Annotated in this window: 109 protein-coding genes and 1 pseudogene (1 of these 110 cut by a window edge); 40 read left to right on the top strand and 70 right to left on the bottom strand. The window is 52.1% G+C overall.

Going from position 1 to position 113,313, the window contains the following annotated elements:
* Nucleotides 1–23: 23 nt before the first annotated feature.
* The 3 genes from CJP46_RS36580 to CJP46_RS19030 all read right to left on the bottom strand — a co-directional run bounded on the left by CJP46_RS36580 (nucleotide 24) and on the right by CJP46_RS19030 (nucleotide 5,433).
* Nucleotides 24–1,871, bottom strand: a complete 1,848-nt coding sequence (locus CJP46_RS36580; RefSeq protein WP_179281227.1) for a family 43 glycosylhydrolase — start codon at nucleotides 1,869–1,871, stop codon at nucleotides 24–26.
* A gap of 355 nt (nucleotides 1,872–2,226) precedes the next feature.
* Complete coding sequence (locus CJP46_RS19035) at nucleotides 2,227–3,624, bottom strand: family 43 glycosylhydrolase (protein ID WP_094597204.1); 1,398 nt, start codon at nucleotides 3,622–3,624, stop codon at nucleotides 2,227–2,229.
* A gap of 57 nt (nucleotides 3,625–3,681) precedes the next feature.
* A complete protein-coding gene (locus CJP46_RS19030) occupies nucleotides 3,682–5,433 on the bottom strand; it encodes a glycoside hydrolase family 2 protein (RefSeq protein ID WP_094597203.1) in 1,752 nt (583 codons plus the stop codon).
* A gap of 177 nt (nucleotides 5,434–5,610) precedes the next feature.
* Here CJP46_RS19030 and CJP46_RS19025 point away from each other — a divergent pair, with 177 nt between their 5' ends.
* Nucleotides 5,611–6,525, top strand: a complete 915-nt coding sequence (locus CJP46_RS19025; protein ID WP_094597202.1) for an ArsR/SmtB family transcription factor — start codon at nucleotides 5,611–5,613, stop codon at nucleotides 6,523–6,525.
* Nucleotides 6,526–6,589: 64 nt separating this feature from the next.
* Here CJP46_RS19025 and CJP46_RS19020 read toward each other — a convergent pair whose 3' ends face one another.
* The 3 genes from CJP46_RS19020 to spoVB all read right to left on the bottom strand — a co-directional run bounded on the left by CJP46_RS19020 (nucleotide 6,590) and on the right by spoVB (nucleotide 10,337).
* Complete coding sequence (locus CJP46_RS19020; protein WP_094597201.1) at nucleotides 6,590–7,549, bottom strand: glycoside hydrolase family 43 protein; 960 nt, start codon at nucleotides 7,547–7,549, stop codon at nucleotides 6,590–6,592.
* A 176-nt stretch (nucleotides 7,550–7,725) separates the two neighbouring features.
* The gene (locus tag CJP46_RS19015) at nucleotides 7,726–8,526 is read right to left on the bottom strand and encodes a helix-turn-helix domain-containing protein (protein WP_256992436.1); all 801 of its coding nucleotides are present in this window, start codon (nucleotides 8,524–8,526) and stop codon (nucleotides 7,726–7,728) included.
* Between the two features lie 254 nt (nucleotides 8,527–8,780).
* Nucleotides 8,781–10,337 carry a stage V sporulation protein B gene (gene spoVB, locus CJP46_RS19010; protein ID WP_094597199.1) on the bottom strand — a complete coding sequence of 519 codons (1,557 nt, stop codon included), beginning with the start codon at nucleotides 10,335–10,337 and terminating at the stop codon, nucleotides 8,781–8,783.
* A 307-nt stretch (nucleotides 10,338–10,644) separates the two neighbouring features.
* Here spoVB and CJP46_RS19005 point away from each other — a divergent pair, with 307 nt between their 5' ends.
* The gene (locus tag CJP46_RS19005; RefSeq protein WP_094597198.1) at nucleotides 10,645–10,833 is read left to right on the top strand and encodes a hypothetical protein; all 189 of its coding nucleotides are present in this window, start codon (nucleotides 10,645–10,647) and stop codon (nucleotides 10,831–10,833) included.
* A 101-nt stretch (nucleotides 10,834–10,934) separates the two neighbouring features.
* On the opposite strand, the gene CJP46_RS19000 is transcribed toward CJP46_RS19005, so the two are convergent.
* The 6 genes from CJP46_RS19000 to CJP46_RS18975 all read right to left on the bottom strand — a co-directional run bounded on the left by CJP46_RS19000 (nucleotide 10,935) and on the right by CJP46_RS18975 (nucleotide 17,746).
* Nucleotides 10,935–11,576: a TetR/AcrR family transcriptional regulator gene (locus tag CJP46_RS19000; protein WP_094597197.1), complete on the bottom strand. Its 642-nt coding sequence runs from the start codon at nucleotides 11,574–11,576 to the stop codon at nucleotides 10,935–10,937.
* A gap of 202 nt (nucleotides 11,577–11,778) precedes the next feature.
* A complete protein-coding gene (locus CJP46_RS18995) occupies nucleotides 11,779–12,612 on the bottom strand; it encodes a MurR/RpiR family transcriptional regulator (protein ID WP_094597196.1) in 834 nt (277 codons plus the stop codon).
* Nucleotides 12,613–12,677: 65 nt separating this feature from the next.
* Nucleotides 12,678–13,442: a PHP-associated domain-containing protein gene (locus CJP46_RS18990; protein WP_094597195.1), complete on the bottom strand. Its 765-nt coding sequence runs from the start codon at nucleotides 13,440–13,442 to the stop codon at nucleotides 12,678–12,680.
* Nucleotides 13,439–14,587, bottom strand: coding sequence for an ABC transporter ATP-binding protein (locus tag CJP46_RS18985; RefSeq protein ID WP_094597194.1), 1,149 nt, complete (start codon nucleotides 14,585–14,587; stop codon nucleotides 13,439–13,441). Before CJP46_RS18985 ends, CJP46_RS18990 begins: the two co-directional genes overlap by 4 nt.
* Nucleotides 14,588–16,414 carry an ABC transporter permease gene (locus tag CJP46_RS18980; protein ID WP_094597193.1) on the bottom strand — a complete coding sequence of 609 codons (1,827 nt, stop codon included), beginning with the start codon at nucleotides 16,412–16,414 and terminating at the stop codon, nucleotides 14,588–14,590. It abuts the gene before it with no gap.
* A gap of 33 nt (nucleotides 16,415–16,447) precedes the next feature.
* Nucleotides 16,448–17,746, bottom strand: a complete 1,299-nt coding sequence (locus CJP46_RS18975; RefSeq protein ID WP_094597192.1) for an ABC transporter substrate-binding protein — start codon at nucleotides 17,744–17,746, stop codon at nucleotides 16,448–16,450.
* A gap of 433 nt (nucleotides 17,747–18,179) precedes the next feature.
* On the opposite strand from CJP46_RS18975, the gene CJP46_RS18970 reads away from it, so the two are divergent.
* From CJP46_RS18970 to CJP46_RS18935, 8 genes are all read left to right on the top strand, one after another.
* A complete protein-coding gene (locus CJP46_RS18970) occupies nucleotides 18,180–18,974 on the top strand; it encodes a DUF6492 family protein (protein WP_094597191.1) in 795 nt (264 codons plus the stop codon).
* 275 nt (nucleotides 18,975–19,249) lie between these two features.
* Nucleotides 19,250–20,080 (top strand): glycosyltransferase family 4 protein, encoded by an 831-nt coding sequence (locus tag CJP46_RS18965; RefSeq protein ID WP_256992419.1) that lies wholly within the window; start codon nucleotides 19,250–19,252, stop codon nucleotides 20,078–20,080.
* Between the two features lie 35 nt (nucleotides 20,081–20,115).
* Nucleotides 20,116–21,456: a sugar phosphate nucleotidyltransferase gene (locus CJP46_RS18960; RefSeq protein WP_179281226.1), complete on the top strand. Its 1,341-nt coding sequence runs from the start codon at nucleotides 20,116–20,118 to the stop codon at nucleotides 21,454–21,456.
* A 126-nt stretch (nucleotides 21,457–21,582) separates the two neighbouring features.
* Nucleotides 21,583–22,143 carry a dihydrofolate reductase family protein gene (locus CJP46_RS18955; protein ID WP_094597188.1) on the top strand — a complete coding sequence of 187 codons (561 nt, stop codon included), beginning with the start codon at nucleotides 21,583–21,585 and terminating at the stop codon, nucleotides 22,141–22,143.
* A gap of 93 nt (nucleotides 22,144–22,236) precedes the next feature.
* Nucleotides 22,237–22,692 carry a GyrI-like domain-containing protein gene (locus CJP46_RS18950; RefSeq protein ID WP_179281225.1) on the top strand — a complete coding sequence of 152 codons (456 nt, stop codon included), beginning with the start codon at nucleotides 22,237–22,239 and terminating at the stop codon, nucleotides 22,690–22,692.
* Between the two features lie 460 nt (nucleotides 22,693–23,152).
* Nucleotides 23,153–24,094, top strand: coding sequence for a sensor histidine kinase (locus CJP46_RS18945; protein WP_256992418.1), 942 nt, complete (start codon nucleotides 23,153–23,155; stop codon nucleotides 24,092–24,094).
* A complete protein-coding gene (locus tag CJP46_RS18940; protein WP_094597186.1) occupies nucleotides 24,081–24,725 on the top strand; it encodes a response regulator transcription factor in 645 nt (214 codons plus the stop codon). The genes CJP46_RS18945 and CJP46_RS18940 overlap by 14 nt, the downstream gene beginning before the upstream one ends.
* 83 nt (nucleotides 24,726–24,808) lie before the next feature.
* Nucleotides 24,809–25,702, top strand: a complete 894-nt coding sequence (locus tag CJP46_RS18935) for a CPBP family intramembrane glutamic endopeptidase (RefSeq protein WP_094597185.1) — start codon at nucleotides 24,809–24,811, stop codon at nucleotides 25,700–25,702.
* Nucleotides 25,703–25,805: 103 nt separating this feature from the next.
* Here CJP46_RS18935 and CJP46_RS18930 read toward each other — a convergent pair whose 3' ends face one another.
* The 4 genes from CJP46_RS18930 to CJP46_RS18915 all read right to left on the bottom strand — a co-directional run bounded on the left by CJP46_RS18930 (nucleotide 25,806) and on the right by CJP46_RS18915 (nucleotide 28,043).
* Nucleotides 25,806–26,174, bottom strand: a complete 369-nt coding sequence (locus CJP46_RS18930; RefSeq protein WP_094597184.1) for a DoxX family protein — start codon at nucleotides 26,172–26,174, stop codon at nucleotides 25,806–25,808.
* A 35-nt stretch (nucleotides 26,175–26,209) separates the two neighbouring features.
* A complete protein-coding gene (locus tag CJP46_RS18925; RefSeq protein WP_094597183.1) occupies nucleotides 26,210–26,611 on the bottom strand; it encodes an SRPBCC family protein in 402 nt (133 codons plus the stop codon).
* On the bottom strand, nucleotides 26,608–26,937 hold the full coding sequence (locus CJP46_RS18920; protein ID WP_094597383.1) for an ArsR/SmtB family transcription factor: 330 nt from the start codon (nucleotides 26,935–26,937) through the stop codon (nucleotides 26,608–26,610). The genes CJP46_RS18925 and CJP46_RS18920 overlap by 4 nt, the downstream gene beginning before the upstream one ends.
* 224 nt (nucleotides 26,938–27,161) lie before the next feature.
* A complete protein-coding gene (locus CJP46_RS18915) occupies nucleotides 27,162–28,043 on the bottom strand; it encodes an MmyB family transcriptional regulator (protein ID WP_094597182.1) in 882 nt (293 codons plus the stop codon).
* Nucleotides 28,044–28,173: 130 nt separating this feature from the next.
* On the opposite strand from CJP46_RS18915, the gene CJP46_RS18910 reads away from it, so the two are divergent.
* Nucleotides 28,174–29,115 carry a zinc-binding dehydrogenase gene (locus CJP46_RS18910; protein WP_094597181.1) on the top strand — a complete coding sequence of 314 codons (942 nt, stop codon included), beginning with the start codon at nucleotides 28,174–28,176 and terminating at the stop codon, nucleotides 29,113–29,115.
* Nucleotides 29,116–29,120: 5 nt separating this feature from the next.
* Here the strand turns inward: CJP46_RS18910 and CJP46_RS18905 are convergent, their stop codons facing one another.
* Entirely contained in the window at nucleotides 29,121–30,068 is a 948-nt protein-coding gene (locus CJP46_RS18905) for an alpha/beta hydrolase (protein WP_094597180.1), read from the bottom strand.
* A 207-nt stretch (nucleotides 30,069–30,275) separates the two neighbouring features.
* Between CJP46_RS18905 and CJP46_RS18900 the strand changes: the two genes are divergently transcribed.
* The 3 genes from CJP46_RS18900 to CJP46_RS18890 all read left to right on the top strand — a co-directional run bounded on the left by CJP46_RS18900 (nucleotide 30,276) and on the right by CJP46_RS18890 (nucleotide 32,245).
* Nucleotides 30,276–30,611: a winged helix-turn-helix transcriptional regulator gene (locus CJP46_RS18900; protein WP_094597179.1), complete on the top strand. Its 336-nt coding sequence runs from the start codon at nucleotides 30,276–30,278 to the stop codon at nucleotides 30,609–30,611.
* 263 nt (nucleotides 30,612–30,874) lie between these two features.
* Complete coding sequence (locus tag CJP46_RS18895) at nucleotides 30,875–31,237, top strand: MerR family transcriptional regulator (RefSeq protein WP_094597178.1); 363 nt, start codon at nucleotides 30,875–30,877, stop codon at nucleotides 31,235–31,237.
* Nucleotides 31,238–31,255: 18 nt separating this feature from the next.
* Complete coding sequence (locus CJP46_RS18890; protein WP_094597177.1) at nucleotides 31,256–32,245, top strand: SDR family NAD(P)-dependent oxidoreductase; 990 nt, start codon at nucleotides 31,256–31,258, stop codon at nucleotides 32,243–32,245.
* Nucleotides 32,246–32,378: 133 nt separating this feature from the next.
* Here the strand turns inward: CJP46_RS18890 and CJP46_RS18885 are convergent, their stop codons facing one another.
* The gene (locus tag CJP46_RS18885) at nucleotides 32,379–35,981 is read right to left on the bottom strand and encodes a discoidin domain-containing protein (RefSeq protein WP_094597176.1); all 3,603 of its coding nucleotides are present in this window, start codon (nucleotides 35,979–35,981) and stop codon (nucleotides 32,379–32,381) included.
* 411 nt (nucleotides 35,982–36,392) lie between these two features.
* On the opposite strand from CJP46_RS18885, the gene CJP46_RS18880 reads away from it, so the two are divergent.
* Entirely contained in the window at nucleotides 36,393–36,947 is a 555-nt protein-coding gene (locus tag CJP46_RS18880) for a GNAT family N-acetyltransferase (protein WP_094597175.1), read from the top strand.
* A gap of 90 nt (nucleotides 36,948–37,037) precedes the next feature.
* On the opposite strand, the gene CJP46_RS18875 is transcribed toward CJP46_RS18880, so the two are convergent.
* From CJP46_RS18875 to CJP46_RS18860, 4 genes are all read right to left on the bottom strand, one after another.
* Nucleotides 37,038–37,835, bottom strand: a complete 798-nt coding sequence (locus CJP46_RS18875) for a histidinol-phosphatase (RefSeq protein WP_094597174.1) — start codon at nucleotides 37,833–37,835, stop codon at nucleotides 37,038–37,040.
* A gap of 39 nt (nucleotides 37,836–37,874) precedes the next feature.
* Nucleotides 37,875–38,732: a carbohydrate ABC transporter permease gene (locus tag CJP46_RS18870; RefSeq protein WP_094597173.1), complete on the bottom strand. Its 858-nt coding sequence runs from the start codon at nucleotides 38,730–38,732 to the stop codon at nucleotides 37,875–37,877.
* 15 nt (nucleotides 38,733–38,747) lie between these two features.
* Nucleotides 38,748–39,647 carry a carbohydrate ABC transporter permease gene (locus tag CJP46_RS18865; protein WP_094597172.1) on the bottom strand — a complete coding sequence of 300 codons (900 nt, stop codon included), beginning with the start codon at nucleotides 39,645–39,647 and terminating at the stop codon, nucleotides 38,748–38,750.
* An 80-nt stretch (nucleotides 39,648–39,727) separates the two neighbouring features.
* Complete coding sequence (locus CJP46_RS18860; RefSeq protein WP_094597171.1) at nucleotides 39,728–41,107, bottom strand: ABC transporter substrate-binding protein; 1,380 nt, start codon at nucleotides 41,105–41,107, stop codon at nucleotides 39,728–39,730.
* Nucleotides 41,108–41,459: 352 nt separating this feature from the next.
* Between CJP46_RS18860 and CJP46_RS18855 the strand changes: the two genes are divergently transcribed.
* Nucleotides 41,460–42,308: an AraC family transcriptional regulator gene (locus CJP46_RS18855; RefSeq protein ID WP_179281223.1), complete on the top strand. Its 849-nt coding sequence runs from the start codon at nucleotides 41,460–41,462 to the stop codon at nucleotides 42,306–42,308.
* A 72-nt stretch (nucleotides 42,309–42,380) separates the two neighbouring features.
* On the opposite strand, the gene CJP46_RS18850 is transcribed toward CJP46_RS18855, so the two are convergent.
* Complete coding sequence (locus CJP46_RS18850; RefSeq protein WP_094597169.1) at nucleotides 42,381–43,535, bottom strand: MFS transporter; 1,155 nt, start codon at nucleotides 43,533–43,535, stop codon at nucleotides 42,381–42,383.
* 120 nt (nucleotides 43,536–43,655) lie between these two features.
* On the opposite strand from CJP46_RS18850, the gene CJP46_RS18845 reads away from it, so the two are divergent.
* From CJP46_RS18845 to CJP46_RS18835, 3 genes are all read left to right on the top strand, one after another.
* Entirely contained in the window at nucleotides 43,656–44,555 is a 900-nt protein-coding gene (locus tag CJP46_RS18845; RefSeq protein ID WP_094597168.1) for a LysR family transcriptional regulator, read from the top strand.
* A 100-nt stretch (nucleotides 44,556–44,655) separates the two neighbouring features.
* Nucleotides 44,656–45,069 (top strand): RrF2 family transcriptional regulator, encoded by a 414-nt coding sequence (locus CJP46_RS18840; protein ID WP_094597167.1) that lies wholly within the window; start codon nucleotides 44,656–44,658, stop codon nucleotides 45,067–45,069.
* 80 nt (nucleotides 45,070–45,149) lie between these two features.
* Nucleotides 45,150–46,412 (top strand): MFS transporter, encoded by a 1,263-nt coding sequence (locus tag CJP46_RS18835; protein ID WP_143812998.1) that lies wholly within the window; start codon nucleotides 45,150–45,152, stop codon nucleotides 46,410–46,412.
* A gap of 167 nt (nucleotides 46,413–46,579) precedes the next feature.
* On the opposite strand, the gene CJP46_RS18830 is transcribed toward CJP46_RS18835, so the two are convergent.
* Both CJP46_RS18830 and CJP46_RS18825 read right to left on the bottom strand, forming a co-directional pair.
* Complete coding sequence (locus CJP46_RS18830) at nucleotides 46,580–49,717, bottom strand: S-layer homology domain-containing protein (protein ID WP_179281221.1); 3,138 nt, start codon at nucleotides 49,715–49,717, stop codon at nucleotides 46,580–46,582.
* 349 nt (nucleotides 49,718–50,066) lie between these two features.
* A pseudogene (locus CJP46_RS18825) lies at nucleotides 50,067–50,381 on the bottom strand (hypothetical protein).
* A 132-nt stretch (nucleotides 50,382–50,513) separates the two neighbouring features.
* Here CJP46_RS18825 and CJP46_RS18820 point away from each other — a divergent pair.
* Nucleotides 50,514–51,023, top strand: coding sequence for a tetratricopeptide repeat protein (locus CJP46_RS18820; RefSeq protein ID WP_094597164.1), 510 nt, complete (start codon nucleotides 50,514–50,516; stop codon nucleotides 51,021–51,023).
* A gap of 139 nt (nucleotides 51,024–51,162) precedes the next feature.
* On the opposite strand, the gene CJP46_RS18815 is transcribed toward CJP46_RS18820, so the two are convergent.
* A complete protein-coding gene (locus CJP46_RS18815) occupies nucleotides 51,163–51,876 on the bottom strand; it encodes a class I SAM-dependent methyltransferase (protein WP_094597163.1) in 714 nt (237 codons plus the stop codon).
* Between the two features lie 120 nt (nucleotides 51,877–51,996).
* Complete coding sequence (locus CJP46_RS18810) at nucleotides 51,997–52,896, bottom strand: AraC family transcriptional regulator (RefSeq protein WP_094597162.1); 900 nt, start codon at nucleotides 52,894–52,896, stop codon at nucleotides 51,997–51,999.
* A 209-nt stretch (nucleotides 52,897–53,105) separates the two neighbouring features.
* Between CJP46_RS18810 and CJP46_RS18805 the strand changes: the two genes are divergently transcribed.
* Both CJP46_RS18805 and CJP46_RS36575 read left to right on the top strand, forming a co-directional pair.
* The gene (locus CJP46_RS18805; protein ID WP_218831040.1) at nucleotides 53,106–53,864 is read left to right on the top strand and encodes an SDR family oxidoreductase; all 759 of its coding nucleotides are present in this window, start codon (nucleotides 53,106–53,108) and stop codon (nucleotides 53,862–53,864) included.
* Between the two features lie 128 nt (nucleotides 53,865–53,992).
* Complete coding sequence (locus CJP46_RS36575; RefSeq protein WP_179281220.1) at nucleotides 53,993–54,166, top strand: hypothetical protein; 174 nt, start codon at nucleotides 53,993–53,995, stop codon at nucleotides 54,164–54,166.
* A 212-nt stretch (nucleotides 54,167–54,378) separates the two neighbouring features.
* On the opposite strand, the gene CJP46_RS18800 is transcribed toward CJP46_RS36575, so the two are convergent.
* Together CJP46_RS18800 and CJP46_RS18795 are read right to left on the bottom strand one after the other, a co-directional pair.
* Nucleotides 54,379–55,218, bottom strand: a complete 840-nt coding sequence (locus tag CJP46_RS18800; protein WP_094597161.1) for an alpha/beta fold hydrolase — start codon at nucleotides 55,216–55,218, stop codon at nucleotides 54,379–54,381.
* Nucleotides 55,219–55,310: 92 nt separating this feature from the next.
* On the bottom strand, nucleotides 55,311–56,552 hold the full coding sequence (locus CJP46_RS18795; protein ID WP_256992417.1) for a YbfB/YjiJ family MFS transporter: 1,242 nt from the start codon (nucleotides 56,550–56,552) through the stop codon (nucleotides 55,311–55,313).
* Between the two features lie 113 nt (nucleotides 56,553–56,665).
* Between CJP46_RS18795 and CJP46_RS18790 the strand changes: the two genes are divergently transcribed.
* The 5 genes from CJP46_RS18790 to CJP46_RS18770 all read left to right on the top strand — a co-directional run bounded on the left by CJP46_RS18790 (nucleotide 56,666) and on the right by CJP46_RS18770 (nucleotide 60,741).
* Nucleotides 56,666–57,541, top strand: a complete 876-nt coding sequence (locus CJP46_RS18790; RefSeq protein ID WP_094597160.1) for a LysR family transcriptional regulator — start codon at nucleotides 56,666–56,668, stop codon at nucleotides 57,539–57,541.
* A 71-nt stretch (nucleotides 57,542–57,612) separates the two neighbouring features.
* A complete protein-coding gene (locus tag CJP46_RS18785) occupies nucleotides 57,613–57,990 on the top strand; it encodes a hypothetical protein (protein WP_094597159.1) in 378 nt (125 codons plus the stop codon).
* An 18-nt stretch (nucleotides 57,991–58,008) separates the two neighbouring features.
* Nucleotides 58,009–59,088: a sensor histidine kinase gene (locus CJP46_RS18780; protein WP_094597158.1), complete on the top strand. Its 1,080-nt coding sequence runs from the start codon at nucleotides 58,009–58,011 to the stop codon at nucleotides 59,086–59,088.
* Nucleotides 59,089–59,106: 18 nt separating this feature from the next.
* Nucleotides 59,107–59,712, top strand: coding sequence for a response regulator transcription factor (locus CJP46_RS18775; protein ID WP_094597157.1), 606 nt, complete (start codon nucleotides 59,107–59,109; stop codon nucleotides 59,710–59,712).
* A 234-nt stretch (nucleotides 59,713–59,946) separates the two neighbouring features.
* Nucleotides 59,947–60,741, top strand: a complete 795-nt coding sequence (locus tag CJP46_RS18770) for an SDR family NAD(P)-dependent oxidoreductase (RefSeq protein ID WP_094597156.1) — start codon at nucleotides 59,947–59,949, stop codon at nucleotides 60,739–60,741.
* A gap of 39 nt (nucleotides 60,742–60,780) precedes the next feature.
* Here the strand turns inward: CJP46_RS18770 and CJP46_RS18765 are convergent, their stop codons facing one another.
* Together CJP46_RS18765 and CJP46_RS18760 are read right to left on the bottom strand one after the other, a co-directional pair.
* Nucleotides 60,781–61,350: a Uma2 family endonuclease gene (locus tag CJP46_RS18765; RefSeq protein WP_094597155.1), complete on the bottom strand. Its 570-nt coding sequence runs from the start codon at nucleotides 61,348–61,350 to the stop codon at nucleotides 60,781–60,783.
* A 174-nt stretch (nucleotides 61,351–61,524) separates the two neighbouring features.
* Entirely contained in the window at nucleotides 61,525–62,316 is a 792-nt protein-coding gene (locus CJP46_RS18760) for an AraC family transcriptional regulator (RefSeq protein WP_094597154.1), read from the bottom strand.
* Nucleotides 62,317–62,417: 101 nt separating this feature from the next.
* Between CJP46_RS18760 and CJP46_RS18755 the strand changes: the two genes are divergently transcribed.
* Nucleotides 62,418–62,867, top strand: coding sequence for an SRPBCC domain-containing protein (locus tag CJP46_RS18755; RefSeq protein WP_094597153.1), 450 nt, complete (start codon nucleotides 62,418–62,420; stop codon nucleotides 62,865–62,867).
* 85 nt (nucleotides 62,868–62,952) lie between these two features.
* Here the strand turns inward: CJP46_RS18755 and CJP46_RS18750 are convergent, their stop codons facing one another.
* Nucleotides 62,953–63,381, bottom strand: a complete 429-nt coding sequence (locus CJP46_RS18750; RefSeq protein ID WP_094597152.1) for a MarR family winged helix-turn-helix transcriptional regulator — start codon at nucleotides 63,379–63,381, stop codon at nucleotides 62,953–62,955.
* Between the two features lie 161 nt (nucleotides 63,382–63,542).
* Here CJP46_RS18750 and CJP46_RS18745 point away from each other — a divergent pair, with 161 nt between their 5' ends.
* The gene (locus tag CJP46_RS18745) at nucleotides 63,543–64,838 is read left to right on the top strand and encodes an amidohydrolase family protein (RefSeq protein WP_094597151.1); all 1,296 of its coding nucleotides are present in this window, start codon (nucleotides 63,543–63,545) and stop codon (nucleotides 64,836–64,838) included.
* Nucleotides 64,839–64,953: 115 nt separating this feature from the next.
* On the opposite strand, the gene CJP46_RS18740 is transcribed toward CJP46_RS18745, so the two are convergent.
* Nucleotides 64,954–65,421, bottom strand: coding sequence for a nuclear transport factor 2 family protein (locus CJP46_RS18740; protein ID WP_179281219.1), 468 nt, complete (start codon nucleotides 65,419–65,421; stop codon nucleotides 64,954–64,956).
* Nucleotides 65,422–65,566: 145 nt separating this feature from the next.
* Here CJP46_RS18740 and CJP46_RS18735 point away from each other — a divergent pair, with 145 nt between their 5' ends.
* A complete protein-coding gene (locus CJP46_RS18735) occupies nucleotides 65,567–66,193 on the top strand; it encodes a TetR/AcrR family transcriptional regulator (RefSeq protein ID WP_179281218.1) in 627 nt (208 codons plus the stop codon).
* Between the two features lie 27 nt (nucleotides 66,194–66,220).
* Here CJP46_RS18735 and CJP46_RS18730 read toward each other — a convergent pair whose 3' ends face one another.
* The 3 genes from CJP46_RS18730 to CJP46_RS18720 form a co-directional block, all read right to left on the bottom strand.
* A complete protein-coding gene (locus tag CJP46_RS18730) occupies nucleotides 66,221–66,763 on the bottom strand; it encodes a DinB family protein (protein WP_094597148.1) in 543 nt (180 codons plus the stop codon).
* 69 nt (nucleotides 66,764–66,832) lie between these two features.
* Complete coding sequence (locus CJP46_RS18725; protein WP_094597147.1) at nucleotides 66,833–67,780, bottom strand: helix-turn-helix transcriptional regulator; 948 nt, start codon at nucleotides 67,778–67,780, stop codon at nucleotides 66,833–66,835.
* A gap of 75 nt (nucleotides 67,781–67,855) precedes the next feature.
* A complete protein-coding gene (locus tag CJP46_RS18720; RefSeq protein ID WP_094597146.1) occupies nucleotides 67,856–68,473 on the bottom strand; it encodes a TetR/AcrR family transcriptional regulator in 618 nt (205 codons plus the stop codon).
* Nucleotides 68,474–68,609: 136 nt separating this feature from the next.
* Here CJP46_RS18720 and CJP46_RS18715 point away from each other — a divergent pair, with 136 nt between their 5' ends.
* The gene (locus CJP46_RS18715; protein WP_094597380.1) at nucleotides 68,610–69,806 is read left to right on the top strand and encodes an MFS transporter; all 1,197 of its coding nucleotides are present in this window, start codon (nucleotides 68,610–68,612) and stop codon (nucleotides 69,804–69,806) included.
* A gap of 236 nt (nucleotides 69,807–70,042) precedes the next feature.
* Here CJP46_RS18715 and CJP46_RS18710 read toward each other — a convergent pair whose 3' ends face one another.
* From CJP46_RS18710 to CJP46_RS18670, 9 genes are all read right to left on the bottom strand, one after another.
* Nucleotides 70,043–70,978 (bottom strand): sigma-70 family RNA polymerase sigma factor, encoded by a 936-nt coding sequence (locus tag CJP46_RS18710; protein WP_094597145.1) that lies wholly within the window; start codon nucleotides 70,976–70,978, stop codon nucleotides 70,043–70,045.
* A 78-nt stretch (nucleotides 70,979–71,056) separates the two neighbouring features.
* Nucleotides 71,057–71,725 (bottom strand): FMN-dependent NADH-azoreductase, encoded by a 669-nt coding sequence (locus tag CJP46_RS18705; protein WP_094597144.1) that lies wholly within the window; start codon nucleotides 71,723–71,725, stop codon nucleotides 71,057–71,059.
* 149 nt (nucleotides 71,726–71,874) lie between these two features.
* On the bottom strand, nucleotides 71,875–73,014 hold the full coding sequence (locus CJP46_RS18700; RefSeq protein ID WP_094597143.1) for a toxic anion resistance protein: 1,140 nt from the start codon (nucleotides 73,012–73,014) through the stop codon (nucleotides 71,875–71,877).
* Between the two features lie 27 nt (nucleotides 73,015–73,041).
* Nucleotides 73,042–74,727 carry a vWA domain-containing protein gene (locus CJP46_RS18695; protein WP_094597142.1) on the bottom strand — a complete coding sequence of 562 codons (1,686 nt, stop codon included), beginning with the start codon at nucleotides 74,725–74,727 and terminating at the stop codon, nucleotides 73,042–73,044.
* Between the two features lie 10 nt (nucleotides 74,728–74,737).
* Nucleotides 74,738–75,469 (bottom strand): hypothetical protein, encoded by a 732-nt coding sequence (locus tag CJP46_RS18690; protein ID WP_094597379.1) that lies wholly within the window; start codon nucleotides 75,467–75,469, stop codon nucleotides 74,738–74,740.
* A gap of 528 nt (nucleotides 75,470–75,997) precedes the next feature.
* A complete protein-coding gene (locus tag CJP46_RS18685; protein ID WP_094597141.1) occupies nucleotides 75,998–77,146 on the bottom strand; it encodes an MFS transporter in 1,149 nt (382 codons plus the stop codon).
* Nucleotides 77,147–77,249: 103 nt separating this feature from the next.
* Nucleotides 77,250–78,326, bottom strand: coding sequence for an LLM class flavin-dependent oxidoreductase (locus CJP46_RS18680; RefSeq protein ID WP_094597140.1), 1,077 nt, complete (start codon nucleotides 78,324–78,326; stop codon nucleotides 77,250–77,252).
* A 93-nt stretch (nucleotides 78,327–78,419) separates the two neighbouring features.
* Nucleotides 78,420–78,698 carry an ArsR/SmtB family transcription factor gene (locus CJP46_RS18675; protein WP_094597139.1) on the bottom strand — a complete coding sequence of 93 codons (279 nt, stop codon included), beginning with the start codon at nucleotides 78,696–78,698 and terminating at the stop codon, nucleotides 78,420–78,422.
* A 188-nt stretch (nucleotides 78,699–78,886) separates the two neighbouring features.
* Complete coding sequence (locus tag CJP46_RS18670) at nucleotides 78,887–79,390, bottom strand: GNAT family N-acetyltransferase (RefSeq protein WP_094597138.1); 504 nt, start codon at nucleotides 79,388–79,390, stop codon at nucleotides 78,887–78,889.
* Nucleotides 79,391–79,693: 303 nt separating this feature from the next.
* Here CJP46_RS18670 and CJP46_RS18665 point away from each other — a divergent pair, with 303 nt between their 5' ends.
* Nucleotides 79,694–80,641 (top strand): phosphotransferase, encoded by a 948-nt coding sequence (locus tag CJP46_RS18665; protein WP_094597137.1) that lies wholly within the window; start codon nucleotides 79,694–79,696, stop codon nucleotides 80,639–80,641.
* A 106-nt stretch (nucleotides 80,642–80,747) separates the two neighbouring features.
* Here CJP46_RS18665 and CJP46_RS18660 read toward each other — a convergent pair whose 3' ends face one another.
* Nucleotides 80,748–81,212 carry an EVE domain-containing protein gene (locus tag CJP46_RS18660; protein ID WP_094597378.1) on the bottom strand — a complete coding sequence of 155 codons (465 nt, stop codon included), beginning with the start codon at nucleotides 81,210–81,212 and terminating at the stop codon, nucleotides 80,748–80,750.
* A gap of 183 nt (nucleotides 81,213–81,395) precedes the next feature.
* Nucleotides 81,396–81,815: a hypothetical protein gene (locus CJP46_RS18655; RefSeq protein ID WP_094597136.1), complete on the bottom strand. Its 420-nt coding sequence runs from the start codon at nucleotides 81,813–81,815 to the stop codon at nucleotides 81,396–81,398.
* Nucleotides 81,816–81,991: 176 nt separating this feature from the next.
* Between CJP46_RS18655 and CJP46_RS18650 the strand changes: the two genes are divergently transcribed.
* Together CJP46_RS18650 and CJP46_RS18645 are read left to right on the top strand one after the other, a co-directional pair.
* Complete coding sequence (locus CJP46_RS18650; protein ID WP_094597135.1) at nucleotides 81,992–82,804, top strand: helix-turn-helix transcriptional regulator; 813 nt, start codon at nucleotides 81,992–81,994, stop codon at nucleotides 82,802–82,804.
* Nucleotides 82,805–82,912: 108 nt separating this feature from the next.
* Nucleotides 82,913–83,869 carry an aldo/keto reductase gene (locus tag CJP46_RS18645; protein ID WP_094597134.1) on the top strand — a complete coding sequence of 319 codons (957 nt, stop codon included), beginning with the start codon at nucleotides 82,913–82,915 and terminating at the stop codon, nucleotides 83,867–83,869.
* Nucleotides 83,870–84,136: 267 nt separating this feature from the next.
* On the opposite strand, the gene CJP46_RS18640 is transcribed toward CJP46_RS18645, so the two are convergent.
* On the bottom strand, nucleotides 84,137–85,267 hold the full coding sequence (locus CJP46_RS18640) for a beta-ketoacyl-ACP synthase III (RefSeq protein ID WP_094597133.1): 1,131 nt from the start codon (nucleotides 85,265–85,267) through the stop codon (nucleotides 84,137–84,139).
* Nucleotides 85,268–85,724: 457 nt separating this feature from the next.
* On the opposite strand from CJP46_RS18640, the gene CJP46_RS18635 reads away from it, so the two are divergent.
* A complete protein-coding gene (locus CJP46_RS18635) occupies nucleotides 85,725–86,255 on the top strand; it encodes a GNAT family N-acetyltransferase (protein WP_179281217.1) in 531 nt (176 codons plus the stop codon).
* Between the two features lie 492 nt (nucleotides 86,256–86,747).
* Here the strand turns inward: CJP46_RS18635 and CJP46_RS18630 are convergent, their stop codons facing one another.
* From CJP46_RS18630 to CJP46_RS18620, 3 genes are all read right to left on the bottom strand, one after another.
* Entirely contained in the window at nucleotides 86,748–87,263 is a 516-nt protein-coding gene (locus CJP46_RS18630; protein WP_094597131.1) for a DUF4241 domain-containing protein, read from the bottom strand.
* A gap of 339 nt (nucleotides 87,264–87,602) precedes the next feature.
* The gene (locus CJP46_RS18625) at nucleotides 87,603–88,490 is read right to left on the bottom strand and encodes an SDR family oxidoreductase (RefSeq protein WP_094597377.1); all 888 of its coding nucleotides are present in this window, start codon (nucleotides 88,488–88,490) and stop codon (nucleotides 87,603–87,605) included.
* 99 nt (nucleotides 88,491–88,589) lie between these two features.
* Nucleotides 88,590–89,348 (bottom strand): glucose 1-dehydrogenase, encoded by a 759-nt coding sequence (locus CJP46_RS18620; RefSeq protein WP_094597130.1) that lies wholly within the window; start codon nucleotides 89,346–89,348, stop codon nucleotides 88,590–88,592.
* A 183-nt stretch (nucleotides 89,349–89,531) separates the two neighbouring features.
* Between CJP46_RS18620 and CJP46_RS18615 the strand changes: the two genes are divergently transcribed.
* A complete protein-coding gene (locus tag CJP46_RS18615) occupies nucleotides 89,532–90,170 on the top strand; it encodes a TetR/AcrR family transcriptional regulator (protein WP_094597129.1) in 639 nt (212 codons plus the stop codon).
* Nucleotides 90,171–90,306: 136 nt separating this feature from the next.
* Here CJP46_RS18615 and sigJ read toward each other — a convergent pair whose 3' ends face one another.
* The 8 genes from sigJ to CJP46_RS18575 form a co-directional block, all read right to left on the bottom strand.
* Nucleotides 90,307–91,215: an RNA polymerase sigma factor SigJ gene (gene sigJ / locus CJP46_RS18610; RefSeq protein WP_094597128.1), complete on the bottom strand. Its 909-nt coding sequence runs from the start codon at nucleotides 91,213–91,215 to the stop codon at nucleotides 90,307–90,309.
* Complete coding sequence (locus tag CJP46_RS18605) at nucleotides 91,190–92,500, bottom strand: phytoene desaturase family protein (protein ID WP_256992416.1); 1,311 nt, start codon at nucleotides 92,498–92,500, stop codon at nucleotides 91,190–91,192. Before CJP46_RS18605 ends, sigJ begins: the two co-directional genes overlap by 26 nt.
* 204 nt (nucleotides 92,501–92,704) lie before the next feature.
* Complete coding sequence (locus tag CJP46_RS18600; RefSeq protein ID WP_094597126.1) at nucleotides 92,705–93,397, bottom strand: aspartate/glutamate racemase family protein; 693 nt, start codon at nucleotides 93,395–93,397, stop codon at nucleotides 92,705–92,707.
* A gap of 189 nt (nucleotides 93,398–93,586) precedes the next feature.
* On the bottom strand, nucleotides 93,587–95,314 hold the full coding sequence (locus CJP46_RS18595) for an outer membrane protein assembly factor BamB family protein (RefSeq protein ID WP_179281216.1): 1,728 nt from the start codon (nucleotides 95,312–95,314) through the stop codon (nucleotides 93,587–93,589).
* Between the two features lie 144 nt (nucleotides 95,315–95,458).
* Entirely contained in the window at nucleotides 95,459–96,292 is an 834-nt protein-coding gene (locus CJP46_RS18590) for a carbohydrate ABC transporter permease (protein ID WP_094597124.1), read from the bottom strand.
* 3 nt (nucleotides 96,293–96,295) lie between these two features.
* On the bottom strand, nucleotides 96,296–97,246 hold the full coding sequence (locus CJP46_RS18585; protein ID WP_094597123.1) for a carbohydrate ABC transporter permease: 951 nt from the start codon (nucleotides 97,244–97,246) through the stop codon (nucleotides 96,296–96,298).
* Nucleotides 97,247–97,322: 76 nt separating this feature from the next.
* The gene (locus CJP46_RS18580; protein WP_094597122.1) at nucleotides 97,323–98,636 is read right to left on the bottom strand and encodes an ABC transporter substrate-binding protein; all 1,314 of its coding nucleotides are present in this window, start codon (nucleotides 98,634–98,636) and stop codon (nucleotides 97,323–97,325) included.
* Between the two features lie 134 nt (nucleotides 98,637–98,770).
* Entirely contained in the window at nucleotides 98,771–99,697 is a 927-nt protein-coding gene (locus tag CJP46_RS18575) for an AraC family transcriptional regulator (protein WP_094597121.1), read from the bottom strand.
* Between the two features lie 151 nt (nucleotides 99,698–99,848).
* Between CJP46_RS18575 and CJP46_RS18570 the strand changes: the two genes are divergently transcribed.
* A complete protein-coding gene (locus tag CJP46_RS18570; RefSeq protein WP_094597120.1) occupies nucleotides 99,849–101,045 on the top strand; it encodes an acyltransferase family protein in 1,197 nt (398 codons plus the stop codon).
* A 499-nt stretch (nucleotides 101,046–101,544) separates the two neighbouring features.
* Here CJP46_RS18570 and CJP46_RS18565 read toward each other — a convergent pair whose 3' ends face one another.
* The 5 genes from CJP46_RS18565 to CJP46_RS18545 form a co-directional block, all read right to left on the bottom strand.
* A complete protein-coding gene (locus tag CJP46_RS18565; RefSeq protein ID WP_094597119.1) occupies nucleotides 101,545–102,387 on the bottom strand; it encodes a Gfo/Idh/MocA family oxidoreductase in 843 nt (280 codons plus the stop codon).
* Nucleotides 102,384–103,466: a Gfo/Idh/MocA family protein gene (locus CJP46_RS18560; RefSeq protein ID WP_094597118.1), complete on the bottom strand. Its 1,083-nt coding sequence runs from the start codon at nucleotides 103,464–103,466 to the stop codon at nucleotides 102,384–102,386. The genes CJP46_RS18565 and CJP46_RS18560 overlap by 4 nt, the downstream gene beginning before the upstream one ends.
* Nucleotides 103,467–103,681: 215 nt before the next feature.
* Nucleotides 103,682–104,065, bottom strand: a complete 384-nt coding sequence (locus tag CJP46_RS18555) for a DUF302 domain-containing protein (RefSeq protein ID WP_094597117.1) — start codon at nucleotides 104,063–104,065, stop codon at nucleotides 103,682–103,684.
* A gap of 63 nt (nucleotides 104,066–104,128) precedes the next feature.
* A complete protein-coding gene (locus CJP46_RS18550; protein ID WP_094597116.1) occupies nucleotides 104,129–104,518 on the bottom strand; it encodes a rhodanese-like domain-containing protein in 390 nt (129 codons plus the stop codon).
* Between the two features lie 99 nt (nucleotides 104,519–104,617).
* A complete protein-coding gene (locus tag CJP46_RS18545; protein ID WP_094597115.1) occupies nucleotides 104,618–104,947 on the bottom strand; it encodes a rhodanese-like domain-containing protein in 330 nt (109 codons plus the stop codon).
* Nucleotides 104,948–105,181: 234 nt separating this feature from the next.
* Here CJP46_RS18545 and CJP46_RS18540 point away from each other — a divergent pair, with 234 nt between their 5' ends.
* A complete protein-coding gene (locus CJP46_RS18540) occupies nucleotides 105,182–106,021 on the top strand; it encodes an alpha/beta hydrolase (protein WP_094597114.1) in 840 nt (279 codons plus the stop codon).
* Between the two features lie 145 nt (nucleotides 106,022–106,166).
* Here CJP46_RS18540 and CJP46_RS18535 read toward each other — a convergent pair whose 3' ends face one another.
* The 3 genes from CJP46_RS18535 to CJP46_RS18525 form a co-directional block, all read right to left on the bottom strand.
* Nucleotides 106,167–106,727: a cupin domain-containing protein gene (locus CJP46_RS18535; RefSeq protein WP_094597113.1), complete on the bottom strand. Its 561-nt coding sequence runs from the start codon at nucleotides 106,725–106,727 to the stop codon at nucleotides 106,167–106,169.
* Between the two features lie 503 nt (nucleotides 106,728–107,230).
* Entirely contained in the window at nucleotides 107,231–108,133 is a 903-nt protein-coding gene (locus CJP46_RS18530; protein WP_094597112.1) for an AraC family transcriptional regulator, read from the bottom strand.
* A gap of 420 nt (nucleotides 108,134–108,553) precedes the next feature.
* Complete coding sequence (locus CJP46_RS18525; RefSeq protein WP_143812996.1) at nucleotides 108,554–108,967, bottom strand: winged helix-turn-helix transcriptional regulator; 414 nt, start codon at nucleotides 108,965–108,967, stop codon at nucleotides 108,554–108,556.
* A gap of 112 nt (nucleotides 108,968–109,079) precedes the next feature.
* On the opposite strand from CJP46_RS18525, the gene CJP46_RS18520 reads away from it, so the two are divergent.
* Entirely contained in the window at nucleotides 109,080–109,553 is a 474-nt protein-coding gene (locus CJP46_RS18520) for an SRPBCC family protein (RefSeq protein WP_094597110.1), read from the top strand.
* Between the two features lie 281 nt (nucleotides 109,554–109,834).
* Here the strand turns inward: CJP46_RS18520 and CJP46_RS18515 are convergent, their stop codons facing one another.
* From CJP46_RS18515 to CJP46_RS18505, 3 genes are all read right to left on the bottom strand, one after another.
* Nucleotides 109,835–111,064 carry a multidrug effflux MFS transporter gene (locus tag CJP46_RS18515; RefSeq protein ID WP_094597109.1) on the bottom strand — a complete coding sequence of 410 codons (1,230 nt, stop codon included), beginning with the start codon at nucleotides 111,062–111,064 and terminating at the stop codon, nucleotides 109,835–109,837.
* Nucleotides 111,065–111,312: 248 nt separating this feature from the next.
* Nucleotides 111,313–111,687, bottom strand: a complete 375-nt coding sequence (locus CJP46_RS18510) for a hypothetical protein (protein WP_094597108.1) — start codon at nucleotides 111,685–111,687, stop codon at nucleotides 111,313–111,315.
* A 224-nt stretch (nucleotides 111,688–111,911) separates the two neighbouring features.
* Complete coding sequence (locus CJP46_RS18505) at nucleotides 111,912–112,481, bottom strand: TetR/AcrR family transcriptional regulator (RefSeq protein WP_094597107.1); 570 nt, start codon at nucleotides 112,479–112,481, stop codon at nucleotides 111,912–111,914.
* 119 nt (nucleotides 112,482–112,600) lie between these two features.
* Between CJP46_RS18505 and CJP46_RS18500 the strand changes: the two genes are divergently transcribed.
* Nucleotides 112,601–113,313 carry the 5' portion of an NADP-dependent oxidoreductase gene (locus CJP46_RS18500; protein WP_094597106.1) on the top strand. Its footprint extends 298 nt past the window's final position, so only the first 713 of its 1,011 coding nucleotides appear in the window; the start codon lies at nucleotides 112,601–112,603; the stop codon falls past the right edge of the window.

The raw sequence follows: 113,313 nt of genomic DNA, 5'->3' as shown, positions 1-113,313 counted from the left end.
TCCTGCCACTTCCTGCTATAACTTCAGTCCAAACGGTACAGCAGCCAAAACTGCGCGGTTCCGCCGGAAATGTCCTGCCACGTTCCTACATCCACACCGCTATTAATGCTTGCTCCGTTTACGTCAAGCGCTTTTCCCGTCTGCACATTAAACCATTTGCAGTAACCGTTGCCGGTGTCAACGAGTTTCCACTTTTGCGTATCCAAACCTTGATACTCCGATAAGCCCACTCTCCCCCAAGCGGCTGCAGGATCCATCACGGTCAGGGCTTTGCCGGAGCTTGATTTCATGAATGTATACGTTCCGTCCTCATTCAGGGCGATCTTCCAGCTCTGCGCCGCCGCTCCGTCGGAATCGTCCATCATTCGGGCCCATGACTCGTCCGGTATATTGGAGTCGGCTGCACTGAGAGCTTTGCCGCCATTCGGGTTAATCAGTTTATACTCGGCTCCAGGCTTAATCGAGAATGTGTTGCTGCCAGCGAGTTCAATATAGTCGATGTCAATGGCATGTTTGCTTTTCGCAAATTCAATGACGTTGTCGTAGCCTTTCTTCAACTCGACCTGGACCGAAGCCGTTGCATATTGCTTGCTTCCCGTGTGAGGCAATGCCACTGCCACGGCAGGTTTACCGTTCACCGATACCAATTCCGAGGCATCGGGACCTGCGGTGTTCGAATATCTAATGTTTAAAGTATAGCTCCCCTCTTCCGGCACAATGACATCCTTGATCGATAAGGAGCTGTTCGTGTTATTGAGCCGTACGGCTTTGCCGCCGGATGCGCCTTCCTCATCCTTTATTAATGCTTTGGCCGGTGTTCCGTGTTCCGCTTCAACCCGATAATCGCCGGACGGTACCGCAAGTGGACCGTTTGTCGGAATTCCAAAGTTTGGGGAACCATCGTTATTCCAGGTAAATGGCTGTACTCTGGTCGGCCGGGCGCCGCAGCCTTGGCCTGGTCCGCTGTTGCCGTGGTACACGATTAGATCTTGCGTTCCGTCCTTGGATGGAACAAAAGAGTTGTGTCCAGGGGCGTAGACGCCATTTTCCGGCGACTGAGCGAAGACCGGCTGCTCGCTCTTCGTCCACGACGCGGGACTCAGCAAGTCGCTTGTATCATCCGCTGTCAGGATGCCAAGCGAATAGCCATCTTCCCAGCAGGCGCTTGCGGAAAAGACGAGGAATATTTTCCCTTGATTTTTTAATATGACAGCGCCTTCATTTACAGGCATGCCTTTCATTTCCCAATCGTATTCGGGCTTGGTCAGAATGCTGCTGTCTCCGTCCAGCGTCCACGGATTCGACATGGGTGCGATGGCGATCGCGCTGCCGTGGCTGCCCGACCAATCCCCATATGCCGCATACAAGAAGTATAGCCGGCCATTATGGTCGAATACGGTGCCGTCCAATCCCGCATACTGTGTATTCAGCTTGCCTTTGTCTGTCCAGCTGCCCTGCAAAGGATCCGGGGAATCGTTCTCCAGGACGTATACACCCCGGCAGTTATCGCCGCAGCCGGTATTCGCCGTATAGTAGATGTACCATTTGCCGCCGATATTGTGAATTTCAGGTGCCCAGATGTCTTTTAAGCCGGCAGGCGGAGTCCATACCGTTTTCCGTTCTCCCAGATCCATCGCTGTCAGTGATCTGGATTTCCAAATATCCAATCGGTTGCCTAACGTGCGTGTAAAGTAATAGTACCCATCCGAATGCAGCATCACGTACGGATCCGCTCCAGCCGTATTGATCGGATTCGAATAGTTCGTCGTTGATGCGGCCGACGTGGGGTAAGCCCCAAAAGAAGTCCATGCTAGCACAAATAGAAGCATAAGCGATGTTAGTTTGAAACCGATTCCTTTCGCAGCATACATTGTTTCAGCACCTCCGGTATGTATTATTTTTTGATCGCGATCATATCAAAAATTATAGGCCATGCAAGGCGTATAAAGTTCCCGAAAGCGGCATACTTCTGCCGGACAAATAAGCATAAGATAAACCGGATTCGACGGTCAAAAGCAAGAAAAACGTCGATCGACGTACATTCATAGAAGACAGACCGCGTTTAGAGGAATGTTTCTTGCGAGATAAGAAAGCCCGAATCCCCGAATTTTATACTTATCAACCCAAAGGGCCGGCTCAGGAATGAGCCGGCCCTTTTATATGGATCCTTTTACAGCGATAAGCCCCGATTAAGTTTAGCCCTTGATTACGTACAAATCCATGAACCTATTTGGCCGGCTTGATGTCAAAAAAGTCGATTTCCCCGTAGCCTGCGCCCTTGGTGAAGCGGATGGTGTTGCTGCCCGCATGGAGCTGAATGCGCGCCGTGGACAATCCCCAGTTCTCCCAGCCTTTATTCGTGATGTAAAAGGGGCTCGGCATGCCCGAATTGACGGCCAGCTGAAGATGGGACCAGTCCCCTCCGGCCGTTCCGTTCGCGGTTCGCGCCATCAATATATACTCGCCGGCCTTCGGCACCTTCACGGCATATTCCACGTAGCTGTCTTGCGTATCGATATGTCCGGCCTTCATGCCGCCCGATCCGTTCGGACTTTGCGAAGCGTACGCCGCTCCGCCGAACGTCCCTTTTTCCCCCTCGATGCGGATGTGCCCCGCTTCGCCGGAAGGCAGTGGAATCGGGATATTGGGATCGGCCGGTACGCCCAGATTTGGCGTATGGTCGGCATTCCACGTAAATTTCTGCATGCGGATCTCCCGGTTCCAACCGGCCCCGCTGAATTTGGCCGTATGGTACACGATCCAGTCCTCGTTTCCGTCGGGGGATTGGGTAAACGAATGATGTCCCGGTCCATAAAGACCGTTTCCGGACGCGAAGATCGGCTGGCTGCGTTTCGTCCAAGAGGCCGGATTCAGCAAATCGCTTGAAACGCTGGCCGTAATGAGACCGAGGCAGTAATCGTTCGTCCAGCTACCGCTCGCCGAGTACACCAGGCTGATGACGCCGTCCCGCACGGCAACCTGCGGGCCCTCGTTGACATAAGGCGTGTGGTTGGTTTCCCACGGGTAGGATGGCCTGGAAATTTCAACGCGGTTCGAGTCGATCGTCCAAGGATTACTCATATGGGCGATGTACAGGTTTTGACTCACGTTGACATCCCCCTCCCAGCCCGACCAAATAAAGTAGAGCTGTCCGCCTGCCTGCAGTACGGTGCCGTCAATGGCCCATTTATTTTCCTTGTCGGTGATCTGCCCTTTGTCCTGCCAGGTTCCCTGCGTCGGGTCCGCCGACGTATTTTCCATCACGTACATGCGATGATTCACGTTGTCGCCGTCATCCTTGGCGTAATAGATATACCAAGCCCCGTCAATATAATGAAGCTCGGGAGCCCATATATTGCAGCAGCCCGTTTCGACGACCTTGGTCGGAGCGGCGTCGATCGTCGTCAACTCGGCCGATTTCCAAATCGTTACGTTGCCGCCCGTCGTTTTCGTGAAATAGTAAAAGCCGTCCGTATGCTTGTAAACCCAGGGGTCCGCTCCATCCTGCATGACGACGTTATAAAAATTGTTCCGGCTGGAAGCCGCGTCCGTGACCTGCCCCATAGGGACGAGCAGCAGCATGCATAACGCAAGCAGCAGCGGATTACGCACTATAGCCTTCATGTACAGGCATCCTCCTCTTCGGGAATATAAATTCATACCGTAACCTTGGCCCAAACTTTAATCTTCAATGGCCGCTTTGCGGGAATTGATACGTCGGATCACTTCCGGATCAAACTTCTGGCGTCTGTCGTAGGTGTACAGCCCGTTTACCTCCTGTTCCACGTCATACAGCTGGGTATAACAAAATCCGAACATCATCGGGTGCTCCAGCAGAGTGCTCGTCAGCCCTTCGTACCGCTTAAGGAACGCCTCCTCGGATGTCGGCCGGTCGCCGTATCCCCAAGCCTTGTCGTCCTTCTGGTCGGGGTTCCACCAAATGCCGCCGTATTCGCTGATGAAATAAGGCTGCCCGCCGTACGTCTGCCGGCCCGGAAACGTGTTATACACCTCTCCGCCCGTTTTCATCGGTTCGTATCTGGCCCGGAACGTCTCCGGATTCTGATCGTAATCATGCAGATCGAAGATATCGGTCACGACGTGGAAGTTGCCGCTGGTATCGATCACCGGGCGCGTCGGATCCAGCCGTTTCGTCGTCTCGTACACGATGCGCAGCACCTCGTTATCCTGCTTGGCGCCGTCCCGGTCCCAGGTTTCGTTGAACGGGCACCAGCCGATGATCGCCGGATGATTGTAATCCCGCTCCACGCCTTCCAGCCATTCAGGCAAAAACCGCGGCAAGCTTGTGGTCGTCGTAATATCCAGCCCCCAGTTGGCATGCTCTCCCCAGACGAGGTACCCCAGCCGGTCGGCCCAATACAAGAAGCGCGGTTCGAACATTTTCTCATGAAGTCTGGCGCCGTTGAATCCGAGGCCCAGCGAAATTTCGATATCCTTCCGAAGATCCTCGTCCGTAGGTGCGGTATAGACGCCGTCCGGATAAAAGCCTTGATCCAGCACGAGCCGCTGGAACACAGACTTTTCATTGATCCTAAACGCCATGCCGTCCAGCCGCACGGTCCGAAGGCCGAAATACGAATCGACCGCATCGGCTTCTGCCTGGCCTGGCCGTTCGAGCGACAGTTTCAGGTCATACAGCCGGCCGTGGCCTGCCTCCCATAAATGGACTTCCGATACAGGCACGGTCACCTTGACGCATGGCCCTTGCACCACTGCCGCGGCCTCGCCGACCTCTTTACCGTCATAGAAGGCGGACGCTTTCAACTGCGCTCCGGCGGTATTTCCACTGACCTTCACTTCCAGATGCACGCATGCATTGGCCGGATCGGCCACCACCTTCATGTCCGAGAGATAGGTTTCCGGGACCTGCTCCAGCCATACCGTCTGCCAAATGCCCGTCGTGCGCGTATAGTCGCAGCCATGCGAATGGAAACGCCCACTCTGCTTGCCGCGCGGCTGGCTTCCCGAGCGGACGTCATCCTCTGCATAGACGGTCACCACGTTGGTGCCTTCCGTGACATGCGGGGTAATATCGAAGCTGAACGAGGAGTACCCGCCGCGATGCGTGCCGACAGAGGTTCCGTTCACCCACACCTCGGTCTCGTAGTCGACCGCGCCGAAGTGAAGCAGAATCCTGCCGCCGTTCCAATCCTTCGGCAAGGTAAATTCCCGCTTATACCAAACGGCGGCCATGAAGTCCTTATATTCCACGCCGGACAGCTTGCTTTCCGGACAAAACGGAACGGTGATCGCTCCTTCGAGCGCATGCTCCGGCTGTTGGTATCCGCGCTCTTTCCCGCTCTTGCCGTGATCGATTTCGAATTGCCACGCGCCGTTCAAATTCAGCCAGCGGTCTCGCACCCATTGCGGACGCGGGTATTCGGGGCGGGGGATATTGATGTTCGATTCCATGGAAAAATCTCCTTTTCGGGTTGATTTTTAGTTAACTAATGGGTTAATAATTAATCATCAAATTCTCACATAGATATTAAAATACCCGCTATATTTAGTCAATGATTTTATTGTTTAGTTAATCATTTGGTTATACAATAGATAAATAACACCTATATGACCGAATCGGGGGCCTCTATGGAAATCAAGGTAAACCTAGAAAATTTGCCGTTGTTCGTTGCATTGGCATCGGAAACGCGCATTCGGATGATCGAAATGCTCGGTAAAGAAAACCTCAATATCAAGGAAATGGCGCAAAAGCTGAATCTCTCCTCCGCCATCGTGACCAAACATGTACAGCAGCTGGAGGAAGCAGGCATTCTCCGTACGGAAATTACCGCGGGCAAGCGCGGCATGCAGAAGCAGTGCTCTCTTCATCTGAAGCAGGCATCGCTGGTGTTCAAAACCGATGCCGTCCGGCCGCCCGAGCCTCATCAGGACGGCTATGACGTAGACATTCCCGTCGGGCAATACTCCAGCTGCCAAGTCAAGCCCACCTGCGGGCTCGCTTCCGAAACCAAGCTGATCGGCATGCGCGACGACCCGCGGTATTTCGCCGAGCCCGAGCATGTCAAAGCCCAGCATATTTGGTTCGCCAGCGGCCATGTGGAGTACCGCATCCCGAACTACGTATCCGGCAAAAACAGCATCAGCGAGCTGAGCATCTCCTTGGAAATCGGCTCGGAAGCACCCGGCTTCGCCGAAGATTGGCCGTCGGACATTACGTTCCAGCTCAATGACGTTCCCGTGTGCGTCTGGACTTCTCCGGGCGATTTCGGCAGTGTACGCGGGAAGCTGAACCCTTCGTGGTGGGATCCTGGAAGCTCCCAGCACGGTCTGCTGAAAACGCTGCTGGTGACCTCCTCCGGTACGTATATGGACGGCGTACGGATGTCAGATATATCGATACAGGATATTCCGATCCTGCCCAGAGAAGAGATCCGGTTTCGCATCTTGTCGCCGGAGGGTGCGAGAAATGCCGGCGGCGTCAGCTTGTTCGGCAAGCATTTCGGCAACTACGGGCAGGACATTCAAGTCCGCATCCGTTATTAAGCAAAAGGCTCTGGCCAAACGGCCATGTTTTTTTCGAACATGCCGCTTAGTCTGAGCCTTTGTTTTATTCCTCTCCAGATGGCACGGGGAGATAATGCGTATCGCTCCAGGGAACTCCAAAATCAGGCGTACCATCAGGGTTCCAAGTGAATTTCTGGATACGCGTCGAGCGGAGGCTCGTATCGGAGCCGGGTGCAGGAAGCGCATGATAGACGATCCAGTCCTCCTGATCATCCGGAGACTTTGTAAAGCTGTTGTGGCCTGTTGCATATACTTTATTTTCTACACTTTTGTGAAATACGGGCTGCATCGATTTTTGCCATGAAGAAGGATCCATCGGATCGGCATCTTCATTCATCGTGAGCATGCCTAGGGCATAATCCTCAGACCAGGTGGTACTGGCCGAATAAACCAGAAAAATCCGGCCGTTGCGATGCAGCGTGACGGGACCTTCATTAATCGCCATTCCGCCTTGTTTTTCCCATGCGAGTGTCGGGGCAGTAAGCAGGTGATGTTCCCCTGTCAATGTCCAAGGGTCGGCCATTTGAGCAATATATATCGCGGATCCATAATCGGGGAAATTTCCATAACCGGCATACAGGAAATAGAGCTGGTTCCGTACCGTCATCACGGTGCCGTCCAATCCAGGGACAGGAGTCTCCAGCGCCCCTTTCCAGCTCCACTCGCCTTCCAAGGGATCAGTATTTTCGTTCTCCAGTACACATATCCGGCGTGATTCGTCTCCTCCCCCATCGTTAGCTGTATAGTAGATATACCATTTGTTATTCAAATAGTGTATTTCCGGCGCCCATAAATTGTAGCTATAGGGACCTTCCGGTTCGGGAGTCCATATGGTCTTCTTCCGCCCCCAGACCATGCCGGTCAAGCTGGAAGATTGGGTAAGTTCCAAGCAGCCTGACCTTGTTGCCATAAAGTAGTAACTGCCATCTGTGTGCTTGAGCACCCAAGGATCGGCAGCCTTTGCTACGATTGGATTGCAAAACGTCTTCGTTTTGTTGGACATCTTCTCACTCCTTTTCCCTGAACAGAGCCAGTCATACCTATTATCCGGTACAATCCTGGAACTAACAATTGTGAAAACGGTTTACTATCCACGCAAAAAAAGGAATTACCAAATCGGTTTCGACGGACGAAAAAAGAGAACCGTCCTGCTGAACGGTCCTCTCGTCATCATTCTATTCATTGACTCTGCTTACGCCATTCAAATGGGGTAACTCCCGTCGATTTGATAAAGAATTCATAAAACCGGCTGGATGAGGTAAAGCCGACCTCTGAGGCGATCGAATCGATCGCCTTGTTCGATTGCTGTAACAGCCGTTTGGCCTCCATCAATCGAAGGTGGATGATATATTGCTTCGGCGAGACACCGATCGATTCCGTAAATTTCTTCCGAAGGTTGCTTTCGGAAAGAAAATGGCGCGCTGCCAGTTCATTGACTGTTATTCGAGTATGATAGCTGCTGTGAATTTCTTTTAACACTTTTTCTATGACCCCATGATGGACATCTGCTGTAAGGACCGCCGATTCTCTATTACGCTGGAATACCAGCAGTGCCGTCTCAAAGGCAATCCTCATGATGTTGTGGGTGTCGATCGTTTTCCTTTCGGCGTTCCATTCTTTCTCCAACTGATAAAAACAAATTTCCACCCAGCGCGCATCGTCAGCGTGGAGATGGCTGCTTCGGATCCGCTGCGATTCACTCTCCGCTTCATGAAAGAGGTATTGGCAGTGGACCGGAAGCTGATCATGAAGGAAATGAACGGAAACGCCTTTCCACGGTTTCGTACACACGAAGCCATGATGAAGCCCGGAAGGGATAAGGATCAGGTCGCCGGAAGCCACCTTGATATTCTGTTCGGAAGAGCTGTAGTATCCATCCCCTTCCAAAATAAGCGTTAATTCATCATACTCATGGGAATGCGACATGAAGAGGCCCTCACCTTGCCCTGCTTGAAAAGTGTGAGGTTTAAAGCGCTCCATACTGACCACAAAACTCTTTTCACGGTTTCCCAAGGTTTACATCCTCTTTCCCTCGATGCTTCTTTCTCCTTTTCATTCTATGAAGTCCTTCACGCCCCGTCAATAATGCCGCCTATCGATTCCAATATATCACATTATAAAAAATGCACCTTTCAATCGGTCAGATGAGCACGAGAAATCGGTTCATTTGATCCTATTGAAAGATGCATATGCGAGTACACGATTCCCCTTCTGTAAAGGGGAGACTTAGCCTCTTAGGACACCGGAATCGTCGGCGCCTTCGGCCGGCTGCGTAAAGCCCGGGTCGCCTGCAGGGTGACGGCATACACGAGCAGCGATACAAGAATGGCCCCAAGCAGCACTGCCGTCGCCCCCAGCTGAAAATGCTGCTCCAGGAAACGATGCGCAGCCAGCCCCGTCACCGTCATGATGACCCCTCCGATGCCCGCCTTGATTACGATGCGGAAGTCAAAATAAAAACCGATCGAGCCCGCCACCGCATAGAAATTGAGCACGGTCAGCATCAGGATGCCGAGTCCGAATGCGAGCGCAACGCCGCGGATCCCCAGGTTCGAACCGAGTACGAAGATCAGGCTGACTTCGAAAATGTTGGTCATGATATGGTTCCACATCACGGTGGACGCTTTGCCAAGTCCCAGCAAAATCGCCTTCAGCGGCGCTTCGAAATAGTGAAGGAAAAAGAGCGGTGCCAGCAGCTGCAGCAGCACGCCCGCTTCCGGCGAATGGTACACGACGGTCGTCAGCGGTACCGCCCACATGTACAGGATGACGGTGCAGGGCACGCCGACCAGAAGCCCCGTGCGCATCGCCATGTCCATGCGGCTGTGCATGAGCCGGGTGTCGCTCTCCGCGCTGGCCTCGCTGATCGCCGGGATCAGCGCCGTCGACAGCGACTGGGTGAAGAAGCCCGGGAGGAACAGCAGCGGAATGGCGTACCCCGCAAGCATACCGAACTGCTTCGTGGCCATCTCCACACCGACACCGGCCAGAACGAGGCTCTTCGTAATGACGAGCGGCAGAAACGCATGATAGATGGAATGGATAAAGCCGCTGCCGGTCATCGGCAGGCCGATGCGCAGCAGGTCCCGCAGCGTGCGGTCCCCCCTGAGCGGTACGCTTGGGGCAAACCGCCGCTGTTCCTTCGGTTTCCCGCGGTTCGCCCATTTGAACACGGAGAACAAATAGAGCAGGCCGACGGCTTCACCGATCACCGAAGCCCCCATGGCCCCCGCTGCGGCATAGGCGATGCCGTAAGGCAGCAGCATGTTGACGACGCCGATGATGACGATGATCTGCGCCACATTTTCCAGAACGTCGGATAAGGCGAGCGGGTTCATGTTCTGCCGGCCGCGGAAATAGCCCTTCAGCACCGCGGACATGGCGATAATCGGGATGATCGGCGTAATCGCCACCATCGCATAATATGCGCGCTGGTCGGCCAGCACGATCGAAGCGATCCACTTCGAGCCGAACAGAGCGGCCAGCGTCAGCACGACGCTGAGCGTCCCCGTCACCGACAACGAGACGGCGAGAATCCGTTTAATCCTCGCCTCGTCCCCTTTGACTTCCGCCTCGGACACCAGCTTCGAAATCGCAATAGGCAGCCCGAGCTCGGTCATCGTAATAAACAGCGGAAGCAGCGGATGGGCGATCATCAAGAGCCCTACCCCTTCCGCTCCCAGAAAACGCGCCAGCACAATGCCGTTCACAAACCCAAGCCCTTTGGTAAAAAAGGACGACAGGGTCAAAACGAACGTTCCACGGATAAAGCTTTGCTTGTTTAATCCCATTGGTCACATCCCACCCACTGTTTGTCCTGATCTCTCTTTTATAAGCGTATTCGGACAAGGGGCAATACATGCAGACAAACATGGCGTAAAGGTTTGGACAACACACAATTTCTTACTACGTAATATTTGATTAACTAAATTATTATAAATCAGTTTACCTAGTATTCGTCTTGCTTTATACTTGGAAATAACCGTGCAAGCAAGAAGCCGGAATGAAAGAAAACAAATTTGCTTTTAGGGAAAATGGCCGCAGGCAGGGAAAAAGCAGTCATCCGTTAAAAAAACAGCTGCGAACAGGAGAAGGATAATGATGATTTGTCACAAGAAACCTAAAGGGCTGACGATGGGAATCGGCATGCTCCTTGTCGCCATCGTATTGTATCGGCTCGCTGAATCAGTGGAAACCCAGGTCATCATCCTGTCAGTGATATTGCTAAGTTGGCTGGCTTATGAGCTTGGACTTTGGTGGTTTGAACAAACTCAAGGCAAAGAGTAACCATAACGAAGAGAATGGATTGTATTGTCCCATCCGCCAAATATCAAAAAAATCCGTCACCACAAAGGGGACGGATTTTTCGTCTTGTTCAATACGGCTTTTTAATACGAAATTTTTTGGATCGTCTGCAGAAGCAGCTCTTCCATCTCAGCATCATCTGCGGAATCCAGCCTTTCTGGGACAAACAGCTGGTATTTCTTCATCTTATAAAATTCAAACAGCGCCTGCCTCAGCGAGAAGTCATGCCTTACGGCGAACAAAGGCTCTACAATATGGCGGAGCATGAGATCGTCTTGAACGACGGATAAGGTTGAATTAATCGGATGAAAGACCTTTTTCTCTATACCGGCCTCATAAAACCGGCGCAGATTCCGGTGGCGCTCCATGTCTGCTGTGCCCAGCCTGTCGTATAGAACGGGGTATACCCCCTTGAGATCCTCCAGCAGGATATCGGGCATATACAGCACACATTGCAAAGATTGGATGTATAGCATGTGGAACCTCTTGCCCCATGAGAGCTCCTCATTTTGCAATTGGACGTCCGCATTTTGCAGAAATACGATGCAGTGATCCACAAACATTTCGATGATTTCGTCTTTGCATGAAAAGTACTTGTACAGCGTCACTTTGCTGATATCCATGTGACGGGCCATATCGTCCATATTGATCGTGCTGAACTTGCTCTTTCTCAACACAGGCTTGATCTTCTCAAGGAATAGATTTTTGTTCTCAATCTTTTTCATGATGGCCTCCGAACGCTTAATATCCCTATTATATCATAATGAACTCCTTTCATTCCGTGTAACCCATTTATATAAAAAGAACTAAGTTAACCATTTTCAAATCATACAGTTAAACAAAATAAAGGCGACCGAACGGAATCGGCCGCCTCTTCCACACACGAATCATATCCTTAAACCACACGAAAAAAGCTGCCAAGCGGCTCTAGACCCGCTTTGGCAGCACCTTCTGATATCTGCGCCGCAGCTCGTGCAGCTCCTCGCTTCCTGCAACCGCCCGCTCCTCCATCTGCTTGCCGACCGCCACGATCAGCGTCTCGAGCAAGGCCACCGGCGCCACCATGGAGTGGAACTCCCACAGCTGGCCGCGTGCGGTGTACAGGGCCGCATCGGCCTTCTCCAGCATGCCGCTCACCGCAAGATCGGTGACAAGCAGCGTACGGTAGCCCTTGACCTTGGCGTGATCCAGCAGCACCGACAGCTCCGGCGACTCGGACACGAAGCCGAAGATGACGATGACATCCTGCGGCTGCACATGCACCAGCAGGTTAAACAGCTCATGCCCGCCCCGGTCGAGCCGCTTGACCCGCATGCCGAACCGCGTCAGCCGGAAATCGGTCAGTGCCGCCAGGCTCTCCGCGGAGCCGGGCCCGTAGATGTACACGGTCCCCGCTTCACGCAGCAGCGACGCCGCCCGGTCAAACGCCTCCTGGCTGAGCCGGTCGGCCGTCTGCTGCAAATAATCCGCGCCGACCAAGAGGCTTTGTGCCGCGTCGTTCTCGTTCATTTTTGAAAACGCCGACTGCAGTTTCTGCGAAGGGGACAGCAGCATTTCGTCCTTCACCTTCTGCTTGAATTCCTTCAGGTTCCTGCACCCCACCTCGGACCAGAACCGCGACACCGTCGATGTGCTCACCTGGCAGGCGGCCGCGATATCCTCCTCCACCATAAACGGGATGTCTTCCATATGCTTGCTGATATAATCCGCGATCCGCTGGTGTCCGCGGGACAGCTTATGGCCTTCCAGCGCCAGATTCATGGTCTTGCCACCTCTCTATAGCGTGATGAATGATCAACAACCTTAACGATTTATGGGATGAACCGTTACATAGCTTCTACTTCGACTTTCTTCTTCAGCAGCTTCTTCACCGCGCCTGCCGCTCTCACCTGCAAATGCAGGCTCGGGGAAATAACCCGTTTGCAAGCCCCCGCCCGGATGGCCTCCTTCAACTCGGCGACGGTTTCGTAATCGCCCGGCAGCGCGTTGTACACACAGCCGACCTGGAACATTTGGTGGGCGTCGCTGCCTGCCACGACCGGCACGCCAAGCTCCGCGCCGAGCGGCAGCACCAGGGCGATATTCTCCTGGATGCCGATCTCGTGCAGGTCTTTGCCGTTCAGGTCGAACGCGTCAAACCGGCGCAGCAGCTCCCGGTCCACATGGCACAGATGGTTGGATTCCCGGAATGGGTGGCCGCCGATCACCATCATGCCCCGCGGCTCGCACAGCTCGAACAGCTCGGCAAGCCCGATGAACGAACCGGCCGCCGTATGCGGCTCCAGCAGATCGCGGATTTCGAGCAGGGAATCCTTGGGCCCGGAGACGAGAATATGCCCGCCCTCGGCTACGTCTACTTCCATGCCCGTGAATATTTTAAACCCGTCGCGGTCGTAGTAGTGGTTGTTGCAAGGCAGCATCCGGTCGAGCGTTCCGTAGACCTCGGCGAAGCGGCGCGTATTAAAATGCTCGGTCAGCGTGATCGCCTGCAAGCCCTGATCGATGGCTTCATCCAGCATCTCGTTGAAGTGGTCCATGGAGAAATCGGTTTTCTTGGACAATTTAACATGAAAGTGAAAGTCAATATTCATCGGTGTATTTCCTCCAATATGGGTGTAATGGTCGTCACGCCGGTCTCCAGGCGTCTGCCCGTCTCCCGGTCGTACAGGTTGATGCGTTCTTCGCGGAAGGACGCGTGCAGCATGCGGCCCGGCGCGTAATCCGGGTCGCCGATGACCCGCGCGCCCAGCTTTTCCTGGCCGAAGGCCACCCTCACCAGCGTCTCGCCTCCGGCGGGCAGCACGTCCTCCACCTTCACCGGGATGGAACCGGCGGTGCGGGTCTCGTGCAGCACGACGTCTTCCGGCCTCAGGGTCAGGATGACCGCTCCCGCTTCACCCGCTCCGCCGCCCATTCCCGCCAGCCGGAAGCTCCCGAGCGCCGTGCTGACGGTGCATTCGCCTTCGCTTGTGCGGCACACGCCCTCCACCCGGTTCAGCGGATGGTCCGAGCTGCCCATGAAATCCGCCACCTGCAGCGTTCGCGGGTGGCGGTACAGCTCACGCGGCGTATCCGCCTGCACCAGCTCGCCGCCAAAAAATACCGCGACCTTCGTCGACAGCGTGATCGCCTCATGCTGGTCATGCGTCACGTAGACGATCGTCGTGCCCAGCTCGCGGTGCAGCCGCTTCAGCTCGGCGCGCATCTCCGTCCGCAGCTTGGCGTCCAGGTTCGAGAGCGGCTCGTCGAGCAGCAGGATCGACGGGGACGTCACGATCGCCCGGGCGATCGCCACCCGCTGCTGCTGCCCGCCGGACAGCTCGCCGGGATACCGGTCCGCCAGCTCGGGGATGCGCATTTTGTCCAGTGCCGCCATGACGCTCTTGCGGATCTCGGCCTTCGGTTGTTTGCGCACCTGCAGGCCAAAAGCTACGTTGTCAAAAACAGTCATATGCGGCCACAGCGCATAGCTCTGAAACACCAGGCTCACGCCCCGCTTGGCGGGATCCAAATGGTAAGCCAGACCGCCGTCGGCCACCTTGTTCCCGGAGATGACGACCGTTCCTTCGTTCAGTTTCTGCAGGCCGGCGATCGTGCGGAGCAGGGTCGTCTTGCCGCAGCCCGACGGGCCGAGCAGCGTCACGAAATCCCCCTCCTCGACGGTCAGGTCGATGCCTTTTAAAATATGCTTCTGCTGCACATGCACATGAATCTGCCGCAGTTCAATCGCGTTCATTCATTGCCCTCCCAATCCTTTGGTCAAATCGGCCTTGCCGAACTTCACCGCAAGCGCATAGACCGCCACGACGATCGCGATTATGATCATCAGCACGACGTTGGTGAGCTGGTCATACCCTTTTTCCACATAATAAAAGGTGAGCGTCGTCAGCGTCTCCGTCCGCGGCGTCACGAGCATGATGATCAGCTCCATCTCCTTCATCGCTCCGATGAACACGAGGATAAAGGCGGACAGCAGGCTCTTGCGGCTGAGCGGCAGCAGCAGGCGCCGAAAGCGCGTGAACCAGGAGGCACCGCCAAGCACGGCCGCTTCCTCGAGCTCCGGGCCGATCTGCATCATGGCGGCGCCGCCTGCCTTAACGGTAAAGGGCAGCTCCTTGACCACCGTGATCAAAATAATGATCGTAATGGTGCCGTACAGCGCCGGAATGAACAGCACCGGCTTCGCAAACATCGTAATATAAATCGCCGCGAGCGAGATGCCCGGGATAAAATACGGGAAAAACGACAACTGATCCACCAGCTTGCCCATAACCGTGTTTTTGCTGCGGGCGACCGCATAACCGAACAGAAGTCCGATGACCGCGGCCGCAACCGAGGCGATGCCGGCGATGATCAGCGAATTTTTCAGCGCGAGCAGGAAAATCGGGTTCTGCAGCACCCCCTTCTCACCGGTATTGATGCCCGGGTCTGAGCCGCCCGCCCAGTAATGAAGCGTGAAGTTGTTCGGGCTGAGCGAGCCGTTCTTCAGCAGGAACGTCTGCAGCAGCAGCACGATAAAAGGCACGACCGCAACCAGCACCATGCCGGCCGCCGTCCCCACCGCCGCCGGAAGCCGCCATTTGCCGAGCGGCACATGCGTCACCGCGCTGCCCTTGCCCGTCACCGTCACGTAGCTGCGCCGGCCGCCAAGCAGGCGCTGGTTAAAATAGATCGCCAGCACGGTAATTAGCATCAGCGTCAGCGACAGCACGTTTGCCTCGGTTGTCAGCCGCGACCGCATGCTGGAATACAGCATCGTCGATATCATGTAGAAGTTCACCGGGGTGCCGAGCAGCGCGGGCACGCCGTAGGAACTGACCGCCTTCGTAAAGATCAAAATGAATCCCGACAGCACCGACGGCAGCATCAGCGGAAACACGATCCGGCGCAGCACCTGCATCCGCCCCGCGCCGGCCATTTCGGCCGCCTCTTCCAGCTGGCTGTTCATTGAGCTGAGCGCCGCGCCCACGAGCAGAAAGAAGTACACGCTATCGTGGATCGACAGGGTCAGCACGATCGGCACGAAGCCGTATGCCAGCCAGTCCGGCGGCGCCACATGCAGCACCGACTGCAGAATGCCGGGCGTACCGCCGATTTTGCCGTTTTTGAAAAAGGTCAGCCACGCCTGGGACAGCATCCATGACGGCAGCAAGTACGGGATGATCGCCAGAAACGTAATCGTCTTCTTGAGCGGAACGTCCGTCCGCGTCACGAGCCAGGCCAGCCCGCAGCCGAAAACCATGGACAGCGCCGAGACGGTCACCCCCACCGACAGCGCGTTCAGCACCGGCTTGTAGAAGAGAGACCAGCTCATATCGCTTGCCAACACGCGGCTCCAGTGGTACAGCGTCAGGTGCCCCGGGTCCGCCGCGGGCGTTAGCCGGGCGTCCTGGGTTTTCCAAACGAACGTCGACCAGATCAGGTTCAAAACCGGCCAGACGATGGTATACGCCAGAAACAGAAGGGCCGCCGCCCCGATCAGGTACAGCGGATTCCGCAGCGCGTCCCGGCACCGGTTCAGCCACCTTGCTTGCCGTGTATTCAGCACGGACTTATGCAGCATCCCGTTTTCCTCCTGTTCGTGTCTTTACGGCCATCATTTCTGCTTGATCCAGAAATCGCGAACCTTCGGCGCCTCGAAGTACAGCTTCTCCCCGTCAAACACCCACAGGTTCAGGTTCTCGAAGGCTACTTCGTTCTTGGTCTTCACGTCGGAGCGCGGTACCCATGAGCCCACTTCATTGAACGGCGCCATGCCTTCGCCTTGACCGTCCTTCTCGCCCATCATCCAGCGAATGAACAGCTTGGCCCCGGCTTCATGCGGTGCCTTGTTCGCGAGGAACAGGTAGCCCGAATCGGGTACCGACGTCTTCGGCTTGATGTCGTAGATCGGCAGGATGCTCCAGCCTTTCTCCTCCACCTTGGACACGTCGCCGGATACCGCCAGCCCGACCGCGTCGCTGTTCGCCTTGCCGATCGCGTCCAGCACGTCATCGCTTCCTTTTAACACGACCAACCCATTGTCGAACAGCTGCTGGATAAACTCGTAGCCCGCGTTCTCCGTGCCGTGCAGCTCGACGTCCTTGCCGAACTTCTCCTTGTATGCCGCCGCCATGTCGTCGCTGTGGATGACCATCGTCGTAAACAGGTCCATGAACGCCGGCGAACTAAGCGGATCGGCCGTATAGACCTTGCCCTTGAATTCCGGGGTGGTCAGGTCCCACCAGTTCGTCACCGGGGCGGACTTATAGTGATCGGTATTATAGAAAATCGTGCGGAACTCCAGGTAGTTGGCATACCCCTCGGACTGCGTGCGGTACGGCTCGTCCACCTTCTCTGCCAGATCCTCCGGCAGGTACTTGACGTACCGTCCCGGCTTCACCATCTCCTCCTCGACGGCCCCGCTCACTTCCTTCGTGATGATCACGTCCGGGTTGAACTGCCCGGCGTCCTGCTCCTTCGTCACCTTGTCCATCATCTCATCGGACTTGACTTTGCTTACCTCGACCTTGATGCCGGGGTACTGCTTCATGAACGTCTCTGCGGCGTCGTTGGCGCGTCCCGAAGTAGAGTAGACGATGACCTTGCCCTCCTGTTTGGCCTGCTCGTACAGCGTCTCCGGCGTTTCGCTGCCGGACGCCTCTGCCGTATCCGCGCTCTGCACCGTTTCGGCCGGCTTGGCCGACGCGTTCGATCCGCCCCCCGTGCTCCCTTCTCCCTGCCCGCATGCGGTCAGCAGAAGGGCCGCGCCCAAGATGAGCGCCGCTGCTTTGCCAGGCCAGGACCAGGCGGTTCGTTTTCCTTTGAGCGCGTATGTATTCCGCCCGATCTCCGCTTTTCCATTGGCATTCACCGTCAAAATAGTCCTCTCGTTTCCGTTCCCTTTCGACCTCATATCTTATGGCCTCCCCATCGTTCCTTCAGAATTAGCGAAGCGTAATTCGTATCCGGATGTTTCGCTTACCTCTTCACTATAGGGACGGAGTGTCAGCGGAATGTTAGGCGGAGGTGTTATTTTGGTAAAAAATTATCACTAATTCAACTTAAGATAAAAAAATTTCATTTTCGTTGATGCCGATCCCTCTCGATGTCAATGTCCACAGCCTCTCTCGCCGCCGGCATACCCAAGACGCCTCTGCGGTTTCTTCGTATCCTTTGCTTTTGATCTATAAAAATGATTTTCATAGTCGCGCGCGTGCGCCCCCCCATCGTTTGCGCCAAAGCGGCTAATCCCTTGATTTTTGTGCGTTTAGCAATCTCTCTATGCCCATTCCCTTTCTCTCTTCCGGCATATGATACTCATACATTTGATATTTGGAGATGAGCAGATGACAACCCCCATTGATGTGTTCATTCCGGCAATTGAGAAGGACCTGGCAACACTCCCCCATGTCATTGATGCCGTTAGAAAATACGTAAAGCACCCCATCCATGAAATCATCATCGTAGCCCCCCGGAAGCAGCGAATTCTGGATTTGTGTAAGAAAAAGGGATGCCGGTTCGTGCATGAGGACACGGTTCTGCCCATTACGAAGAAAAACATTCACTATCAATCCAAGACATGGGACCGGTCCGGATGGTTGTATCAGCAGCTGCTGAAGCTGGGCGGCGATAAGGTGTGCTCATCCAAGTACTATTTGGTGATCGACGCCGATACCGTGCTCATTCGCCCCCATACGTTCAAGACCGGTGACCAAACCGTGTTTTACTGCCGAAACTGGAGCCAGCCCGAATATTTCAACACGCATAAGAAGCTGATGGGCAAAAGCCGTGCTTCGAAACGCTCCTTCGTCACGCATTACATGCTGTTCGAGAAAGCCAAAGTCAAACAGTTAAAACAAGCGATCGAGTCCAAACACAACACAAGCTGGTACTCCGCCATTATGAGAAGCATGAACAAATCCAAGCAGTTTGCTTTCTCCGAATTTGAAACGTACGGCAACTTCCTGTATTCGTCGGAGCCCGGCAAGATGACTTTGAAGCAAGCCAACAACAAAAGCCTGCATTTGAGCTTTTCCGTCATCTCACCTTCCAAAATGTCGTCCCTGAAACAAAAATACCGTTCCATTTCTTTCCACGAACGGAAAGGGTATTCCAAATCTTCTAAAATGGTCGTCAAATGAAGCCCTATGTCGTTGTCTGGAATGGCCCTGTCCACAGAGCAAGCGGTCTTGGCCGTGCCAGCAGAGCCTATGGCAAATCATTGCAGCGGCAAGGGGTCACTGTTCGATTAAGTGCGCCAAGCCAACGCATACAAAACGCCCAATATAAAAAGGTTCTCATTTACCACCACCTTCCCAGCGGCATGCAGTGGGAAAAAGCGCGCAGCACGTATGACCTCATCCTATTGAACACAGTTTGGGAAACAAGCAGGCTCCCCGCAAGCTGGCTGCCCCATATGAACAAATTCGATGCCGTGTGCGTGCCTTCCCACCATAATCAGAGGGTTCTAAGGAACTGTGGTGTCAAAGTCCCTATCTTCGTCGTCCCTCATGGGGTGGACACCCGGGAGTTTCATCCGAACCATCCGAAGATTTCTTTGCCGGCAGCCGCAGGGAAGTTTACGTTCGTGTCCGTATTCGGCTTTCAGCACCGCAAAAATCCGGAGGGCCTGCTGCGGGCCTACTGGGAAGAGTTCTCTTCCAAAGATAACGTCTTTCTGGTCATCAAAACGAATGGATACACCGCAAATGAGACGGAGACGTGGATTAAGCAGCAAGTCATGCAGTACAAAAAGGGGCTGGGAATTCAAAAAGATACGGCCCCTGTGGTCATTATCGGTCGCCGGATGAGCGAAAGCCAGCTCAAAGGCCTGTATGCACTTGGCAATGCCTTCGTTCTCCCTACGCGCGGTGAGGGTGTCGGACTGCCTTATTTAGAAGCGCTGGCAAGCGGCATACCGGTCATTGCCACCGGGTGGGGCGGGCAGATGGATTTCCTGACGCCCCGTAACTCCTTCCTGGTCCCGTATCGGTTGCAAAACCCGGCAAGCCGCATGAACCACGCCATTTCCAGAAGGTTCAGCAATCTGTTTGCGCAGAAGGGACAGCGATGGGCCGAGCCGGATCTAAGCAGCCTCAAGAGGCTTATGAGGCAAGCGTACGAAAATCCCGGTCTCTGCAAACGAAAGGGAAGCCAAGGCCGAAAGGATATGCTCCAGTTATCGTGGGACCGGGCCGGAAAACTCATGAGGCAGGCGGTTGAAGAGACTTTGCGAACCAAGAATTGAAGGGTGATGCTCCCCAAGAAAGGAGGATGAAGGAGTTGCGTATTGTACTGTTGTGCGGGGGATCGGGAAAAAGGCTGTGGCCTTTATCCAACGAGGTACGCTCCAAGGTATTCTTAAGGCTGTTGACCTCCGAAGACGGGGTCAAAGAGTCAATGATCGAACGAATCTGCAGACAACTGAACGAAGTTGGACTGCTCCAATCCACCTGTATCGTGACCCATCACAGTCAAGCCGAAATCACGCGCCGCTATGTCGGCGAGGATATTCCGATCATCAGCGAGCCTTTTAAAAGAGGGACGTTCACGGCCGTCGCATTGGCCGCCAGTTATCTTCATGAAAAGCTGCAGGCCGATCCGAATGAGACCATTTGTATCCTTCCAGCGGATACGTACGTCGATACCGCATTTTTCCGGCTGCTGCACCGATTTCCCGATGTTCTGGGGCGCTCCAAGGCGGACCTTGCTCTCCTCGGCACGAAGCCGATGCAGCCTTCGGACCAGTTCGGCTATATCGTTCCGGTTCTGCCCAAGGCGGACGGCAAGTACGCTTTCGTTGAACAGTTTGTCGAAAAGCCTAATGAGCGCACCGCCCGCCGCCTCATGGCGCAGCAGGCGATGTGGAACTGCGGCGTCTTTGCTTTTCCTTTGAGGTTCATGCTGACCTATTTGAAGGACAAGGGCCACCCGGCCCGGATCGAAGAATGGCTGGAAAATTACGAACATCTCCCCAATGCCAGCTTCGACCGAGAGGTTGTTGAGAACACGCTTCCTGTCGTTGTCATGGAGTACAAAGGGTACTGGACCGATCTGGGCAGTTGGATGGCGCTAAGCGGCCATATGAAGGATCGAACGATCGGTTCCGGGCATATATCGGACGATTCCACCAATACCCATCTCATCAATGAGCTCCCCTACCCCATCGAAATTATTGGCGTCCCGGGAATCATCGCTGCGGCAAGCTCCGACGGCATCTTGATCGCAAACAAGGAGCATGCCCATCTGATCAAGGAACGGCTAGATCTAGCGCCTCAGATTCCGATGTACGAAGAGAAACGATGGGGTTCCTACCGAATCCTGAATTATGGAAAGGATGCAGCCGGCGTGGAGACGATGATCAAACAAGTACGTCTCGCCCCTGGCAAGTCTACAAGCTATCACCTTCATCACCGTCGGCAAGAAATGCTGACCGTGGTGACGGGCAGCGCGGAGATTCTCATTGAGGATCGCCGGTACCAGCTGAACGCCGGCGACGTGCTGCAGATTCCGGCTGGGGTCAAGCATGGCATCAAGGCCGTTACGCCTCTGGAACTGGTGGAAGTCCTGCTCGGCTCTGATCTCGCTCAAGAAGACATCACTCGTATTGCGGTGGACTGGTAGAATGGCGCTTGTGCCGGGTTTCCTTTTTTTTTGCCCGGCATGTCGATGATCGATCATTCCGTTCGTCGCTATTGTATAAGCCGGTAGAGCTGGCTAAATTCAATACAAATGCGAGGAGCGTTAAATATGGGAAAAGTGATCGTGCAGCAGTTTGTGACTTTGGACGGCGTCATGCAGGGCCCCGGCGACCCGGATGAATTCGAGCATGGCGGCTGGCAGAAGCCTTATGTCTGCGAGGACCATCTCACTTATATCGTTCAGCAGGCGAATGAGGCCGAGGCCCTTCTGCTGGGCAGAAAAACGTACGAGGGCTTTGCGGCGGCCTGGCCGGCGGCGACCGGTATGCGCGGGCTGGCGGACCGGATGAACGCCATGCCGAAGTACGTCGTCTCCTCCACCCTGTCGCTTGCGACCTGGAATGCAGCCTTGATTCACGGTGACGCGGCCGATGAAGTCGCCAAGCTGAAGCAGCAATTGACCGGGGACCTTCTGGTCGTCGGGAGCCGGCGGTTGGCCCAGACCTTAATGGAGCATCATCTCGTCGATGAATATCGGATTTGGGTCCACCCGGTCGTGCTCGGCTCCGGGGAGCGGATCTTCCTGGAGGGTAGCCGTCCGTTCTCGCTGAATCTGGCCAGCGTCCGAACGACAAGCGCCGGTGCGGTGATTCTCACCTATCAGTCTTAAAATGTCGTAAATTTGCAGTAGGAATTGAGACCTGCCAAGCCGAAGTAGTCATCGATTGAACATGATTCCGCGAATAGCGGAAAGAGGAGGCCGATGATGGAGCCGATGGTGGAGCCGGTGATCAAGACGGAAAGAAAGGCGTTTACCTTGTTCGGATGTTCCAAAGCTCATGATCCGGGCAAGCCGTACAGTGAGACGATTTTCGAATTGTTTGACCAGGTCTGGCATGAAGTACGCAGCAATGAACTCGCTCACAAGGGGATCAATCACGTCGTCTATGAGCAGGGAAATATGGTGTTTGCGGGAATTGAGCTGGTGACTCCGCCTGAGGAGAACTCCGTCTTGAAGAAGAAAGACGTTGTGCTCGAAAAATACGCCTACGGCAAGCACATCGGGCCTTACAGCGAATTGGACGTAACGTACCGGCGTATGGATGCGCTCGTCCAAGCCGCAGGAGAACACAAAGAGCTTCCCCTGATTGAGGTTTATGGCCATTGGAACGAGGATGAGTCCAAGCTGGAGACGGAAATTTTCCACAACCTCATTTGACAGATCTCTGTGTTCGATGAGGCCGTTCAAATTTCTAGTTCGTTGGGATAATAGGATGATGTAATCCATCTTAGGAGCAGTTTGTCTACTGCTCCTTTTGCTATATAGAAGTTCGACAAGAACATTGGTTCTATCGCTGTTTTTGTACAATCCATATTGAAACAATCGAAGCGATTTTCTTGTAATTTTCATGCAAGTTTTTTTGGATTTCCTGTATGATGATGCTATGAAAAAAATATTATCTTTCATGGATTGGGGTATATTCGCTCTTCGTTTATACCATTATATTTTGCTGTTGTCCCGGGTTCTGGCAGGAAGTGAGTTTTCGAACCGGACGTTACTAAACGTGATCTGGCTGAGCATAGCCCTTATCGCCCCTTTGCTGTTCTGGTTTCCTGGGCGCCGGACGAACAAAGTCTGGTTTTGCATATTGGAGCTATTGCTTGGCGGTTCTTATTATGTGAATTCTGTCATACATCCGGACCTGGCTTCAAAAGCGGACTATTTGCTGCCGAGTCTTACCATCGGGTACTTATTAACCAAGCAAACCCTTTGGATCATTCCTTTACTTGTTTTCATTCCTTTTTCCTTTCAGTCTTCCCTAAAATTATCTTGGGAGCAAACCCTAGGTATCGGAACAGACAATCTGCTGTTCTGCTTCATCGGCATGTGGGCAAGCTTCGTAGCCAATGCGTATAATCAGAAGAATAAACTGGTAGCCGAAGTGGAGCATCAGAATAAGCTCTTAACTCACTACTCGGCCGAGATCGAGAAAATGACTTTGCTTGAAGAACGTAACCGCATGTCCAAGGAGCTTCATGATACACTGGGGCATTCCTTTATCTCACTCATCCTGAGCCTCGATGCTTCTATTGCCCTGATGGATAGCAAGCCTGCCGAGGCCAAAGACCGGTTAATTCGCTTAAGAGCATTGGCTGAGAAAAATCTGGACGATATGAGAAACATCGTACACGAGATGGGGGAAGAAGAGGAATCCAGTCTGATCCGACAGGTTGAATCCCTTGCGGCCCGTTTCCGGGAGCACACGAGTACGGCTCTGACTTGGAGTCTGCCGGAGACGGAGCGGTCCATCCGTTTTGAAGTACGGCAAACGATCCTCCGGGTCATCCAGGAATCCTTTACGAATGCACTAAAACATGGAAAGGCAACCCAACTGCATCTGGAGCTTAGATTTTCTGAGAGCCATCTGCAATTGTCTGTCCGAAATAACGGCAGGCCGATCGACAAGCTGAGTTATGGCTTCGGCTTGACCACGATGAAACATCGGGTTGAGCGGTTGGGAGGCAGCTTGCACCTATCATCCGGGGAGGGAACTCCAGTGATCACCGAAGTCAGATGCGAAATCCCGCTGAAAGGAGTAATGCCGCATGGTGAAGATTAAAGTGCTGCTTGCTGATGATCAAGAGTTAATTCTCGAGAGCTTACATATCGTGCTGTCCATGGAACCGGATTTGGAAATCGTCGGTTTAGCCAGGAATGGGGAAGAAGCCATAAAGGTCTGCGAGCAGTTTATGCCGGATATGGTGCTGATGGATGTCAACATGCCAGTCATGGACGGCGTCGCCGCAACAGCCCTGATTAAAGAGCGAATGCCTGCAACCAAAATCATCATGCTGACCTCCTATAAGGAAGTAGAATATGTGTTAGCTGCGTTAAGCCATGGTGCAGAAGGTTATCTGCTCAAAGCCATTCATCCGAGAGATCTGGCTGCAGGCATACGGGTGGTTCAGGCGGGAGGGACTTTAATTTCGCAGGAAATGGCGAGTAAAATGATCAAGAACATGAACAGTACAACCCCTGCGAAAAATAATGAATTTGGGCTCACTGCCCGTGAAATCGAAGTGCTGCATAAGCTGGCTGCCGGCCTGCGTAATCAAGACATCGCCGAGGCGCTGTATCTCAGTGAAGGGACAGTTAAAAATTATATCTCAGCGATTTATTCAAAGCTTAATGTGAAAGGACGGCGGGAGGCCGCCCGTAAAGCCCGGGATTCGGGAATGATGGATCGTTAAATGATGACCAAACCGCACTGTCTCTTTATGACTTTTTCAGCCTATACTCATCGCATCAAACAACAGAGGTGGCGATGTAAGACATGAAGAAAAAAATGTCTATCAATAAAGAGCAGCTGCAGAATGACAGGAAGTTAAGTGCCTGGAGTTCATTTTGGCGCTTTCCAATCGTCTGGATGATTGTGGGGACTATTGGTATTGTTCTCATAAATATGATATTCCAGCAACTGACAGAGCAAGGAGAGGGGATCGTCTCTCTTATTTTCACACTGGTGATGGGATTTCTGGCCCTCTTGGTTTATAAGCTCACGCTGACATACCTGGCCCGGCGGCCCACACCAGAGATATCAAGAAAGCGCGCAGGGATTGAAAGTGTCCTAGGCATGCTAACCGGGACCATCTTTATCGCAGGGTCCGCTTTTATGATTATTGCTCTGGGAGGCTACTCCTTTCAGTGGGCAAGTTCTGCGGATACGAGTTCCGTTCTAATAGCCTCCATTGAATCAGCTTTAGGAGGAGCCATTGTCGAGGAACTTATCTTTCGCGGACTTATGCTTCAAGCCATTGATCAATTGGGGGGAAAAGCGCTCGCACTCGCAGTAACCTCTCTATTCTTTGGAGTTGCCCATCTTGGAAATCCAGGGGCGACATTATGGAGTGGGTTCGCCATAGCCCTCGAAGCAGGTGTTCTCCTTGGAGCCGCCTTCTTGTGGCGGCGGAACTTGTGGTTTGCCATGGGACTGCATTTTGCCTGGAATGCCATGGAAGGCCTGCTTGGCATTCCTGTCTCTGGACACCCTGCTACCGGTCTATTTACTGTAAAGGTGCACGGTGCCGCACTTCTCACAGGGGGCAACTTTGGACTTGAGACCTCTATTGTTCCGGTTGTAATCAGTCTTCTGATCTCCATTCCTATGCTAATTGGGGCCGCACGGAATCAAAGGATTGACGTCGGAAAGCTTCCTGTACCAAAGTAGTGTTCTCGTGGCTTGGAGTCTGCATTGGTATGGATTTGTATAGCCAAAAGCTCCACATGTTCACCGCGAACATGTGGAGCCTTCTTGGATCCAGCTGGTTTGATTATGCAAAAGGCTGCATCATTTGACCGGCATTCGCAAGGATCAGAGCAATGTTCAGTACGGCAAAAAACAAAGCCGGCGCCGTTTTGCCAATCGGATCTTTGGTGCGGATATGCACCAGGCTCGCCACCAGCATCGTAATACCAAGCCATACTCCCGCCCATGCGACCAGTCCGGTATACCAGTAGCCGGCGATAAGCGCGGCAGCACCTGCCAGTTGAACCAGCCCCGTTATCTTAAGGAACCATTGCGGCAGGCGAAGGTGTTCGAACATGTCCGCCCAGTACTTAGCCCCTATCATTTTTGCGGTACCCGAAAAGAGGTAATAAGCAATTAACAAAGATTGAAGAACGATGGTAAAAATGGTCATTTCGATCTCCTCCTATTTGCTTACAATATGAATGGTTACAGCTCAGCTAACAACTCGTGCAACTGGTCGGCCATTTTGACCCAGCCGTATTTAGCTCCGTTATACGATAAGCTCTCGCTTTCAAATCCGGTATGCTCAAGATGGAGGTGGGTTGCGCCATTGGATGAATGGAGCGTCCATGTAACGACTGTACTTACTCCCGCGGTTACCCAGGTGTAGGATAAGCGGTGAGGTTCTTCAACAAACAGCACTTGTGAATCGACGATCCCGTCCCATACTTTCGATGGTTTGGCCCGAAATTGAAATTGATGGCCGACAACCGGCTTAAAGTCGTTATCCATCACCCATTTCGCAAGCATGTTAGAATCAGTCAATGCAAGCCATACTTTCTCAATCGGACTATCGAATTGAAAATCCAGCTTCACTTCCGGTTTCATTCCTCTTCCTCCTTCAACAATTGACTCAGCTTAGCCGATCCTTGGTTCCAAAAAGCAGTGTGAAACGTGACCCAATCTTCAATTTCCCTCAGAGGTTCTGCGTTCAATCGATACCTAGTTTCCCGCCCGTCCTTGCGGTGCCTGACCAGATCAGCGGCTTTGAGGATGGCCAGATGTTTGGAAACGGCTGTCCGACCCATCTTGAAATGCGCCGTTAATTCGTGTAGGGGCAATTCATCCGCCTCGGCCAGCAATCTAAGCAATTTGCGCCGCGTCGGATCGGCAACCGCGGCATATACATCCCTCGCTTCATTTTTTTCATCCATTCCCATCATCCCTACTCTGCTCGATGATAGGACACCATCCGGTGTCTTATAAGTTCATAATAAGACACCTAGTGGTGTCATGTCAATCCATATTTAAGAAAAAATTGGAATGACTTGACCCCGGACGTTTGGCCTCTGGATATGCCAGGCATCGACCGATAAGCAAGTTAAGGACCATCCTTTGCAGGATGGCCCTATGACAAAAAATATTACAGTCATGCTGATCATGCGAATACACATTCGCTGGGACAGCCTAAATCCGCAAACACTTTGCGCGCGGCTGGATCGACCGGAAGGAACACCACAATTTGGGGATACACGTGGCTGGTGGGAGAAACTGAAATTTGCTTGTAGCCAACAGGAACGAGTTCCCCTGAACTTTCAACTCTAGCCAAAATGGTTTGCGTACGGTCCATACTCCCTTTTCCGTCCCGATGATGATCATTCCAATATGGTTCGTACACGTTGTATTGCTCAGCTTTATCAATCACTTTTTGATACCAGGCGTCATAGCGGGACAGGACATGGTTTCTTTTGAAGCTCTGTATCCCGGCAATGGCATGCGCCTTCCATTGGTCGCAAGCGGCTTTGTTGAAGGTGGAGCGGGAGCGAATAGGTAACTCATAACTAAAATGAAAATCAACGCTGTTCATCATGTTGTCATCGTAATGATGATCGAGAGGGATATCGAACAATCGCCGAAACGGCTCGTTATACCCTTTGATGTCCAGTGAATGCGTAATGATCATCGCGGGAAAAGGAATCGACTTCATCGTTCGCTGCGCCGCGTCCAAAGCAAGCTCCATCGCACTTCCCTCCCATTCGGTGGGTGTCGGAAGATAGCCGGCTGCAACCAGCAAATCGTTGCGCTCATCGGTCGTGCATTCGAGATATTCCGCGATGTCGAAGATCGTCTGACGGTTCGGAACGCGGCGGGAACGTCCAACGAGTAAATTTTTATACGTAGGGCAAGCCTCGTCGTTCAATTCCTGTTGCGTAAACCGCTTCAAGCAAGGATGAGGCTGGTCAGCGAACTCACGCTGGCGTTTTATGCGCAGTGCTTCGATTTCTCCGAGCACCGTTTTAAGGTTGGAGTTCTCCATCATGCAATATATCACCTCTCCCGTTCCAGGTGTAGTTTTACACTTGGTCAGAAAAATTTATTAAAGTATACTCCTTGATGAAATCAGAGGTCAATTTGCATTGGCCATTCCCATTCATGGAGGAGATAAACTTATGATTCGCGCCATTGTAACTGATCCGCTTGCCTCGGAAATTTTGACGATCAAGGATGTTGACGTACCCGTAGCCCAACCGTGGGAAGCGATTGTGCAGGTGAAGGCCATTTCTCTCAATCGCGGCGAAGTTAAAGATGCACAAGATAAGGGAACCCTGCACAGACCCGGCTGGGATTTTGCCGGGATCGTCGTGGAGCGGGCCAAGAACGGGATTGGTCCGGATAAAGGAAGCCGGGTTGTTGGTCTGCTTCCGATGGGCGCATGGAGCGAGCAGGTCGCAGCCCCGGTGTCCATGCTGGCCGAAATTCCGGATCAAGTCACCTTTACGGAGGCCGCAACATTACCGGTAGCCGGACTGACAGCGCTCTATGCGCTTCGAAAAGGGGGCATGCTGCTCGGGAAGCGGATCTTCATTACAGGCTCTACCGGCGGTGTCGGTCTATTTGCTCATCAGCTTGCGGCACAATCGGGAGCATTCACGGTAGGCACGGCCAGCACGGAGGAAAAAGCCAAGATCGTCCGGGAGGCCGGAGCCGACGAAGTGGTTGTGGGATATTCCGGAATTTCATCAGGACACCAATTCGGACCTTATGATCTCATCATCGATTCGGTCGGCGGCGATACGCTGGCCGCTCTGCTGCCTCTGCTTGCCCCGCAAGGCGTATGTGTTGCGTTGGGATACTCCTCTTCGCCTGCCGCGACCATCGATATGATGAATTTGGTGAATGCCGGAGGGAGAACGTTGTACAGCTTCTTTCTCGGAGAGGAACTGAGCCGCTATTCGGTGGCGGACGATTTGCACTTGCTGGCCCGGATGGTCACAAGCGGCCGGTTGAGCCCACGGATTGATGTGGAAGCACCGTGGACGGATATCGGAGCGATCGCCCAAAGTCTGCTCGAGCGAAAGTACTCCGGAAAAGCTGTACTCCGAATCGATTAATCATCTTACTTGCTTCTTCTCTGTCCCTGTCCATGCAGAGCCTTCCGCAGTGCACTTACGGCATGCTGCACCGCTTGTCTTCCTTGGTCATAACCGCCGGTCTGAAGCATGAAGCCGTGGACCATGCCGTCATAGCGCTTCGCTTCCACGGGAATGCCGGCGGCTTTTAATTTCGCTGCATAAGCCTCCCCATCATCGCGCAGCGGATCAAATTCGGCTGTGATTACGAGAGCAGGCGGAAGGCTGCTGAAATCGGCAGCCAATAATGCCGAAGCGTAAGGATTCCAACCATCCTGCTCCTCCGCCAGGTACTGGTTCCAAAACCACCGCATGGTGTCCGTCGTCAGGCCGTATCCTTCGGCATTGTCACGGTAAGATTCAGTATCGAACGAGTAATGGGTCGCCGGATTGAACAACAGCTGAAACTTGATGAAGGACAACCCTTGGTCCCGAGCCATCAAGGTTACGGCAGCGGCCAGATTTCCGCCCGCGCTGTCACCTCCAACCGCAACCCGGTCGGGATCCGCGCCAAGCAAAGCGGCATTCTCCGCGACCCACACTGCGGCCGCATAGGCATCTTCGATGGCGGCGGGGAATCGATGCTCCGGCGCCAAACGATAGTCCACAGAAACCACAATACTGTTCGCGCCATTGGCCAACTGCCGGCATAACACGTCTGCTGCATCCAGGTTCCCGACGACCCAGCCGCCTCCATGATAGTAGACGATCACCGGTAACGGAGCCTTGCTTTGGGGCGTGTACACCCGAACCGGTATAAAATCGGCCGGACCCGGAATCGCTCGATTCTCGATCTTCCAGACTCCCTCCGGCTGGGCGGCCATCGAGCTCAGGTTGATGGTTCTGGCACTCTCCACGGATAACGTATGAAGAGGCGGAACCCCTTGTTTTTTCATATTTTCCAACACAGTTTGAACTTGAGGGTTAAGCGGCATGATGGTTCCTCCTTATGGATCAGCTCTAATTAATTTCCAAATTTTCTTACATCCGAAGTAGCCGACCGTTCATAAGCATCGTCTCCGGTAAGACAGCTACCATTCCGGTCAAAATGAAGTATACTGAGAAAAGTGGTGAACACGTAAGTACGCACTATTGCGTGACATAGTACCCAATTGGTAACTTCATGGGATGGATTGGATGTGATGGATATGGGCGGTTGTCCAGTCGAGGCAACACTGTCCGTGGTTGGAGGGAAATGGAAGGCTGTGATTTTATGGCGGCTGGTCAGCGGAACCAAGAGGTTTAACGAGCTCCAACGTTCGATTTCGCAAATTACCCGCAAGATGTTAACCGAACAGCTTCGGGAACTGGAGCAAGATAACCTCATTATTAGAACCGTCTATCCGGAAGTTCCGCCGAAAGTCGAATACTCGCTAAGCGAATACGGCAGGACGTTTATTCCTGTTATGGATGCCATGGCCCAGTGGGGACTGGTCCATCGGGAACGCGAATCTGACCCCGTTCGCTCTACGACTTAGATTACGGATTAAAAATAAAAACCGCAGCAGCAATAAAAGGAAAGCGCAGGGTAAGCTGCAATTTATACGCCTCCCAACTCAAAAAAAGCAAGCCGCCTAGATGATAGCGGCCTGCTTTTTTCTAGTTTTTTCATAGAACCCCGCGCGCCGATCCAAACATTCAGTTAATCCAAATAAAGGAAGTTTTAGATGCTTGACTTGGAGTTCACTCCAAGGGCTATCCTATAGGTGTCCGGACGACAAAGGAAATGAAAGGAGAAAGCATGTCGCGACAATATTCCATTTCCGAAATAGCAGAACAAACGGGTTTGACTCCCGATACCCTTCGGTATTATGAAAAGATTGGACTGATACCATCCCCCGAGCGAGGGGCGGGTGGATCCCGTTTATATACCCAACAAGACATCGGCAAAATTCATTTTCTGCTGCATCTCAAAAATACCGAGATGCCGCTTAAAAACATTCAGGAGTACATCCGGGCTTATGACGATCAGGATGATGATCTGTGCTTTCGACTGCTTGACGAGCACAGGCTCCGCATCGAAGCACAGATGGCCGCATTGAACGAAACGCTCGAACTCGTCAAGTATAAACTGGATCATTTTCAGGAAGTCAAAGACGGTTAAACGAAAGGAAGATGAACTTTGAACATACAGAAAACTCCCCAAGCACCGATCGGGTCCGGATTCGGACCTCGGACAACAGCTGCGGAAGCACTTGGACAAGCCGATTTGACCGGACAAACGGCGGTCATTACCGGCGGTCATTCCGGACTGGGTCTGGAAACGGCAAGAGTGCTCGCGGAAGCGGGGGCCAAGGTCATTGTCCCGGCCCGATCCCTTCAAGCAGCCAAAGCGGCCATCGCTTCCATTCCAGGCGCAGAGGCGGAGGTGCTGGATTTAACCGACCCGCAGTCCATCGATTCGTTTGCAGAGCGGTTTATCCGTTCCGGTCGGCCGATTCATATGCTGGTCCACAGCGCCGGAATTATGGCCGTTTCCCAGCAGTATGACAGCCGGGGCAATGAGCTTCACTTTTCCACGAACTATTTGGGCCCTTTCCATTTGACCGCCCGGCTGTGGCCGGCACTTCGGCTGTCCGGCAGAGCACGCGTGGTGGTGGTGTCTTCCCGGGCTCACCAATTCAGTCCGGTGGTGTTTGAAGATATTCATTACAAGGAGCGCAACTATGACAAATGGTCTGCCTATGGGCAGTCCAAAACAGCGGATGCTTTATTCGCGGTGGAGTTGGACCGGAGAGCACAGGCTCATGGCGTCCGTGCATTTTCAGTACACCCGGGTTCCATCGTTACCTCGTTAGCCCGGCATTTGTCGGACGAAGAGCTGATGACCATGGGCGCGATCAACGAGCAGGGAAACCGCCAATACACTGAATACGATAATGAACGGAAGACTGTAAAGGAAGGGGCGGCTACCATCGTATGGTGTGCGGCAAGCCATCAGTTGGACGGTATGGGAGGCGTTTATTGCGAAAACGTGGATGTCTCTCCGCTCATCGAAGAAGATCAGGTTAGCGTTGCCGGCGTTCACCCGAGTGCCGTTGACGAGAAAGCTGCTGAACGTCTTTGGAGCGTTGGCGAACAATTGACAGGCATTCATTTTGATATTTCATAAGCTTATTGGAGAATAAGAAATAACGTTCAACTTATCCCCGAATAAAAAATCCTGAACCGGCAAGGTTCAGGATTTTTTATTTTTTGAGACGAAATTCATACTCCGTTATGCCGTTTTAACCGTTTCTTTCACATTATTTAGAAGGCACTACGTTATATCCGACAGGCTCGGCAGCGTTGCCCGCCAGATCCGAGGCTGTGGCCTCGATCCGGTTCATTCCCGGGTGCAGGTCGATATCGGCGCTGAACGTCAGGTCTGCCATTACATCGGCCTGGACTCCATTCACGAAAACAACGCCGGGCTCGCTGATTTTACCGGTCACGTGCAGCGTTCCCTTTTCGACATTGTAGTGATTGCCCGTCAATTTCCCCGGTTCGTCCAGCTCGATTGTCGGCAATGTCGTGTCCAGCACCGTAATGCGGACGGTTGCCGTATATGCGCCACCGGCGGTCGCAGCCGTGATTACCGCAGTCCCCGGACCTTTTGCCGTCACCTCACCACTGTCGCTCACTTCCGCTACGTTGTTATCGCTGGATGTCCACGTGATAGTCTTATCTTCTGCATCCTCTGGTGTAACCACAGCGGTTAACTGTGCGGTTTCGCCCTCCGATAACTCCACTTGGTCCGGCGTTACGCTTATTCCGGTTGCATGCGGCTTATCCGTCTTCGCCGATACCACATCCGATGGAATGGATTCACCCGCCGCATTTACGGCTTTAACGATGTAGAAATATTCCGTCGAAGCCGAGAGGCCGGTGTCGGTATGCGTCGTACTAGACAGTACCTCGTCATGAAGTTTGACATACTCGCCGTCCGCCGTATCCGATCGATAGACATTGTACCCATCCGCCTGCTCTACCGCGTTCCAGCTGAGTTCGATCGCTTTGTCGCCTGCCGCCTTAGCTGTCAGGTTGACCGGAGGTGCAGGCACCGGATCCTTCTGAACGGGTTCTCCATACACCTTGAATTCATAACTGGAGGCACTTCCTCCGCTGTAGTTGGATCCCGTCACCGTCACGCGGATATACCGGTACACCGCATCGAAGGTATCCGTCGTCAAGCCCTGCGTCTTATTGTCCGTTCTGTCTAGAATGGTCGTATACGTCACGTCGTCGTTGCTGCCTTCGATTTTGTATTGGTAGTATCTAGGATAGGTTGCGCTGTTGTACCAATAGTTCTCGAGTTTGGTAATATGCATGGTGCTGCCAAGGTCGACCTTCCACCACTGCGGGTACGAATTGGTGACGGCCGCCCAACGTGTGCCGGCATTCCCATCATTCGCATACTCGATATTGTTGCCCGTTTGGAAAGAGCTTGCGGTCGCCGTCTTGCCTTCCGATATGACCCCTGACGACGTCGTCGCTCCGACCGGCAGGCTCCATAAACTCGGACCCGAGCCGTTAAGGGCTCTCACTTGATACGTATGCGTCGAATTCGCATCGAGCCCGGTGTGCTTGTATGGGCTGCTCACTCCGCTTACCAGCGCGCCGTCCACGATCAGATCGTAGCTTGCAGCTCCGGCAGCGTTATTCCAGGTGACATCGATTTCGGATTGGCCTGCTGCCGTTGCAGTCAATCCAGTCGGCGCGGCCAGTCCTGCAGTGGCCGGCGTAATCGTCAGCACTTGAGGATTAACCGTGTCGAACTCGATCCCCTGGATGGACGCTTGGCCCGACTCGAATTCAACGGCGCGGTCGCTGGCCCGGTTGACCAGCCTGTACTTGGTTATCCCGGCTACACTCGTATTCGTTGCGGCCTCGATATCCGACGCCGAGGAATCAGGGGATAGATATGCCGGGTTCGCGTTGCCAACCGGAAGAAGATACCACTGATCGCTTCCGGCCGCGGCGCCGTTCCCGCCATTGCCGTTCGGATCGGCATTCGGATCTGCGGGCCCCGTGGAGACCGATGCGCCCATCGCGCGCGTCTCCGCAGGCGACGACCCGGACACCTTCAGGTAATTCCCGGTCTCTACATTTTGCAATCGGTAGAAACCGCTGTTCTTCGACGGATTGAATTCGTCGGGTACGGGAACGAACTGCCACTGGTCGGCCGTGCCGTCCTTCAGGTCGCTGCCGCCGACGGAGACCGTGTAGGCGAACAGCGGGGAGATGTCCGCTCCATCGTTGTCCTTCGGCGGATTGTAAGAAGAATAGTAGGTATGGCCAGCATCCGGTTCGGGCAGGGAATAATTGATTTGCTTGCCGGACAAATCGGAGATCGCCCGGAACGAATTGCCGCTGACTTGTTGGTTGGTCAGGCTACCGGTATCGATCTGGGACATGTAGCTCCCGACCGTGGCAGGCAGCTTGCCGACGAGGCGGAACGTGTCGGGCTTGCCGAGATCGTCGGTCTCATAGACGTAGCCGTCATAGCCGACGGAGCGGTACTTGCCGCTGTACACGTTATAAGAAAAAGCGTTCTCGTACTGCGTATTGACCGGAACAAAAAGCCTTTCCGTCGCAGTATCCTTGAAAATCGGGTTGCCTGCGCTGACTTTGACCGAAGTCACATACCCGGTGGAATTATTCTCCTGCTTGATCCATACCGCACCGCTCTCGATATAGACCGTTACCGTTGCATCCAGCGCGGGATCGGAGTAAGTCACCGAAGGGACGCTGCCGCCAGGCCCGGTGATCGTTCCGTTCACCGTATTCGCTGTGTACGTGCTGCCTACCGGATCCTTGAAGGTGAAGTCTCCGCCGCTTGGAATTTTCGTGTAGCCGATATTCAGGGAAGAGTCGTCCATCCCGATACCCGTCAGCTTCAGGTCATCCGTCTCGGGCGTATAGTTGACGGTGAGGTTATGATCGCTGCCAGCTCCCATCGGACTTCCGATCCAACCGGCATAACCTTTGAGGGCGGAGCGAGTCCAGGTCCCGTTATACCATACGTCCCAGGAGCCCTCGGCCATCTTCGCGCTGATTGGCGACCGGGCGAGGTGGAAGTAGGTGAGAACATTGCTGTAGCCCGTTTTCCAATTAATATGGTTGTTGTATAAAACGTAAAAATAACCGTTGACGTTATCTACGAAGAAGCGCGTCCCGGCCACCCCGTACGACCAAGTCGTCCCCGGAAAACCGCTCGCGGTCACCGCTTCGTCGCTGTCGTTCCACGGCGAGGTCGCCACCTGCCCGATCAGGTTCCAGGTCTTTCCTTTATCCGTCGAGTACATGGAGAGAACGCGGTTGTTGTGCACGCCCGTGGCGATCCGTTGGTTGTTTGTCGGGTTCCCGGTGGCAAATGGGTTAAATTGATACTCATCATTGGTGAGCGAGTACCAGTAACCGGTATCCGGATCGACCCAAATGCCGATTCCATCGTTGTGATCATCCTGATAAGGCGTCGGAATGCCGTTCGTTTCGTCGATTTTGTAATTGATGGTCCCCGGCCGGTTCCAGTAAGAATTATAAGTCACGGGGGTGCCCCAATTCGTGTTCAGCTTGCCCAGGTCCGAGCTGGTGTTGTACTTGATCCAGGATCCCCCGTTGTCCGCCTGCTCATAATTGGAGACGGAATACATCCAGTGAAACTCCCCGTCCTGATCCACAAACGCGGTGCCGGCGATATCGGCCGTACCGGAGGTGAGGCTGGGAACGGCGTGCTGAACGAAGGTCGGGAATTTCTCAGCGGCTGCGCTGGCCGGCTGCGTTCCGAACGGAACCGTACTGGCAGCCAGCACGATGGCGGGGATGATCCTCATTACCGCAAGCTTTGCTTTCCATCTTTTTCGCATCAGATCGAATAACCTCCTGTCCTAGGTATGGTAAACACAGCCCCCCATCCCGGGAGACTTCTCCCACCTCCTTTTAGCACACGACGGTCTCGTTTCTACCCAGGCTACGAGAGCAGTTACAGGGCACTCAGATCCTTTCGCCGTTTAATAAAGCGCTTTCAAAACATAGTCTAGAGCGGTGCCATCGTCAGCGTACACTTCCGTTTTTTCACATGGGCAGTACTTTTGTAAGAAACGTCGGCCGCCATTAAATATCGTCGATGGAATCTTAAGTATTGTCGGCGGATTCAGCACTTGGATATGGATTCCTTCACAATGCCGCATACAAAATTTGTCCCTCACTCCCCTTTCTGCAATAATGAAATCATCAAGACTGCGACGATCAAAAGCGGTGTATGGAGGTAGATCTTATTGATCACTGGTGAAAAGGTCGAACTGCGGCCCGTCTCCCTGGATGATTACAGACGGGCATATACCTGGAGGAATGATGAGGAAACAGCCAAGCTGGAAGCGGGGACGGCCATGTTCCTGTTCAGTCATGTCCCTTTGGAGTATCTCGAGGACGCTTACCGAAAAGAAATCATCGAACTGGATAAGCGGGAAAAAGGGCGCTTCTCCATTTATACGCACGGTGATCAACCCGAGCATATCGGCTTCATTGAGTATCGTGACGTGAACATCGTCTCCCGTCGATGCACTGTCGGGATCGGCATCGGAAACAAGAACTACTGGGGACAAGGCTGGGGATCCGATGCGCTGAAAGCACTGATCCGGTATGTATTCCAGACGATGAACCTAAGACGTGTTCAGCTCGAAACATGGGGCGGCAACCCAAGGGCCATCCGTTCCTATGAAAAATGCGGATTTGTCATTGAAGGAAGGCTGCGCGAGCATTCTTATATTGATGGACAGTACGTCGACAGCATCGTGATGGGGCTGCTGAAGAAAGATTTCATGAATTTATAGGGGACACAACCGCCCGCCATGCAAAATGCCGCCGTTCCCGATGGTTGGGAACAGCGGCTTTCATATTTACATACCTATTCACCGGCATGCTCACCGGCCGATCGGAACCATCAACCGCTCACGGTTGCGAAATACGGCCCATTCGCGGTAACCGATCTCATACAAATGGCTGGCGATCGCTGCGAAATGCTCGCCTACGCGCTCGGGTTCGTGCGCATCAGAGCCGAAGGTCACCTTTACCCCGTAATGGAGCGCGCGTTCCAGTAAATACCCGTCCGGCACCCAGTTGTTGTCAGAGGAATTGATTTCAATCACAACATCGCTCTCCGCAATCGCCTTCAGCATGACATCGGCCGCTTCCGTGCGCAGCTCCGCGTAGCCGTTGAAATAGCGGTTCAGGGAGTCCACATGACCCAAAATGTCATATAAGCCGCATTTCGCGGACTGTGCGATATAATCATAAAACATATTTTTCACTTCCCATTTCCGGGCCGCGGTCAAGCCTTCCCAATAATCCGAGTCATAAATGCCGATACCGGCGAACTCATGCACGGAGCCAATGACGTAATCAAACGGATAAGATCCGATCACTGAACGGTACAAGTCCAGATGATCCGGCAAAAAATCAGCTTCGATGCCGAGCAGCACCTCGATTTTCCCCCGATATTGTTTCTTTAGTTCCAAAACCTCTTGCACATATGCGGGAAACTCTGATTTCGCCATGCACCCGGTTATGGATGGACGGTTTTCGGCCGATGCGAAAAACGGCGTATGGTCCGAGATGCCGATCATATCGAGCCCCTGCCCGATGGCCGATTCAATATAGTCTCTCACCGAACCGGCTGCGTGTCCACAGCGTTCATGGTGGGTATGAAAATCAAACTTCATGGGATCCCTCCGAAAATGGTTTAATCATGATGAATAAATTTAGCCTTTTGAGCCCGTGATCACAATGCCTTGAATAAAATACTTTTGTGCGAAGAAGAAGATGAGCAGCAGCGGCAAAATCGCGACAAGCGAAGCCGCCATCAGCAGGTTCCATGGCGTTGCCCCGTACGCTGCCGTAAAATTAGCCAAGCCAAGCGAAACCGGGTACTTGGTCATATCGTTCAAGTAGATGAGCGGCCCGAATAAATCATTCCATCTTGAGATCAACTCCAGAATGGCCGCGGTCGCAAAGGCCGGCTTGGAGAGCGGAATCAGAATCCGGAAGAACATCGTGAAATGGCCGCCTCCGTCAATTTTGACCGCTTCATCAAGCTCTTTCGTAATGCCCAGATAAAACTGGCGCATCAGGAAGATCGTAAAGGAGCTTGCCGTAAAAGCCGGGATCACGAGCGGCAAATACGTCCCGGTCCAGTGCAGCTTCGTAAACAGCAAATATTGCGGGATCAATGTCACTTGAGACGGGATCATCATGGTGCTAAGGACCAGGCCGAATAACAGAAGGCTGCCGCGCGCCCGCAACCGCGCAAAAGCAAATGCGGCCATCGCGGAGGAAAACACGACCGCGGCTACCGTCACGGCTGAATACCATACCGAGTTCCAAAGAAAGCGGCCCAGCGGGACATCGATGAAAATTTGCCTGAAGTTGCTCCACTGCAAACGGGCCGGAAACCACGTCATCGGGACGCGGTGGATTTCGGCGATCGTCTTCAGCGAAGTGGAGAGCATCCAAAACAACGGAAACGCGAACAATAGAACACCACCGTATATAAGGACGTAAATGATGATTTTGTTCACGGGACGCATATCGCTGGGGTTGTACGGTTTTTTGGACTTCATGAGGAAGGCATCTCCTTACTTCGAGTCATATTCATAGTGGACGAATTTTTTGGAACCCCGCAACGAAACAAGGGTGAGCGCCAAAATGAGCAAAAACAGGATCCAGGCTTGAGCGGACGCGTACCCCATCCGGAACTGTTTGAACGCCGTATCGAATAAATAATAGACGTAGAAATAAGAATTCCAGTCCGGCCCCCCTTTGGTGATCACGTAAGCTTCCGTAAAAATCTGCAGCGATCCGATCATTCCGATGATCGTGTTAAATAAAATAACGGGCGAAATGAGCGGGACCGTGATTTTCCGGAATTTCGTGAGGCCGCTCGCCCCTTCCAATGAAGCGGCCTCATACAAATCGTCCGGCAGCGACTGCAGCGCAGCCAGAAAGATGACCATCGTGCTGCCCGAAGCCGTCAATTGCATAAGCACCATGGACGGGATCACCGTGCCTGAGCTCGTAAACCATCCGGGTCCTTGAATGCCGAACCAATCGTAAAGGACGGAATTCACGACACCGAACTGCGGGTTCAGCAGCCAGGACCATAAAAAGGAAACGGCTACCCCGGATACGATGCTGGGTGCGTAATACAGCGTACGAAGCAGGGATTGCCCCTTGACTCGGTGATTCAGCAGGACCGCAATAATGAGAGAAGTCAGAATCGTGAACGGTACGGCCATCACGGTGTAATACAGCGTCACGGACAGCGACTTGTAGAACAGCCGGTCTCTGAACAGCAGGAGGTAATTGCTAATGCCTGTAAATTTCGGAGAAGAAATGACATTGTATTCGGTGAAGCTGAGCAGCAGCGAGATGAGAATCGGTCCCCCGGTAAAGCAAATAAAACCGATAAACCAAGGGGCTATAAAAAACCAAAACGACCGTTCCTCGCGTTTCATTGCCTGCGTACGCTTGATCATGGGCTACCTCCACTTAAGCCGGGCGGAAGCGGCTCATACTGCACGTTCGCCCGGCTGCAATTTGCTTCAAGCGCTGGTTGTTATTGATTCAAGTTGAGCGACAGAAGTTTCTCATTCAAACTTTTCAATCCGTCCGTCACGCTCTCCTTGCCTCCCCATACCTGATAGAGCGACTGGTTCATCGTTTCAAGCACGGTATTGAATTTGACGATCAAGTGGTTTTCCGCTTCGCGTCCGTATTTGATCGAGCCTTCGTGGACCTGTTTGAACGCCCGGGCATCCATGCCGATTTCTCCGCCCATTTTGTCATACCAAAGTTTGAACAGACCCGAATCCGCCGGCGTTCTTCCCACTTCGTTCATGTACCGGTAAGCTCCGCCGCCTTCCGCGGGGTTCGCTAAATGCCGGACGAATTCCCATGCTTCGTCAGGGTGTTTGCTTGTCGCCGAGATGCTCCATGGATCGACGTACAGTGGTACCTTACGCCCCTCGTGATACGGAACGGCGGCAACTCCCCATTTGAAATCCGCCTTCTTGTAGGAGCCTAGCCCCCACCCGCCGGAAATGTACATGCCGACCTTGCCGGTAAGGAACGGATCCCCGAGCTGTGCAGAGGCGGCTACCGTCTCTGCGTCCGGTGCAACTTTGTATTTATGGATCAAATCCACGTTAAACTGCAGCGCTTCGATGTTCAGCGGCTTCATCAGATCCGGCTCTCCCATAGCGCCGGTCGTATAAGCCTCCGGTTTGAACATGTCCCCACCGAATAACCAGGTCATTTCGTTGGCGCTCAAAGCGCTGGAAAAGCCGAAAACCTGCTTACGCGCGTCGCCTACGTCATGGGACAATTTCTTCGCCGTTTCGAGCATCGCGTCGAAGTTCCAGGACTTATCGTCCCAGTCCGTCGTCGGATAAGGAATGCCGGCCGCATCGAATAGGTCCTTATTGTAGTAAAGGTAAGTGGCGTTGCTTACAAGCGGGACCCCGTAATACTTACCGTCGATTTTGTAAATGTTGAGCAGGTTCGGGTCCATCGTATCCAGTTCGGGAGCCCCTTTTTCGATATAAGGAGTCAGATCCTTTAAAGCCCCCATCTTCATATAAGTCGCAAATCCGCTGTCCGCCTGGTTCGGATTCCAAACATCCGGCGCATTGCCGCTGGCGATCAAGGTAGCCAGTTTTTGATCGAATTGGTCGTACGGGATATTTTCAAGCCGCACTTTCACATTGGGGTGGCTTTCCTCGAAGGTCGAAACCATCGCATCCTGCCATGCCTTTTTATCCGGGTCTGTCGCCATCATCCAGACAAGCTCTACCTTATCCTTGCCATTACTCTTCGCGTCTGCTTTGGCTGTGTTGTTTGAGCCGGCTGCGCTTCCGCATGCGGACAACACCGCTGAGAGGGAAAATAATAGAATGATGCTCATCAGAAAGCGATTTTTCGTGATTGGACTTTTCATGGACAACCCTGCCTCCGTTTTTTGTACCAAATTTACATAAAAATAAATAAAAACAGGTCGGACCTTCGACAACCAAGCCGATTTAACACGATGTTAACAAAACGGACTTGAAGATGAGTGAAAAGAATTTTCATTTTACATAGTGTTAACAAATCTGACTCGAAAAACGTCGAAAAATACGCTTATTTGTATCTTCCGTTATGCGTTACCTCCTACTGTTTGCGCCTTGTTGACTACAAATATAGCATAGGATATTACGAATTTTCTGCACTTATCTTATCTATTTTCTATTTTTTCTACATATGTTATTATGATTATGGAACCCATAATGTTACGTGGTGGTGGGAGAATTGTGGAATTAAATTTCTATGAGGCTTCTAAATTCGACATTAGTCGCGAGAGAAAATATAACACAAGCATGCCGACGCGCCATTATCATAATGGCTATGAGATTTTCTATCTCGTCTCCGGCGATATCAGTTATTTCATCGAGGATCACAGCTATCAAGTGGTCGGGGGCGCTCTATTGATCATCAACATGAACGAGATCCACAAGCTGGTCAACTCCAGCAAGGAGAGCTTCGAGCGGATTACGCTGCTGTTTCAGGAGGAATTTCTCGAGGATATGTTTCCTTACAACGACAGCTTTCAGGTGCTGTCCAGCTTTGCCAGCGGCAAACATTTCATGCCCTTGAACGGACAGGAACAAAGCTTTATCGAGAAGCTTTTCGACAAAATGGTTTCCGAGTATAACAAGCAGCCTCCCGGCTACGAGTATTATTTGAAGACGCTGCTGTTCGAGCTGCTTATTTTCATTTACCGCAAGTCGTCCACTCTGCCGGCGGCCGAGCATACCGGGAGCAATCCGATTCATAAAAAGATCTTCGATATCGTCGATTACTTGAACCAACATTACCATGAAACCCAGACGATCCAAGGCATATCCAGCAAATTCTTCATCAGTCCCTCTTATTTTTGCAAAACATTTCGGGAAAACACCGGCTTCACCTTCACCGAGTATTTGAACAATGTCCGGATCAAGGAAGCACGCCGCCTCCTAACGGGAAGCACGTTAAAAGTCGCCGATATCGCCGAAAAAGTCGGCTTTGAGAGCATGACCCATTTCGGGCGCATCTTCAAAGATATCACCAGCCTCTCCCCGCTTAAATACCGCCAGACTTATAAAGCGGAGCTGGATTGAACATAAGAAAAAGAGGGCTGAGAAGCCCTCTTTTCTGTGCTGCAATATATATTCGTTACATGTTATAACTCATCACGAGCTTGCCTCCTCCTCAACCTTTCTGCCCGCGATAAGCAGCTGCACCCCGATCATCGCCACAATAATAACGATCATGGCGAGAAGCGCTGCATGAAAGCTGCCGCTATAATCATGGATCGTTCCCACCAACAGCGGGCCGAACGCACCTATGATGTAACCTCCACACTGAGACATCGCGGCCCATGCCCCGGCTTCCTCGGAGGTGTTCGTCTCGACAATCGGCAGCATCAGCGCCAGCGGGAATAATCCGCCTGCCCCGATTCCCAAACAGATGATAGCCGGCAGCATGGGGAGATGGAACAATAACATCACAATGCCGATCAACTCAAACACACTGCACAGAACCAGAAACAATCTTCTTTTGCCAAAGCGGGAAACCAGACCCGGAACGATTAATGAGACAGGAACTTGGATCATCGTAAAGATGGTAAGGAACATCGCCGAGCTCGACGAACTGTATCCGAAGCTGTGGGCAATCGGTGAAATCCATGCGGTGATGGAATAGAACATGCTTGCCATACAACCGAAAAATAACGTTAATAATATCGCTCTTTTATTACGGATGGGGAGTCCGGAACGAACTAAGACTTTCCGATCGGTCCTGCTGCGGACAAACACCGACCAAATCAGGAGTGCAATAACGCCCATTATGGCCCAGCATGACAAGGTCAATGTTAAGTTGTGATCGCTCCGGTCGTATATCGGAATGGAGAAGGCGGACGCTAATGCTGCCCCTACGGTCATCGATGCGGAATATACACTGACGATGCCGGGCTTCGTCGGGAAATACTTTTTAATAAAGCCGGACAGCAGAGGACCTGCCAAACTGATTCCGATCCCGCCTACCAGCGCAGTAACCACCAGGATCGTGACGGAGCCAACGATTCCTCGCATAGCGGTGCCCCCTGTAATGAGCAGCAATGCAATAAAAATGGTACGCTCCAGACCCAATCGATCACTTAACGCTGTCGCTGCGGGCGCAAAGATCCCCATACATAATACAGGTAATGTCGTGAGGAGACTTGCTGTCAGTCCGCTCATTCCCAAATCGCTCTGCATCGTGCCTAGCAAAGGGGCGACAGACGTAAGAATCGGCCTTAGGTTCAAGGCTGCGATGAATATAGCTAACAATAAATAGAACTTTCTCATGATTTCCTCCACCAATCTGCTTCATGTACATTCAAGTATATGGATTCGACATTCATTGATCAATCCTATAATTTATATTATTATGATAGTAAAACACTATTGATAATCAGGAGACATGGCATGGACACTCGAAATATACAGTACTTCATGGCCGTATATGAGCATCTTCATTTTACGAAAGCCGCCGAAGAACTCGGCATTTCCCAGCCCACATTAAGCCAGCAAATTCGCATTCTTGAAGCGGAGTTCGGCATGCCGCTCTTCGACCGCATCGGCAAGAAGGTTGTCGCAACGGAAGCCGGCAAGCTCCTGCGGGAGTATGGAACGAGGATGCTGCAAGCGGAACGGGATGCCAAAAATGCCATCAAAGAGCTTCAGTCCGGCAAACTGGGCACCGTCCGGCTGGCCGTGCTGCCCTCTGACCTGGATTTTCAGCTCGTTCCGCTGTTCGTCCAATTCAAATCCAAATATCCCGACATCCAGCTGCAGGCTTTCTCGACGATCTTCGTCCAGGACGAAGTGCTGAACCATAAGGTCGATCTCGGCATTGGATTACAGGGGCCTGTTGATAAAAGGTTGATCCAAATTCAGCTTGGAAGCGAGCCCTATCAACTGTTCGTAAATTCGGCAAGCGAGCTCGCTGACAGGAAGGAGATTACGCTGGAGGAACTGAAACAGCATTCATTAGTGATGTATCCGAAGGGTTATTTGGGCCGCGATCTGGTTGATGATGTTTGCAAAAAGGAAGGATTCGAATTAACGACGGTGATGGAGTCCAGTTCAGCTTCTTCGCTGCTGCAATTGGTATCCGCCGGAGTAGGCGCTACGATTCAACCTGCGGGATTGCTTAGACAAAATCCGGTACAACCGGACATTGCATCGATCCCTATCACAGGACCGACGCCCGTGCGTCACCTGGAGCTGATGTACTATGCGGACCGTTTTATTAGCGGCTCCCAACATCAATTGACGAATTGGCTGATCGATTACTTTAACGCGATAAATCCCGGATCGGCATGACGCAAACGATTAGACGTACATCATACCGTTCCTTAGCTTCAAGATGGCACTTGCGTTGACAAAAAAAGTGTAATAATTTATATTACAAATGGTGATGCAAATGAACAGCGATTTTATCGTGGCCGCGCACAGCCTTGTATTTCTGGCTTATGCGCCGGACAATTTGAAAACCAGTGATAATATAGCCAAAAGCGTAGCCGTCCATCCGGTTCGCGTTCGTAAAGTGCTGTCTCTGCTTAGAAAGCATGGCTTCATTCAATCCAAACATGGAGCTAAGGGGGGCTTCCTTCTCGTTCAGGATCCGCGGACGATTACCCTGGATAAGCTGTATGTCTTGACCTCAGAAGGATCCCTGAAGCCCAAATGGCCCGACGCCAATCAAAAATGTGCCATCGGCGCGAATATCGAGCGAGCCATGGACGGGATTTTTGAAACGACCGAACAACGGGTTATGTCTAATCTGAAGGATTATACGATTGCCGATGTGTTGCACCGAATCGAGGGGCAGGATTAGGAACAGCCTGCTTCTTTATTTTTCGGATTATTGTAATAAAAAATATTACATTTGTATAGAGGGACAAAAATGCAAAATCTTTGAGTTTTTTCACGCATAAATGTAATAAAAAATATTTCATTTCAAGTGAAGATACCACTATGATTAACATAAGGAGATTTTCTATGTCTAAATCACGTACAGCTGATCGCATGTCGTTTTGGTTTGTGGCCTACGCCCTTTTGATTATTATGATGGGTACAAATATTCCGGCTCCCCTTTATAGCCTTTATGGGCAAATGTGGCACTTTTCAACGGGAGTGACGTCCTTTCTTTTTATTATGTATGTCCTTTTTTTGATACCCGCAAGCTTTGTATTTGGTCAGCTCTCGGATCGCATTGGACGTAAAAAGGTGCTGCTGGCCGGCGTGATCGCAGCCGCAGCGGGGACGCTCATGTTCTCGGTATCCCAAAACCTCGCCATGCTGCTTGCGTCTCGGGCGATTCAGGGCGTTGGCGTCGGCATCATCAATGGGACGGCTGTTGCGACGCTGTCAGAGCTGCGTCCGGCAAACAGCAAAACAGCCTCGTTGGTGGCATCGGTGTCCATCGCGATCGGGACGGCCATCGGTCCGCTATATTCCGGTCTATTGGGTGAATATTCATCCTCCCCCATTCGGCTTCCCTATTATTTGCATTTAGTGCTTTTATGCTTTGCCTTCCTTGGGTTATTAGCCGTACCGGAAACCCGCAAAATTGCGGACGCACCCCAGCGGCTGAAGCTGCCCAGCGTGCCTGCAATGATCCGTAAGCCGTTTACGATCTCGGTGTTGGCGTCGATCATCGCATGGGCGGTAGCCGTGTTTTTTATGACGCTGGTGCCGACGGTCATCGCCACCCAAATGAATCTCCATAATTTGGCCTTATCGGGCGCCGTTGTTTGCTTAATGCTCGGATTTTCAACATTATCCCAGATTCTGTTCAAGTCCTTGTCGGCGCGGTCCGCAATCTATACCGGTTTTGCTCTGCTTACGCTAGGAATCTTGGGGGTTGTCATTGCAATCCCTACGCAGTCGGTTTTCCTCCTTCTCTTAAGCACCGTGTTGGCAGGAAGCGGGCATGGGCCGGCGGCATCAGGAAGCATGGCTTGGATCAATGAAATGTCCCCTTCCGGAAGCCGGGCGGATATGATGTCGATCTTCTATGCGGTCACCTACCTGGGTGCCGGTATCCCCGTGCTTGCACTAGGCATCGGCGCCGAGTGGATTGGCTTTTATCAAGCGATTTCCATCTATTCCGGACTTATTGTCGTTTTCGCCGCGGTAGTTGCGCTTATTGTCAGGACTTATCATGCCAAGGCGTGATCTGGAGCGCTCCCCCACGCTTAAAACCACGCTGCCTTTCTTATAGCATCTTCAACAGCAAGTCGTCAGCCCCCCGTTCGGGACTTTCACCTAGAGATAACACCCAGCACGGGCGTACTGAAAAAAAAGCCCGAATCACCTGCCGGTGGATTCGGGCTTTGCACGCTTTATTCCTCAAAAAACTGATTTTCATCCGCGCCGGAAACGGATAGCAGAATGTCCGTCGAGTTGGCAACCAGCTTGAACTGATTGGCGTTTACCGTTTCCGCCGTGGCGGAAACAGATGCACCTTGCAGCTGGCGATTAATGACCCCAACCAAGGCCTCTATGGTGGCATACTGCCAATCTAACGTTACGATGGCCGTATGCTCCCCATCGCTCACGTTAAACGTACGATTCTTGCTATGGTCGATATCGGTTCCGTTATATTGGCTTTGCGGAAAGAAATATTGCCAGTCAGGCCCGCCTAACGTAACGGAGGACTCCGAGCCGGTGCTGAATGCAAAGATCGAGAACGTATCCCCGAACCCGACGGCACCCAAAGTTCGGTTCCCCAGGTCGATTCCATGCGCATTGCAGTAATCCTGAATAAAACTGTCGACGGCCGAGCCCACGACTTGCCCTGCGGTAAACTCGCCTAGGGGAATATTCCATGTCAAATCGACAGGGATCGTTATCTTCCCGTCGCTGATCGTGAAATGTTTAGGCTCGCTTTGGAAGTTGGTCGTATCGACCTTGAAGCTCTCCCCTCGGGCTTGCGTTGCATAGATGGTGGAAAAGTCAAAATCGGCGATGGCTTTGCTCGTGATCGTCTCCGGTTCGCCATTGATAGCTTTCACACGAATGCTTATCTCTTTCGTATCGGAGGCAGCTCCTGCGGCGATGTTCGTGATGAGGACGACGTCCGTATTTTCGTTCAATCCTTCGCGCTGCACGCTGCCGGTCGTTATATCCACGATCGATGATTGCACCGGGTCTTTCAGGCTCCAAGCAATTGTCGCGCCGTCTTGGGCGCTTGGTAGCGCGATCTTCTCTGCAACGCCGTTGTAAACGACCTGCAAATTCCCTTTGGCCGCGGCCACGATTTTCAAATCCCTGATCATGTCCTCGGCATCCGTCAACTTGGCGATATCGCCTACCCGCGTCTTTTGGCTATCCGTTAAAGCAGCGTAATGGGCCCGGATTGCCATTACCGCCGGTTCATCGGTCAGCTTGATATCCGCTTTCGCTGGCAATGCTGCGATTTCCCCTCGGATCGGCGCTGCGGCCTGCTCATCCAGCGCTGCTTGGGCTTCAAGCTCGGCAATCGCTTGTTCGGCCTCCGTCAATTTGGCGATGTCGCCTACCAAGGCTTTTTGCGTATCCGTTAGCGCATGATAATGGGCGCGGGCTTGCGTTACCGTCGGTTTGTCGCTCAGTTTGACGTCCGCTTTCGCTGGCAATGCTGCAAGTTCCTCTCGGACCGGAGCTGCCGCCGCTTCATCCAACGCCGCTTGGGCTTCCAGTTCAGCAATCGCTTGCTCAGCATCCGTTAACTTGGCAATGTTGCCTACCAAGGCCCTTTGCGCATCCGTTAGCGCATCGTAGTGTGCGCGGGCTTGCGTTACCGTCGGTTTGTCGGTCAGCTTGATATCCGCCTTCGCCGGCAATGCTGCGATTTCTTCTAGTACCGGCGCTGCAGCCTGCTCATCCAGCGCTGCTTGGGCTTCCAGTTCGGCAATCGTTTGTTCGGCGTCCGTCAGCCTGGCGATATCACCTACCCGCGTCTTTTGGCTATCCGTTAAATCATCGTAATGAGCGCGGGCTGACGTTACAGCCGGTTCATCGGTCAGCTTGATATCCGCTTTTGCCGTCAATGCTGCGATTTCTTCTCGGACCGGAGCTGCCGCCGCTTCATCCAACGCTGCTTGGGCTTCCAGTTCGCCGATCGCTTGTTCGGCCTCCGTCAATTTGGCGATGTCGCCTACCAAGGCTTTCTGCGCATCCGTTAGCGCATCGTAGTGTGCGCGTGCTTCCGTCACCGTCGGTTTGTCGCTCAGTTTGACGTCCGCTTTCGCTGGCAATGCTGCAAGTTCCTCTCGGACCGGAGCTGCCGCCGCTTCATCCAACGCAGCTTGGGCTTCCAGATCAGCAATCGCTTGTTCGGCCTCCGTTAACTTGGCAATGTCGCCTACCAAGGCCTTTTGCGCATCCGTTAGCGTAGCGTAATGGGTGCGGGCCTCGCTTACCGCCCCTTTATCAGACAATGTGACATCGGCTTTCGCCGGCAAGGAAGCGATTTCGGCTCGGACCGGCGCTGCGGCCTGCTCATCCAGCGCTGCTTGGGCTTCCAGTACGGCAATCGTTTGTTCGGCGTCCGTCAACTTGGCGATATTGCCTACCCTCGTCTTTTGGCTATCCGTTAATGCATCGTAATGGGCGCGGGCTTGGACGATGGCCGGTTTGTCGGATAACTTGATATTTGCTTTTGCAGGCAATGCTGCGATTTCTGCTATCACCGGTTCTGCAGCGGCTTGATCCGGATTCTGATGAGGAGTTCCTTCCCCTCCGCCTGAGGATGCGTCCCCGCCGGAAGATGGCGTCGACGGAGTCGGTGTCGGTGTTGGAGTCGGTGTTGGAGTCGGTGTGGGTAGAGGCGTTGTGGGCGATACCACGGGCGGCTGGATGCTGCCTTCGTCCGCCTTTGCCTTGTCGTTCAGAAACTGGACCGTCACCAGGGCTGCGTCCTGGCGGCTCGCCTGATTTCCAGGATTGAAGGTACCGTCGGGGTATCCATGTATGAGTCCCAATTCAACGGCAACGGCGACGGCGTCTTTGGCCCATGCGGAGATGGATGCAGCGTCGGAGAACGTTAAATTACCGCCTTTCCCTGCAGGATTGACGCCTAAGGCGTTCACGAAAATCACCGCCATTTGCTCACGGGTAAGGTTTTGGCCCGCTCCGAAAATCCCGTTCCCCATGCCTTTGAACAATCCCGCCTTGAACGCCGCTTCCACGGCAGCATAGGCATAGTTTTCTTTCGGTACGTCTTTGAAGGTCGGCGTTCCCGGCGGATGGCTAAGGTCCAATTGCAGCGCGTTGGCCAAGATGACCGCAAAGTCCTGCCGCTGGATGCCGCTAGCCGGATTGAATTTTCCATCGCCTGTTCCATGGATGATTCCTTTGCTGACAAGCTCATTTATCGCGTCTTTGGCATAACTGTTTGAAATGTCGGACAGGGGTGCATCTGCGGATACATGCGGCACCAGGGCGCCTAGCAGGGCAGCCGCCGATAGAATCGATATCGATTTCCCTTTTAAACTCATCTTGATATTTCCTCCCAAAAAAATAAAATCGATAGAATCAACGCGTTGATCTGCCGGCGACATAAGCCCTCGAGTACAACAATGCGATCGATCCATGCGGATGCTACCTTTCATTCTAGCGCCGATAGATTAACGTCATGTTAATTCCCCCATGGTTTTCTCCTATAAGGCATGGGTTCCGGCGCGTATTCATGATGCCCCTCCCTTGCTTCCTTATTGATTGTTTTCAGGCTGTATTTTACTACTATAAAACGAATTTAGATAATAGAAAATCCCCCGTGAGGGGGACGCCGGTAGAAGGAAAAGGGGAATATCGTAATTCTCATTACTTATGTGTACCCCTCCCCATCTAATTTTCAGGAACATCCGTCATTGAATAATACCGAACAGTCTTCCCGTTTCTTTCAGCATACTCAATTTCTTTTTTTGTGCTGCTCCCCAATATAACCTTCGACATCAATGACAAAGATTTCATCGGACAAATCAATTTTTTTAAATGAAGATCGCCGAGCAGTTCAGCCTGTTCTGTCGTCAATTCCATTCCTTCACTTTGCTCAAAGAACGCTAGGCTTATCACAATATTTCCCTTAAGCGTTAAATAAGCGTTGACCTGTTCAAATTGCCTTTTGAATTTAGTAGACCCGCATAAAGTAATTACTCGCATCATTTCACCTCTCTAACCCAAAGAGCAAACTTTCTATTCGTCATCATACCATTTTAACCTGCCTACAAATAGACGCCCTTCCGGCACTGTGTTAGAATTCCTTCATGTGGAAAATGATAGGAGTGAAGCAACGTGCCAAAAGACCAGCTGCAGCAACTCACTATTCTTCGTGAACAGGGACGCGCCAACCAGGATCAAGAACTTCTGGCCGATGTACGCGCCCGGCTGTTGGAGCTGCTTAACGAAGATCCGAACGATGCGCAGGTAAACTACCAGACCGGGATCGCCCATGACAATTCTGGATTGGGGAAGGAAGCGATCCCCTACTACGAACGCGCCTTGCATCTCGGCCTTTCCGGTAACGATCTGGAGCGCTGCCTGCTCGGTTTGGGGAGCACCTACCGCTACTGGGGACAATATGAGAAGTCGATCGCAACCCTGCGCAGAGGCGTCCAGGAATTCCCTGACAATCGGGCACTCCAGGTTTTTCTTGCCATGGCGCTGTACAACGGTCAGCAGTACAAAGAAAGCGCCCAACTCCTGATTACCAATCTCATGGAATCGACCGCGGACGAAAAGCTGCTTTATTTCAAGCGCGGTATTTTAGGGTATACGGAAGACTTGGACGAAACCGCCGAGTAAGCAGTTCTCCGTAAAATCTGGGGCGGTTCAGCGTCTACCCCCGTTGCTCTTATGAATCTTATACGTTAGCAGAACAGCCTGCCGGTTTATGCCGGCAGGCTGTTTCACTGCAGAAACCATGATGGTATTCTGCTTCGATTCACTTTTTAGCAGCGCAGATGAAGGACTTGGCATCTAACCCCGCCTGCTGGAATTCCCAGTCTCCGTATATATTCACCTGCTGAAAGCCTGCAGCAAGCAGATCCTGCCTGAGCGTCTCCCTCTCCCTGAAAATCAGCGTGTCGTCTTCGCTCTGAACCTCACGGGTATCCAGATTTTGATAAAAAGTATCGTACGTCACCAGAGGCAGATGGACCGAAGTCGTTTCATGCCAAGTTCTGATGTTCGCCTTCGTTGCCGGATCCACGACTTCACTGAGAGAGTGTTCCTTGGTCCAGCGTTCCCAGGCGCGTGCGAGGGGATTTCTGGTATCGAACAGAAGATATCCTCCCGGCCTCAAGGACTGAAAAATGTTATGCAGTGTGGCTGTCCATTCCGCGTCCGTCACAAAAACCTGCGCCACGTTGGACGTCATCATCACCACATTAAAGCGGTCCGGCTCCAGATTTTCGGACGTTCCAATCACCCATAACACGGAGTTGCCCGTATCTTTCTGCTTGGCGATCCGAATCGATGCTTCGTCGGGATCCAGGCCGGTCACGTCATAACCTTTACCCGCCATATGCAGCGTCAGCCTTCCGGTTCCGCAGCCTAAATCGGCTATCCTGTGGGGCTTGATCCGCTCGATTATACGCATGAAAAACGTGTCGTCCTTCCCCCATCGGTTCTGTTGATCATAAATCGATTCGAACATCGAAGTCACCCTCTCGCTTCACTTTCCCGAATTTCATTATATTGATCATAATTTATTTGCCTTTCAGGGTGATAGGGAAAGAAATAATATAGCTGTTTAGTATCGAAATGATCCCGTCCTTTATCCTTCCCCCAGCGAATCGCGCAGGTGCTGAACATCGCTCATCGGCGGGCGTCCGAATAGACGGGCGTATTCCCTGCTGAATTGGGAGGGGCTCCCGTAGCCGACCTGAAAGCCGGCCGTTGCGGCATCCAAGCCTTCCGTAAGCAGAAGCCGTCGTGCCGTTTGCAGGCGGATCATTTTCTGATACTGCAGCGGGCTCATCGCCGTTACCCGTTTGAATTGCTTGTGAAAGGTCGTCGGGCTCATGTTGACCCGGGTTGCCAACTCTTCCATCACCAGTGGCTGTGCGTAATTTTCGTTGATTTGATGAATGGCGCTTGATATGCCCTGGGCATAGCTTCCGATCACGGCAAACTGCCTGATGGCCGCTCCCTGCTCGCCCTGCAGAACCCGATAAAATATTTCCCGGATGACGAGCGGTGCCAGCATGTCGATATCGGCGGGTGTATCTAACAGATGGACGAGACGCAGCATCGCATCCAGCAAGGGAGGAGTGGACGGATGGACCAGAATGCCCCGCCCTTCCCCTTTACCCCTTTCCTTTGGAGGCGGGCTGGACTTCTTGTTGATATCCACAAGGACATCCGGATTGAGCGTCAATGCCAGGCTTAAATAAGGCGTTTCCGGCGAAGCCTCGATAATTTTCCCGATCACCGGCAGATGGACGGAAGTCACCATATACGTACCTGGATCAAGCAGGAAGCTGTCTCCGGCCAACGCAGCTGTTTTGGATCCCTGGACAATGATGTACAGCGAGGGCATGTTGATCGTATGCGTCGGTTCTGATTCCCGGGACGCACGCCGGAAGCACAGCTCGGGAATCGCCGTAGAATGCACCCCGTCCACCGGCACATGACGTGCAATTTGCCGGGCTAATTCAGAGACTTGTGGGTTCAAGGCTTGATTACAGCTCCTTTTCGTTTAACTTGGTTAATCTATTATAAACCAGGACCGGACAGGAATAGGCAAGGATCCCGCAAGAATGGCCTACAGGGTTCCGACTGATTTTTCTTATCATGGAATTATATAGATTGAACTAAAGTTTTGCATTTCTTTAGTTCATTCTATCTAGCAAGGCAAATATTCGATGAAAGAAGGATTCGGTTATGAATTTGAACGATACAACGATGTCAGGAATCAAAGGCAAAGTGATTGCCATTACAGGCGCAAGCGGTGGAATTGGCGAAGCAGCGGCCGTGCGGCTTGCCGAGCGTGGAGCAACGCTTGTTCTTGGGGCCCGCCGTAAGGATCAGCTCCAGGACATCGTGGCGCGGATCGAAAGCAGCGGCGGAGAGGCCGTATATGCAAGCATAGATGTAACAAACAAAGAAGACCTGTCCCTTCTGGTCCAACTGGCCTGCGAACGATATGGAAAACTGGACGTCCTCATCAACAATGCAGGTATCGGACCGATCTCGCCGCTGGATGAACTGCGCGTGGAAGACTGGGAAGCGACTATCGACGTCAACACGAAGGGCGTATTATACGGCATCGCCGCAGCGCTGCCTATTTTCCGCAAGCAGAACTTCGGGCATTTTGTAAATATCGCGTCTACTGCTGGACTGAAGACCGTTGCGAACCAGGCGGTTTATTCCGGCTCCAAGTTTGCCGTTCGCGCCATCTCCGAAGGGCTCCGGCAGGAGGCTGGCGATCGCATACGCGTAACGGTCATTTCCCCGGGTGTTGTGCAGACGAACTTTATCGACGGAATACCCAATCAGGAAGTGAAGGATCGGCTGACAGCGGTTAGAGACGGGCTGGGTTTGCCGCCGGATGCCGTTGCACGCGCGATCGCTTTCGCGATTGAGCAGCCGGCCGATGTGGATATTAACGAAATCGTCATCCGTCCTACGGCACAGGTGTAAAGAATAAAGGTCTTCGTTTAACAAATCAATCAGCGATTTAGAAGGCAGCTCCCTGATGCATAGATACAGGCTGTAAGTTGCATCCTAACGATACATGGATTTCTATATAAGGGAGGCACCCATACGATATGGAAAAGGATAACCACCCCGCCAAAGAAGACGAAGCAAAGGATCAGGCTGCAAAAGCAAACCACAACAAGGTTTCGGACGCCCAAGACACCGAATTCGCCGGAGAACTCAGCAGCAGTGACGTCCGTTCCGCCTTTAAAAATCCCGTTACCGGCGAAGAACGCTTGTATTAAATCCGCTACGAGACTTCATTTAGCGGAAGTTTTTTCTTGCGATATAAGGATGCCGAGTTTCCGAAGCTAACACTTTCTAATATCTATAAAAAGGTTAATCTTAATGAGCAAGAACCGCTCCCTAAGATTAACCTTTTGTATTTGGATGCCAGCCCCACGGCTGCATTTACAGTGGGATCACGGTTACTGCCTCTATTAGGAAAACCTCTGTTTCACCCTTCTTCCCGCTGGGCTGATCGGATGGCATCGGGAGCGGCGAGAAAGTCAATCACCGCTTGAGCATAACCATCTAAATCATCGGAGTGGACACCGTGACCGCATTGTTCGAAAACGATGAGCTTCGTGCCCGGCCTTCTTGCTTCCATGCGTCTCGCCTGATCGGTATCCAGGATGAAGCTCTTTCCGCCATGAATCAGAAGGATCGGGCAGCTCGAGCCTAACCAGTCATCCCACCATACCCCGTTGGATTGGGGGACGGATACCTGCAGCCCCTTCAGATCCGTTCGGAAGCCCCAGCCTTGTTCATCCTCCAGCACGCTCTCGGCAAAATAGTCGATGGCCCGGAGGCCTGCACCAGCAAGCGATTCTCTCAGCTCCTTCAAGGAAGGGGAGCGGAACGGGAGCTTGCCGGCAAATGAAAAATCCGCGTTAATCTCCGCGCCGATATCCTCCACGATCAGAGCCGTCACGCATTCGGGATAACGGGCCGCGAATTGATACGCATTTAATCCACCCAAAGAATGCCCCAAAATTGTAACCGGCTGTCCCCCAAGCTCCGACTGAACCAGATTCCAAATATCGTTTACGTAATCTTCCCTGGCGTACTCCTGCCCTGGGGAATGGTCGCTCCATCCATGTCCCCGCTGATCCATTGCAATCACCCGCCAACCCTTGAATCGGACCGCCAGCTCCGAGAATGTTCTTGCATTGGCCATGTACCCATGCAGCAATACCAGCACCCGCTTGCTGTCTCCGCCAAAATCAAGGTAGGACAGCCGGAGATTGCCCGATTTGAAATATTTTCTTTGTGCCAATAGAGTTTGTGCTGCCATCGTATGATTCCTCCCCTTATCATAAAAAAGCTTTTCCCGAATCTCTTCAAACCTCTAATACATCAGGTCGCGTCATTCTTCACCATGTTGATTCAGGCGCCGAGATGCAGGTCACGCGTCTTCGGTTTCCGTTGTTTTCGTCCGTATAGTGCAGCCAACCCCGCGGATATTCCCATAAAAATCGCGCTCGACGCTACGCCGAATTGCAAACCGTACTGCTGCACTCCTACCCCGCCGACGATAGGCCCTATAATCTGTCCAGCCGCAAAAAAGGCAGTGGCGATGCTGAGACAGGCCGCATAGGCGTGCTGAGGAACGTGGCGCCGAAGCAGCGAAGTCGTCATCAGCGGCGGGGTTATAAAAGAAACAAGTCCGATCGTCACCGCACCCAGTGCAGTTAAAAACAGATCGCCGGTTGTTACGCCAAGTACGCCTATGGTTCCCAAAGACACCCCTGCCGCCAGCGTAAACCCGCTCGGCCACCGGTCGATGGCCCTGCCGCCGATCCATCCGTTAAATAAGCCCGCTAAGCCGATGCCGGACCAGATCAGCCCGGCATAGAGGGACGGTATGCCCTTGCTTACCAGATAAGGAATCAAATACGTGAAGTAAATAATGTATCCCGCGCCAAAGAAAAAATAAGAACCGATTAAGAACAAGAGCTTTTCGGGGCTAAATAGAAGCCGGTATACGTTGACACGTTCTTGATCCGGCGTTTTCATATCCGCCTGTGAAGATAACTTTCCCAATCTCCGCTTGTTGGTGACAACCGTGAAACCGAACGCCGCCGCGATGCCGAATGCGCCCATAGCTGCCCAAGCGTACCGCCATCCCTGCAAGTAGGACGGGTCGATCGTAAGCGGAGCGGATAATCCCGTCACTAGAATGCCTGCAGAACCGCCCAGCCAAATCAGGCCAGAAGCCACCCCCTGCTCAGCCGGTCGAACGGCGTCCATCGCAATGGACAAAACGAGCACCGTGGCGATGGCCGATAGAAATCCTATGGCGAAACGCCATAGACCGAGTGGGGTGTAATGATCGCTAAATGCCGAGCCGATCATAGCAAACCCAAGCAAAAAACACGTCGTTCGATTGATGGCATGCTTGCGGTCCGGAAACCGTGAGATCAAGGGAGGCAGGCACAAGGTCCCCGCCAAATAACCGATAAAGTTGACCGTCCCCAAGATACCCAGTTGACTGTAGCTTCCCCCGAGTTCCCGCTGGATTCCCGGCAGAAACATGCCGTAAGAGAGCCGGGAAAAACCGAGGATCACGACAAATAACAGCGATGCCCACAAGGTGATCCGGTTCCATGCCGATTTATGGCTCATCATTCGCTTTTCCTTCCAATTGATTTGTTGAGACCAGTTTAAAATAGCATCATTATTTTGTAAAATTGAATTATATGAATGAATCATTTAATTTTATTAAACCAAGGAGGATAAATATGGATTTGCGAGCCTTAAAAACGTTCGAAGCCTGCGTACGTCTCGGCCACTTCCAGAAGGCTGCCGAGGAACTTCAATATGCTCCCTCGACGGTAACTCTTCAGATCCAGCGCCTTGAAGCCGATCTGGGTGTTTCTTTATTTGTTCGGGATGGCAAACGAGTGATCGTCACCGAGGCAGGCCGATGGCTCCATCAGGAGGCCGCGGCTTTGTTGAAATCCGTTCAATCCATAAGGCAGACCGTCTCCGAAATCGCTATGGGAGAAGGCGGGACCGTTCGTTTTGCCGCGATCGAGCCCATCGCAAGCCAAAGGTTAGCGCCGGTCGTCGCCGACTTCTGCAGGCTGCATCCGAAAGTGCAGTTAAGTATGGAAGTGAGCGGCAGCCAATCGATCGCGGAGAGGGTTCGGTCCGGCGAATTGGACTTCGGCATATGCTCGGCTCCACCCGCAAACCTCATGCTGGATTTTGAACCGCTGTTCGAGGATCATTTGGGGGTCATGATGCGTGCGGACCATCCGCTCGCCAAGCGGGATGACATTGCAGTAAGCGACCTGGCGGGGCTGACGGTTCTGGTCAAGGAACCGACTTGTATCTATCGGAAGCTGTGGGAGAGGACGGTCCGCCAAACGGAGCCCCATCCTTTTTCTTGCATGGAGGTAGGCAGTTTTTTTGTCATTCAGCAAATGCTTAAAGGAGCATCCAGTGTCGGGATCGTTCCGATGTACAGCGGTCTGGAAATGGAGGGCTCCTTGGTCATCCGTCCCTTCGCCGACATCCATCCTACCGTTCCACTAGGGATCGCTTATAAAGATCAACATGTTTTGGGCAAAGCGACGTTATTATTAATGGACGCCATCAGAACAAAGAGATGACATTTATAACTACATGGCAAAAAATTCCGATGATACGATGGGAGTGTGATCAAAGGAAAGCAGGTGAAGAAATGAAAAGTATTTTAAAGGTGGGCTTGGGCGTAGGAATTGTCACAGGGGTAGCGTGTTCGATGTTGTACTATATCTTGTGCGCCGTTCTGGATCTCCGCTTTGCCCTGTTGAACCCCGTTTCCATTATGGTAATGTCGGTGGCAGTCAACATCATAGGAGCGGCGATTTATAATAAGCTTCTGCATACAACTACCAGACCTAGAATTTATTATGGTATGATAACCGTCGGAGCGGCACTTCTGCTGTCGCTATTTGACTGGGCTTACCCACCTGAACCCGATATTGCAGGCGTGGCGAATACGCTGCATGCATTGGTAGCCGCACTGTCGATTGCGTGGGTCCCGGTTTGGATCCGTAAGAGACGCTATCCTAATTAAAAACGGCGGGAATGTGATATGAATCGTATGGCAACGAAATGGCTGACCTTCGCGCCATTGTTTCTACCGGCAGTCTACTTATTTTTCACACCGTTTCCACAGGCATGGCTTGATATAGGTCTGTTTTTGCTGCTTGCCTTCTTTTATTGGAGGGGCATGCTTTGGCCAAAGCACCGGGAAATGAAAATCGTTATTCAACTGGTTATCGTATCATTCTTCATCTTCCTTCATACCCCTTGGCATATGTGCTTCGGTTTTTACCCGGCCATTACGATGTCGCAGCTTGCTTCGTATCGCCGCATTTCCTGGATGGTCGGTTCGATGATCGGCTGTTTTGCCGCAGCGGTTACCCTGTCCGCCTACCTGGCAACCGAACCTCTGAGGTTCGAATGGCTCCCCATCTCCATCGCATTCATTGCCGTACCCTATGTGGCCAAAATGTACCATGTCTCTTGCGAAGTACACGCAAAGCTTTCTGAAGCCCACGCTGAAATCATTAAGATCGGGGAGCGGGAGCGAATCGCCAGAGATTTGCATGATACGCTGGGCCAGACGTTGTCCATGATTACCGTTAAGAGCGAGCTGGCGGAGCGGTTAATCGAGCCCAGCCCCGATCAGGCCGTGATGGAAGTCCGAGATGTCCAGCGTATATCCAGAATGACTCTGCTGCAGATCCGGGAACTGGTCAATGATATGCAGTCCATCGATATCCGGGAGGAGCTTCGCCGGGCCGAGCAAATGCTGGTGACAGCCGGCATTGAAGCCGAAACGTCCATGCGGATGGACGCGGACAGGATGATGCCCATCGAACGGAATATTCTTGGCATGTGCCTGCGGGAATGTATAACTAATGTCGTCAAGCACAGCGGGGCCGGGAAATGTTCCATTCAAATCCTTGAAGACAAGGAGCAGTATGTACTGCTCGTGTGCGATAACGGGATCGGCATCACCAAAGGGCCTCTGCAGGCGCGTCAATATGGAGCGGGGTTGTTAGGGATGAAAGAGAGATTATCGTTAATCCAAGGAACACTGGAGCTGAATACGGATCAGGAGAATCGAACGAAAGTGACGATAGCCATACCTCATCACCGAATGTAAGACCAAGGAGGAAGACGGATGAAGATCGTCATTGCAGAAGATCAAGGGATGTTAAGAGGCGCTATCAGCCGGCTGCTCGGCATGGAGCCGGACATCGAAATCGTCGGGGAAGCGGATACCGGCGAGCAGGCTTTGGAGCTGATCCGGAAGCAGTCGCCGGACATTGCTGTACTGGATATTGAAATGCCGTCACTAAGCGGACTTGATGTCGCTGAAGCGCTCAAGGCTGAGGGCAGCGCATGCCGCGTCGCAATCGTGACGACCTTTGCGAAGATCGGATATTACCAGCGTGCGGTCCAAGCCGGCGCGATGGGCTATTTGCTGAAAGATGCTCCGGTCTCGGAGCTTGCGGTATCCTTGCGCAAAATCCACCAAGGCACCCGTGTATTCAGTCCCCACCTCACCTTTGCCATGAGCAAGGAAATGAACCCGCTAACAGAGCGGGAATCGGAACTTCTGTCTTACCTAAAGGACGGTTACTCCGTGAGCGAAATCAGCAAGCTGCTGTATTTGTCGCCAGGTACGATCCGTAACTACATTTCGGAGATCCTGCAGAAGCTCGAAGCGAAAAATCGAATCGACGCCGTTGCCATTGCCCTGAGCAAAGGCTGGATTTTGAATTAACGTTGGTTCACGTTACCAGATCCGACAGGGTCTGAAGGGTTCTGAAGCCAATCCTTTCTTATTTCTTTTAAAAGGTTAATCTTATAGCGCGGAAGGCGCTCTTTGAGATTAGCCTTTTGTATTTGGATGCCCTCCCCATGCCTGCGTTAACTTGTTTGCCCCAAAAATCTTTGCTATTATTTAGATGTCTAAATATTAATGATCTTAATAAAAAAAGGTGGGTGTTTATTTAACATGGCAAGAGTAAATGGAAAGGTCGCCCTTGTTACGGGTGGAGCCTCGGGAATTGGGCTCTCCTCTGCAATGCTGTTGGCTAAAGAGGGAGCTAAAGTCGTGATTGCGGATTTCAATGTAGAAGGAGCGCAGCAGGCAGCCGCTGAGATTAACGCGCGAGGCGGAGAAGCATACGGCCTGTTCCTCGATGCAGGCGACGAGAGCTCGATCAGGGAAGCTGTCGAGTTTACCGTCAAGCAGTACGGCACGATTACGGTGCTGTTTAATAACGTAGGCTTAACGAATCTTCAGAAGGATTTGGATGTCGTGAACATGGATCTTTTGGAGTGGGATCGGCTCATGAACGTCAATCTGAAAAGCGTGCTGCTCGGCAGCCGGTTCGCTATCCCCCATATGATCGAGGCAGGCGGCGGATCCATCATCAATACGGCATCCATGGCAGGTTTTACGGGGGATTCCATCCGTTCGGCATATGGTGCATCCAAAGCCGCAGTCGTGAATCTTACGAGATATATCGCAGCCCAATACGGCGCCTCTAACATCCGCTGCAATGCAGTTGCGCCTGGCTTAATTCTTACTCCTGCGGCTAAAAACAATATGCCGCCGCAAGTGCTGGACATTTTCGCCAAGTACAACAAGCTCCCGTATCATGGGGAACCGGACGATATCGGTTACACTGTTCTGTTCCTGGCTTCGGATGAATCGAAATTCATTACCGGGCAGACCATCCAGGTCGAAGGCGGACATTATATCGCGAATCCAAGCATTCCTGATTTTGCCGAATTCATGCAATAACTTATAAAACGCCGGTCAAGACAACGTCTTGCCGGCGCTTTACGTTTGCAGACTGAACAGCCTGCTCAATGATATTTCAAAATCTTTAAATAAAATGGATTTAACGGTATCCTGTTCGGTATACAGCTCTCGGACTTGGTACAAACCATCCTGCAACGCATAAACGTGAACAGTACGATTTCCTGGATCAGCGATCCAGTACTCTTGGACACCGAATTTCTGATATAAGTTAAATTTCTCGTTAAAATCTTTTAACGCAGTAGAGGGTGACAATACTTCGACGATCAGCGTTGGAGCGCCTTGGCAGCCGTTTTTAACAATTTGATCTTTCGAGCAAACAACGGACAAATCAGGTTGTACAATATGATCCGGCATAATATATTGGTCACTTTCGCTAAAAAACACATCAAACGGAGCGACAAATACATAGCAATCACGATTTTGAAGGTAGGTCCTTAGTGCAAAGTGCAGCTCTCCAACAATGAACTGATGAAGGGAAGTGGGAGCCGGCGACATATTGTACGCTTTGCCATTGATTAATTCCCATGTCCCATCCCAAGTTAACCATTCTTGATAGGTGTACATTTTTTTCTCATCACGAGTAGACATTCAAGCTCAACCTCCTTTTCACTTTTGATAACCGCTAGCCGTACTTAAATTATAACATGTTTTTAAACCACTGCCTGAAAGCCTTCCTGCAAGTCACGACTGATGTTTCCAGCATAACCACAAGGCTAGGGTTCCAATCCATAGAACTTATATGGTCTTTATGTGCTGCATACCTTAGTGCCCCCGCCGGTAAGCATGAGGGGATGCTCCTACGATCGCCTTAAAATCTTTGCTGAAATGAGCCTGGTCGAAATAACCGAGCTCCAAGGCCACCGTCGCGATATCGGCCCCATTTTCAATCGCCTCGCTGGCTTCGTGCATGCGGTATCGTTGAATGACCCATTTGGGGCTTACCCCTAAGTACTGCTTAAACATGCGCTGCAGCGTGCGTTTGGATACATTGAACCGGTTCTCCAACAAATCTACAGTCGTTATCGTACGATCCTCCATGATCGCGCCGATGATCGTGTTCAACTCGTCCACTTTGTCATCAGGCTCCGGAATGGAACTGCACAGCAGTCTTTCGATATGGTCAACTCTCTCTTCCAGGCCGTTCGATTCAAATATCCCCTTCTCTGCCGTTTCCGCATCAAACGGAAAAAACTTGGAGATATCCATCTTGCGGTCCACCAGTTCCGACATGGACTCTGAAATATAACCGTGAAAGGCACCGGGCCGATAAAGAATTCCCGCAATAAGCCCCTTCCCCTGCAGGGTATAGGCGGCTTTCCTGCTTTCGATTCCACAGACGTACGAGCTTCCTTGTTCAAAAATGATGTTGACCCCGGGATGCTGCAGAACTTCTTGTGTATACGGCGGCTGATCCTCCAAGTACCATTCGACAAACCAGTAATGCTGAATCAAATGCCGGAGCCGTGCTGAAGGCAGATGACGTGTAATTTTGACGCTCGTTTGTGCCGGATCAAAATGCAAAATCCCTCGGTTGGGGTTAACCTGATGTCGCATCGAATTCCCCCTATTGGCGCGTTTTTACAAGAAACCTAAGAAAGGGCATGATACGTTACATGTATACAACGTAAGTATACTTGTTTCAAGGAGGAATCGAAATGCATTTGGAGTACACTTTCTACATTGGAGCCAACCCTGAAGAAGTCTGGGACGTGCTGTTTAACCCCGAGAAATCGTCCCGCGCTTTCATGGGAGGCGTCATCCAATCAAGTCTGCAAGTCGGCGACCCGATCCGGTTCGTCGGCCCTGGGCCTGACGGGGAAAATACGCTGCACATTTACGGTGAAATCCTGGCATACGAGAAATACCGGGCACTCAGCTACACCGACCATCCCGGTCCCTCCCATTTCGCCGAACATGAGACGATGCAGAGCCGGGTAACGATTCGGCTGGAGAAGATGGGATCCTGCACCAAGCTCCACCTGATCAATGATCAATGGTCCGACAGCAACCCTTTGTATCTGAAAACCGAGAAGTTCTGGTGGATGATTCTAAGCAATATCAAGTCCATAGCCGAGACTGGCAGTACCCTCGATTTCGGTTTTTGAACGCGCATCCAGCACCAAAAGACGATCACCCGTAAAAGGGGATGATCGTCTTTTTTGGCTATCCGCTTCGTTCTCCGCAAACGGATTACAAGCGTTCATTAATTTTGACCAGCAATCCCTTCAACACTTGCTTTTCCTCTTCGGTCAGAGTCTGAACGATTTCGTCCTCCACCTTCTGAAAGGAGTCGTGAAAGGCATCAATCAATTCAACGGCCTTTGGCAAAACATAGATATTTTTCTGCCGTTCATTATTGGCCGGAATTTTCCGCTCAATGTATCCCTTTTTCTCGAGGCCTTGAAGCATGCTTGTAATGCTGGCCCCCTGCAAATGAAACCGATCGGCTAAATCCCTTTGAATGATATCTTTATCTTGGTTTTTATGAATATAATCAAGGACTTTGCCTTGCTGTGCGTTTAATCCCAGCTCTTTAATGCTTTCATCCGCTTTTTTCTTCAACTTCAGGCCGATAATCTGAAACAAGTCCAGATAAAGCGTATCCTTGCGAGATTTCATAATCGTTCCTCCTCGAAATGTTAGGAGACTAACTTTTAATATTTAAACTATACGGCGATTCCATAGGCTTGTCAATTTAAATATTAGTTTATTGACTGTTAGTAAACTAACTGTTATACTTCGAATTGTTTTCAAGCACACATCCAAGGAGGAATAACGAAATGAAGAATACGTTAGAAAAGGTTACAGCCATTATAAATGCACGGATTTTCGATGGGGAACAAGTTATTGATGCAAGGAATGTGCTCATTCAGGGAGAGACCATCATTGCCGTGGGCAGTGACGTTCCGGAAGATGCAGCCATCGTGGATGCGAGCCATGCGACATTATTGCCTGGTTTGATTGATGCCCATGTTCACACTTCCATTGGAGGATTACGGGATGCTGTAAAATTCGGCGTGACGACCGAACTCGAAATGAACGGAGATTTTACGGAAAGGGGACGAGCGATTCAGCTGAAAAATGTGGATAACGCAGCCGATGTCCGGTCTGCCGGAACCGCGATTACCGCTCCGGGCGGTCATCCGGATGAGCTGCTGCCCGATGGGGACGAGATCCCCGAGTTTGTGCTAAAGGAATTGGAGAAGTTATCGAAGGAAGACCGGGAAGCTATGCTGGCGGCTTACGCTCACGATCACGAAGAAGTGCCCCAAGTGACGACGGTGGAAGAAGCGATCAAACATGTGCGTACCCAAGTGGAGAATGGCGCGGACTATATTAAAATCATGATTGAAGAAGGCACGGTTATGGGTGCCCCCGGCCTGCCTGTTCTAAGCGACGAAATTCTTAAAGCAGCCGTGGAAGAAGCCCACAAGTTCGATAAAATCGTCATCGCCCACGTCCTGACTGCTCGTACTTCGCAGACCGCCATCGCTCTTGGAGTCGACGGATTGGGCCACCTGTTTATCGACAGACCTGAACTCACGCCCGATTTGGTCCAATCCATTGCCGATTCTGGCGCATTTGTGACGCCGTGCCTCGTATTGAACTCGTCCATTCTCGGAAATCCGGCATCCGATTTAGCCAATGATCCGCGGGTGCATTCCAAATTAAGCCCGGAATGGATCGATATTTTGAACTCCAGCTTCAATACTTTCCCGCAAGGCGATATAGAGAACAGTTTTAAAAACGTGATGGACCTTCATCGGGCCGGAGTGGACATTCTGGTTGGAACGGATGTCTCCCCTGTTCCCGTTCCGAATCTCGGCGGCCTTGCGCATGGTGCCAGCGTCCATCATGAAATGCAGCTGCTCGTTCAGGCCGGGTTCACTCCGATCGAAGCGCTTCAGTCCGCCACCTCGAAACCGGCCCGCCGGTTCGGGCTTCACGATCGCGGACGGATTGCCGCAGGTTCGCGCGCTGACCTTATTCTGGTGAATGGCGACCCGACAAGCCATATCTCGGATACCTTGTCGATCGAAGCCGTGTGGCTCAGAGGCGTGCAGCAACAAAGTTAATCAGGGGTTCATTGTCTAAGCCTTCAGCAAAAAAGAAGCTTTTCCCGGTATGGGAAAAGCTTCTTTGCCTAAATGAAGAGTACTAGGCCTGTTGCTGGGCTGCACAGCTTTGTGCTCAATTCGATGACGCATGGTCCGTAAGCGCCTGGAATAACTGTGGCAGTCTGTCAAACGCCTCCGCCCCGTCGATCGGGTTGGAGTAATCACGGGAGGATAGGATCTGTCCGTCCCGAACCCTGACCACCATAATATACGAAAAGGTGAACGAGCGGCCGGTCCCTGTCACATGACCGTGAACATTCCATTCGGCAACGACGACCTCCGGATCCCGGGTCTCGTGCAGAGCAAGTAACTCGGCCTTATCAAACCGTCTCATTCCGGCGACGCTCTTAAATCGTTCGCGGAGCAGCTCCCTTCCTTCCGTCCGTCTGGGAACCCCAGGGGGAGCAAACGGAATTTCGATAACCACATCGGGAGCATATAAATCTGCAAGTTCATCCCATGCATTGTCAGCCGTAGCCCGTATAAACCGTTCGATGATTTCGCGCGGACTGGCGCCGTTTGAATGTGTCTCTTCTGTCAAGCCGACCACCTCACTTCATGAATTAGAATCATTCATCCACATAAACGGAGAACATTCTCCGTTTATCATTATACGGAGAACACTCTCCGTTTGTCAACGATTCGCCCATTGTGTAATATGGATTCAAGCGAGGTGTTATCCCAAAATGTCAAAACAGAACATAACGGCTGGTAACGGTGGCGATACCGATTCCATCTTTACTCTGTCCTCTGCCAAAGCACTGCGTGCCGACGCCAAACGAAATCGGGATAAACTGCTCGATGTCGCGCACAGGCTCTTTACTGCCCAAGGCATCACCGTCTCCATGGATGAAATCGCCCGACACGCCGGGGTTGGCGTAGGCACCGCGTATCGGCACTTCCCGACCAAGGAGGAATTGTTTGGGGCGGTGATGGTCAACTATAAGGCGCGGCTTGTTGAGGAAGCAAAAAAATGGCTCCGCCACGGGGATCCGGGCGAAGCGTTCTTCAGCTATTTTAGAATCGTGATCCGTGAAGCAGTAGCCAATAAGGCGATAACCGACGCCCTTGTGGGCAGCGGTTTGGACAAGGACCCCGCGCTCAAGGAAGTTGTGGGAGACTTTTGGAGCGTGCTCGACAAACTGCTTACCCGTGCCCAACACAACGGATCCGTCCGGCCTGACGCCAGCGTTGGGGACATCCGGGCCCTGCTTGTCGGTATTTTGCAAGCACACAGCGAGAGCGCGCCATTTCCCGAGCGCATCGTGTCGATTATATGCGACGGTTTACGGGGCAAATACCCCCCCGGGTAGCTGGATGCAGCCGGCGGCGTAAACGGATTAAACCAAGCTTAATTCGCTTTTTAACCGATCCAGCTGCAAAAAGTGATGCCGATAATGCATTTCGACCAGCAAAAACCACTCTTTGGCGCTTAACGGTCCAAGACGCGGGTGGGGGATCTTGTTTTGCTCAGGTGCCTGGCTCACAGCGGGCTCCATCCGTTTCATCCGCTCCACTACGCCCCGGAGTCCTTCGATGAGCTGCTCCTTGCTCTCCGGCTGCTGCGGGGTGTATTGCGGCGAGGCCGGGACGCGAACCCGGACAGGCGGAAAGCTTCCAAGCTCGAACACCGTCCTGCCGATCTCGGACTTGTCCTCCGTCGTGGCGAGCGCCGCTCCGCTTCCCGCAAGGCAATGGTCGACTTGCTGCAGTTGCATGAACTGCGCTGATTGAATCAAATGCAGATACATCTGCCCGATCGACCATTCTTCCTCGTTCGTTTTACTAAGCAGCTGGTCCATACTAAGGCCCTCCAGCTCGGTCAAATACCGGTCCACCGCTGTCTCAAAGTCTTGCTGCGCTTCCGCTGTGCGTTTCAACATGGGAACAACTCCTTTTAAATGATCTTGGGTATACTCCCAATATAAAAAACCGCTCCTGACAACAGCGTGTCAGTAGCGGTTCCATATTTTTTCGGCCTCAGCCTGAATTCGGCGGCGGAAAGATTCCGGCTCCAGCACGACAACCTCCCCGCCCCATCCAAGGATAAAGGGGAGCAGCTCCTCCGGCTGACGCACGCGAAAGGTAACCCACAGTCCGTCCTCCCGCTCCTCCGTCTCTTCCATATAAAAATGCGCAGTCTCGGCGATTTTGTCCGCGATATTCGGATTCGCCCGAACCACCACCCGTACGTTACGATCGTCAGGCGGCTGGTAACGGTTCAAATCAAATCCGGGCGGCATGGCAAAGCCCTCCTCGAGCATGGCAAGCTCCGTCATCCGCGACAATCGGAAATGGCGGATATCCTGCCGCAGGTCGCAGTACGCGATCAACGTCCAATTCCCTTGAACGAGCGACAGTCCATATGGGGCCGCCTCCCTTATATTCATCCGGCTCCCGTCCGTTTCCGCGAATTTCTTCAAATACGCAAACCTGATTTTGCGGCGCTCCAGAATCGCACGCCGAATTTGTCCGAGGTAGTCCTTTTCCTTCCGGCCGGTGACCGGTTCGCCTGCTTGCAAAAGGCGCATCGTGTCCCGTACGCGCGTCGACTCAGCGCGTACCGGATCCGGCAGAACCGCTTCAATTTTGCGCTTGGCTGCTTTCGCCACCGGGCTGTAATCCACATCCAGCCTTTGCTCAATAAAGTCCGCTCCCATCAGCAGGGCCACGGCCTCTTCCGCCGTAAAGCTGACCGGCGGCAGGAAATACCCTTCCATCAGCGAATATCCATGCCCGGGAGCCCCGGCAATCGGAACTCCCGCTTCGCTCAGGGCTTGAATATCGCGGTAAATCGTCCGGACGCTCGTTTCGAACTGGGCCGCCAAATCTTCCGCTCTGACCAGCTTTCTTCGCTGCAGCTCCAGCGTTATGGCGAGCTGCCGTTCCGTTTTGTTCATATTCTCTCCCCCGCTGTTTTTGTCAGACTGCCTGTCTTATCGCAGTAATGGCTGTACCGAACCGCTCGCTTGTGCTTAATTCTCCTTCTTGCCGGCGAGCGTATCCCAGACACTCATCAATAGGGTGATGGCTGCGTCAATCTGTTCGAAAGGGATGCCGTCCCTCGCCTGCGTCGAAATGCCAAGGAGAAACGTGTCAAACAAGGTCACCAGCATGGGAACATCCACCGTATGGGGCAGCTCACCCTTCGCAATTGCCCGTTCGATGCAATCCTTAATCCCACCCCGGTTCTTCTCCCGCTCCTTGGCCAGCATTTCTTGGATGTGCTGATTATCGGGAGAACAGCTAATGCCGGATAATACCAATAAGCAGCCCAGTGGATGGGTGCTTTCGGTTTGCATGCGCGCCGTGCGGCGCAGCCCTTGTTCGATGGCGGCCTTTGGTGCCAACCGTTGATCATGAAAACTTTCCATCACTCGTCCATAAGTGGAGTTGTACCGGTCCACCGTCTCGCGGAACAGCGCTTCCTTCGATTCAAACGCCGCGTAAAAACTTGCGGCGGATATATTCCCCATCGCTGTGCGCAGCTCAGCCAGCGAAGTGGATTCAAAGCCGTGCTCCCAGAACAGAAGCATCGCGGCAAGTACAGCCTCATCACGATTAAAGGCTCGGGGGCGTCCCGTCCGTGGCATACGATAACCTCCTTAATGACTTATATACTAATCGATCCAGAAGTCCTTGACAAGTCGGCAGGACTGAACTTAATATATGGAATGATTGATCCATAAGTCATTTTACCATTCGAAGGAGGTCACTCACTTGTCCCATATGTCATCATCCACGGGAGTGGTAGAGCCGGAAGCCGTCCCTGCCAGGCTTCCCTGGCTTGCACTGCTGGCGCTTGCCATGACCGGATTTATTTGTATTCTCACGGAGACGATTCCAGCCGGACTGCTGCCGCACATCGTGGACGGGCTGAATATTTCCAAAGGGATGGCCGGTCAGCTCGTCACCCTGTATGCCGTCGGCTCGCTTGTCGCGGCCATTCCATTCGCCATGTTTACCGCCGGGATTAGGCGGCGTCCGCTGCTGCTCGCCATTATTGCCGGATTTTTGGTTTTCAACACCATTACCGCCTTGTCGAGCAGCTATGCGCTAACCCTTATTGCCCGTTTTTTTGCCGGCGTAGCCGCCGGTGCGGCATGGGGCATGATCGCCGGGTACGCGCGGCGCATGGTACAAGATGCCTTAAAAGGCCGTGCCTTGGCTGTCGCGATGATAGGGACGCCGATTGCTCTTACCTTCGGCGTACCGGCCGGTACCTTACTCGGCGACCTGATCGGCTGGCGGGCCGTATTCGGACTCATGTCTCTTCTAACCCTCATCCTTATGGTTTGGGTGCTCTGGAAGGTCCCGGATTATCCCGGGCAGCAGGCCGGTGAGCGCATGACGATCGGTCAAGCGTTTGTACTGCCCGGCATCCGTCCGATTCTCATGGTGGTGCTCACCTGGATGTTGGCCCATAACATTCTATATACGTATATCGCACCGTTTCTCGAGCGTTCCGGGCTGGGAAACCGCGTTGATCTGGTCCTGCTGGTCTTTGGGCTCGCTGCGATTGTCTCCATCTGGATTACCGGTTTGCTCATCGACCGCTTGCTGCGCCCGTTGACGCTGCTCAGCTTGCTTGGTTTTGCCCTTGTTTCGGCTGCTTTATGGGTAGGCGGCACATCAGTACCGGTCGTCTATGCCGCCGTCGCCTTATGGGGGCTTACCTTTGGCGGTGCGGCAACGCTGCTGCAGACCGCCCAAGCGAATGCAAGCGGTGAGGAAGGCGTGGATATCGTGATGCCCATCAATACGACCGTATGGAATCTGGCCATCGCCGGTGGGGGCATCGTCGGCGGGGCTTTGCTCGAGCTAACCGGCGTCCAATCGTTTCCGGCAGTTCTGCTGATTCTGCTGCTGATCGCCTTGATCATCGCTTGGAGCGCGAAGAGGCACGGCTTTCCCGGAAAACGATAATCGTCTTTAGCCCTGGCAGACAAACCATTATCCGCTTGCACAATCGAGACAAAAAAAAGGACAGCTGCGATCGCTCTGCAGCTGTCCTTTTGTTGCCTATTTCTCGTTGGCGGTCAGATGTCTTGACCGAAAATTCAAAGCCGCCCCTGATCCTGGAGTGGCTTCCATTCTTCCCGATCCTATTCTCTTTGTTCCACCGTTACATGCTTTTGGATTAACTCTTCGATGTTGATCCCTTACAAGGTCACATGCCGCAGTTTATCCGGATTCGTCACCATAAACATACGGACAGGCCGCGATTCGCTGTCAAACTGGAAGGACAGCACCGCAAAGAGCTCGTCGCCCCGGTTCAACCGCAGGCCGGGCAGCCCGTTGACGTCGATCAGCAGCTGATCCTCCGGCTTGATATTTCCCGGGGCAATCCCTTGGAGAAAGGCCAGGATGCGATGGCTGCCGATAATCGGGAAGATCGCCGAGCGAACCTTGCCGCCGCCATCCGTATACAACCGGGCATCATCCGCAAGCATGCCGACAAATTCCCTGAAATCGCCGGAATTCGCAGCTGCCATAAAGGCGCGGGATAGCAGCTCCGCATGCTTGGCCTGGTCGGAAGTGACGCGATTGCTTTCTACAGGCACTGCAATCGGCTGCTCGGCGGCCGCTTTCTCCTCCCGTCCTGGAATCGGCGCGGTGTTGACCTTCTGCTTCGCCCGGCTGTACAGCTTCCGGCAGTTCGCATCGCTTTTGTCCAACAGCTCAGCGATGTCCCGGTAATCGTAATCGAGGGTTTCCCGGAGGATGAAGACGGCTCTCTCCACTGGCGACAGCTGTTCCAGAAGGACGAGAAGCGCATAGGATACCGATTCGGCTTGAATCGCTGCAGTTTCGGGAGTTTGACCCGCATCAGCCGTTTCCGGTTCCGGAAGCCACGGGCCGGTATACACTTCGCGTGTTTTGCGGGCCGACTTCAACACATTGATGCTCCGGTTGGTAACCATTTTAAGCAAATAGGCCTTCATGTTTAAAATATGATCGGTCTGCATCGTTTCCAGCTCGGCAAAAATGTCCTGCACAATGTCCTCGGCGTCCGTGAGTGACCCCAGCATTCGGTAGGCGATGCTGCTCAGCAGCGGCTTATACTCTACATATAAACTGGATGTATCTGTTGTCATCTTCCCATCTCCGTCCCCGCTCTTTTCCGCTTATTGTAACATAGCCGACATGAATCTGGGGCTAGCCCTCACGATGAATTACTTGCTCCCTGCCTGATTGGACACTTGCATTCCCAGCTGTCCCAAAGAGGCAGCCGCTGATTCGGCTTCTTGAAATGCCTTAGCCAGCACCTCATCCCTCTTCAAGGCGTGATTCCCCTGGGCCCGGATGATTTGATAGTCGACGCCCATAAAGTTAAACATCGCCTTCAAATAACGATGGGAGAACTCGACTTCCGTGTACCAATCCTGGTTCGTATAAATTGCGTCGCTTGCCTGAATGACGAGCACGTTCCGGCCGTCTTTCAGCAGACCGACCGATCCAGTGTTCGTATAGGCGAAGGTCTCTTTGGCGATCAGAATGTTATCCATATAGTCTTTGAGCTTCGAAGGAATATTAAAGTTATGCAGCGGCATGGCGATGACGTACCTTTTGGCGCTCTTGAACTGCCGAAGGATATCCGACATCCGGGAAGTGAGCCGCTGTTCTTCCTCCGTTAAACGCTCGTTTCTTTGCATTTTTTCCTGTGCGCTGAAAAATATTCGATCGAGGCAAGGCACATATTCCGAATATAAATCAATTTGTTCGATAGGTCCCTCCGGATTTAGGCTTCGATAAGTTTCTATAAAGTGCCGGAGCACGGTCAAGCTTACGGATGAATCGTCCTCCACTTTCGGATGCGCATTAATGACAAGCAGCTTTTCCATACATTCTATCTCTCCCTCCTGGTTTCAACACTCCTAAAGACAATTCACGATTTGATTTTGTGACATAATGGAGAAATTATTCAAAAAAAAGCAGCCGGTCTCAAAACCGGCTGACTTTCGTTTTATTATAGACTTTCCATAAAAGCCAATCACAAACCCAGTGCTTTCCCTTTTTCCAGACGCTGAATGTGCTTCTCCCCATCATCGGATAAGGCCCGGAACTGATCGATCGTCTCCCGCATCTTAGGGAGCGCAGCCTGTTTGTAAGAGCTGATCGCTTCAAAGGCGGAGATCGCATCGGAGAAAGCCTGCTTAAGCGTATCGACGGACACGCTGGTTTCGATTGCCTGCTTCTGAATCGCCACGCCTTGATCCTTTAGCATCCGGGATGTTCCGGCAATGATATTGTTCGTCGTCTGATTCAGAAGCTCGATTTTCTTAAGCACAATGCCTTGGTTGTAAAGCGCACTGGCTACGGTAACCGCGATTTTCAGCGCCGAGATCGTGACGGTTTTGGCCCGGTCCACGCCCCGGATCAGTTCCCGATTGTTGCGAATGACCACTTCGTAAGCCATAATGCCCTGCTGGTTGACCACCAGCATCTGCTGGAGATCCATCACGCGCTGCCGCATCGGAAAGAGGACTTCCTCCGTAATAAAACGGATCTTGTCCGGGTCTTCTCCCCTTTGCTTGGCTGTTTCGATTTGCCCCTCGATGGATTCGTCCATCAGCATCCCCAGCTGGATTTCTTTCTTCAGTGTCTTGGTTAGCTCCCGGATCGATTGCTGCTCCAGCTCCAGCGTCGTATTGTCGTTCTTCAGCGTCGTTTTCCCTTTATCGAGGGATACGACAATGTCGGCAATGACGTCGTCCGCTTTCTCAAACTTCAAAAAGTATGCACGAAGCGGGTTGAACAGCTTGCCGATGAATCCCTTTTTGGCAAAGTCAACCAGACTGGGGTCCAAATCCTTCAGCTGCGTGTGCAATTCCGTCAGCCCTTTGGCAACGGCGCCCCCTTCGTCCCCGCCTTTCGAAAGATTGCCGACAGACACCTGCAGCAAGTTGTTTTTCTCCGAAGAAAGCTTCATCGTATCCAGCCCGAAACCGTCGATCGATTGCAAAATCTCCTTGCGTTTATCCAGCGACTCCACATCCAGCTCCATAATGGAAGCCACATTGGAATCGGCGATTTCTTTCAGCTTCGCTACCTCTTCCGGTACCGGCTTTACTTGCTCCTCAATAACAGCCTGGATCTGTTCCCTACTAGAGACGCTCATCGAAAATGCCATATTTCATCCTCCCCCTTTAGCTAATTCTTACATTTGAACGTTGAACAGGTTTCCGATCTTGTACACGACATCATCGGTGTCCGCATTGATGCTGGCGGCTTCATTAATGCTGGAGATGCTTTGCAGAGCCTTAATGTTGGCGTTATAACCAACGGTATAAATCGGAACTTTATAGTTCTCGATCAGCCCTTTAATATCGCTGAGAGAGTTCCCTTTGTTCGTTTCACCGTCGCTTAGAACGAATATAACGGGCTTCATGTTCGGATCGGCTGCAAGCTGGTCCTGCAGCATCTTGAGTGCGACCACGATGCCATCAAACGTCGCGGTCTGGCCGCTGGCCTGGAGGCTGTTCACCGCTCCCACGAACATTGACTGCTGATTGACGTCATATTTCCCGATCGGGAGCTGGATGGTCACGTCGTCGGAATAAGACACCATGCCGATGCTGTTGTCTTTGCCCAAATATTTTTGGCCTTTGATCAGCGATTCCTTCAGGCGGTTCAGCGGTTCGCCATCCATGCTGCCTGACGTATCCGCCACAAATACGGCGACAATCGGCTTGCTTCCGTTCTTCTTCTCTTTCCATACTTTCTGGGCGGATGTCAGCAGTTTCCCGTCAATCGGGGCCATCTCGGATTTGTAATCCTCAAGACCGTTGAAACCTTTGTCTTTCGCTGCTTTAGCGTACTTATCCTGAGTTACGAATTCTGCGAACTTTTTCAGAATGGCCAGCTTCTCCGGCGAAGTATCTCCAAGCGCGTAGAGCGGACTGTCGTGACGCACGCCAAAAGGAGTGAAGACATAGCCGCTCTTCAGATCAGGTGCGTTGACGTATGTCTGGTACTCCAAAATGAATCCTTCGAGGGAGCCCGATGTGGCCGCATCCCGCATTTGGATCGTCGTTGAGGCAATGAAAGGTACGTTCGCTTGGAATTTCTCGAACCCTTGAACCGCTTTATCGCTTAAAATATTGGAACTGTCGAACGTATTCAGTGAAGTCACCAGAAAATTCAGACCGGTCGAACTGGCGAAGGGATCCGTATAACCCATGACAAGCTCGTTGCTTGCGATCGCATCCGTTACCGTTTTGACATTGATGGAACCGTACTTTTCGACGAGTGCATCGTATTTGGACTTTTTGATGACGATCCCGGGAACGTTGCCCACGAGGCGCTTAGACACCAATTGGGTTTTGACCCCGCTTGACTTAACCATTTCTCCCCATAATTCGTTGGAAGGCGTAAAGGCATCCGGTACGTATTTGCCGGACATGATATAATCCGCTGCCGTGCCGGAGGCGATGTTGCGGACCTGGACCGATACGGGAGTGCCGTTTACAGCCACATTCGCTTTATTGAATTCCGTCGCCGCCTCCGTGAGCCAGCCGTCCACGCCTGTTCCCGACTTCTCGGTCGATGAGAAGATCTCGACATAATGATCATTCGTGTTCGGCACTGTAATCGGAAATTTACTGATATCCGGAAGCGATGAAGCGACATCCACCGGGTCCAGATCAATTTGTCCTTTCACGGGTGTTGCCGTTTCGGGTGAAATTTTCGAATACAGTTTATCCAGCCGCTTGCCAGCGTCTTCTGCGGTCACCTGGTCCTTCGACTTCCCGAGATTCGAGGTTACCGTAATTCCTCCATATACAAGTGCAAATACAAAAATCAATACGATCACTGAAGTCAGAATAAACCTGCCCTTCTTCACATGAACACCTCTAATTCTTATAATATTTGGTTTGGTTAATTAACAGATCGATTTCCTGCATGCAGGGCATCTTCTCGATGTCGCCCGCTTCGAAGCTATCTAAGCGGGATATTTCCAGCAGGAGTTTATCCAGCTTGAGCAGTATCTCCTCATTGGTAGCCAGGGAGTTCTTGGTGAATGTTAAATACTCGTTGTAGATCTGCTTTCTTTCTTGGAGTAATTCTGGAGGTAGTTGAGAGGCTTTAGATCCACTGAGACTTTTGAACTCGGATTCGTCAAATGCGCCCAGCCGGTTCAGGATGCTTTTGAGGTTGAGGTAAAATACGTTTTCTACCGCCTGGACCGTCGACATGAATTTTTTGTAGCTAAGCTCGCTCGGATCGAAACGCTGGGTTAACACGCCGACCAATTTGTACTTCTTGCGTGCGATGCGATCAAGCTGATTTAAAGCATAGGATATATCCGCTTCTAACGCTTTTACTTTCTTGTAGTGCTGCAAGGCATTCACATAGTCGTCATGCGTCTGGATCTGTTTGACCGGCACGGCGACTGAAGTTTTCATGTTTAAACTGTAGATCGCATAAATGAGGACCAGGACACTCGCCAGAAGAAGGGTAACCCCGAGTGCTGTTGAAAGGGCGGTCGCGCCGATGATTTTAAGGCCGATAAAACCGGGAGAAAACAGAACGATGTTGACAATGATGACCCCCAGCGTGATACCCAGCAGTTTTATGTATTTCATTCCCAATTAGGTTTGCACCTCCTTCATCACTAATTTCATCCTTTACCATATTCTACATGATGAACTTTTGGGATGTCATTTATTGTAACAGTTTATTTTTAATACGGTTTGTTCTCCGTTTTGGCTTCATTTATATAGATTGAACTAAAGGTTTGCGTTGAGCTTCCTTTTACAGCGGCTCACTAGAGGCCTAAAACACATTCATTCTTTAGTTCATTCTATGTTATAGGGCTACTTATTTTCCTTATGCTCGGCAAGGTGGCAGTATGAACGAATGGAAGGAGATAAACTGGCGAAGAAACAGAGTCGGCATGTTTCGCTGGACGCAAAAAGACAGCCGCTTAACAAGCCGGCTGCCTTTATTTTGGACGAGCTATTGCACTTACGCTAGATGATGAATCGCTCAAGTGGATGATGGGGCAAGTGCGTAAAATGTTCCTACGATCGCTCTTGTTTTCGGATTTCTTAATGTATAGAGCCTTCTTAAGGGAGAAATCCGAAAGCCAAAGCACATGCTTCCAGCTCTTCTCATGCAGCCCGGCGGCGCATTGTCAAAGAATACACGGCCGGGATCAGCCCAAGGGCGACCCCTATTCCACCCAGCCAGCCGGCTGCTGTCAGAGAGATGCTGTCCACAATAACGCCTCCGATAACAGCCCCTGCAGCCATCCCCAACTGCACAATGGAGGTGTTCAAGCTTAAGATGATCCCCGAAGCCTGGGGAGCCATACCGATTAAGTACACTTGCTGAACCGGACCCGTCGACCAAGCAAAGAAGGACCACAGCATCAGCAATGGGAGCACAAGCATAGAGTAATGGGAGAAGGCCGCCAGCAAAAATAAAATGCCGGAGTGAAAGATCAGACCGCCTACCATCGTGCGGGGGATCCCCCATTTGTCTGCACCATAGCCGCCGACTTGAGAGCCCAGGAGACTTGCCAGCCCAAATGCAAACAGCCCGATGCTTACCATCCGTTCGCTCATTCCCGTGATGGTCAGAAGAAACGGCGTAATATAGGTATACAGAATCGTATATCCCAATATCCAGAAAAAGCTGATGGACAGCGCAGCGGAAATCCGGGGCGTTTTAAACAAGGCGAGCTGTTCCCGAATGGGAACAGGAGCCTCTCCCTCTGATTTGGGAATCGCCAGCAGAAGAACCAACATGGCGAGCAGGCTGAGCACCCCGATCCCCGTGAAAATGACCTTCCAGTCATACGAGCCCGCAACGACCCTCCCCAGAGGAACCCCCAGAATGAGCGCGAGATTAAAGCCCAAGAGAACGGTGGCGATCGAACCACCCTGCTTACCGGGACTTGCCATCTTGGCCGCTACGGTAAGGGCGACAACCATGAATACCCCGGTGCTGATCGCCAGTATGATTCTTGCTCCCATCAGCATGCCGTAGCCGGTAGATGTGATGGTGAACAGGTTACCTATGAAAAACAAACCCAAAGCCAACAGCATAAGCTTCTTCCGATCCATCCTTGCCGTGAGCGCAACCAGAATCGGAGTACCGATCGCATAGGCAAGCGAGTAGACGGTAATCAGCTGGCCGGCCGCCGCTACCGACACGCCAACGTCCTTTGCAAGCATATCCAGTATGCCGGCAATCACAAACTCAGAGGTTCCGACTAAAAAGCTCGCAATCGCCAATATATAAATTTTCCATCTCATATCGTATCTCTCCTCTTCCCATCAGTTTTATAGTTCTAAATCTGTAGAAATCATACTAAAAAAATATCGCCCCCATCCTTAGGCATCTAACACCCCGATCGGGTCACTGCGCTCCATCATTACTGCTTGATGCTTGACGGTCGAGCTCTTGACGGACTACCGGTGCTACCTTGGTGCCGAGCAGCTCAATCGTTCGCAGCAATTCACGATGAGGGAGCGTGCTGAAATCCACGTACATGAGAAATCGGGTCAGGCCCAGGTTCTTGTGCAGCAGTAAGATTTTCTCCGCCACATATTCAGGGTCCCCGACATAAAGAGCGCCATGAAGGCTGCAGGATGCATCGTATGAGTCACGTGTATAAGGAGACCAACCGCGTTCCCGTCCGATCCGGTTCATTTGGGCCGCCATCACAGGGTAATACCGCTCTGACGCCTCTTGTGTCGTATCGGATATAAAGCCATGCGAGTGCGTAGCAATCTGCAGCTGATTTGGATCATGCCCGGCTTTCACGGCCGCTTCCTTGTAGAGCTCAACCAAGGATGCGAATCGCTGCGGCGGTCCGCCAAGGATTGAGAAGACGATCGGAAGTCCCAGCAAGCCGGCCCGAATGGCCGATTCCGGGCTGCCGCCCGTGCCGATCCAGACCGGTAAAGGCTGCTGCACAGCACGAGGATAGATGCCCATATTGTCAATCGCAGGACGATGCCCGCCGCGCCATGTCACCCGCTCCGAAGCTCGGATCTTGAGCAGAAGTTCCAGCTTCTCTTCGAACAATTCCTCGTAATCCTTCAGGTCATAGCCGAACAGCGGAAACGATTCGATGAACGAGCCTCGTCCGGCCATGATCTCAGCCCTCCCGTTCGACAGTCCGTCAAGCGTCGCAAAGCTCTGGTATACCCGCACCGGATCATCCGAAGACAACACCGTCACCGCGCTCGATAGACGGATCTTTTTCGTGGTCGCCGCAGCGGCAGCCAATATGACGGCTGGAGACGAGCTTGTATAGTCGATACGGTGATGCTCGCCGATGGCAAAGACGTCAAGGCCGACTTGATCGGCCAATTGGATCTCTTCGATTGCTTGACGCAGACGCTCGGCATGTGAGACACCCCCTTTTTCGGGATCTGCATGAAGAAACGTACTGATTCCAATCTCCATCGTATTTGCTTTGTCGCTCATAAGAGTGCACTCCTTCTTCATAGGGTATAAAGGATGACTTGTACAACCATCAGTTACTCAGTTCTAGAACTGTCGAAATGTTGGTTAAAAAAATTACGCCATTAAATAAGGCGCAAATTTTTCCGCCACTTCCCGATTGACGTTATAGTGAATATACGATCCGCTTTTCCGTGAATCAATCAGACCGGAATCCGTCAGCTGCTTCAGATGATGCGACAGCGTCGAACCCGCAACTGATTCAAGCTTTTCACCGATGGCCGTGAAGCATAAATCGCTTTCTTTCGAGAGCAGCAAGGCGATCTTCAGCCGGGTTGGTTCCCCCAGAGCTTTATATACCTTAACGGCCTGCAGATCTGTTTGATGATTACCCATGATGATGCTCACCTCCTCCATCTATTCCGCAGTTCTATAACTATCGAAATCCAGTTTAGCATGATGCCGTTGGAAAGTAAAGGGCTCCACCTAGGAGCTGCAAATGGCCTGCTAGATCAATGAAAGGCAGCCGGTCCTTGGGCCGGCTGCTGCTTGGTTTTAGGTTTGGTTTTGCGTTTGGCGCATCCTTAGACACAAATAATAGAAGGTCGCGAATTGAGCCGCAATACCGTGATTTGCTCGTCTCCGATCACTTCACCACTGTCACGGAAGCCGAAGCTCTCATACAGCTTTTTGGCGGGCCTGTTATCAGCCTTGTAAGAAATCCAGCAGTATTGTGCAGGACCTGCCGGAAAAGTGCGGATAAACTCCAGCACCTTTTTCATGGCTTCCCGGCCGTAGCCTTTGTTTTGGTGCCGCTGATCCATCATCAGCCGCAGTATACAATAGCCGTCGTCTGCGATGGACGGGGTATCGTAACCGGTAATTTTATACGTAATCATCACAAAACCGACGGGCTGCTCATCCGCGTAAATGGCAAACGGAAAAGGATGCCCCCCATTGGTGGTAAGGACGTAACACGAAGCTACGCTGGACAAATTGGACGCAACGAAGCGGCGCTGATCTTCCGAAACTTCCAGTTTAAATATTTCGCGTCTGTTTTCCAGCGTAATTTTTCTGAGCGTAATCATGCAGGATTTCTCCCTTCCATATTTTCGGTAAGATTACCGATTGGTTTGTGCGCCGCGGTCGCTTTAATAACATACAATCTATGCAAAAAAAGTAATAGACTTATATTGAATTTTTTTATAGACTATTATGTATCCATGGCATTTTTAGGAATATGTCTATACTGGCATTTCGTTAACCGGCGCATTCTTGTGCCGGTTTTTTATTGTTAATGATATTTAAAAATTTAAAGCATTTATTATTGTCAGAATTAGGAGATCCCGTGCTAATATGGATTTTATCTGTGAGGGGGTTAGAGTAAGATTATGAAAGACTTAGTAGCTTCACAAGCTGAACGAATTGCAGGGATTTTTCTCCAGGAAGAAGTAAAATCGTCATACCACATTGTAGGTAAAGGTATCGATAATCAAATTTTCGTAGTGGAAACGAAGAGTCAAAAGGTCGTTGTCCGCATGAACAATAAAGATACGTATCCAACTTATATCAAGGAAAAATGGTGTATCGAACAAGCAGCCGCTGTTGGAATACCTGGACCCGAGGTGTTGTCCATCGGTATAGTTGATGAAATAGCATATATGATTCAAACTTTTATCCATGGCGACAACGGGTTAGACAGTAAGGTTCACAAGTCCGATATTTGGAGACAGCTTGGTGACTACGCGAAGCTTATTGATACGATTCATGTGAAAGGATTTGGAAAGAACCTGATTGATCCAGTCCGTGGTATGTTTCAATCACCTTCTCATGCAAAGTCAGATGGCAGTTTGCAAGGGGATGTGCAGCATAATATCAATTGTTTAACAGAGCATGATCCCTTGATTAAACTTGGAGTAATTACTCAGAAGGAATCACAGAGAGTAAAAAATCTTTTTGAGAATATGAAGAATGAGACGTATCGCTTTGGGTTAATCCATGGAGATATCTCTTTTAAGAATATCATTGTCCACGCCAATCAAGTTATATTGCTGGATTGGGGCAATGCTGAAGTGAGTGTGGTACCGCATGGAACAGTGAATCAAGTACTGCAGTACCAAATGCTTGGGTTAAGAGAGGGTCCAAATATTGAGGAATTTAAAGCATTTTTAGAAGGCTATGGGTTGAGTGAAGAGGACCTTGCTGACATGAGGGCTTTTCAGTTACTTAGAGCTTTTGATAACCTCAGGTGGGCTATTGATCGATGCCCGGACCGGATTGAATCCTATGCTGCGTTCGCGAAACAAGTGGTTGGCCTGAATTACAGAGAATGGTTTTGATGACATGAAGGCAGCTGAACAGAAATGATCGGCTGCCTTTGATCCACTAACGGAAAAGATACCCACTCGCTTCAACCTAAAAAAAATCCATTTTTAGGATTATTATTTAGGATTCCAGCATGTCTTCTACATCACCTAACATGATGCTGGCAATCGTCTGGAAATCCTCGTATCCGATCTCAAAATGCCCAAAGCGGAATGCATACCCCCAGTTGCGCTTCCCGCGAGTAAAGGTAAGCCGGTCCAATAGATCGGCAATCTTCACTTCACGGCATGGAAGGTAACGGATATCCCGACGTAATGGCACAAAGGATTCGGACATCCGGTATTCGTAGACCCTGTCATCTTTCACCTGCCCAATGGCGGTAAACGCTTGAATCGGCTCTCCCTTTGAAATGTCGGTTCGTGGGGAGTAGTATATCAACCAATCGCCGGGACTCATCCGGCGCAAAGGTGCTGCTTTTCCATGACAGAGCTGGGCAAACCCGCCTTGAACCCCCCGCTTCACGTGAGAGGCAGATACAACGCCAATCCAGTAGCGGCTGTTTTGCCGGCCAGCAGCATTCGGCATGGTTTGATCTTCGCTTTTCTTTTCCAATATGGTTGCCTCCTTAATACATCATCTCTTATGACTATATAAAAACGCTACTGACATCAGCATGTCAGTAGCGTTTTAGCATTTGAGTACAAACCTATGATCGCACCTTACGAAATGGTCGACCCATAGTATGTTTGTCATGACTTCTAAAGGTCCTCACGAATCCTGAGAAAAACGAAAGAACTTGCTAAGAGGGATCGAGTGATACTCCGAATATCCCTTGGCTTGCAGCAAACGGCCTAGAGCATGGTCATAATCGTTCTCTTGTTTAAATAGTACAGTGACATGACAATGTGCTAATGCCACGTGATCCGTAAGATGTTCGGCAATGTGATATAACATTTTTTCTTCACTTTCCTCTAAGCTTCCAGAAGAATATACATGTGCTGTGATATGGTTTTCTCTTCTATCCTCCCCTATTCCATCCTTAAGCCATGGAAAATCCTCATCACGGCTTGGGCGCCCCTCATCCACGATGATGACTCTGCAATCTTTATCGTTCATTGTAATATCCCATGCTTCCAAATCCTTTAATCTTAGGATTCTTTGAAGTTGGCTTAAAAAATCGATGTTCATGTTAGGCTCCTTTTTCAAAAAATACTGAATGATCCTTCTTCATGAATCAAGCCTGTCTGAGTTCATTATCCAGCATATCGCTGCCAAACCCTATGGTATACTTGTATCGTAAATCAGCCCAAGATGTGCTGATATAACTTGAACGATACCATACCTACAGGTGGTGATCAGCATAAATGACGGTACCTAACAGCAGGGCCAAAACAATGGGAGCGTTTCTCAAATCGCGCAGGGAACGTCTCTCGCCGGAGGATGCGGGCCTCAATTTTTCCAGCGGTCAGCGGAAAACGCCTGGACTTCGGCGAGAGGAAGTAGCCATTCTAGCAGGAGTAAGCGCCACTTATTATACGTGGCTGGAACAGGGAAGAGAATTATCCGCCTCCAGGGAAGTGATCGAAAGCATCGCCAGGGGACTTCAATTATCTTCGGACGAGAAAGGCCATTTGCTTCAGCTGTGGAATCCTTATGCGCCCGACCCGATTCCCGCGCCTTCGGCTAGCTTAGATCCGCAGCTGCAGAAAATCATCGATCAAGTGGCTTATCCCTCTTATATTACCAATAAGAGAACCGAGTTTCTCGCTTGGAACGAGGCTGCTAGCAGGATGTTAACCAATTTCGCTTCCGTTCCGGCCGAAGAGCGTTCTTTAATTCGGTTGGCATTTGAAAATGAAGAATTGCGCCGGCGAATCGTGAATATCGAAGAATTCGCGAGTTATGGGGTTGCCGTGTTCAGGACAAATTACGATAAACACCGGGATGATCCTTGGTTTGAAGCAACGGTGGAGCATCTGATCCAAAACAACCCGGAGTTTGATCAATTGTGGAAGCCGTACGAAATTCGGCTCAAGAAATTAGACCGGGTCATTTTGCAGCCCTCTCCTTCAGCTGATCCTGTAGCTTATGACATCCGGCCGCTGGCGAATCTGTCCGACAATCCAGATCTTCACATCTGTGTCTATATGCCGGCACCAGAGGATACGGAAAGCTGACGGGTAATATTTTTACTAGTAAAAACGGTGTGTGGCTGCCTTGGGTTGGATCTTTTAGAATGGGTTCATGTTCGAACGATCCTAAGCAGGAAATGAGGGAGCTTTACGATGCAGAAAAGAAAACTAGGCGAAGGACTCGAGGTGTCAGCCATCAGCCTTGGAACGATGACGATGCCGAATAACGATGAATCCGTCCGTACGATCCAGGGAGCGTTGGATCTGGGCGTCACGATGTTTGATACGGCTGATTTTTACGGAGACCCGGAGTTCCGGCGGTTCGGGGAAAATGAGAATCTTGTCGGACGCGCCCTGAAGGGCCGACGCGACGAGGCGATTATCGCTACCAAATTCGGAATTACGCACGGTCAAGGCCCGAAAGGCGATCCCGCTTACATCAAAAAATCCGTCGATGCCAGCCTCTACAGCCTGGGTCTCGATTATATCGACCTCTATTACCAACATCGGCCTGATCCCAACACCCCCATCGAAGTAACGGTCGGAACGTTGGCCGACCTGGTTCAGCAAGGCAAGATCCGGTACATCGGGTTGTCGGAGGCACCTGCCGACATCATCCGGCGAGCCCATGCGGTCCATCCGATTACCGCGGTCGAAACCGAATATTCGCTGTGGAGCCGGGAAGTGGAGGATGATGTCCTCCCGGTTCTTAAAGGGCTGGGGATCGGCCTCGTTCCTTACAGCCCTCTCGGCCGCGGCTTTCTAACCGGTCAGATCAAGAAACCTGAGGACTTGAGTGAGGACGATTACCGGCATCGTTACCCGAGGTTCCAAGGCGAGAACTTCGCGAAGAACGTTGAGGTCGCCTCCTTGGTCGAGAAGTTAGCCGCGCAAAAAGGCTGCACTCCCGCCCAATTGAGCCTGGCCTGGCTCCTGGCGCAAGGCGAGCAGATCATTCCGATTCCCGGGACGAAACGGCTCGACCGTGTACAGGAAAACCTTGGTGCGCTGCAGGTAACGCTAACGGCCGACGATTTGGCGGAGATCGAGCGAATCTCTCCTAAGGGCGTTGCCTCCGGCAGCCGCTTTCGCCAAGCCAGATTCATATGAATCCGGTAAAAATATGATTCTTGAAGCAAATGAAGGGCACCCGACGGGGGTGCCCTTCATTTATTTACTGCAGGCAAGACATATGAGACCATTGGGCGCCTCCTAAGCCTTTCCTCTTGTATTAAAAAGAAATACGTTACATCAATTCATCCGATAACGTTATACAAATGTGGAATGCCCAAGCTACTGATTATCTGCACGTTTTGATGTTAAGCAACAAGGAGGAAGATGTACTATGATCCCCAAATTCAAAAAAGGCTAGGGTCCCTAGGAAGCCCCAACCACCGTCAACAGCATCGTCGATGCCTGAAAGCGGCCGCTTTCCGGAACGACGCACACGATCTTCTGCCCTGCGGAGAGGCGTCCGGAATACAGCAGCTCCTCCAGCATGATGTAGATCGAAGCCGCCGCCGTATTCCCTTTCGTATACAGATTCGTAAACCATTTTTCCTCAGGGATGGTCACGCCGCCCTGCTCAAGCAATTGGAAGATCTCCTCCCGGAAAAAATGCGACGAATAATGGACCATCATCCAATCGACTGCGTCCGGGTCAATCCGTCCCTCATCCACCAGCTCCAAAAACCGCCGCGTCCCGACCTTCGTAATTTCGTTCACCAGTCTGACGTCCTGCTTCAGATTTAGCGCCCCGTGATCGGCCGCTTCATGAATGGAGGGATAATCCAGCCAAGATCGGTTGCCGTCCTCCTTGCTCATGCCGGAATACATGCAGGTCTCGTACTCATTGGCATACGACTTGTTGTCGATCCACTCGATGCGAAGCGACAGGCCATGGGCGGAAGGCTCGTTCTGCAATATAGCCGCCCCCGCTCCATCCGACAGCATAAACCGCAGAAAATCCGTGTCGAACGGCACCCGGCCGTTGCTGTAAATGCCCTGCGCTTCGAATTTCGTATGTTTGAACTCGCGGCTCAGGAACTCGCTGGAACAAGCGATGGCCGTCCGGTGCTCTCCTGACTTGATATGTAAAAAAGCGTTCTTCAGCGCATGCATTCCGCTGGCGCATAACCCCGAATGCGAGGAAATCTCCATCACCGGCAGCCCCGTCTCGGCGTGGACCATGCTCGCGAAACCCGGCAGCAGCAGATCCGCACGGGTCGTGCCTGTCGCCAGGAACTCGATGTCCTCCGGACGCACGTTAGCGCTGCGTTCCAACGCCTCACGTATGGACGAGGCCGCCATCTCCGCGTTTGTGTATAAGCTCTTCTGCTGCTTGTCCATCGCGTAGTAGCGCTGCTTGATCTGGTTCTTTTCCAAAATGATGCGCTTCGTCTTGGAAGATTTGCCCCCGATTTTGCCAAGGTAATCTTCCATTTCCTCATTGCCCACCGGGGCGCCGGGGAGGAACTTACCCATACTCGTGATATAGACAGATTTCATATAACACCTCATTAAAGATATGATTACTAATTATGATATTAATCCCACTAATTGTAAAGTAAATGAAAAATTAGTAGATTCAATCATTCCTTTAAGGGCATTTACGAACAACAAAAAGCCGCTTTATTCAGGCAGCGGCAGCCTCTGCGATCCACTCTTTTACCCGTTGCAGTCACGGGATGAAGGAAGCCGGTTCGAATGCAGCACAGGGGAATGAAGCAAACAGAAAGGCGCAATCAAGAATGGCATACGATATCTTATTGGAAAAGCGTTCAACCGTGTTAGGTAGAAGCGGGATTTAGATAAAGTTGGGTTGTATGCTGGATCGAGAGTATCGAAAAAGGAGCACGGTCGGCGGCTTTTGCTTTATTTCTCACATCATGCTATAGTCATAGATCTTCTTAGATTTTCATTTACATAATCCATGATATTCAAACTAAACGGTAGGAGTGATGAAATGATGAATCAGCACGATTTAGATATTGTTGTCAAACCAGCCGAGGAGTCTCAATTGGATTTTCTTGAAGAAGTGTTTTCACCCGGTAATCTGACGAAACCTCAGTATCGTCGATACGAGGTGCAGGAGAAAGGCGAAGGCGTATATCTCATCGCATGGCATCAGAATCATCCGATTGGACACTTTTTACTGCGATGGAGCGGTCCTCAGGATCCCCATGTAACCCAAAATATCGATGTAACGCATAGTGCCTTCCTGGAGGGGGGACTCACCAAAGATGACTACCGTAAAAAAGGTGTTGCCACGGCTATTATCCGCGAAGCTGAGAGATGTTCAAGAGAAAGAGGATGCACTCATATTGGTTTGGAAGTGAGCAGCAAAGATAATCCCGAGGCAAGAAGGCTATATGAAAACCTGGGTTATATAGACTGGGGTTACGGCGATTTTCAAATCAGTTGGGAATACCATGATAAAAACGGAACCAGCATTCGCTCCGATATTGTCATTTTCATGCAAAAATCATTAGCCTAATGACCAAACCACTGCCCCCTTTTCCTGCCAAGGATATGGGGGCTTTTTCTATTGAATGCATCCACCCCTGTGCGACGATTTCGTTGACACTATTCGTTGACACTAAGAGTGATTTAGTCCGTCAACCTATGAAATTGTGCTTGTACGTCCAATCAAATCTGTTCGCAGAATCATAGATTGTTAATATAGGAGGTGATCAAGATGTGTTGTAATCGCAAAAAGGTAATTGTCGTAAAACTCCACCCTGGTCAAAAGGCTGTAGTCATTTGTAAGAAAAAGAAAAAGCATCGGAAAGATCATTGGAAATTTTATTAATCCGCTCAAAGGACGCTCTTTGAGCGTTCTTTTTTGTTCTTTGCATTTTTGCGCAGCGATCCAGCAGATCAGCGTTGATTCGTATATTTCCCTGTTTCAGACCACGACAAAAAAGCCAAGGAGCTCAGCTTTCCCCGGCTTTTTACATATTGATTGAGATTTCCCCCTGGACACGAACTAGCCCTTAATAAACACAATCTTCACGCCAACCACCTGATTATCGGCATTCACAGCCTGGTACACCCCGTACGCCCCGTCGCCCATGCCTGTGCGCGATACGACACCGCCTTCCAAGACACCTGCTTCCTCCCCGCTCTCGGTGAGATCGCAGCAGGCGTAATACCATTCGGTATCTTGGTCCTGCTTACCTTCAGGTGCGTCCGCGTCAGGAATCCGGTGCTTGTCGATATCAAAAATCCCGGCCTGCCCGCTGTCCACCCCGGCCACAAAAGAACACTTGATCCATTCCAGCGACGCTGCCTGTTCCGCCACGGAGTGATGGTAAGCCGTCAGCTTGGCGTTGGCTTCGCCCCAGTCGCGGACATCGACCTTCTCCACTTCCCCCGCCCACTTGCCGGTTAAGGCGGATTCCAACACGCCCATAATAATCGTATCCCGATCCAATTCGTAACAAGGATCCGCTACTACCAATTTCCCGGAATTCACTTCAAAATTGCCTAGTTGAATGATCAATGAGGATACCTCCAATAACTGTGATGATTTGGGTTTATTGTAACATGGGTGGTGGGAGGAGATTAAGTCGAGTCTTGGAAGTAATCCGGATCAATATTATACTAAGTCGATCTATGATCATATTGGATAACATCTATGGCCTGTGCCCAATACATCCATGAAGGGGGTACTGAATCACAGGCCAAGACTTTTATAACGATGGTACCGTCAGGCGATTTCGTTGGACAACCCTCTGCATAAAAAGGAAGCCCCCATAAAGTTACTTATTCTATTAACCAAATGAGTTCAGGACCTATTGGTTCAGCGCCATTCGAAAAACTTCTTCGTTCACCCAATCCATCAATAACGGTTGAAGTAGTGCCCCTGTTCCAGATCCGCGATCAAACCAGGGTTCACGGGCTGCCATCCTAAGCGTTCCTGGGTCAGTGCGCTCGATGCCAGATTGTCGGTCGACGCGGCGAAGGCGAGCCAACCGAAGTAAGCCTCTGCCTCTTTGCGGGAAATGCTGCGTACCGGCAGGTTCAGGTGGCGGCCGATGACCTCAGCGATTTCCCGGAAGGGCACGCCCTCATCGCCGACCCCGTGATACACGGCACCTGCGGCTCCTTTTTCCAACGCCAGTCTGAACAGGCGCGCCGCATCAAGCTGGTGAACCGCCGGCCAGTGGTTAAGCCCCTCATCCACGTACGCCGCAAAGCCTTTCTCCCGCGCGATACCGATCAGAGTCGGAACAAAGCCCTGCTCGCCCGGGCCATGCACGGACGGTGACAGGCGGACGACCGAAGCTCTCACCCCGCGCCCAGCCAGCGCGAGTGCAGCTTCCTCGGAGCGCCGTGGCGTAGACTGGGTCGACGCCTCTTCTTCCGTCCCAAGTCGTCCCGGTGTAAGCATCAATGTTCCCGAGGTGGCCACGAGCGGCTTTCCAGTGCCCTCCAGTGCTTCACCGATCGCCTCGATCGCCTTGCTATCCGCCTCAGCGGCTGCCGCGAAGTCCGCGAAATCGTGCTTGAAGGCCAAGTGAATCACGCCGTCCGCTGCGGCGGCTCCTTCCCGCAGACTGTTAAGGTCATCCAGGGAACCGCGGTGCACCTCGGCTCCGGCGGCCGTCAGCGATGCAGCAGACTTATCCGAACGCGCGAGCCCGACGACTTGATGCCCCGCGGCAATGAGTTCGCGAACAACGGCGGAACCGACGAACCCCGTCGCGCCTGTTACAAAGATGCGCATATTTTTTGCATTTTCCATTGTTGCCATATGGATTCGCTTCCCTTCCTTGGTTCGTTTATAACATATCGGTTGGTTAGCCAACTGCGGGTTACAACGTACTTAGATTTGCGAGCCGCCTCCGTCAACGGGGAACTCAGCCCCCGTGGTATAGGTGGCATCGAAGGCGAGAAACAAGACGGCTTGGGCTACCTCGCTGGGCTCCCCAAAACGCAGCATCGGGTTCTCCTGTCTCATTTGCGCCTTGGTCTGTTCCGCCGCTTCGGCCGGCATCGATCTGTCCAGAATGCCGGTGTCGATCGGACCGGGGCTGACCGCGTTCACACGGATCTTCCGCGGCAGCAGCTCGCGGGCGAGGCTGCGCGTCATGGAACGGAGCGCTGCCTTGCTGGCAGCGTACGCGCTGATCATCGGAATTCCAAGCACGTTCGCGACCGAAGTTGTGAGAACCACGCCGCTCCCCTCGTTAAGCAGCGGGACGAGCTTTTGCACGGTAAAATACGGCCCCTTGGTATTGATGGCGAGAACCTCGTCGTACACCTCTTCCGTAACGGACTCAAAAGGAACGAAGCGTGTCACGCCAGCGTTTACGAACAAGGCGTCGATCGTGCCAAACTCAGCCTTCACCCGGTCGGACAGGGCTTCAATATCACTCAACGACGAGGCGTCACTCACGACGGCGACCGCGCTGTTCCCCAATTGTTTCAGAGCCGAATCGAGCGTGGACTGGGTACGGCCGGTGATCAATACACGCGCTCCTTCATCCACCAGCATCTTCGCCGTCTCCAGGCCGAACCCGCTGCTGCCTCCCGTAATGACAACCCGCTTGCCTTCGTATTTCCCTTTTTCCACTGTACTCATCTTTTTTTCCTCCTCTGGCTTTAGAAGCTCATTTATTTTTGCAAGACCGATTATAGCTCACGTAATTAATAAAGTAAACAAACTTAATAAAAAAAGTTAATTTATTAATTTTAGTAAAAAGTGTTTGTGGTAACAGTGAATTCGGTATAATATGTTGTATAAGTACAAAGGAGGCTTCATTTTGTGAGAAAAGCCGTAAGTGCCGATCATTATATCGAGAAAATAAAACCGGTCATCCGAAAGAACAAATTCAGCCAACTTAAAATAGACGATATCGCCAAATATATGGATATCAGCAAGGTGACGCTGTATAAGCATTTTTCATCCAAAGATGACATCATTCAGCAGGTCGTGGAGTATGAGATGAACTACTTGCAGCAGGCCGATGTCGTTGTGAGCGACGAAACCGTCTCTTATATCGAGCGTTTTCAGCTAACATTCCTGCAATCGCTGATCTGCGTCATTTTTATATCCGATTTGTTCCTGGAGGACCTCAAAGAATTCTATCCGCGGTTGTTTGAAAGTCTGGTCATCGCCCAGCAGAACCGGAATAAAAATCTGGAAGGCTTTTTTGAAGCCGGGATGGATCAGGGAATTTTCAACCGAATGAATGCGGTGCTGTCCTTGGTTCAAGACGACGCTACGCTGCGGCGGATCATGGAACCGACGTTCAGCATCCAGTGGTATGACCTCACCTTGAAACAAGCCGTTATAGAGTTTTACCGAATGAAAAAGTATCAAATGATTCGCCCTGAGCATTGGAATAAGGTTGACGATTCCCATATCGAGGATCAGGTCGTTAGAATTTTGCAGACCATATAATAAGATCCATGAACGCCAAAAACCCCGCTGGCTACGCGCCGGCAGGGTCTTTTTCACATATGCTGCTTTTCTGTTGTTCCTCTAGCTTAACGACGATCGCGGGATGCGTAATCATTTGGTTGGTTAGCTGTGCCTTTCACGGCGTGCCAAGTTCATCATCCCGCTGCTTGAGTTCCGGCAAATGCCTCAGCTTCTCCGGATTTCCTAATGCGTAAATCGATTGGATCTTGTCATCTTTAAAAGAAAAAGAATACACGAACTGATCCCCGTTATCTATCGCAAGCCGGAAGCCCGGTATGCCGTTGACGGAAACGAACGAATACGCAAATTTCCCCTCGTACATCTTAAGCAGATTAAGCAGCAGATGGATGACCCGCTCGAATCCAAGGACAGGCACCCGTGCCGCCGTGACCTTGCCGCCGCCGTCAGAGATCATGGCTGCGCCCTCGCTGACCAGCTCCAGGAGTCGGCTTGTATTCCCTTGCAGAAGGGAACTGACGAAATCCTGCAGCTTCTCTTCGGCCACGTGAAACGGGAGGCATTGCTCGGGATCGGCTTGGATGCTCTTTTTGGCCCGGTGGAAAATTTGCCGGCAGTTCGCCGTACTCTTGCCAACCATCCCGGCAATCTCGTCGAAGGAATAATGAAAAATCTCGCGCAGGAGAAAGACGGCCCTTTCGACGGCACTAAGCTGCTGAAGGAGCAACAGGTATGCCGTTGATATCGATTCGCGGCGCACATAGATTTCGGACGGATCAGCTTCGGAAGCATCCAGCGAACCGATCAGAGGCTCAGGAAGCCATGGACCGACGTAGAGCTCCCGTTTCTTCGCTGAGGAACGAAGCAGGTCCAGGCATCGGTTGGTGACGATTTTGTACAAAAAGGATCGCTCATTCCGTATCGCATCGAGTTCCTCCAGCCGGCCATAGCTTAGAAAAGACTCCTGCACGATATCCTCCGCGTCCATGACGCTGCCCAGCATCCGGTAGGCATAGGATATCAGCGGTTTTCTATAGGTTTCATACAATTCTTCTATGCTGCTCATGGGTCCCCCTTCCCTCACTCTCTAGGGAGAGAATATGCCGCACAGCCCTTTTCGCGCTCGCCGTCGCGGCGTCGGCTAGTAATTCCCCGTGCGAAGCCCAATCTCCTGCCACGTACAGCCCTTTGATTTCCGGGACGGCGGGCCCCGGGTTCTCCTGACGGTTCAGATGCATAAAATCGTGGCATACCGTCATTGTCGGCAGATACTGCCGGACGACGAGTTCATCCCTCCAGCCCGGCTGCACCAGGTCCAGCATTTGTTCGAGGTCCTGCAAATCCTGTTTCGGATCGCTTTCCGGCCCCTTGTATTTGATCACGGTGACGACCTGCGATCCATCGTCGCTAAGATAAGCAGCGCGCGACTGGTTAGATAGGAAGACGGTCCGGTCGATGCCGTACACGAATTGCTGATCCGGCTTCGGCAGACGACGGAGGGCGACATCCAGGCATGCAGCCGTAATTTCGACCGCCTGCTCCTTCCAGGTATGAAGGGCAGTCGTTTCAGCCCCGGGCACCAGTTGATAAGCGACCGCGGGCGAAGCGGCGACGATGACGGCATTCGCCTTGATCATCGTTCCATCTTCGCAGAGCACATGCCGTACGGAGCCTTCAGCGTGCCCGATCGACACGGCCTTGCTCTTCGAGAGCAGCTTCACGCCGCCTTTCTCAGCCAGCTTGCCTAACTCGTCGACCATCACGCCCCAGCCCCGGTCCAGATACAGCACGCCCTTCAAGGAGTTCTGCAGCTGCCGCAGTACCGGACCCGCCGCCTGCAGATCCGGCGCTACTACGTAGCTCGCCGTACGCAGAAGCGCATAAAATAAATGCCGCAGCATGGGGTCCTTGACATTCCCCTCCAGCCATTCTCGGAGACTGACCCGCTCATACCGGAGCGTATCCAGTTTGCCCAGCTTCGCCAGCCAGGAGGCAAGTTCCACCTTCCCTTTCCAGGACAGCAGCGGCGTGGTGAAGAGCGATTTGACCCCCATCGGCATGGTCACCAGCTTTCCGTTCCAAATGCCGAGTGCATCGGTGGAGGGCTGGCCCCCCTGCAAACTTAGTCCGAGTTCGCGGAATGTCGCGAGCGCATCGCCATGATACAGGGCGTGCCCGCCCAAACTAAAATAGGCTCCTCTTTTCTTCACCGTGATCGCCCGGCCGCCGAGACGCTCCTGCTTCTCGATAAGAATCGTCCGCTTCCCCGCCTTCGCCGCGTACACCGCCGCCGTCAGACCTGCTATGCCCCCGCCAACTACCGCCACATCGTAATCGTATTCCATCTCCATCTCGATCATCCCTTTCGGTGATTTTACCCGTATGACGGGGAGTGAGGATGGGATGTGACAAAATCGGCCGGGAAATTGCTATAAATATTTTCTGGCGTGTACCGGAGTACTCCAAACCCTAGATCATTTAAAAAACGCGCCCTGGCGGGCGCGCTGCGATGATAATTCTATTTTAACGGATTCGTACGGGATTCATCTCCAAATTCACGCTTTCAACGACATATTTACGGCCTCGCAAGCATGGATGTAGGTTGTGTCAAACAGAGGAACTTCAGCGTCTTCCGGCTTCACTAACAATCCAATTTCTGTGCAGCCTAATATAATCCCTTCGGCTCCTGATTCGATCAAGCCTTGAATAACCTTTTTATAATAATCCCTAGATTCCTGATGAATCTTGCCCAAACACAACTCTTCATAAATGATCTTGTTTACGGCCTCTCTGTCATCCCGATTTGGAACGATCACTTGAATCCCGTTCTGCTCCAAACGTGATTTATAAAAGTCTTGTTCCATGGTGTACTTTGTGCCGAGCAGCCCAACAGAACGAATCTTGCTTTCCTTGATTTGGGCTGCCGTAGCATCCGCGATATGTAAAATAGGGATTTTGACCTGTGACTGAATATCATCGACAACTTTATGCATCGTATTGGTACAAATGACGATAAAGTCAGCTCCCCCTTTTTCCAAAGAACGTGCGGTTTGACCTAACACTTCACCCGCCTTGTCCCAGGCGCCTTCCGCTTGGTAACGTTCAATTTCTTCAAAATCAACACTATATAAAAGACACTTCGCTGAGTGTAACCCGCCTAATCTTCTTCTCACTTCTTCATTGATCATTCGATAGTACTCAATAGAGGATTCCCAACTCATCCCACCAATAAGACCGATCACCTTCATTGTATGCTCATCTCCATTGCCCTTGTTTTTTGCTTCAAAATCGGCATCGATAAACCTTCATTTACGTAAAGTGAATGTGGAAAAACGGCAGTCATCCCGCCGTTTTTAGTATACATTAGCCTAATTAAGGAAAATAGGAGTTTTTCTATCCGTTCTGTGTCCGCCTCCAATAGCGCGGATCCGCCAGCCTTATTTCGCGGCCCCCTCTTTGGTTACCTCCACCGTGCGCGTGCCGGCGTTCCATTTGACCTGCACGCCCAGCAGATCGCCGAAGTCCTTGATCGGCACGTAGAGCGAGCCGTTCAGATTAGCGGGCGAGTAGGTCAGCGCGACTTGCTTCCCGCCTGTGAGAGCAAAGGGAGAGCCGTCGGCGATCGAGAAAACGCGCGTTCCGTAAGTCACGGTCGTCCGCTTCGCCTGCGCGTCGTAGGCGACCTTGGCTCCGAGCGCCTCCGTCAGCGACCGGAAGGGGATAAACATTCGGTTGTCCGTCGACATGACGCCCGCCCCAGCAGGCAGTGCAAGCGCCTTCCCTTCCAGCGTGATCTTGGCATCTGACTTCGTGAAGGCACCTGCAGCGCTGCCCGCTGCGGCGGACTTCGTCAATTCGGAAGGCAGCGGGTACGCATACAACTGGCCTTCCGCCTGAACGAGCAGCATGCCGCCTTCCACCTGGAACGCTCCGTAACTGCGGGCCGCCGTCTGCGCGCGGAACAAAGCCTTGCCCGTCGAGACGTTCAACGCGTAGACGGTACCGTCGCTCTGACCGACGTACAAGCCGGATTCGATCATATCGATGCGGCTGGCCGGATTGTCGAGGCCGTTATAAAAGACTGTCGAGCGATCCACGATTTTGCGCGCATGAATCCCGCGGTTGTCCTCATTCAGGAAAAACAGCTTGCCGTTATAGGGGCCTGCAATGAACTCCCCCCGATCTGCAATCAATTCCGGCTTCACGACGGCGGGATCGGCGTCGTAATTGAAACGGAAGACGCCCTCGCCGGAAACGGCCGCATAGACGTCATTGCCGTCCAGCACCACTTTATATGGGGGATAGACCGGACTGCCGTCAGCCTTTAAGGCAACGAACTTCTTGCTTGCCGTGATCTTGCCGGTCTTCACATCCACCTCGTCGATGTTCGCCGCAGTCTCCACATAATCGGCATTCGGCCATTGGTCCTGGAAGTACAGTGTATCCCCTTCCGATTTGAGAAGTCCCGAGTGGTCTCCAGGCAATCGCCACAGCGTCTTGCCCGTAGCGGGATCGATCGCGTAAGTTGTATAGACGGTGATCGCTCCCGATTCCACGGCGCCCGAGAGCAGCTTCCCGCCCACGCGTTGAGGCAAGGACTTGCCGTCCAAGTTTCGCCACTTCTCCTTGCCTGTGGCAGGATCGACCGAGATAAGCGATCCGCCGGCAAAGACATACAAGGTCCCGCCATCCACGGAGATCGCCGGTACCTGTCCCGATGGAGCCCGGTAGATGCGCGCGCCTTTGCCGGTCGCCGCATCGACCCGATAGACCGAGCCGTCTTTGGCGCCGACGTACAGTTTGGTTCCGTTCGAATCCGCGACGGTTGCATCACCAAGCCCCGACCCGAACGACCACAGCGTCTTCCCGGTGGTCGCGGCCTTCGCGATCAGCTTGCCGCCTGCGATGTAGTAAACCTTTCCCTGAGCCGCTATAACCGCGGAAGGATTGGAGGCGGACGAGTCCTTCGGCGCGTCGAGCGCCGCCGTCCACTTTGGCTTGGCAAGCGGTACCGGATTCGTCAAATAAAATTCCGAGCCCGGGCTCGAATAACTTGCGTTCGGTCCGGATGTTTGAGCCCAAGCCGACGGGCCTGTCCAGAGGCTTCCTCCGACCGTCCCGGCGAGCAGCAGCCCGGCAGCCGCCATAGTCCATTTTCGCATCATCAATATCCTCCCAGCTTCTAACGAAAATTTCTCTTCCTTCTTATGGACGCTGTCAGCCGCCGCAAAGTTACAAGGTTGAAGAATCGAAAAAAGGCTGATTGGAGTTTCCAACCAGCCCATGTATATGGATGCATGAGGTGCATTTCATTTGAACCCTGTAAAAGCAGATCCGGATTGCATATAGTATTTTTGACCGAAAAAATAGAGCAAAATCATCGGAATCGCCATGATCGTCGACGCGGCCATCAGCTTTTCCCATTGCGCCCCGTGATCCTGCTGGAATCCCTGCAGACCGAGCGTCAGCGTCCACTTGGCGGCATCATTCAAGTATATGAGCGGTCCCATAAAGTCCGTATAGGCACCCACGAAGGTAAACAAGGCGACCGTCGCTAATGCAGGCTTCAAGGTCGGCATAATGATTTGCGAGTAGATGCGGAACTCGGAGGCCCCATCCATTTTCGCCGCTTCGGACAGCTCCTTAGGGATGCCTAAGAGAAATTGCCTCAATAAGAAAATGTAGAACGGCGCGCCGAAAAAGGCCCCGATCGTCAGCGGCAGGATGGTGTTGATCCAGCCCAGCTTGGCGAAAATGATGTACTGCGGAATCAGCTGCACCTGCGACGGCAGGATCATCGTTGCCAGGACGATCGCGAAAATGATCTTGCTCCCCACCCACGGAATCCGTGAGATCGAATAGGCCACCAGCGGGGAGGCGAACAATTGCCCGACGATGCAAACGACGCAGATGACCAGGGTGTTCAGCATATAGTGCCCGAACGGCACCGTTTCGAATGCGGCCTTGTAATTCGACCATTGAAACGATTCCGGCAGGATGCGCGGCGGCAGTTCAAAAATTTCGTTCGACGACTTGAGCGAAGTGAACACGAGCCAAACGAACGGAAAGAGAAAGAAGAATGCGAACAAAATCAGCATCGTATGCGGAAAAATTTTCGTGCGAATCAGCTTGCCAGCGCTCATCCGCTATTCACCTCCGTAGTAGACCCAGCGTTTGGACGTTTTCAGGACCAGCAGCGTAATCAGCATGACGATCACGAACAGGATCCAGGCCAGCGCCGAAGCGTATCCCATTTTCAGATTGATGAAAGCTTCCTGGTACAAATTGACGGCATAGAACAATAACGACTGCCCGGGCCCGCCGAGAGCGCCCCCGCTTGACTTGCCACCCGCCAGAATGTAGGATTCCGTGAAAATTTGAAATGCCCCGATGAGTCCCATAATCAGCTGGAACAAAATGATCGGCGACAGCGCCGGCACCGTGATTCTCCAGAACCGGTGCCACCAGTTGGCACCGTCGACCTGGGCCGCTTCGTAGTAGGTTTGCGGAACGCCTTGCAGCGCCGCGAGAAAAATGAGCGCACCCGCGCCGGAGCCCCACAGCCCCATCAGAATCAGGGAAGGCTTGGTGAACCGGGGGTCGAGCAGCCAGGCCGGATCGGGAAGATGCACCCAGCGCAAAAAAATGTTGACCAGGCCGAAGTCCGGATTCAGCATCCAGGTCCAGAGCAGGGCGCTCGCCACGCCGGGAATGACGGCCGGGAGATAAAAGATGGTGCGGTAGTAACGGATGCCCTTCACCTTAAAGTTCAGCAGCAGCGCAATAAGCAGCGAGCTAAACAGCGTGACCGGAACGGATATGAACGCCATGAACAGCGTGTTGCTGATCGATTTATAGAAGCTGCGGTCTTTCATGATCGCGGCGTAATTGTCCATGCCCACCCATTTCGGGGGATTGAACAGATCGTATTCCGTCAGGCTGAAGTAGAGGGAGCTGAAGAAAGGATACACGGTAAAAATCAGAAACCCGATGATCCATGGGGAAGCGAAAATCAGCCCCAGCCAAAAATAATGCCACTCCTTCCTCGTCCAGCCCCTTCTCCGCCTAGGCGCCGCTGAGGATATCGTTTCAATCATCTGCACGTCCTCCTCGTGTTTGTTGGAATGCGGGCCCGGCCCAGGAGCGGACCGAGCCCGGATGTGATGAGCCGGATTATTTGACTAAGGGCTGGATTTTGTCCGTCACCCGCTTCAATCCTTCATCCAAGCCGACTTCTCCGCGCAGAATCGCGTTATACTGGTTCGAGAATTCCGTCATGTACTCTGTCGAGAAGGACGTGGCCGGGAAGGAATGCAGGTTCGGGCTGGAGGAATACTGTAAAAACTCTTGGAAGCCCGGCACCTCCTTATAAATTTCATGCGTCTGCAGCGAGGTTCGGGTCGGCAGGTTGCCGATGGCCGCGGTGAACTCCGCCATCTGCTCCGGCTCGGTCATCCATTTCAGGAACTGCCACGATTCTTCCGGATGCTTTACGCCTTTCGGGATGTAAAATACGCTGGTCGAGACGTTGCCCGGGTCCTTCAGATTCGGATTGCTCTCATCGTACGGAATGGGCGCAATGCCGTATTTCAGGTTCGGGGCGTACTGCTTAATGAACGTAGGCAGCCATTCGCCGTCGATCGTCATCGCGTATTTGCCCGTAAAGAATGGATTCTGCGGCGACATGTACTGCCCCAGGCCGGATGCGAAGCGATCGAGCTCCTTCGATCCGAATTGGTCCCAGATTCCTTTTCCGAATTCTACGGCCTTCTTGACCCCCGCATCGTCCGGCGTGACCTGCTTCTTGTCCGCATCATAATAGGATCCGCCATAGGCGTAACTGAACGTATAGGCATCGACGCCGGGCCACAGGCCCAGCTGCTGCAGCTTGCCCCCATCCTCCTTGACGCTCAGCTTCGCGATGTATTCCTTAAGCTGGCTCATGGTCTCCGGCGGACCGTTAAAACCTGCCTTCTCCAGCAGCTCCTTGTTATAGAAAAGCATCGAGACGTGCATCGCGATCGGTATGGCGTACGTTTTGCCGCCGGCCTGGGAAGAGCTCAGTGCGGCAGGTACGAAGTCGCCGAGATCGACGTTGTCCTTCTGGATGAAATCGTCCAGCGGCATCATAGCCCCGCGTTCGCCCCATGGCACGACATCCTGACCGAAGTTGGACGCGACATCGGGCGGATTGCCTCCGGTAATCGCCGTCAGCTGCTTCTGGTAATCGCTTTGGGACAGCCCCTTTACCTGAATGTCCGGGTTGGCGTCATTCCATTTTTTGATTAATTTTTCGAGGGCCTCCGCCTCCATGCCGGTCCAGCCATACCAGAAGCTCAGCTGCACCTTTTCTTTCGGGGCATCGCCGCCCTTCGCTTCGCCGCCTTCCTGGCTGCCCTCTGCCGCATCTTTGCCGCCGCAGCCCGACAGGACGGCGACCAGCAGGAAAACCATCATGAGCCCCCATGTACTCCCTTTTCGCATCATGTCTCTTCCCTCCTTAATCTTGGGGCGGCAGCGCCGCCAAAGCGTGCTTGCCGCCGTCAACTACCCACATGTTATCATGTAAGCGTTTTAGTTAATTTCACTATTGTCTCTACAAATTGGATTATCGTTAAAATTTAAAACGATTTGCCCAGCACCTGTTTTCGGAACTGGTTCGGGGAAATGCCCGTGTATTTTTTGAAAATCCGGCAAAAATACGCTAGCTCGTTGAACCCCGTGGCATAGCATACGTCCGTGATGGACATGGACGGCCGCTGCAGCAGGACGAGCGCGTTGGATATGCGTAAATCGACGAGATAGCGGTTGAAGGTCTTGCCCGTCCACTCTTTGAACAGCCGGCAAATCGTTGGCTTCGACATGTTGGATATGGCGCAGATATGCTCCAGCTTGATGTCCTCATGCGCATTCCGGTCGATGTATTCGACGACCTTGTTCATCGTGCCGCGGTACCTTTCGATTTTTTGGAACCCGGCCTTCACCAGCTCCCCGTTCACCTGGCGGATGATGATCGACAGCAGCTGCAGGAGGCTGGCCTTCAGCACGATTTCAAAAAAGGGCGTCCGCTCCTCGTATTCCCCGAGCATGTCCTGGAGCAAACCGCGGATTCTGCCGTCCGTGACGCCGTCGAAGACGATCTGCGAGTGCGGCGTACAGTCCGACAGCGAGAAATGCTTCAAATACTCGGCGTCGAAAAACCTCCGCTCTCCCGAAGGGTCCGCAAAGCGCTCGTTGATGAAGGACGGCATAAATTCGCAGCCGAGAATCTCCCCCTCTGTCACGAAGGCCTGCACGCGATGCAGCGTAAAGGGGGGAACGAGGAACAAATCGCCTTGCCGGATCCGGTACTGCCGATTACTGATCGTGTGCACGAACTCGCCTTTGGATACGTACCATATCTGATAATAGTCATGGAAATGGGTGGACAAGCTGACGAGGGTGTTCATCCGGTACATCTTGCAGTGCAAATCCGCCAGCATTTCGAGCTTGGAATTGAAATAGATGACTCCGGCGCGGGTCAATCGATCGATATCGAGCTTTTTCATTCGGCATGACTCCTCTCTGCGGTTCCTAGAAATGACGGCCTTTTTCGCAAGCGCCCGTTTGGGGCTGATGGAACTTGATACGGAAGTACAATCTTTCCCCTCGTGAATCGCCTAGAATGGGATTCAAAAATCGAGGGAGGCTTGCACTTGCATGAAGACTAAAATCGCTTATTTGGATGGTTTAAGAGGACTGGCGGCCTGCGTGGTCGTCGTTTCCCATTTTTTTCAGATCTTCGCGCCGTCCGTCTTCGAAGGAAAACCGGAGATCGCCCACTTTCCCTTTGAAGGCTTGGCTGCGCGAACGCCGCTGAACCTGATGTTTAACGGCAACTTCTCGGTTTGCGTCTTTTTCGTTCTGAGCGGATACGTGCTGAGCTGGCGCTATTTTCTCACGAAAGATAAGATGCATATCTACGCGTCCGCGCTGCGCAGGTTTTTCCGGCTCGCCATTCCGGCTTCGCTGTCCGTTTGCCTCGCTTTCGCGGTCATGCGGCTGGGCTGGGGATTTTATGACGACATCCGCCAAACGACCCAATCATCGATGCCCGATCCGTTCGCGGCCAGTCCCCGTGTTCTCGCCATGATCCAGGAGGCGCTGTACCACACCTTCTTCACTTATGGGTCCGCTTACAATCCAGTGTTATGGACCATGACCTACGAGCTGCTGGGCTCCTTCCTCATTTTCGGGTTTCTGCTGGTTCTCGGCCGCTTCAGGCTGCGGATCATCGGTTACGCCGTGCTTGCGGTGCTCCTCGCCGATTCCTATTACCTCGGGTTCGTGCTCGGCATGGCGCTCAGCGACCTGACGTACAGCGGCCGCAACCGGCTGACCGCCGTTCTTCCGCCTTGGAGCGCTCCCCTGTTTCTGGGCGCCGGACTGTATCTCGGCTCTTTCCCTTACGTGGGGACCGAGAACACCCTCTACTCCATCCTGGTATGGAAAGGCTCGTCCACCTTTTCGTTCTTCGTGTTCTACCATACGCTGGGTGCTTGCCTAACCTTGACGGCCCTGCTGGTCTCGCCCCGCCTCAAGGCGCTGTTCGGCCGGCAGCCTTTCCTCTATCTCGGCACCATATCCTTTTCCCTATACCTGGTTCACTTCACTATCATTTGCTCGCTGGGGTCCTATCTGTTCTATCAACTCCACCTCCTGTTCTCTTACGGCCTCAGCACAGTCCTCACCGTTATCCTAACAACTCCTTTTATCTTTGCATTAGCTCATTTTTTCTGCAGGTTCGTCGACGCTCCCACGCTGGCAACGCTCGGTCCGTGGAGCAGGCGGGTCATGGATCGGCTGGTTCGGAAAAAGCCCGGCGGCATGCCGGTTGAAAAATCGAAGGGGATTTAGCATTAGCTTCTGGCGTTTATGCGATGGAAAAAGGGAACAAAATTCTTAACATTGTGCAAAGTGGCCGCTGCGGTTACGGATCGTTCTTCCGATCGCTGTTGTTTCCAAATTTCTTGGTTTGAAATCTCCAAAAGGTAGAAATTCGCAAACAAAGGCGATGCTTTCGAAGCGAGCTTTCCTGCGGAAAGCTTGTAGGCGAACGCTACCGCTTCTACAGTTCGATTCCGTCCCCTCCGCTGCTTTTGCTTTTAGAGAGGCACTTATGACGTTTACTAAAGTCTTTTGTTCATCTGGCTACAGTTCACAGATTCGAACCCCTCGGGCCAATCCATCCCAATGCAAAAAATCTCCAGAGACTCGTTGTCAACGCGCGCCGTGCACTGACAACGAGTCTCCATGGAGATTGAATGCTGCCGCCCTAATATGAGTTCGGACGCAACGCAAAGCAGCCATTCCCGTTCTCCGGGAAAATGGCTGCTTTGTACTGTTTTGCCGCTTATTAGCTCTTCGGCAGATCGATCCACTGATACGGCTGCTTGGCGGCGATCTGGCCGTTCTCGATGATCGACATGATGGCGATCGTCTCGCCAGGCGGCACGCTCGCCTGTCCAGTCTCGAAAAACGTCACCAGATCCCGGATGAAGCGCTGAAAATAGTCCGAGGCCGGCTGTACGACGCGGCAGGTAGCCGAGTCGTAGTTGATAACCAGCATGAACGGGCAGCCCCGACCCGGCTGCTGGATCGTTGCCTGGCGGCCGCCCGCGAACTCGATCAGCAGGGCCGGCGCAGCCTCCGTGCCGACGAACATGACGCGCTTCGCGTCCGTACCCATGAGCGCGACGATCGGCTCGATCTGGTGGATCGAATAGTTCTCGAACGAGCCCGGGCCAAGGCTCGAAATCACCCGAATCCCCGCGCGCTCGATCTCCCCGTATTCGTCGGCGTAACGCAGCGCGGAAGAGGAATACAGCGGTGTGTAATGCTGCGCGGCCCGCTCAAAAAGGCGCAAGGCAGCTGCACGGTCCGGGGCAAACGTCTTGTCCACGTAAGTCGGCTTCCCCGAGGCCAGCGGCAGCTCCGCAAGCCTCTCGTGCTGCTCCGGGTTGTCGGGCGACAGCACGATGAGATAGTCGCTTTGGGCGATCACCTCTTCGATCGTGTCGCACCACGTCACGTCATGCTTTGCACACCATTCCCGATTGGTGAGCCCATGCTCCGCGTCCTTGATCGCATGCGCAAAGGCGACCTCCATCGCCCCGCCCGAGGCGTCCTTGATCCATCCGGGATATTGGTTGGCATGCCATTCGTCTAGATAGTAGTCGATAAAGCCGATTTTCTTCATGCCGGCGCCACTCCAGCTTCCGCTAAAGAGATCTCGCGGGTTTCTTCGGAGGATTGGTAAATGGCTTCGATCATCTGCGCAGTCAAAATCACCGTGTCAATGTGCGACGGCAGCTTTTCACCGGAATGGATGCCTGCGATAAAGCCGTCGATCTCTTCCTGGAACGCATTGGTTTTCGGATAGTTCGGCGTGCTTTCGATCAATGCGCCGTGCTTCGCCGAATACAGCGTAAACTCCTGGCCGTACTGAAGGCGGATGCCCGCCTTGTCGCCGAGGAAATCGATGTACGTTTCTTCCACGCCGATGTTTTGCGCCCAGGCGCCGTTGACCGATATCGACGGGCCTTCGGTCCGAATCATCGCCGTCACGAAGTCGTCGACGTCATAGCTGCCCTCATAGTTTGGGGGACCCGCCCACATGTTCAGGTAAGCGTAATTTTGCATGTCTTTGCCCAGTTTGGAGTACGCCTCCCCCGTCACCGTCTTCGGCCGCGGATCGCCCGCGCAGTACATGACGATATCCAGGTAATGAACGCCCCAGTCAATCAGCGCCCCGCCGCCGGCGACCGCCTTGGTCGTAAAGTCACCTCCGAGCCCGGGAATGGAGCGATGCGCGCGGAAGCTGACCACGACGTGGTACAGCTCGCCGAGCTCGCCGCTTTCGATCATCTGCTTGATGATGTTGACGCCTTTATTGAAGCGGTTGACGACGCCGATGTTCAGTGTCATGCCGGTTTCATGCTGCACTTTCTGCATCTCCAGCGCCTCCCGGTACGTCCTCGCCGCCGGCTTTTCGCACAGCACATGCTTGCCCGCCCGCATGCAGTCGATTGCGATCTGAGCATGGACGTTGTTCGGCGTGCAGATCGACACCGCCACCACGTCCGGGTCCTCCAAAATGACCTGATAATCCTCCACCGCCGTGCCGCACCCGTACTGCAGGGCCGCCTTCTCGGCCCGCTCCTTGCGAATGTCGCAGAAATACTTGATCTCGGCATCCTTGTTCGCCATGTACGCCGGGATGTGCGCATTGTTGGCAATGGTCCCGCAGCCGATCACGGCTACAATCGTTTTTGACATAACTTGTTCCCTCCGATGGTCTGAACCCGGTGTGGAAGATCCGGATTGCAGAGAGTATTTTGACCGGCAAAATGATCCAAAAAAAATGCCGTCAGCCTTCTCAGCTGACAGCATTTCATTCGTCCATCGATCACGGCCAACTTACCGACATGTTATCATGTAAGCGGTTTAGTTGATTTTACTATCGTATGGGAAAATAGGATTATCGTATCCGTTTATATACTCTTATCCACACATACCGTCAGGCGCTTTTCGATATCGGATGCAATGCTCATCAAAGCATCATTTTCTGCCAACCCGATCAAAGCCGTTGGTTTCGGCATGCCGATCTTGGTTGTTCCGTTCTCCACGTACACGGCCAGCTTGCACGGCAGGAAATATCCGACCAACGCATCTTCGGACAATACCCGTCTAGCTTCAACCGGATTACAAACCTCCAGGATCTCATACGGCATATCGAACTCAACACCCTTCTCGTGAAGCTTCTCCTGCATGTCCAACCGCCATAGGACGCCGAACTTTTCCGCCTTCAGATTTTCCGTCAGAGCTTCGATCGCTTGTTCAATGGTTTTGGTCGTTTCAACCGTGTAATGAAACATCGCATGTCAGCCTCCCGTTTTGATCTCGCCATAGATTACCTTAACCAAACATAAACATGAATATTACTTACGTGTCAGTTTACCGTTCCAGGCGCCCAAACCGCCCTGTAAATGCCCAATCTGCTTGTGCCCGTTTTTAAGCAGCATCTTCGCCGCGCTTTTACTGCGCATACCGCTTCGGCAGTAGAGGAGCACCGGTTGATCCTTCGGGATTTCAGTGAGCAATCCGGGCAGTTGGGACAGCGGCATGTTTTGGGACCCGGCAATAAATCCCCCCTCAAATTCACTCGGTTCACGGACATCGATCAGTATGGGTTTACCCGGCTTTTTCAATTCGTTACTAAACTCCTGCGCGTTTAGGTTCCGGAGTCCTTTAACCGGTTTTAACCTCGTAAATACAGACCATCCGAACAACGCGATGACAACGAAATTGATGATTGTTCCCGTTTCCAACGTTTTCACATCCTTTAGCTTTCGCTTGTTTCAGAAAAGCATGAGCTTGTACCGTTAACAGCTGCCGGAATCCACGCTTATGCAGAATGCGGGCAATTTTTATTGTTTTGCCAGAGGTTTGCGGACAACATCATTCCAGTCGTTCAAGCCTCCAGTCATATTCACCACGTCGAATCCTTTTTCGCTCAGCAATTCACAGGCAAGGCCGCTTCGATTGCCGCTGCGGCAAATCACGATGATCTCCTTCGACGAATCAAGCTCATGCAGTCGTTCCGAAAGTTGCCCTATCGGAATATGCTTGGCACCTTCTACATGACCCGCAGCCCATTCCGCGGGCTCGCGAACATCCAGCATATACAACTTCTCACCATGATTCAGTCTTGATGCCACTTCCTGCGGTGTCGTTGCTTTGGGAAATTTGAATGCCATGCTATTTCACTCCTTATCGATGTTAGTTTAGCGACTCTTGAGACTATCAGCTCGACCGCTTACACTCATATACATATACCCCTATAGGTATATTAATTGCGGTTAGACCCTTTGTCAACTTTGGCACGTCCCTGTGAGGAATTACCAATAGGAAAAACGCATCCCAACCGATACCCTTGATTCATATTCAGTTCATAAAGCTGCTTTATGATCTTCTTACAAGGAGGAGATGAAATGAGTATGATAAAAGCGGATATGTTATCTGTGCCTGGAGCAAACATCCACTATGAGGTGCGCGGGGCAGGGCCTGTACTTCTGATGATCCACGGAGGATGCGGGGACGCCGACGTATTTCTAGAGGTCGCGGACCACCTTGCAGATCAGTATACGGTCGTTACTTACGACCGCCGGGGCCACTCCCGCAGCAAGCTCACCAATCCGGCTGAGGAATACCGGATCGAGACGCACAGTGACGATGCTCACCGACTCTTGGCCGCGTTAACCGATGAGCCGGCTTACATTTTCGGCAGCAGCTCCGGCGCGGTGATTGGTCTTGATCTGACAATGCGCTATCCCGGCCAGGTGCACGCGTTGATTCCGCATGAACCACCCTTGCTTGATCTTTTACATGGCGATGAACGGTCACAGGCCAGGACGATCATGGAGGACCTGATCGCCGATCACCGCAAGTTAGGCTTATTCCCGGCTTTTTTCAAGTTCACTTCGTCCATTGGACTGCAAGACGATGACGGCCCTTCTTCACCGCCAAGCGATGAGCAAAAGGAACGCATGATTGCAAATATGGAATACTTCATGGCAAATGAAGCGCCGGGCGTGCTCGGTTATGCTTTCAATCTGGAGCAGCTCCAAACTGCGCTATCTCACTCGGCTGCCCAGGTCCGCCCCGCTGTAGGCAGCACTTCCAGAAATTATTTTCCCGCCCGCTCCGCCGAAGGATTGGCAGAACGTTTGGGGGTAGACATCGCCGAGTTCCCGGAAAACCACATTGGCTACCAGGTGCAGCCCAAGCCGTTTGCCGAGCGGCTGAAAGAGGTTTTGAGCTCACTATGGTAATGTAATGCACGAAGAAGCCAAGAAGGCCACGCCCCTCCTCTTGGCTTTTTCCCACATCTCTTACTGACGGATGAATGTTGCCATTCGATCCGAAAAGCAACGCGAAAACGCCGGTGTGACCACCATTCCGGTCAGGGTGCAAGCGTCAAATCCGGTACCCGATCGCTTTGGCCAGCCTCGCCAAGCCTCCCAAAAACACTTTTTGCGCCCACTGAGGAGGCCCGGCGAGGTACCCGTCAATGCATTCCCAAGCCAATCCCAGCCACAACGGGTTGCGCGGGACCCCTTGCGCTGTCAGCTTGCCCGCGCATTCCAGCTTGTGGATCAGGCTGAACATATTCCCGTGCAGCCCCGGCGGACGAATTTCATGGATAGCTACCAGAGGCTGTTCGCCGACATTCCAGAACTGATGGACTTGGTTCGGATGAATCGTCAGTTGTCCGCCCGGTTCGAGAACGCTCTCCTTCCCATCCACAAGGAACCGCATACGGCCCTCCGCTACTTGAAAGGATTCCGTAAGAACCGGGTGCCAGTGGGGGCCGTTCATTGCTCCCGGCCGCGTCACTCGATGTTCGATGATCAGGAAATCACCCTTCTCGTCCGTCCCTCTTGCCGCATAAGTGACCGTCCGTCCATCGGGATGAACCAATGTCTCGCCTACTGTGATTTTCCTTTCCGCTTGCTTCCGTTCCGCCGTACCGCTCATAGGTCCCGCCTCCCTTGTGTTCTCAATTTTCTGATACTACTCGAATGGCAGCAGATGCAAATACTTCCTATCTACAAGGTTAAGCCGCTATCCGCTTCATGTCCAGAGGGTCGGTTGTCCTTCGAGCGAAGCAGCTCCTGCAGGGGACAATTGTATTATTTTCGCTTCTCTTTCATCAAGGCTAATTTCTGGATACAACATTCTGAGTGATAGATAACCAGTGAAGAATCCGGATCTTATAAATTATATAAATCGTCTAATCGGAAGAAGTTAATCCTCCATTTACTATGGCTCTTCGCTCTAAGTACAATGTTAAAAGACCGCTCTTTTGATAAAAGAACGGTTTTTTACAAAATCACTTTATCACCTTATATATACAACTCATAAATTCCATTACAGTCCCCGAACGCAATCTTAATAGTATAGAGTGATGAATACCTTGCATACTTGAGACAATTATGTTCGATCCTTTGGGGATGGCCAATACGTTATTACATAATCGGCTATATCTTTTTTACCGGCCGCAGCACAGCATAGCCATATCCCTCTGGGAAATGCCGCTGGTAGTCCTGTTTGATCCCATCATCCCATTTGTAACCCATACCTTTGGGGTCGAAGTTCCAAGCCACTTCTTCAACTGTTCTCATAACAGCGCCATTATCCTTCAGGTAGTCGAAAGGCGGGTGAAAAAAGACCAAATATTCCGATTCCGGAATTTCCCTGCATTCCATCCCTTCCGGAATGGGCCTGTCGTACTCCAGTGAAACGGGGATTCCATACAAGTACCCCTTTTGACCATTTTGGTAAAACCATCCCGCCGTCTGACCCAGTTGTCCAGGGAGGGTGTGGTTGGACATACTCTCCAGCGTGCCGCTGATCTCGTCACAAGAATGTCCGTTTCCCCAGAAGTCCCCATAGTTTGCTGCGGAACTGTCCCAAATCCCGATAAATTTGTGCGCCGGAATGAACTCGACTTTGATCTCCGCTGGTTGCAAATGCAACTTGCTCATCTTATCCCGCTCCTTGATCAAATAATGATAAGGCGAGAAAACCTCCTGACGAATAGCCAACTTAATAGGTCGGGGAGCTTTTTGGTAGGCTGCGGGGGTGAGCTGAAAAGCTTTGTTGAACGCACGTGTAAACGCCTCTTGTGATGAGAACCCGTACTTTAGGGCAATATCCAGAACCCGCTGGTCCGTGTCGCGGAGCTCCAAGGCGGCATGACTGATTCTTCGAGTCCAGACGTAATCCCGTAATGTTATCCCGGTCAATTGGTTGAACTGCCTGGAACAATAGTAAGGGGAATACCCTAACTGCTCCGACATCTTCAATAAAGACGACCTCTCCGTTATATTGGCTTCGACCCAATCCACCATAAGCTGGACCATTTCGTTCCACTCGTACATGGAAGTCCTCCCTCCTTTCCCTTCGATCATAGCACTGGCGATCTTCGCATATTTGATTCGAGTTGCACAATAAAAACCTATCATTCCTTGTGATAAGCTTCACCGCGCTGTCTGTAACGGCAAGTTTTTGAATTAGAACAAGGTGCTGTCCAAAGTCATTTTTTCCATTTTTACGTCCCCACTTAAAGTGTGGAATCCGCAAACAATAAGCTCCCATCTCCACTTTAGCAGTGGTTCAGGAAGCTTATTTGTTTACATTTGGGATTGGCTCATTCCGCTCTACCCTTTTGGGACAGCCCCCTGGGCTAAAACCCACTGTTTTCAGCTTTGTTGACCGATCGCTTCGAGACCGATATTGATACTTTCTCCGTATGCAGCTATTTTCATGGCTTAAGAACGTAGGAATTGCGACGCGATTTCTTATGATGTAATATCGTCGAAATTCTGCAAAAGGCGCAGCTCCAGCCCTTTTTCGTTTGTTGTTAGTTCTTGCATGATCGGAATAGTCATATCGGTATTAGGGTTATATTTCAGGCCCCAGTGCATAATGGCAAAAACGACCGGAAACAGGTCAAGTGCCTTTTGTGTTGGTCGGTACATGGTTTGTGCGCGGTTTGAATCTCCTTCTATCTTGACGAGCAGGCCTGCTTCGACGAGCGATTGGAGCCGTGCGCTCAAAATATTAGTTGAGATGTGCTCGCGTGAAGCAAGAAACTCGCGGTAATACCGCTTGTTATGGATAAGGACGTCACGAAGTATGACTAGGCTCCAGGGATCACCCCATATGTCGAGCGCATATACGATTGGACAAACTGTGGAAGGTCGCTTTTTCATGAGAATGATTATACAATTCGTGCTTGCATTTCGCAAGTTTGTACTTGCATTTTGCAAGTACGGAATTTATACTCGGTGTGTAGTCAACAATTAACGAGGGGAGATAACTTGCATGAATCAAAGTTACAGCACTTTTTTTAAGGTAGACCAAAACCCCGAAGAAGTCTTCGCCGCCATCAATAACGTCCGCGGATGGTGGTCTGAGGAAATTGAGGGCACTACCGACGAACTCGGTGAATTTAAGTACCACTACCAAGATATTCACCGCTGCACCATCCAAATCACCGATCTTGTTCCAGGTAAAAAGGTTGTTTGGCACATTACAGACAACTACTTTAACTTCGTAAAGGACAAGAACGAGTGGAAGGATACCGACGTCGTCTTTGAAATCGCCAAGAACGACGGCAAAACAGAAGTTCGATTTACGCACGTAGGCCTCGTTCCCACGTATGAGTGCTACGCCATCTGTACGGACTCCTGGGGCATCTACATAAGCGGCAGCCTTCGCGACTTGATCACCAAGGGTAAGGGCCAGCCCAACCAAAGCGAGCAAATTGCAAACAAACACGGCATAAAGAATTCTTAGAACCCCCTTGCCATAGACCGAAGCTCGGCGCTTAGCAACCAAGGCTTTACCAAGAGATTGCGCTGCCTCTTCTGAAAGCGTCGAGCAAAGTATTTGCAATAGTCAACGCAGACTCCTGCGGGTTTCTCCCCAAAAAACTTGTTTGTGATACGGTTCACCGCGGTTGATCTTAAAGTATCCTGCCCGTTAACATAACAACGGCAGCCGAACATTTTCGCCGGCTGCCGTCCTGTCATGATGGAGCTATTCTCATTAGCTGAACTGCACAAACTCAGTCTGATCTAAAAATTAGGCTCGGATTGGGCTTGTTGTGATGCTTCACGCGGAACTTTTCTTACCAGTACGAAATAAGCAAGCATGGCTGCAGCGCTCGTCGCTAAAATAATGACGCCTAGCGGAACGGCGGTGTTTTCACCTGCGATACCAACCAAAGGAGCAACCACCGCACCTAGAAGAAAAGGGATGACACCCAATAGCGCGGCAGCACTTCCTGCCATATTGGCCTGTCTCTCCATGGCGAGCGGAAACGCTGCAGTTGATGTAATGCCAATTGAACAAACAAAGAAAAACAGGGGTATGACCAAGGTGAACAGTGGACCATGGACTACAGCGACCACTAAAACGACGATGCTTGCAAATAAGGCTACCCATAAGCCAAATAGCAGAAATGTCTGTTCAGATATACGATGCGCCATCCGCCCCACTAATTGCGATCCTATAATCAAGCTGATGCCATTCGATCCGAAAAGCAATGCGAAAACGGCCGGTGTGACGCCATAAATATTTTGATAGATAAAAGGCGTTCCCGAAACATAAGCAAAGACACCAGCAATCATAATTCCCTGTGCCAACATGTAGCCGACGAACTGCCGATCACGCAAGAGCAGTCCGTAGCCGCGCAGCTGGTTTGCGAAGTTGGGTTTCTCGCGTCTTTCAGCTGGAAGAGTCTCCTTCAAACGCCATTTTGTCATCGCCAATAAGTAAATTCCTAGCAGGGCCAGTGCAATAAACACGCCGATCCACGTCGTGAACGAAAGAATGCCGCTGCCTGCAATCGGTGCAGCAAGTGGACCCAAGTTACCTACAAGCAAAAGCAAAGAGAAAAATTTAGTGAGTTCGTGACCGCTGTAAAGGTCGCGGGCTATTGCTCGCGAGATGACGATTCCCGCGGAAGCGGCAAATCCTTGGGCAAATCGGAATAGGATGAGCAATCCAATATTGGGTGCGAATGCGCAAGCCAACGAGGAGATGATATAAACGGCCATGGAAATCAGCAGCGGATTTCGCCTGCCATAAACATCGCTTAGCGAGCCCATAACGAGCTGACCTATGCCCAGTCCAAGCAAACAAGCCGTTAGGCTAAACTGGACGAGTGAAGCGTTCGTATTGAAATTCTTTGCGATTTCAGGAAATGCCGGTAGATACATATCAATCGTAAATGGGCCTAACGTCGAAAATAAACCCAACAACAAAGCCAGGCCGAAAACATTCCCTACATTATTTTTTCTCATTATGAATTGAATCTCCAATTCTAGTATGGTTTCTATGTTTCTATTCTCTGAAATACTGATATTTTTTACTCCAATCTCCTTTCCTAGTCTTCATTGTATCCTCTGCGTTTATTTCATGTTTAGTTGAAGTATAAGGCCTAGAGTTAACTGTAAGTCAAGGATTTTCGCTTATAAGCATAAAATAAAACCTCCTATTAGAGCATTTATTTCTAGATTGCTTCTAATAGAAGGTTTTAGACATTAGTTCATCATTGAATCACATCCGCCGTCGGCAATGTAATATACACGGCATCGATTTCACTTTTTTCATCCATTAATGCTTTGGCAATTCGATGTCCCCCATCAATTAATTGTCCATCTGAACATAATAATATGGGGTATTCCATGTTGGCATTGATAATCCGCTGACAATGAAGCGCAACATTGCGTATCGTCGGAACGGGTGTCCTCCTACTATCTGCAAACCAACAATCCTGATCCAGTTCCTTTATTGAATCAATGTTGATTTTATGAACGGGCAAGTGCTTAGATAATTCCCATAGTTTCTCTACGTCCCAGAAATGTCGCCTTCCATCAATCAACCTTCCGTGTATATGTTTCATTCGTGAAAGTAACTCTTCCACAATAATCACCTCCGTTTTTATAATAATCAATAGACGATAGGGATGTCGCGATCAGACATGTGTCTTAATCCATTCCTGCCCATCAACGTAACGACGGCAGCCAAACACTTCGCCGGCTGCCGTCTTGTCATATTTGAGCTATCGTTTCCCGTTAGTTCAATCTTTTGTAAGCAAAGCACGATATCGTTGTTCTACAGTCCACTATTAGGGTAGCACTAATTTAGCTACGCACTGAAATTGCTGCTCGATCGATTCGTCAAGATCGCACTCGCGATAATGCTGAAGAGATGCTCAGCCCGTGGCGCGGAAGAGGGCTGGTTGCTGAGCCATGCAAGCGCAGCAGCTAGCGAGAACAGATCATCACCATCCATGTCGGTACGCGCCAGGCCCTCGGCCTGAGCACGAGCGAGAAGTCGCGTGCCTGCCGTGCGCATCGTGACGCACGAAGCGTGGAGCGCGGACTCCGGGTCCTCCTTGGCTGCCATCATCACGTCCACAACGCCTTGATAGTTGCCCGTGAATGCAACGACGTCGCGTAGCCACGATACGAGTGCATGATCGGCTGAACTCGCCGTTTCAAGCTCACGCGCCTTTGTCGTAAACTCGTCGAAGCTTGAGCGGAGCAAAGCTTCGAGCAGTGCCTCTCTCGTCGGGAAATGACGATATAGTGTGCCTAGCCCGACACCAGCTCTGCGAGCGATGTCGCGCAGCGATGCATCGACGCCGTGCTCGGTTACAACGACGTTCGCGACTGCGAGTATGTGCTCATAGTTTTTTATTGCATCGGCTCGCATAGAATTCCTCCTTGACATCCGGAGCGGTGCTCCGTATAATTCTAAACGGAACAGTGATCCGATTATGTGGAGCACTGCTCTGGTAAGTATAACTCATCTACATGAAAGGAGAAAGCAAGATGTCTATAGATACAATGAAGGCGATTCGTCTGCATGAATTCGGCGGTCCTGAGGTACTGCGATACGAGGAGGCGCCATTTCCCGAACTGAAGCCAGGTGAAGTGCTTGTGCGCGTTCACGCGATTGGCATGAATCCCCCCGACTGGTACCTGCGTGACGGGTATAAGTCGCTTCCTCCTGAGTGGCGGCCGCCTGTGCCCTTTCCCATCATTCTAGGGTCGGACGTGGCGGGTGTCGTCGAGGCGGTAGCCACGGATGTGAAGGATTTCTCCGTCGGCGATGAAGTTTTCGGCATGGTTCGCTTTCCTAGCTTTGGGGAGAGCGCTGCTTATGCCGAGTACGTCGCCGCACCAGCGTCGGACCTTGCACTCAAGCCGGCTGGCATCGATTTCGTGCAAGCCGCAGGGGCGCCGATGGCTGGCCTCACCGCGTGGCAGTTTCTGATCGACCTGGGTCACAATGAACCGAACCCGCTTCAACCGGAGGTGCATCGCCCGGTGCCGCTCGGCGGTAAGACGGTGCTCGTCAATGGTGCCGCGGGCGGCGTGGGGCACTTCGCGGTACAATTGGCCAAATTGAAGGGTGCGCACGTCATCGCGGTGGCATCGGGGACGCATGAGTCGTTCCTGCGCGAGCTCGGTGCCGACGAATTCATCGACTACACCAAGAGTCTTCCCGAGGACGTCGCGCATGACGTTGATCTCGTCCTCGA

Origin of the sequence: Paenibacillus sp. XY044 (assembly GCF_002257645.1) — a bacterium.
GTDB lineage: Bacteria > Bacillota > Bacilli > Paenibacillales > Paenibacillaceae > Paenibacillus_AQ.
This window is presented reverse-complemented; position numbering and strand designations above follow the sequence as displayed.

What these genes read in the sequence shown, in the direction of transcription:
- CJP46_RS36580 (WP_179281227.1), bottom strand. Translation starts at nt 1,871, where the DNA reads ATGTATGCTGCGAAAGGAATCGGTTTCAAACTAACATCGCTTATGCTT.
- CJP46_RS19035 (WP_094597204.1), bottom strand. Translation starts at nt 3,624, where the DNA reads ATGAAGGCTATAGTGCGTAATCCGCTGCTGCTTGCGTTATGCATGCTG.
- CJP46_RS19030 (WP_094597203.1), bottom strand. Translation starts at nt 5,433, where the DNA reads ATGGAATCGAACATCAATATCCCCCGCCCCGAATACCCGCGTCCGCAA.
- CJP46_RS19025 (WP_094597202.1), top strand. Translation starts at nt 5,611, where the DNA reads ATGGAAATCAAGGTAAACCTAGAAAATTTGCCGTTGTTCGTTGCATTG.
- CJP46_RS19020 (WP_094597201.1), bottom strand. Translation starts at nt 7,549, where the DNA reads ATGTCCAACAAAACGAAGACGTTTTGCAATCCAATCGTAGCAAAGGCT.
- CJP46_RS19015 (WP_256992436.1), bottom strand. Translation starts at nt 8,526, where the DNA reads ATGGAGCGCTTTAAACCTCACACTTTTCAAGCAGGGCAAGGTGAGGGC.
- spoVB (WP_094597199.1), bottom strand. Translation starts at nt 10,337, where the DNA reads ATGGGATTAAACAAGCAAAGCTTTATCCGTGGAACGTTCGTTTTGACC.
- CJP46_RS19005 (WP_094597198.1), top strand. Translation starts at nt 10,645, where the DNA reads ATGATGATTTGTCACAAGAAACCTAAAGGGCTGACGATGGGAATCGGC.
- CJP46_RS19000 (WP_094597197.1), bottom strand. Translation starts at nt 11,576, where the DNA reads ATGAAAAAGATTGAGAACAAAAATCTATTCCTTGAGAAGATCAAGCCT.
- CJP46_RS18995 (WP_094597196.1), bottom strand. Translation starts at nt 12,612, where the DNA reads ATGAATCTGGCGCTGGAAGGCCATAAGCTGTCCCGCGGACACCAGCGG.
- CJP46_RS18990 (WP_094597195.1), bottom strand. Translation starts at nt 13,442, where the DNA reads ATGAATATTGACTTTCACTTTCATGTTAAATTGTCCAAGAAAACCGAT.
- CJP46_RS18985 (WP_094597194.1), bottom strand. Translation starts at nt 14,587, where the DNA reads ATGAACGCGATTGAACTGCGGCAGATTCATGTGCATGTGCAGCAGAAG.
- CJP46_RS18980 (WP_094597193.1), bottom strand. Translation starts at nt 16,414, where the DNA reads ATGCTGCATAAGTCCGTGCTGAATACACGGCAAGCAAGGTGGCTGAAC.
- CJP46_RS18975 (WP_094597192.1), bottom strand. Translation starts at nt 17,746, where the DNA reads ATGAGGTCGAAAGGGAACGGAAACGAGAGGACTATTTTGACGGTGAAT.
- CJP46_RS18970 (WP_094597191.1), top strand. Translation starts at nt 18,180, where the DNA reads ATGACAACCCCCATTGATGTGTTCATTCCGGCAATTGAGAAGGACCTG.
- CJP46_RS18965 (WP_256992419.1), top strand. Translation starts at nt 19,250, where the DNA reads ATGAACAAATTCGATGCCGTGTGCGTGCCTTCCCACCATAATCAGAGG.
- CJP46_RS18955 (WP_094597188.1), top strand. Translation starts at nt 21,583, where the DNA reads ATGGGAAAAGTGATCGTGCAGCAGTTTGTGACTTTGGACGGCGTCATG.
- CJP46_RS18950 (WP_179281225.1), top strand. Translation starts at nt 22,237, where the DNA reads ATGATGGAGCCGATGGTGGAGCCGGTGATCAAGACGGAAAGAAAGGCG.
- CJP46_RS18940 (WP_094597186.1), top strand. Translation starts at nt 24,081, where the DNA reads ATGGTGAAGATTAAAGTGCTGCTTGCTGATGATCAAGAGTTAATTCTC.
- CJP46_RS18935 (WP_094597185.1), top strand. Translation starts at nt 24,809, where the DNA reads ATGAAGAAAAAAATGTCTATCAATAAAGAGCAGCTGCAGAATGACAGG.
- CJP46_RS18930 (WP_094597184.1), bottom strand. Translation starts at nt 26,174, where the DNA reads ATGACCATTTTTACCATCGTTCTTCAATCTTTGTTAATTGCTTATTAC.
- CJP46_RS18925 (WP_094597183.1), bottom strand. Translation starts at nt 26,611, where the DNA reads ATGAAACCGGAAGTGAAGCTGGATTTTCAATTCGATAGTCCGATTGAG.
- CJP46_RS18920 (WP_094597383.1), bottom strand. Translation starts at nt 26,937, where the DNA reads ATGGATGAAAAAAATGAAGCGAGGGATGTATATGCCGCGGTTGCCGAT.
- CJP46_RS18915 (WP_094597182.1), bottom strand. Translation starts at nt 28,043, where the DNA reads ATGATGGAGAACTCCAACCTTAAAACGGTGCTCGGAGAAATCGAAGCA.
- CJP46_RS18910 (WP_094597181.1), top strand. Translation starts at nt 28,174, where the DNA reads ATGATTCGCGCCATTGTAACTGATCCGCTTGCCTCGGAAATTTTGACG.
- CJP46_RS18905 (WP_094597180.1), bottom strand. Translation starts at nt 30,068, where the DNA reads ATGCCGCTTAACCCTCAAGTTCAAACTGTGTTGGAAAATATGAAAAAA.
- CJP46_RS18900 (WP_094597179.1), top strand. Translation starts at nt 30,276, where the DNA reads ATGGATATGGGCGGTTGTCCAGTCGAGGCAACACTGTCCGTGGTTGGA.
- CJP46_RS18895 (WP_094597178.1), top strand. Translation starts at nt 30,875, where the DNA reads ATGTCGCGACAATATTCCATTTCCGAAATAGCAGAACAAACGGGTTTG.
- CJP46_RS18885 (WP_094597176.1), bottom strand. Translation starts at nt 35,981, where the DNA reads ATGCGAAAAAGATGGAAAGCAAAGCTTGCGGTAATGAGGATCATCCCC.
- CJP46_RS18875 (WP_094597174.1), bottom strand. Translation starts at nt 37,835, where the DNA reads ATGAAGTTTGATTTTCATACCCACCATGAACGCTGTGGACACGCAGCC.
- CJP46_RS18870 (WP_094597173.1), bottom strand. Translation starts at nt 38,732, where the DNA reads ATGAAGTCCAAAAAACCGTACAACCCCAGCGATATGCGTCCCGTGAAC.
- CJP46_RS18865 (WP_094597172.1), bottom strand. Translation starts at nt 39,647, where the DNA reads ATGATCAAGCGTACGCAGGCAATGAAACGCGAGGAACGGTCGTTTTGG.
- CJP46_RS18860 (WP_094597171.1), bottom strand. Translation starts at nt 41,107, where the DNA reads ATGAAAAGTCCAATCACGAAAAATCGCTTTCTGATGAGCATCATTCTA.
- CJP46_RS18850 (WP_094597169.1), bottom strand. Translation starts at nt 43,535, where the DNA reads ATGAGAAAGTTCTATTTATTGTTAGCTATATTCATCGCAGCCTTGAAC.
- CJP46_RS18845 (WP_094597168.1), top strand. Translation starts at nt 43,656, where the DNA reads ATGGACACTCGAAATATACAGTACTTCATGGCCGTATATGAGCATCTT.
- CJP46_RS18840 (WP_094597167.1), top strand. Translation starts at nt 44,656, where the DNA reads ATGAACAGCGATTTTATCGTGGCCGCGCACAGCCTTGTATTTCTGGCT.
- CJP46_RS18830 (WP_179281221.1), bottom strand. Translation starts at nt 49,717, where the DNA reads ATGAGTTTAAAAGGGAAATCGATATCGATTCTATCGGCGGCTGCCCTG.
- CJP46_RS18815 (WP_094597163.1), bottom strand. Translation starts at nt 51,876, where the DNA reads ATGTTCGAATCGATTTATGATCAACAGAACCGATGGGGGAAGGACGAC.
- CJP46_RS18805 (WP_218831040.1), top strand. Translation starts at nt 53,106, where the DNA reads ATGAATTTGAACGATACAACGATGTCAGGAATCAAAGGCAAAGTGATT.
- CJP46_RS36575 (WP_179281220.1), top strand. Translation starts at nt 53,993, where the DNA reads ATGGAAAAGGATAACCACCCCGCCAAAGAAGACGAAGCAAAGGATCAG.
- CJP46_RS18800 (WP_094597161.1), bottom strand. Translation starts at nt 55,218, where the DNA reads ATGGCAGCACAAACTCTATTGGCACAAAGAAAATATTTCAAATCGGGC.
- CJP46_RS18795 (WP_256992417.1), bottom strand. Translation starts at nt 56,552, where the DNA reads ATGATGAGCCATAAATCGGCATGGAACCGGATCACCTTGTGGGCATCG.
- CJP46_RS18790 (WP_094597160.1), top strand. Translation starts at nt 56,666, where the DNA reads ATGGATTTGCGAGCCTTAAAAACGTTCGAAGCCTGCGTACGTCTCGGC.
- CJP46_RS18785 (WP_094597159.1), top strand. Translation starts at nt 57,613, where the DNA reads ATGAAAAGTATTTTAAAGGTGGGCTTGGGCGTAGGAATTGTCACAGGG.
- CJP46_RS18780 (WP_094597158.1), top strand. Translation starts at nt 58,009, where the DNA reads ATGAATCGTATGGCAACGAAATGGCTGACCTTCGCGCCATTGTTTCTA.
- CJP46_RS18775 (WP_094597157.1), top strand. Translation starts at nt 59,107, where the DNA reads ATGAAGATCGTCATTGCAGAAGATCAAGGGATGTTAAGAGGCGCTATC.
- CJP46_RS18770 (WP_094597156.1), top strand. Translation starts at nt 59,947, where the DNA reads ATGGCAAGAGTAAATGGAAAGGTCGCCCTTGTTACGGGTGGAGCCTCG.
- CJP46_RS18765 (WP_094597155.1), bottom strand. Translation starts at nt 61,350, where the DNA reads ATGTCTACTCGTGATGAGAAAAAAATGTACACCTATCAAGAATGGTTA.
- CJP46_RS18760 (WP_094597154.1), bottom strand. Translation starts at nt 62,316, where the DNA reads ATGCGACATCAGGTTAACCCCAACCGAGGGATTTTGCATTTTGATCCG.
- CJP46_RS18755 (WP_094597153.1), top strand. Translation starts at nt 62,418, where the DNA reads ATGCATTTGGAGTACACTTTCTACATTGGAGCCAACCCTGAAGAAGTC.
- CJP46_RS18750 (WP_094597152.1), bottom strand. Translation starts at nt 63,381, where the DNA reads ATGAAATCTCGCAAGGATACGCTTTATCTGGACTTGTTTCAGATTATC.
- CJP46_RS18745 (WP_094597151.1), top strand. Translation starts at nt 63,543, where the DNA reads ATGAAGAATACGTTAGAAAAGGTTACAGCCATTATAAATGCACGGATT.
- CJP46_RS18735 (WP_179281218.1), top strand. Translation starts at nt 65,567, where the DNA reads ATGTCAAAACAGAACATAACGGCTGGTAACGGTGGCGATACCGATTCC.
- CJP46_RS18730 (WP_094597148.1), bottom strand. Translation starts at nt 66,763, where the DNA reads ATGTTGAAACGCACAGCGGAAGCGCAGCAAGACTTTGAGACAGCGGTG.
- CJP46_RS18725 (WP_094597147.1), bottom strand. Translation starts at nt 67,780, where the DNA reads ATGAACAAAACGGAACGGCAGCTCGCCATAACGCTGGAGCTGCAGCGA.
- CJP46_RS18720 (WP_094597146.1), bottom strand. Translation starts at nt 68,473, where the DNA reads ATGCCACGGACGGGACGCCCCCGAGCCTTTAATCGTGATGAGGCTGTA.
- CJP46_RS18715 (WP_094597380.1), top strand. Translation starts at nt 68,610, where the DNA reads ATGTCATCATCCACGGGAGTGGTAGAGCCGGAAGCCGTCCCTGCCAGG.
- CJP46_RS18710 (WP_094597145.1), bottom strand. Translation starts at nt 70,978, where the DNA reads ATGACAACAGATACATCCAGTTTATATGTAGAGTATAAGCCGCTGCTG.
- CJP46_RS18705 (WP_094597144.1), bottom strand. Translation starts at nt 71,725, where the DNA reads ATGGAAAAGCTGCTTGTCATTAATGCGCATCCGAAAGTGGAGGACGAT.
- CJP46_RS18700 (WP_094597143.1), bottom strand. Translation starts at nt 73,014, where the DNA reads ATGGCATTTTCGATGAGCGTCTCTAGTAGGGAACAGATCCAGGCTGTT.
- CJP46_RS18690 (WP_094597379.1), bottom strand. Translation starts at nt 75,469, where the DNA reads ATGAAATACATAAAACTGCTGGGTATCACGCTGGGGGTCATCATTGTC.
- CJP46_RS18685 (WP_094597141.1), bottom strand. Translation starts at nt 77,146, where the DNA reads ATGAGATGGAAAATTTATATATTGGCGATTGCGAGCTTTTTAGTCGGA.
- CJP46_RS18680 (WP_094597140.1), bottom strand. Translation starts at nt 78,326, where the DNA reads ATGAGCGACAAAGCAAATACGATGGAGATTGGAATCAGTACGTTTCTT.
- CJP46_RS18675 (WP_094597139.1), bottom strand. Translation starts at nt 78,698, where the DNA reads ATGGGTAATCATCAAACAGATCTGCAGGCCGTTAAGGTATATAAAGCT.
- CJP46_RS18670 (WP_094597138.1), bottom strand. Translation starts at nt 79,390, where the DNA reads ATGATTACGCTCAGAAAAATTACGCTGGAAAACAGACGCGAAATATTT.
- CJP46_RS18665 (WP_094597137.1), top strand. Translation starts at nt 79,694, where the DNA reads ATGAAAGACTTAGTAGCTTCACAAGCTGAACGAATTGCAGGGATTTTT.
- CJP46_RS18660 (WP_094597378.1), bottom strand. Translation starts at nt 81,212, where the DNA reads ATGCCGAATGCTGCTGGCCGGCAAAACAGCCGCTACTGGATTGGCGTT.
- CJP46_RS18655 (WP_094597136.1), bottom strand. Translation starts at nt 81,815, where the DNA reads ATGAACATCGATTTTTTAAGCCAACTTCAAAGAATCCTAAGATTAAAG.
- CJP46_RS18650 (WP_094597135.1), top strand. Translation starts at nt 81,992, where the DNA reads ATGACGGTACCTAACAGCAGGGCCAAAACAATGGGAGCGTTTCTCAAA.
- CJP46_RS18645 (WP_094597134.1), top strand. Translation starts at nt 82,913, where the DNA reads ATGCAGAAAAGAAAACTAGGCGAAGGACTCGAGGTGTCAGCCATCAGC.
- CJP46_RS18640 (WP_094597133.1), bottom strand. Translation starts at nt 85,267, where the DNA reads ATGAAATCTGTCTATATCACGAGTATGGGTAAGTTCCTCCCCGGCGCC.
- CJP46_RS18635 (WP_179281217.1), top strand. Translation starts at nt 85,725, where the DNA reads ATGATGAATCAGCACGATTTAGATATTGTTGTCAAACCAGCCGAGGAG.
- CJP46_RS18625 (WP_094597377.1), bottom strand. Translation starts at nt 88,490, where the DNA reads ATGCGCATCTTTGTAACAGGCGCGACGGGGTTCGTCGGTTCCGCCGTT.
- CJP46_RS18620 (WP_094597130.1), bottom strand. Translation starts at nt 89,348, where the DNA reads ATGAGTACAGTGGAAAAAGGGAAATACGAAGGCAAGCGGGTTGTCATT.
- sigJ (WP_094597128.1), bottom strand. Translation starts at nt 91,215, where the DNA reads ATGAGCAGCATAGAAGAATTGTATGAAACCTATAGAAAACCGCTGATA.
- CJP46_RS18605 (WP_256992416.1), bottom strand. Translation starts at nt 92,500, where the DNA reads ATGGAGATGGAATACGATTACGATGTGGCGGTAGTTGGCGGGGGCATA.
- CJP46_RS18600 (WP_094597126.1), bottom strand. Translation starts at nt 93,397, where the DNA reads ATGAAGGTGATCGGTCTTATTGGTGGGATGAGTTGGGAATCCTCTATT.
- CJP46_RS18595 (WP_179281216.1), bottom strand. Translation starts at nt 95,314, where the DNA reads ATGATGCGAAAATGGACTATGGCGGCTGCCGGGCTGCTGCTCGCCGGG.
- CJP46_RS18590 (WP_094597124.1), bottom strand. Translation starts at nt 96,292, where the DNA reads ATGAGCGCTGGCAAGCTGATTCGCACGAAAATTTTTCCGCATACGATG.
- CJP46_RS18585 (WP_094597123.1), bottom strand. Translation starts at nt 97,246, where the DNA reads ATGATTGAAACGATATCCTCAGCGGCGCCTAGGCGGAGAAGGGGCTGG.
- CJP46_RS18580 (WP_094597122.1), bottom strand. Translation starts at nt 98,636, where the DNA reads ATGATGCGAAAAGGGAGTACATGGGGGCTCATGATGGTTTTCCTGCTG.
- CJP46_RS18575 (WP_094597121.1), bottom strand. Translation starts at nt 99,697, where the DNA reads ATGAAAAAGCTCGATATCGATCGATTGACCCGCGCCGGAGTCATCTAT.
- CJP46_RS18570 (WP_094597120.1), top strand. Translation starts at nt 99,849, where the DNA reads ATGAAGACTAAAATCGCTTATTTGGATGGTTTAAGAGGACTGGCGGCC.
- CJP46_RS18565 (WP_094597119.1), bottom strand. Translation starts at nt 102,387, where the DNA reads ATGAAGAAAATCGGCTTTATCGACTACTATCTAGACGAATGGCATGCC.
- CJP46_RS18560 (WP_094597118.1), bottom strand. Translation starts at nt 103,466, where the DNA reads ATGTCAAAAACGATTGTAGCCGTGATCGGCTGCGGGACCATTGCCAAC.
- CJP46_RS18555 (WP_094597117.1), bottom strand. Translation starts at nt 104,065, where the DNA reads ATGTTTCATTACACGGTTGAAACGACCAAAACCATTGAACAAGCGATC.
- CJP46_RS18545 (WP_094597115.1), bottom strand. Translation starts at nt 104,947, where the DNA reads ATGGCATTCAAATTTCCCAAAGCAACGACACCGCAGGAAGTGGCATCA.
- CJP46_RS18540 (WP_094597114.1), top strand. Translation starts at nt 105,182, where the DNA reads ATGAGTATGATAAAAGCGGATATGTTATCTGTGCCTGGAGCAAACATC.
- CJP46_RS18535 (WP_094597113.1), bottom strand. Translation starts at nt 106,727, where the DNA reads ATGAGCGGTACGGCGGAACGGAAGCAAGCGGAAAGGAAAATCACAGTA.
- CJP46_RS18530 (WP_094597112.1), bottom strand. Translation starts at nt 108,133, where the DNA reads ATGTACGAGTGGAACGAAATGGTCCAGCTTATGGTGGATTGGGTCGAA.
- CJP46_RS18525 (WP_143812996.1), bottom strand. Translation starts at nt 108,967, where the DNA reads ATGAAAAAGCGACCTTCCACAGTTTGTCCAATCGTATATGCGCTCGAC.
- CJP46_RS18520 (WP_094597110.1), top strand. Translation starts at nt 109,080, where the DNA reads ATGAATCAAAGTTACAGCACTTTTTTTAAGGTAGACCAAAACCCCGAA.
- CJP46_RS18515 (WP_094597109.1), bottom strand. Translation starts at nt 111,064, where the DNA reads ATGAGAAAAAATAATGTAGGGAATGTTTTCGGCCTGGCTTTGTTGTTG.
- CJP46_RS18505 (WP_094597107.1), bottom strand. Translation starts at nt 112,481, where the DNA reads ATGCGAGCCGATGCAATAAAAAACTATGAGCACATACTCGCAGTCGCG.